Consider the following 115,343-nt stretch of genomic DNA (forward strand, 5'->3'; position numbering starts at 1 on the left):
TGTTAGAAGGTGTTTTACCAACTATTTTTGACCATTAGATCTTTTATTTCCTTTTAAATTTTTCATCGCCTTAATACCTCGATGATTTTTTCCAGATCCTCGCTTATCGTAATGATACCAATTACCGGTTCATCCCTTCTGCCATTTTCTGTAATCAATAATGCTTCGGCGGGATGGGGATTGCCTAGACTTTCTACGAAATATTCCCTTGCTGTCACAAAATCGGTTTCTTTTTTGATGATCCGGTAATTTTTAAGTTTGAGGGTTTTGGTAATGATGTCTTTGACATATGAATCTTTGAAAAGCTTCAATGGTTCCTCTGTTTTGGTCAATTCTGCCATCCATCTGGCAATGGCTTCAAAATTGATCAATCCTAGAATGAAGCCGTCTTGGATGATTGGTGCTTGACAAAAATCTTTTTCAACAAGAGTTTGTAAAACCGTTACGAGACTATCATCTGGTGAAACAGCATAAACCGAAGTCAAAAAATGTTGGGAAACCAAAGGAGGATTCATCAGGATGGCTGATATTTTTTCAATTTCTAATACCACATCCTCTCTTGGGTCTGCGACCGGTTTGCCTTGCTTCCTTTCAGAATGAATTATGGCATTTCGAAGATTCCCAAAAAGGCGAAGCTGATCTCTATATTGTCTGACGATGAGGTTGGTTTCGCTCATGTCATCAACCAAGTTGAAGTAGCTGATAAAATTCCTCGCCTCTAAATTTCTTCTAAGAAAATTCTCTATGGCATTAAAGGCTTCCAAAAACCTGTCTGCATTGCTCATTTCCATAAAAATCTTATTTTGATTTTAAAATCACCTTTCATTCAACCGGGATCTAAACACTTCCCACAAATAATTTTTACAAAAGCTTACCTTTCACCTTTTACCTCTTACTTTTTTCCAAAAACCAATAACCCAATAACCATTAACTATCATCCCTTAACCAATTCAAAAGTCTGTTTTCCGATCTCCAATTCCTCATTGGTTGGAACCACCAGAATTTTAACTTTGGATCCTGGAATATTGATTTCCCGGATTTCAGCGCTTCTTGTGCTGTTTTTTTCTTGGTCAAGATGGACACCAAAAAACTCCATATCCTGACAGACAGCCGCGCGCATTTCTGTGTCATTTTCTCCAATACCCGCCGTAAAAACGATAGCATCCAAACCATTCAGTGCGGCGGAAAAAGTCCCTATGTATTTTTGGATCCGGTAGGCGTAAAGTTCATAAGCCAATTTGGCATCCTCATTTCCATCCAATATTGCCTGTTTTACATCCCTCATGTCACTGTACCCACAAAGTCCCAATAATCCACTTTTTTTATTCAGAATGTCATTGACTTCTTTGGAAGTGTAGCCACGCTCATGGATAAGGTGAAAAATAATGGATGGATCGATATCCCCACAGCGTGTTCCCATCACCAGGCCGCCCAAAGGACCAAGACCCATAGAATGGTCAATGGATTTACCGTTTTTGATAGCGGTCATGCTGCTTCCGTTGCCAAGGTGGATGGTAATGATTTTGGGTTCGGGAATATTCAGGTATTCATTTGCTTTTCGGGACACATATTGGTGGCTGCTGCCATGGAATCCATAGGAACGGATCCCCAATTGGGTGTACATTTCTTTTGGAATAGCTGAGCGATAAGCCCTTGGTGGCATACTTTGGTGGAAAGCGGTATCAAACACTGCTACTTGTTTGGCTATGGGAAAAACCCTTTCTGCAACTGTTATTCCAAGAAGATTAGGCGGATTATGCAATGGGGCCAAAGCAAACAATTCTTTGATTATCTTTTTGACTTCATCAGTGATCAAAGTAGTAGAAGCAAACTGCTCGCCTCCATGTACTACCCGATGGCCAATTGCCTTGACTTCCGACATGTCTGACAAAACGCCTTTTTCAGGATCTATCAAAAGCGCTGTCACAGCCAAAAGACCGGCTTCATGATCTTTGATGTCCTTTTGGAATTTAAAAACTTCTTCTGATCCATGGATGAATACTTTGTGGGTCAAGGTGGCATTTTCCAGCCCAATCCTGTCTACCAAGCCACTACACACCGGAGATTCATTGGGCATGTCAAAAAGCTGGTACTTTAGCGAACTGCTGCCCGAGTTCAAAACAAGAATTTTCATTTTCAATTTATCTTAACTAATTACTTTTAACCTTAAATAAGATTCTCGGATTTAAATTTTCTTCACTTTCAAAGATGTTCCTTCTGTACTGATTACTTTGATTTTTTCACCCTGATCGATGAATTCACCCCTGGAATAGGCATCATAGACTTCATCCCCGATAATAACTTTGCCGCTAGGCATCAACCGGGTGTGGGCAATTCCTTCTTTACCCAAAAGGCTGTTTTCATAGACTGAAGAAGTGTAACCTGCAGTCCTCTGTTGGGTTGTAGCGAGTGCAATGGTGCTGAATGCTCCCCATTTATTGACCTTTGGTGCCAAAAAGAAGATCAGCCCAAGGGCCGCAATAGCAGCCAATATCACCGTCAACAATGCTACAAACAAATCTCCTGCGGGAACGAAGGAAAAATCAAAGGAATCATTAGGAATCATCCCGAGGGTAAGACCGGTAAGTATACCAAGGATTCCCAATATCCCAAAAACCCCAAATCCGGGAATCACAAATATTTCTATCAATAGAAGAATAACACCAATGATGAACACAGCGATTTCCCAATTTTCGGCCAAACCACTGAGGTAATAAGGAATAAAGTATAAGATGATAGCAGTAATCGAGGCAGCCAAAGGAAAGCCAACGCCGGGAGTCTGCAATTCGAAATAAATCCCTGCAAAAATAATGAGGATCAAAAATCCACTTACAGCAGGATTTAAAAAAACAGAAATTATTGACTCGACAGTGGAAGTTGTTTGCTCGATGATCTCATAATCTGACACACCCTGCTTGGTGATGACCTCTTCGATAGAATCAACTTCACCTTCACAAAACCCGTTTTCAATTGCTTCAGAAACTGCAAATGTGATCACTGAACCTTTTTCGCTTATTCCTTCGATTTCTATTTCCTCATCGACCATGGCTTCGGCGATTTTGGGGTCCCGGCCTTTGGCTTCTGCAGTGCTGCGCATCATGGAGCGCATATAGGATTGATATTTGTCTGGAGCAGCTTCACCGCCACCGCCCATGACTACCGTAGCTGCCCCGATGCTTGCTCCGGGAGCCATATAAATGCTGTCGCAGGCAATGGAAATCAATGCGCCTGCAGATGCAGCATCCTTATTGATCCAGACATGGACAGGGATTTCTGACTCCAGAATCATGGTTCGGATATCATCAGCATCATTGACCGCGCCTCCATAGGTATCCATTTCAATGATTACCATGGCGGCAGATTCTTCCTTGGCTTCTTCAAGAGCCAATTTTACTTTACGGTTCATCCGAGGATCAATGTTGTCGTCTATCTTAAAAACATATATTTTCTTTTTTTCTGAGGAAGAATCAGCTTGGCTCAAAACTTCAGATGACTGCAAAACAAAAATAAAGACCAATAAAATTGATGTTAAAAGGGATTTCATAGGATGTGCTATTTGAGTTTTGAATATACCAAATAATCCAATACCAGCCGCAAACACTAATTATATCATTGGTTTGTGAAGGATAGGTATTTTGCCTTATTTTAGAGCCAAAACAATTCAATTATGATTAAAAAATTCAGTTTGTCAGTTATGACAATTGCTTTCTTAAGTGTCTTTTCCACCCTTCAGGCCCAAACGGATAGGTGGCAGCAAAAAGTCAAATACATCATGGATGTCACTATGGATGTAGAGAAGAATACCTATCTGGGTACACAAAAATTACAATATACCAACAATTCACCTGATACCCTGATTAGGGTATTTTACCATCTTTACTTTAATGCTTTTCAGCCAAACAGCATGATGGATGTGCGTTCGCGTACCATTTCCGATCCTGACAGGAGGGTGATGGACAGAATTCAAAAACTTACTCCTGCAGAAATCGGTATCCTGAAAGTAAATAAGCTGACAATGGATGGAAAAAAAGTCGTTTTTGAACATGTGGAGACGATTTTGGAAGTGGATTTGCCTAAGCCAATCCTTCCCGGGCAGACTGTAGTATTTGACATGGAGTTTGAAGGACAGGTTCCGCTTCAGGTAAGAAGGGCAGGCAGGGACAATGCCGAGGGAATACGGTACTCTATGTCACAATGGTATCCTAAAATGGCTGCTTATGACAGGAGAGGTTGGCATTCCAATCCTTACGTTGGGAGAGAATTCTATGGAAATTTTGGAGATTTTGATGTGAAAATTACCATTGACAAAACCTATATTCTTGGCGGAACCGGATATCTACAAAATGCCAATCAGATCGGGCATGGCTATGAAGACGAAGGAGTAACTGTCCCAGTTGCCAAAGGAAAAAACCTAACCTGGCACTTCATAGCACCGAATGTCCATGATTTTATGTGGGCGGCAGACCCAAAATATACCCATGAAAAAGTGAAAATGGAAAATGGGCCAATGGTTCATTTCTTATATGTAAAAAATGACAAAACCCAAGAGAACTGGGCCAAGCTAAAGGGCTACACTGTAGATGCGATCCAATATATGAGTGATAATTTTGGAAAGTATCCTTATGAGCAATATTCTGTTGTGCAGGGCGGTGACGGAGGTATGGAATACCCAATGTCAACTCTGATCACTGGACATAGAGGGCTTCAGAGCCTAGTAGGGGTGACGGTGCATGAGCTCATTCACAGCTGGTATTACGGTGTTCTTGGATTTAATGAATCATCAGAACCTTGGTTGGATGAAGGATTCACCACTTGGGGCACGAGTGTGGTCATGGATGCTGTTTTTGCCAAGTCTGACAAATTTGTGCAAAATGGGGCCTATACTTCCTATTTTAGGTTAGCAAAAGCCGGATACGAGGAGCCTTTGACGACTCATGGCGATCACTACAACCTCAATTCTGCTTATGGACCTGGCACATATAACAAAGGCGCGGTTTTCGTAGAACAGCTTGCCTATGTGATCGGAAAAGAAAATTTTGATAAAGCAATGTTGAGATTATGGAACGATTGGAAATATATGCATCCAAATGGCCATGATGTCATCCGTGTGATGGAAAAGACCAGTGGAATGGAGTTGGATTGGTATTATGATTATTTCATTGCTTCCACCAAGACCATCGATTATGGAGTCAAATCCGTCGAAGGAGTGGAAAATAAAACAAAGATAACTTTTGAAAGAGTTGGTCTTATGCCTATGCCTTTGGACGTGGTGGTAACCTATACCGATGGATCGAAGGAGATGATCTATTTGCCCTTGGTAATCCAAAGAGGTAATAAACCTGAAGAAAAAGGAATGCCCTCACTCGTAATGACTGTGAGATGGCCTTGGACAAATTATTCCCAAGAAGTTCAGCTAGACAAGCCAGTTTCATCGATTGAGTCGGTGGAAATTGATCCAAGTCTGAGGTTGGCTGACGTGAATAGGGGAAACAATAAAGTTGATGTCACCACGCTTCTTGACAAGAAGTAATAAAAAAGCCTTCAAAAATTATTTTTGAAGGCTTTTTTATAAATGTCCAATTCAAAAAAAAAGGTGCTGTTTGGCACCTTTTTTTATTTTTTGAATCATCCTGCGTTTTTCTTCTCTTGAACCTCGGTACGGATTTCCTGTGCCAAGTTTTTAAGATCCTGCATACCTTTTCTTACACGGGTACCTGCAGCTTGATTGCCTTTGTCATAGAATTTTTCAAAATCTCCTTCAAGTCCAAGGACGAGATCTTTTAGTTCGCTAAATCTGCTCATATTAAAAGTCAGTTTTTAAGGTTGATGATAAGTTTATTTGTGCGGTCAATATAGCTAAATTGTTTATAAAACAACACAACAAAGCCCTTTTTTGCCTTTAATTATTCTCCAAAAGACATTGCCAATTCTGTATTTCTGTAATAACCGCTTGTTAGTTTGTCTTTTACAGCTTCGAAGGCAGCAATTGTTTCATTCACGTCTGCAATGGTATGTACAGCGGTTGGGATCAATCTTAGGATGATCATTCCTTTTGGAATTACCGGATAAATGACCACCGAGCAGAAAATGTTGTAGTTTTCTCTCAAATCTCTTGTCAAAGTGGCTGCTTCACCTACAGTTCCGTTTAGGACTACAGGGGTCACAGGGGAGTTTGATTTTCCTGTACTGAATCCTTTTTCTTTCAGACCGTTTCTCAATGCATGGACGATTTTCCAAAGATTTTCTTTCAATTCGGGTTTTGTCCTTATCAAATCCAATCTTTTCAATGCACCTTCAACCAAAAGCATCGGTAAGGATTTGGCAAAAATCTGTGACCTCATATTGTATTTGAGGAATTGGATGACATGTTTTTCTCCGGCAATAAATGCTCCGATAGAAGCCATTGACTTAGCAAAAGTGGAGAAATACAAATCTATCTGATCTTGTACACCTTGTTCTTCACCGGCACCGGCACCTGTTTTACCCAACGTTCCGAATCCGTGCGCATCGTCAACCAATAGCCTGAATTCATATTTTGCTTTCAACGCCACGATATCTGCAAGTCTCCCTTGATCACCGGTCATCCCGAATACACCTTCAGTTATCACCAAAACACCTCCTCCGGTTTCTTCAGCGAGCTTGGTAGCTCTCTGCAGTTGCTTCTCGCAGCTCTCTATATCATTGTGTGGAAATACATATCTTTTTCCTAAATGCATCCTTAGGGCATCAATGATGCATGCGTGGCATTCGCTGTCATATACGACCACATCTTTTCTATCCAAAATAGAATCAATGACAGACATGATACCCTGATATCCGTAATTGAGCAGGTAAGCGCTCTCTTTACCAACAAACTCGGCTAGTTCCCTCTCCAACTGCTCGTGAAGGTCAGTTTGACCTGACATCATTCTCGCGCCCATAGGATAAGCTGCTCCCCACTTCGCAGCAGCATCTGCATCAGCTTTTCTTACTTCGGGATGGTTGGCGAGACCCAAGTAGTTGTTTAGACTCCAGGTCAAGACTTCCTTGCCCTTAAATTTCATCCTGGGGGCGATTTCTCCTTCTAATTTCGGAAATGCGAAATAGCCTTCTGCAAGCTCAGAATGCTTGCCCAAAGGGCCAAGGTTGGTTTGTAATTTTGCGAATAAATCCAAGGCTAAATTCTTTTAGGTTTTACAAATTTGTGAATGGATGTGTCCTCCATTAAATCGGGCAAAACTAACACAAATAGTCCAGCCTTGCAAAAATCCAATTCCAAATCAAATATTCTTTTACTAACTCACATTATTTTACTTACTTCGCAGGACATGCTTTTTATAAGAAATAAACCCAATTATGCATAAAATCAAAAAGCTTTTGGTAGCAAACCGGGGAGAAATAAGCCTTCGGATCATGCGTACAGCCAAAGAAATGGGTATCAAAACAGTTGCGGTATATAGCGAAGCTGACCGCAATTCCCCCCACGTGAAATTTGCCGATGAAGCTGTTTGTCTGGGACCTCCGCCATCCAACCAATCTTACCTTCTTGGAGACAAAATCATTGAAGTAAGCAAGGCGATGGGAGTGGACGCAATCCATCCTGGCTATGGGTTTTTATCTGAAAATGCGGCTTTTGGCAAGAAAGTGACTGATGCGGGGATCATCTTTGTAGGGCCATCACCTGAATCAATAGAGGTGATGGGAAGCAAACTTGCCGCAAAAAATGCTGTATTAAAGTATGGTATCCCATTGGTACCGGGTACTGACCATGCCATCAGTGATATTCCCTCTGCCAAACAAAAGGCTAAAGAAGTAGGCTATCCCATTTTGATCAAAGCAAGTGCCGGTGGCGGTGGAAAAGGCATGCGGATCGTGGAGGAAGAATCGGAATTTGAGGAACAGATGCTTCGTGCCATTTCAGAAGCGCAATCAGCCTTTGGGGACGGGGCTGTTTTTATAGAAAAATACATCACATCACCGCGGCATATTGAAATCCAAGTTTTGGGAGACCAACACGGAAATGTGGTCTATTTGTTTGAACGAGAATGTTCTATCCAAAGAAGACACCAAAAAGTAATCGAAGAGGCGCCTTCAGCGGTAGTTTCTCTTGATATGAGAAAAGCAATGGGGGAGGCTGCCGTCATGGTGGCCAAAGCATGTGATTATTATGGTGCGGGCACAGTAGAATTTATAGTAGATGAAAAACTCGATTTTTATTTCCTTGAAATGAATACGAGACTTCAGGTCGAGCATCCTGTGACTGAAATGATTACGGGGAAAGACTTGGTACAAGAACAAATCTGGGTGGCTGAGGGAAAACCACTTTCTTTCAAACAGGAAGATTTGAAAATCAATGGACACTCCCTTGAAATCAGGGTATATGCGGAAGATCCAAGGAACAATTTTCTCCCGGATATCGGCAAGCTTCAAACTTACATCAGGCCACAAGGCCCCGGCATACGCGTCGATGATGGGTTTGAACAGGGAATGGATATTCCAATTTATTATGACCCGATGATTGCCAAGCTGATTGTGCATGACGAGAGCAGGGAAAAAGCCATTCAGAGGATGATCAGGGCGATAGATGACTATCAGATTACGGGCATTGAGACTACTTTGGGATTTTGCCGGTTTGTATTGGAGCATCATGCTTTCAAATCAGGAGCTTTTGACACCAAATTTGTGGAGAAATACTTTTCTCCGGACAAGTTAGACATCCAATGGGATGATGAGGAACAGATTTTATTGGCAGGCTTGGCAATAGAAATTTTTGAAAAAAATAAGTCTAGCCTTAAAGATTCCCATAAAAGCCAATTGGCAGGAAACAAAACCAATTGGAAAAATAGGTTGATCTGATGGCAGAAATTCTACCGATAAAGGCTTGGCGTTATCACGATAGCCTCAAGGACCGCATGGAGGATATGATCTCTCCGTTATTCGATGTAGTTTCTCAAAAGCAGAGACAGGCACTTTACGAAAATCCTTTCAACAGCATCCACTTATCCGTTCCATTGGGTGAAAATCCTGCGCTTTCTGCCAAAGCCATTCTTGAAAACTGGAAAAATGAAGCAGTGATTACCCAAGATCAGATGCCGGGAATCTATGTTTATTACCAATATTTTAAATTACCGGGAGAAGAAAAGGAGTTTTGTAAGAAGGGATTTATCGCCCAAATCAAGGCTTATGACTGGCATGAGGGTGTGGTGCTGCGCCATGAAAACACCATCCCGAAATCCGTCAATGACCGGGTGGAAATGTTAAAATCCACAAAATTTCAACCCAGTCCTACGCATGGATTGTATGAAGATCCAATGCACATATTGGAACCCTTTATGGATGAGGCCATTCAAGACCCGATTTATGATCTGGAAGATTACCAAGGAGTAAGGGAGGTTTTGGCTGTGATTCATGACTTGCCTACCATCAGGATTTTCTTAGAACAAATCGCTTCCAAATCAATCATACTCGCGGATGGGCATCACAGGTATGAGGCTGCGATAAAATACCGAAATGACATGACTGCTTCAAATCCAGAACATAGGGGAGATGAAGCATACAATTATCATTTGATGTATTTTACCAATGCACATTCTAAGGACTTGAGAATTCTTCCTACGCACCGGCTTTTTACCGGAATTTCATTGGATGAAAATGATATCCTCTCCAAAGCCGAAGATTGGTTTAACATAAGAAAGGTTTACGACTCAGATGAAATTTCAGAATTGATTCTTCACAAGCAATGGGCTTTCGGACTTGTTTTTAAAGACAGTGCTTATAAAATCAGGCTTAAACCCGAAAAATTTGAAGAATTTGAATTGGCTATTCCTGATGTGGTCAAATCAGTTGACCTGATGGTGCTCCATTATTTTTTCATAGAAAAAGTAATGGGGATCAAAATGGAAGAACAACGCTTTTCGGAAAAGTTGGAATACGAAAGAAACCTGAGAAGATGTGTGGGTAGAGTAGGAGAGGGTTCTGCTGATTTTGCGGTTATCACCAAAGAAGTCTCTATGTCTCAGGTTTTGGAAGTCTGCAAAAGTGGTTTTATGATGCCACAAAAGACTACCTATTTCTATCCAAAAACTGTATCGGGTTTATTGTTTGCTTCTGTTGATGAACAGGAATTCAAATTTCCATACCAAGCATTTCGGCCATGATAAACCTAGGTGAAAAAAAGCTCATTCTCGCATCCCAATCTCCAAGGAGAAAAGAGTTATTGAAAGGATTGGGATTTGATTTTGAAGTAAGGTCAAAGGATACGAGTGAGGATTTTCCTATAAATCTTGACCCATCCGAAGTTGCGGGCTTTTTGTCCGCAAAGAAAGCAGCGGCATTTGCTCACGAAATAGTTCCCAATGAAATCGTTTTGACCTCTGATACTGTGGTAATTCTGGAGGGGAAGATTTTGGGAAAACCGGCTAATGAGGAAGAAGCATTTGAAATGCTTTTCGCACTTTCAGGAAAAACACATCTCGTGACTACCGGGATTACTTTTTTGACTTTAGAAAAAGAATTGACGCTTTCAGATACCGCAAAAGTTTTTTTCAAGGAATTGTCAGGACAGGAAATCGAATATTACATTTCCAATTTCAAGCCTTTTGACAAAGCAGGAGGATATGGAATTCAGGAATGGATAGGATTTGTCGGGGTTGAAAAAATTGAAGGCTCCTATTTTACTGTCATGGGATTGCCCATTCATCTGGTTTATGATGTTTTGAAAAATTTGTAAAAAAAAACATCCTCAGAATCATTTCTGAGGATGTTTAGAATTTATTGGAATTGAATGAAATTATTTTTTAATAGGATTCATATCGGCCTTGTCCACTTTTTTGACGGGATCATTGTCTTTGAGTTGCTTGGAAACAACAAAATATGGACCTGATATAATTTCCTGACCTTCTTTTAGACCTTCCAAGACTTCAATATTGTCAAAGTCAGAGATTCCGGTTTTGATTTCGGTCTGTTTTGCTCTGTTGTTTTCGATGATGAAAACTAGTTCTTTTGCCTTTGTTCCTTCAGGATTTTTGGCAGTAGAATCTTCTCTTGTAGTCACAGCAGCTAAAGGAACTGCCAGGACATTGTCTTTCTTTTGGGTAATGATGTCCACACTTGCAGTCATTCCCGGACGGAAAGGATATTTCATTTTTTCAGTGATCAAGTCAGCATAAGAATCATTTAGGATTCGTATTTTGACCTCAAACTCCGTCACAGCATCAACACTTGCTTTTGTATTGGCTGAGTTTGCGATAGAAGTAACGACACCTTTGAATTTTTTACCAGAGAAAGAATAGGAATCCACATCAATAATGGTAGTATCGCCTTTACTGATTCTGACAATGTCATTTTCATTTACATTGACACGCACTTCCATTTTGTTCAAATCAGCCAATCTGAGCATTTCAGTTCCTGCCATTTGTTGGGTACCAACTACCCTTTCTCCCTTTTCAACCAAAAGCTGGGATACAACACCACTAAAAGGTGAATATACATTTGTTAACCTCAAATTTTCAGAGGCTTCATTGACAGTTGCTTGAGAACTTTTGACAATAAATTCTGCAGCTACTACTTGCTGTTTGGCAGCATCGAGGTCATTTCGGGCGGTTAGGTAAGTAGATTGGATTTGTTCCCAATCAGCATCAGAAATAACTTTGTCTTGATGAAGTTTTTCGTTCCTATTATATTCCAACTCAGCCCTTACAAATTGTGCCTCTGCTCTTTTTAGGTTTGCTTTAGATTGAGCAAGATTTGCCATATTTTGATTTAGGTTTGCCTTAGACCTGTCGAGTGCGGAGATAAAATTATCAGGTCTGATTTTGACCAAAAGGTCACCAATCTTTACAGAATCGCCTTCGAGGACGTTAAGTTCAATGATTTCACCTGCCACATCAGGGCTGAGTTTGACTTCTGTTTCCGGTTCGATCACCCCTGAGGCGCTCACTTTTTCGATAATCGAAACTTTCTTGGCTGTAGATGTTTCTACGTTGGTTTCCTTTTCACCACCGATCCATCCAGCGGATCTACCGATGATGGCGAATATGATGACGACGGCCAACACTCCTAATAGGATATAAATAAGCTTATTTGACTTTTTCTTTGCCATTTTGATTTGGTATTTTATTAAAGTTTGAGTGGGTTACCTAGGTAAAAATCAAGGACTTTTACCCTGAATATGTAAGTATATTTTGCTGTGACTAGGTCTGCCTGTGCATTGAAGAAATTGTTTTGTGCCAATTGGAAATCTGCAAAGTTGATTGCTCCTGCATCAAACCTTTGTTGGGATATCCTGAAAGCTTCTTGCAAAGAAGCCACCCTGACCAAAGATGCTTGGTAGGATTGTCTTGCAGCATAAGCACTAGTATAGGCACTTTCTATGTCTTGTCTGAGTTGGTTTACAGTCTCAACTTCCTGGATTTCGCTTAATCTTTTTTGAAGTCTTGCCCTCTGTACATTAGCCCTATTTCTCATATTGGACAAGATTGGAATGTTCAGCTGAAAATTTCCCGAGTAGGAAAAGTTATTTCCGATTTGGGTTCTAAAATCATCTCTTACTCCCAGAAAATTAGCCTGGTCTACATAGTTAGAAAATCCACTTCCTCCGACTCCGATTGTTGGAAAATAACCTCCCTGCGCAATTTTAACTCCTAACTCAGCACTTTCTACTCCTAATTCAGCAGATTTTATTTCCGGCATCAAAGCAAGTGCAGTTTCAAAAACTTCATTGACTTCTTTATCAATCATAGAATAGTCATCAGCTTCCAATTCAGGAATTACAATGTCGAAATTATCATTGAATGGAATCTGCAATGCTTGAGATAGGTTGAGCTTTGAAATTCTGAGGTTGTTGGTTGCATTGATTACCTCAAGTTCATTGGTTGCATTCTGCGCTTGAATATCAAGTTTATTTGCCAAGGGAAGAGAACCTGCGTCTACCAATTTGGTAGTGTTTGCTAATTGCTGACGCGTGCTTTCCAATTGATTTTCAGCAATTTTTAACTGCTCTGAGTTGAATACCACATTGATAAAGAAATTAATCACATTCAATGTTATGGTGTTTTCTGTAGCCTTTACATTAAACTGGGCTGCTTCGATATCGATCTTACTTTGCTGAATCGAATTGGTAATCTGCTGACCCGCAAACAAAGTAAGATTTGAATTCGTAAAAAGGTTGATGTTTCCGATACGGTTGTTTTCAAACAAGTTGGTCACCGGGTTAATTGAACGACCCCATCTGTATCCCGAGCTTGCGCCCGTAGACCAAGTCGGAATCCTTTGGCCACGGTTACCGATAAGATTGGCCTCTGAAATACCTAAGTTTGCCTGACTCCGCTGGAGTGTCAGGTTATTTTCCAAGGCGATTTCGATACAGGTTTCCAAATCCAACCTGCTGAAATCAACATCTTGGGCTTGTAAAGTAGAAATTGAAAGCAGCAAAAAAGCAACTGCCATTAAGTAATATTTTTTCATCATGGGTTAATCTATGTCAGGTATGTAAATTAATTCTTTGATCCAAGTCAAGCTTTTGAGGTATGCAATAGTAGTAGGCCTGATTCCGCTGTCCATTTCTATTACATGGCAGGCAATGTCATTCTTCCCCTTTCGGGAAACAGACATCGTAGCAATGTTTGTTTTTTCTTGTGCTATTACCGAGGAAATAAATGCAATGGCTCCGGAAACATCCTCGGCTTTGATGATGAGCGTATGGGATTGGGCGGAGAAGTTTGCATTAAATCCATCTATTTCAGCAATGTTTATTACACCACCACCTAGACTTTCACCGATAACTTCCACTTTTCTTTCCCCTTTGGTTAGGTTCAATTTGATAGTGTTGGGGTGGTAAACAGAGGCATTTCCGATTGATTTGAAGTTAAATTGAAGTTCTTTTTCTTTTGCAAGTTCAAATGATTGTTTGATCTTGGCATCGTCAGTTTTGAAATCAAGAAGACCTCCTATGATTGCTTTATCGCTTCCATGTCCTTCATAGGTGCGGGCAAATGAATTGTAAAAAGTGATGATAGCAGCATCAGGAATTCCACCCAAAACCCTTATAGAGGATCGGGCTATCCTGACAACCCCCGCGGTATGGGAAGAGGAAGGACCAATCATAACCGGACCGATCATATCAAAAATACCACTTTTTGTTCCCATGGAAAAGTCTAGTTTCAATTAGCATGCTAAAGTAAGAAGGATTTTAATTTGAAAAAGACATTTTCAGGAAGTTTGCCATTATTAAGGATTAAATCATGATTATTTAATTATTTTTAACGCGTCTTAATAATTACAAATATCTGTTTTGTTCAATAATGAACAGTGGTATGGTCGGATTTGATACAATTTTTCTTTATAAACACAATGACGGGATTTGGGCTGATGGCGCTGAAGAATTTCATAATAGAGGCTTTTTGTTTGGTGATGGACTTTTTGAAACAATGGTTTACTCTAATGGGAAAATCAGGTTTGGAAATGAACACCTCGAAAGGTTAAATGAAGGTTTAAAGATCCTTTTCATCGAAAATGATGGACTCTCAAGGCTCAATGAAATAGAAAATCTCCTTCATGAAATTTGGGGTAACAAAAAAAGCTTGAGGGTAAGATGGAATGTTTACAGGTCGGGATTGGGAAAGTATACACCAGAGGAAAACCATGTCATTGAGAGTCTTCAGGTTCAGTCTCTATTTCCCACCCCAATACAGAAAGAAAAAGCCTATTTAAGTCAATATGTATTTATCCAAAAGACTCCTTGGAGCCATTGCAAAACTTTAAGTGCAATCCATTATGTCATGGCCAATCTTGAAAGAAAATCCAAAGGTTTTGATGAGGTGATTTTGAAAAATTCAGATGGATTTGTTTGTGAAGGTGGTTCTTCCAATATTTTTTGGATTAAAAACGGACAATACTTCACGCCATCTTTGGATGCAGGTTGTATAGCAGGCGTTGGAAGAAGGATGATTATTTCTTATCTAAAAGAAAACAATATTCCTATTTTGGAAGGATTATTCAGAAAGGAAGAGTTATTCCTGGCAGATCAGGTTTTTACAAGTAATGTGACAGGAATAAGCTACATAAAGTCCATTGATGATAAAGTCTTTGATAGCCAAAGGAATGAGTATTTAGCCTCGATTTTTGAGGACTAATACAATCCAATAAAACAATCAGATCGCTACAGCTGCCTTGATATGTGGATGCGGATCGTAATTCAGCAGTTCAAAATCTTCATATTTAAAAGCGAAAATATCTTTCACACTCGGATTGATTTTCATTGTGGGTAGGGGTCTCAAATCCCGGCTGAGTTGGAGATTTGCTTGTTCGATGTGATTGCTGTAAAGGTGTGCATCCCCAAAAGTGTGGACAAATTCACCCGGCTCAAGGTCGCATACCTGTGCTACCATCAAAGTAAATAGGGCATATGAGGCAATATTAAATGGAACTCCCAAAAACACATCCGCACTTCTTTGGTAGAGTTGGCATGATAGTTTGCCATCTGCTACATAGAATTGGAATAATGTATGGCAAGGTGGAAGTGCCATGTGGTCCACATCTGCCACATTCCAAGCGCTTACAATATGCCTTCTGCTATCAGGTTTGGTTTTTATTTGATTTATCAAATTCTTGATCTGATCTATTTCTCCACCTTTGCCATCCGGCCAATGTCTCCACTGATACCCGTAAACAGGACCAAGATCCCCGTTTTCATCTGCCCATTCATCCCAAATACTTACTTTGTTATCGTTTAGGTATTTGATATTGCTGTCACCATTTAGAAACCACAGTAACTCGATGATAATGGATCGGAGGTGAAGTTTTTTGGTAGTGACTACAGGGAATCCATCCGCAAGATTAAAGCGCATTTGATAGCCAAAAACACTGATTGTTCCTGTGCCTGTTCGGTCTGTTTTTTTGACACCGTTATCCAAAATGTGCCGCATCAAATCATGGTATTGCTTCATAGTCAGGGAGGAGAATTTCTAGGGAGCAAGATAGGAAGATAAGTAAAAATAGGAAAGCAGGATTTTGCTTTTATTGCTGAAAGAGAAATTTTTTGGTTCTCTAATTTTTACTTTATAATCAGTATGTGTTCTATTTTTTGACAAAATAGTTTTGTGGGAAACTTTACTTTCCTGTGATTTGTAAAAAAAACCAAGCCTTACCTGTATATTTCATTTCAAATATGTTTACTAAAAAGAATTCGTTTTGGTCCTTGGGAATGGCATTGCTGATGACTTTGGTAATTTTGATTTTTAGGCCAAGCGTTGTTTTTGATTATGATTTCGAAAGTTTTTTTCCCCAGGAAGATGAGGAGCTTCTCTTCTATCAGGATTTTAGAGGCAAGTTTGAAAATGACAATGATTACCTTCTCATAGCCCTTGGCGGCAATACCGAAGTCTTTGATTCGGTTTTTTTGTCTGCGGCAAATTCTTTGAACAAAAGTCTCAAAAAATTAGAAAAAGTGGAAAGGACAATCTCCCTGCTTGACTTGGAGGAACCAATTGTAAATCCCTTTGGAATTAGGTATCGGAAAGTTTTGGATTGGGAAAACGCCGAGCGTCTCCAAAATTCAAGGAAGACAATATTAGGTTCACTGCAATATCAGAAAGGGCTGATCAGTAAGGATGGAAATTATCTTTTGATCCTATTGAAAAATAAGCAAAGGATCAGTAAAGAGGACGGTGATGAGTTGTATCAAGAGATAAAAAATCTTGTCGCCAACTCAGGGATCAATGAATATCACTTGGCAGGGAAAATACGTGCCCAAGGAGAATTTGTGAATTTGCTTCAGGAGGAATTTACTTTCTTTTTGGGAATTTCGCTTATTTTAATTGTATGCTTACTCATAATCATATTCAGGACTTGGTGGGGTGTTTTGGTGCCGCTGACTGTCCTAGCCCTCGGGATTTTGTGGACGATATCCTTGTCCCTATATTTTAATAAACCCTTGGATGTGATGTCGGTGATGCAGCCTACGATACTTTCTGTAGTTGGATTGGCCGCATTGATCCACTTTTTTAACCATTACTTGACACAGATCAGAAATGGACATCCCAAAGATGAGGCTATCAGAATCTCATTTTCAGAATTAGTAACCGCTGTATTTTTGACATGTATTACTACTTCTTTGGGCTTTGTTTCGCTCTTTTTCACCAATATCCAAAACTTAAAGTTTTTTGGATTGTATACAGGTCTTGGGGTCATGTTGATGTTTTTGGCAGTTGTAATGATAGCGCCGGGAATGTTGTACCTATTGACTCCATTCAAAGTTTCGGAAAATGATTCATTTTCTGTGATGTGGCGAAAGGGAATGAGGCTCGCTTTTTTATGGACCTTAGCCCACACCAAATCTATCGTTTGGGTTTTTGTTCTGATCACTTTGATTTCTGCTTATGGCCTGTCCAAGCTGCAAGTCAATGGATATATTTTGGATGATTTACCGGAAAATAATTCTCTTATAAATGAGTTCCGTTTTTTTGATCAGGAATTTGGCGGATCTAAGCCTTTGGAATTTTCCTTGTCAGCAGGACCAAAGGCAAAGGATTTGATGCAATATGAAGTTTTGAAAGAGCAGGAAAAGTTAGAGAGTTTTATAAAGGAAGCATTTGGCGCATCAGCAGTTGTTTCACCTTTAACTTTGGCCAAAAGTCTGAATAAGGCATTGAACAGTGGAAGTGAAAAGGCGTTTGCTACGCCAACTATTGGGCAGGTTCGTCGGATTGAACCCTATTTGGGGAAGGCCGTTGAAGAATCGCCTGTCAGGGTTTTGACTTCAGATTTCAAATCCGGGAGACTTTCCGGCAGGACAGAAGATATGGGGAGTCTTGAATCTTCAGCTATGAAAGCCAAACTTTCAAAGTTTTTAGAAGAAGAAATCAATCCTGATTTACTTTTGGTCCGGATTACCGGAACATCCCATCTGATCGATATCAGTCATGAAAGTGTGACTGCCCAAATGGCAAAAGGACTTGGGTTTGCATTTTTAATCGTGGCTTTGATTGTAGGATTTTTGTTTAGGTCATGGAAAATAGCAGTGATTTCACTGATTCCAAATGTTATTCCTCTGCTTTGGGTATGTGGGTTAATGTTTGTATTTGGGATTCAATTAAAACTAACCACGGCAATCATTTTTACAGTGGCATTTGGCATTGCGGTAGATGATACCATTCATTTTATGGCAAAGCTTAAAATGGAACTTAGCAAAGGGAAATCATGGCTATATGCCATCAAAAGGACATATTTGGAAACCGGAAAAGCAATCATACTTACTACCCTGATTTTGGTTTCGGGCTTCTCTATATTGACTTTAAGCCAGTTTGGGGTGACTTTTTATTCAGGTTTATTGATCGGAATGGCTTTGTTTTTTGCTTTGGTTGCTGATTTGATCCTGCTTCCTGTTTTATTGATTTTACTAAAAAAAGAACCTTAATCGAACATTATTCTTCAAACTCCGCTTTGGTCTTCTTGATGGGTTTGTTTAAGGAAAAAACTGCAGAAACAGGATAATGATCCGAATAATCGACCTCAGAGTGAGTTTTGAAATCCAAAATTTCCAATGCGTTGTCAAAAAAGACATTGTCAATCCTCAAAAAGAAAAGCACCTTATTGTAAGTAAATCCAAATCCTTTTCCCGCTTTCTCAAAGCCGTTGTTCATGATGTTTCGGAGTGTGAAATAGGTATAGCTATAAGGAACATCATTGAAATCCCCGACCAAGATATTGGCATAGGGACTGTTTTCCATGTGTTCCATAAGAATTTCCAATTGTGAAGCCCTTGCCACCTGTCCCCGTTTAAGTTTTCTGAGCGTTTGTCTGTAATTTTCTTTGATTCCATCAAAATCTGAGAGCTCCGCAGAAGGGATATTCATGGATTCAAGATGTGCATTATAGATTCTGATCGTATCTTTTTCGACTTTGATATCTGCGAAAATTATTCCATTCGTACTTCGGGAATCCAAAACAATCCCTTCATTGATGATTGGGTATTTGCTAAATATCGCCATGCCAAATGTACTTGACTTTGGATTGCCCTGAATGACTTGATAAAAATGGTGGTAGCCGGTTTCTTTTCCAAGTTGCTTAATGGAATTCCTGGACGGCGTAGTGGGGTCTTGGTAAAACTCCTGAAAGCACTTGATATCGGCTGGATTTTCTTTGAGCCATTGGATCAAATTTTTGGAAGTGCTGTTCTTAAGGTCCCCATTTTTATTGTAGCTGAACATGTGGACATTGTAACTCAATACCGATAGCCCATTTTCCACTTCGGGCTGAGTTCTTAATTGAAAAGTGACTCCGACAAACTTCCAACCAATCACCAGAGCAATCAAAGGAAGAAGTGCCAATTTCCTTTTAGCCAAAACCAAAGCAATAAAAAGAAATCCGTTGATGACAAGGAGTAGTGGGATGGTTAGGGTAGCAAGTCCAACATAAGGAAAATATTCAGGGGAAATATAAACACTAAAAAACAAAGCCAAGGAAACCAAAAAAAAGAAGGAAGTAAGAAATCTTATCATTGGCTAAAGCTATTTTTGGCGAAAATAACGGTAATTCAATCCTGTTGCAAATGAATATAGGGGGGAATCAAATTAAGGAACTGAACACCAATCCTTTTTTTGATTTCCCCCTTTAAATTATTTGATAAGAATAAGCTCACTTTGCGGCTCCATTAAATACCTCGCCCCATCCTTGGTTACCACTGCAGTTTCTTCTACTGACATGGTTTTGGTTCCTGTTTCAGGAAGTTTCCAAGCGTGAAAGCCATCAAAAGCGAATAACATACCCTCTTTCAATGGCTTCATCGCAGCGGGTCTCACTGTGGGATCAGGAAGAAGTCCACCTCCGAGATTTGGTCCAATATCGTGGGCGACATACCCAACCGGATGACCGGTGCTCCACATGACCGGTTCTGAACCGCGTTCTGCCATCCAGTCTCTCTGTGCTTTATCGACTTGATATCCCAAGACACCTGGTCTCATGGCTTCAAGTGCAATTCTATTTCCGCCAATAGAAGATTCAAAATAAAACTGTACAGAATCCGGGGCCTTTGTTTCCCCTTCCCTCAGTACATAGGCGAACCTTTGGATGTCCGAAACCCACATATCATACACCCGAATGCCAAAATCAGTTTGGATCACATCTCCTGGCATGATCACTTTGTCAGTAGAGTGGGAGTGACCACGGTCTGGTCCTGAATTGACATTTGGATTTTGGTCAGGTGACCACCCGTCTTTGACGCCATATTCTTCCATTTTTTTCTTCAGAAATTTGGCAATATCGGCATCGGTACTTTTACCCGGAATGACACTTGCATAAGCTTCATATTGCCACTTTGAAGTCAAGATTGCTGCTTGGGTCATAATTTCCACTTCTACAGGAAGCTTAACAGAAAGCCATTCATATATCAGGTCATCTGCGGACACCAACTTTCCGGTTTCGCGACCCAAAGATTCTTCTAAAGTTTTTCTTTGGCTGAAGCTCAATCCGTCAGCCAACTCATTTTCAAAAGAACTGTTGATGGCGATTTTTTTAAATTGTTTTGCCTTTATATATTCTGATGCATCAGAAATGGATGAATTGCCCCTTTGGACAGGGATCACTTCATCATGGATCTTCAAATCCGCCAATGCTGTAGCTTCACCTATTGGGCAAAACACAACTGATTTTACGTTTTCCCCTTCAAGATAAAACAAAAATAAAGCCTGTCCTCCAGCATTTTCTCCACCGATATGGTGGGCAATAGGGTCATTGTTATTTTCCCTGCAGAGAATTATCCATGCGTCTGTGCCTGCAGTTTTCATAGCCTCAGGTAACAATTTCTGAATTCTTTCTTTCCGGATTTCTGGCCATGGGCTCGGTCCTGAAAAAGGATTTTCAATGGTTGCTTTGTCATTTATTTCTTGGTTGCAAGAAAACGAAAGCAGAATAAGAATTGATAAAAAAGTGCTGAGAGTGTAATATCTGTATTTTCTTGTTGTCATGGAAGTTTGGGGTTTGGAATAATTCAGGAAATTAATCACAGGTAGAGAAAATAAAAAGCCTTTTTTTATACTTAGATATTTTTTTGAAGATATGAGGTTCTTTTTTAATCAACTGTTGCCAAATTACTCTTTCATTAAGCACTATGAAAAGTAGGATATGGACTTAGATTTGGGTTTGTTGAAAAAAAAATAATTATCTTCGAAGCGTAAAACTACAACTTTATGAAAAAATCAAACTTGTTCACCCTTGCTGTTTTTACGGCTACAACCTTGTTTTTTGCAGGTTGTGGAGCTGAAAAAAGCACAGAGACTACCGCAACTGAAGAAGTCGCAACTGAAGAAAAACCGGCTTCTGAAGAAAGACCAAGTCCTTTAAGAACCCTCGAAGGCAATGTTGGAGCCTCTAAATTAATGATTCAATATGGCGCACCTTCTATCAAGGGAAGGGTTGTTTGGGGAGATTTGGTGCCCTATAATGAAGTTTGGAGAACAGGGGCTAATGAGGCTACTTATGTAGATTTCAGTACTGATGTGACAGTAGAAGGACAACCATTGAAAGCAGGAAGGTATTCTTTGTTTACCATTCCAAAAGCTTCCGGGGCATGGACAGTAATTTTCAATTCCGAATGGAACCTTGAGCACGGACATTTTCAATACAAGGAAGAAAATGATGTGCTTCGTGTGGAATCTACTCCTGAATGGGTTGAAGAAAGCCAAGAGCAGTTATCAATAGCCATTGAGACTCCCGGTATAGTAGTAAAATGGGAAAAGCTAAAACTGCCTATTGCCATCCAATAATATAGATTTTGAAAAAGACCCTGACAAAATTTTTTGGCAGGGTCTTTTTTTGTTTTTTTGAATTCATTTTTTTTCAAAATTCATCAAATGATTTATTTCAGAATTTCCTACATAAAGATTTCTATATGAGATATCTAGGCTTCATCCTTGTTTTCTTAATCACAATGGGGTTGGGGATTTCCCTTTCCATGCAATTTGGGACTATTCCTCCTATCGGAAAACTGCTTGACCCTAACCATGGATTTTGGCAAAATTCTTATAGTGAGGATATGGATTTTGAGGATGAGCTAGATCTAAATAACCTTAGCAAACCTGTTAAGGTAATTTACGATGAAAATCTAATTCCTCATGTTTTTGCAGAAAATGACAAAGATTTGTATAAGGTTCAAGGTTTCATTACGGCCAAGCACAGACTTTGGCAGATGGAGTTCCAAACCATGGCAGCAGCAGGAAGGATTTCGGAGATAGTAGGGCCAATAGCCATTGAATTGGATCGAATGACCCGAAGAAAAGGACTTGCATTTGCCGCAGAAAATTCACTTCAATTTATTCAAAAAGAACATCCTGATACTTATGAATTATTAGAGGCATATGCAGATGGGGTAAATCAGTACATAGAAAGTCTGAGTGCAGGAGAGTTACCCATTGAATATAAAATTCTTGATTACAAACCTGAAATGTGGAGCGCCTACAAATCTCTGCTGCTTTTAAAATACATGGCAGACATGTTGGTAGGGGATAGGGATTTGGAATATACCAATTTAAGAAATCAAATTGGACAGGAAATGTTGGATAAGCTTTATCCTGATTTTCCAGAAGAAAATGATCCGGTCATAGAGGCGGAGAGGATTTGGGATTTTGTACCATTGGAAATTAAAAAACCTGTGGACAAAAGGTATCCTGATGAAGATGTTTTTGTCAATACATTGCCCCAACCTGTTGAGGGAATAGGCTCCAACAATTGGGCGGTTTCCGGTTCAAAAACAAAAAGTGGAAATCCTATTTTGGCAAATGATCCGCATCTAAGTTTGAACTTGCCATCGCTTTGGTACGTGATGCAGCTTTCAACACCTGCACAGAGTGTAAAAGGTGCCACCCTTCCAGGGGCTTTGGGGATTATTTCAGGATTTAATGAGAACATTGCTTGGGGAGTTACCAATGCCACTAGGGATACGAGAGATTGGTATGCCATCCAATTCAAAGATGAAAGAAGAGAAGAGTACTTATATGATGAAGTTTGGGTAAAAAGTACATTTCGTGTAGAGGAAATAAAAGTCAAAGGGCAAAGTTCGTTTTTGGATACTGTGGTATATACCCATCATGGTCCGGTGGTCTATGATAAGAATTTTAGATCTGATAGGAAGGATGTTAATTTTTCACTCAAATGGACTGCACATCTTGAGTCAAACGAGCAAAAAACCTTCCTTTTGCTCAATAAAGGAAAAAACCATGGTGACTACATAGAGGCTCTAAACCATTATACCTCACCTGCCCAAAACTTTGTTTTTGCATCAAAAGACGGTGACATCGCAATGAAAGTTCAGGGACGGTTTCCATTGAAATGGGAAGGACAGGGGAAGTTTTTGATGGATGGTAAAAATCCTGATTTTGAATGGCAGGGTTTTATACCTAATGAGCACAACCCATCTACGCTGAATCCGGTTCGTGGATTTGTATCTTCTGCCAATCAGCATCCGGTAGATCCCTCTTACCCTTATTATACTTTTGACCATAGTTTTGAGCATTATCGAAATAGGCGGTTGAATGATCGTTTGAAGGAAATGAATCAAATTACTTCAAAAGATATGATGGCCCTCCAATTTGATAATTTTCATCTTCATGCGAGCGAAGCCCTTCCGGTTATGCTTGGTTTGTTGGATTCCACTGATTTAACTCAGATGGACGAATTTGGAACAAAATATCTTAACCAGTTAAAAAAATGGAATTTCAACGCTTTCCCCAATCAAGAGGAACCTACATTGTTTCAGGTTTGGTGGGAAAATCTCTATCAGGGAATATGGTCCAAATTGAAAACAGATGGTATTCCAATTGTATTGCCCAACAAATATCAAACAACAAAATTACTGTTGAATGAGCCAGAAAATGAGATTTTTAATAATCCCGAAACGCCTGAAAGAGAAACTGCAAGATCATTGCTGAGATCCTCTTTTTATGAAATGGTAGAAAAAATAAAAGAGATAGAAAAAGCTGAAAAAGATTACACATGGGCAAATTATAAGAAGACTTCGATTTTGCACCTTGTTCCCAATTTCAGATCATTCAGTCATACCAATGTCTATACAGGTGGAGGAGCCGGGATTTTGAATGCTACAAGTGAAAGGCATGGAGCAAGTTGGAGGATGATAGTAGAAATGGGAAAGGGAGGAAGTGCATTTGGGATATATCCCGGTGGCCAATCTGGAAATCCCGGGAGTAAATATTATGACAATCTGATCAAAAAATGGGCTAACGGAGAATATGTTGATGTTTCTATTAAATCTGAAGAGAATTTTTCAAATCCTCTTTTTTGCACCTTATTTAAAAATTGATATATGAGAAAATCTCTTCTTTTATTTGTTTTTGTTAGCATTTTAGTCTTGGTAGCTGGGCCATACATGCCGTATTGGGTTTTGATGATAGGTGTTGCGGTTGTTTCCTTTTTTATAGAAGCAGGTAAAATGCCGACATTTATTTCCGCAGGTCTTTCATTTGGTTTGACTTGGTTGGCGCTAACCGTATACATATCAATCAGGACAAATTCAGTGCTACCAAAAAGGATGGCTGAATTAATGGGCTTAGACAACGATAACTTACTCTTTTTAGGGACCGGAATTTTAGGCTTTTTAATTGGTGGATTCGGCGGACTGGTAGGGACTATGGTAAAAAAGTTGTTAGATAGAAAATATTGAAATCCTATTGAATCAGAGAATATTCTATCACTTTATTTCAGTATTATTTGTATTTAAAATCCTGTTATTTGCGAGTTGTAAAAACCGGGTCAAAAAAACTTAAAATATTTTGCTTTTAGTGTCGGAGCGAGTACTTTTGTTGCTCGTTTTGTGCATATCACTTTTATGCTTGATTATTTAATTACGTCCAAGACCCGCCTAAAACTTTTGGTTAAGTTTTTCAGCAATGCCGAAAATCAGGGACATTTGCGTGGTCTTGCTGACGAGTTTGGAGAATCCACCAATTCAATCAGAAAAGAGCTAAACCATCTTTCGGAGGCTGGTTTTCTGGTAAAAGTGGCAGATAAGAATAGGATTGAGTACCAAGCAAATACACATCACCCAATGTTTTCTAATCTTCAGGAAATAATTAGAAAATACTTAGGATTTGACAAATTATTAGAGGCTGTTTTGGAAAGGATGGGGGAAGTCAATGAAGTTGTATTAGTGGGAGATTATGCTCAAGGAATTGATTCAGGAACAATACAAGTAGTGATTAATGGAGAATCTTTGAATAAAGATTATCTTGGTCATTTAAGCAATAGGATTGAAGAATTGATAGATCGGAAAGTCCATTTTGATATCAACAAAAAATTTACTTCGAAAGACACATTAGTTTTGTTTAAGAAGTAGGGGTTAAATTCTTCGCGTGATTTATTGAAGAGATGTTTTTAATTGGAAGTGCATAAAATGTGACTGAAAGGGCGAAGCTGTGTCAACTAGAAGAAGTTAAATGATTTATTTTCTGAATAATTTAAGACTTTGGTTTAATTTTCGGAATGTGCATGTTAAAAATTCGATTATCATTTTAGTACAGGGATAAAAAATCCTTTGTTATTTCCCACAGAGGCTAATATTTAAAAAATGAGCAAAAAAATAATAAATCAAATCTCGGTTGTAAAGTTGTTTTTTACCGCGCTTTTGTTTGTGGTAACTGTGGCAACTCTGTATGGCCAATCGATTTCTGATATACAAAACGTCAAAGTTGATAATCTTTCAGATGCCCAATTAGAGCAACTTATCAAAAGAGCTGAATCCTCGGGGATGACGGAACAACAGCTTGAAGCAATGGCGAGGGAGCGAGGAATGCCGGCTACCGAGGTAGCTAAGTTAAGGCAAAGGATCAATCAGATCAGAAATAAAGGAAGTGTAGTATCAGGCGATCCTTCTCAAAATACGACTGAAAGAAAATGGGTTCAAAATGAAGAATTTTTTCAAGAGAAAGAAGTGGTGCTGACAGAAAACGAGAAGAAAATTTTCGGTTTTTCATTGTTTAGAAACAACAACCTTACTTTTACCCCAAACTTGAACATTCCGACTCCTCAAAATTACATTTTGGGATCAGGTGATCAGATTTTGGTTGACATATATGGAGCTTCTCAATTTGAATATGATCTGAAAGTTAACAATGAAGGATTGATTTTTATTCCTAATGTTGGCCCCATTAATGTTGCAGGTTTGACTGTGGAAGCAGCTACAGCGAGGTTGGCGAACACTTTATCAAATATTTATTCAGGGTTAGGTGGTCCATCAGCAAATACCTTTATGCAGCTTAGAGTTGGAAACATCAGATCAATTCAAGTTTCAATAGTAGGCGAGGTTTTTAAACCAGGAAATTATACTCTTTCATCTTTTGCAAGTGTATTTAACGCAATTTATGCTTCAGGAGGGATAAATAAGGAGGGCTCTTTTAGAAATATCCGAGTATATCGAAACAGTAAGATGGTTGCTGAAATGGATATTTATGATTTCTTGGTAAATGGAAATCAGTCTGAAAATGTAAGACTTGAGGATAATGATGTGATTATGATTCCTCCATTTGAAAAAAGAGTAGAAATCACAGGGCCTGTAAAAAGGCCAGGATTATTTGAAATGAAAAGTGATGAAAATCTTAAAGACCTAATAAAATTTGCAGGAGGTTTTTCCAACACAGCTTATCAAAATATAGCAACGGTTTTTAGAACAACTGAAAAAGAATTTAAAGTTGAGAATATTGACAATCAGAATTTCGGAAATTTCATTCCCAAAAGTGGGGATACCTTTGTTTTTGGAGAGCTGTTGGATAGGTATGAAAATAGGATTCAAATATCTGGAGCACTTCTAAGGCCCGGTACATTTGCTTTGGAAGAAGGGATGGGAATCAACGATCTGATCAAAAGAGCGGGAGGATTGAGAGAAGATGCATTTATGAATAGGGCGGCTCTTTACAGGACTAGGAATGATTTTTCTTTGGAAATGGTAACTGTAAATATTAGTGAAATTGTAAATGGTAACGAAGAAGATATCACTTTGAAAAGAGAAGATGTATTGTACATTCCAAGTATTTATGACCTTAGAGAAGAATTTTATGTAATTATCAGTGGTGAGGTAAATAATCCAGGATCGTTTGCATTTGCAGAAAATATGAGTGTTTCTGACTTGGTTTTTAGAGCAGGTGGTTTAAAAGAATCTGCAACGTCCTCCCAAATTGAAATAGCGAGAAGGGTTAAGGATGATGTTTCTGGTAAGTTGGCTGAAATCATTCATATTGATATAGATAAGGAATTAAAGATTTTGGGTGATGATTCAAATTTTACTTTGACACCTTTTGACCACGTTATCGTCCGAAGAAGTTCTGGATTTCAAAGAAGCCGATTTGTTAGTGTAGAAGGAGAAGTTTATTTCCCCGGTGAATATGCTATTGTCCACGCTAATGAAAGAATTTCTGATTTATTGAAAAGAGCAGGAGGATTAAATCAATTTGCCTATCCAAAAGGTGCTACGCTGATAAGACGAAATGAATTTTTTGAAGGACCAAGCGAGAATGAAATTAAATCAACAAATCTGATAGGTGTAAAAAGTAATCTTCAACGAATCAAAAGAGATACTACTGAGGCTGAGAAAATTTTATTAAATAGAATTGATCAAAAAATTGAAGAAAAAGGCGGTGGTATATCCAATAAACAAGGAGGATTGTTGATTGATGAATTTAGGAAAGAAACCATTGAAGAATTAGTTTCGGAAAATGACACTCTGGATTTTAGTATTGTAAAGACTCAAGATATGATAGGGATTAACCTCTCGGAGATCATTGAAAAACCCGGAAGTGAATTTGATTTGATTTTACAAGAGGGGGATATTTTGAGCATTCCAAAACAATTGCAGACCGTCAGAATGAGGGGTGAAGTTCTGTTTCCAACAACTGCCCGGTATAGAGAGAAGGGTGGATTTAAATCATATATATCAAGAGCGGGAGGTTTTACAGAAAAATCCAGGAAAAAGAAATCTTATGTTGTATATGCCAATGGTGACGTAAGAAGAACATCTAACTTTTTGTTTTTTAAATTTTATCCAAAGGTAGAACCTGGTTCTGAAATAATTATTCCAACAAAAAAGGAAAAGGAAGCAATGCCTTTACAAGCTTGGTTAGCTATTTCAACAACATTGACAACCTTGGTATTGTTGTGGAATAATTTAAGTCAGTAATTAAAAGTCCTATAAAAATTCTATATAAATAGTTTAATGGAAGAACCTAAATTAAACTCAACAATTCAATCAGATGAAATAGACCTCCTTGAACTAGCTAAAACCGCATGGACAAGTAGAAAGATAATTTTTTCCATTACGATGATTTTCACAGTGCTTGGTTTGATTGTGTCTCTTGTTTTAAAAAACGAGTATACAGCAGGATCCACGTTTGTCCCTCAAACGTCTGAGCCAAACAAAGTTGGAGGGAGTCTTGGAGGATTAGCTTCTTTAGCAGGGATAAATTTAAGCGGAATGGGAGGAGGTAATGAGATCCCGCCGACTTTATATCCTAAAATTGTAACTTCAGTTCCATTTAGGAAATCATTGATAGAAGCCAAGATTCAGCCTTATGGAAGTGACAAACCAATTACTTACCGATATTATTTCGATAGTGTGTATCGTCCAAGCATTTTGACCGTAATGGGTAAATATTCAATTGGTTTGCCGGGGTTATTAATTAAAGCACTTAAAGGAACAAATAACCAAAATATTGAATTGAATAAATTTGGATTAATAAATATTTCTGAAAATGAATTTGAACATTTCAAAAGACTAGAAAATCAAGTTGCTATCCAATTTAATGAAAAAGAGGGATTTGTTTCTCTGTCTTTTTCGATGCCTGAACCAAGGATCGCTGCGCAAATGGCAAAATTTGCTGAAGAATTGCTTCAAAAAGAGGTGATTGAATTCAAAATCCAAAACGCAAGGGAACAATTAAAGTTTACGGAGGAAAGATTTCAAGAAAAGAAAACAGAGTTTGAATTGATTGAAAATAGATTAGCCAATTTTAGAGATAGAAATCAGAACCTTTCTTCTGCAATTGTAATTAATCAATTACAAAAACTTGAAGCTGAATATAATTTTGCATTTAACGTTTATAATGAATTAGCAAAACAGCTGGAGCAAGCAAAACTTCAAGTTAGCAAAGACACTCCGATTTTTTCTATAATTCAGCCAGTAACTGTTCCTATTGAAAAATCAGCCCCCAAAAGACCTCTTATTTTGGTTGGTTTTGCGTTTGTAGGATTTTTATTTTCAATCGGTTATGTATTTGGCAACCAATATTTTTCAACGATAAAAGAAATGTGGAACAGGTAGATTCTGTTTTAAACAAAACCTCATAATTAAGATTAAATGAAGAGATACACCGAAAATAAAATTTAAAATACAAAAAAAAGTTTTTCAAATATTTTTTTTTGTATTTTAAATCATTTTATTTGTAAAAAAAAAATCTATCTCGGTAGAATTATCTGTCAATAAACCCAAAATGGTAAAAAGAATAATTCAATAATTTATTAAACATAAAATTTTTAAAAAATGAAAATTACAGTAGTAGGTACAGGGTACGTTGGATTGGTATCCGGAGCATGTTTTTCCGAAGTAGGCATTGAAGTAGTCTGCGTAGACATTGATCAAAAGAAGATCGACAATTTGAAAAACGGTATTATGCCGATTTACGAACCTGGTTTAGAAGAAATCGTAAAAAGAAACTTTGCAAGCGGAAGACTTCAATTTTCAACCAATCTCGGAGAAGCCATTCAAGGTTCTCAAGTAGCATTTATTGCAGTCGGAACACCTCCGGGAGAAGATGGTTCAGCTGATTTGAAATATGTGTTGGCAGTTGCAGATGAAATCGGTCGAACCATGACCGATTATATTGTTGTAGCTACAAAAAGTACCGTTCCTGTGACGACAGGCGAAAAAGTCAGAGCTTCAATAAAAGGAGCTTTGGATGCAAGAGGGGTTGATATTCCTTTCGCAGTAGCTTCAAATCCTGAGTTTTTAAAAGAAGGGGCAGCTGTTGATGATTTTATGAAGCCCGACAGGATAGTAATTGGTGTAGAAGATGAAAGGGCTGAGGAAATAATGAAAAGATTGTATAAACCTTTTCAATTGAACGGAGATAGAATCATTTACATGGATATTCCTTCTGCCGAGATGACCAAATATGCAGCAAATGCGATGTTGGCAACCAAAATCTCCTTTATGAATGACATTGCAAACCTATGTGAGTTAGTAGGTGCCAATGCCAATATGGTCAGAAAAGGAATTGGGTCTGATCCTCGAATTGGAACTAGATTTATTTATCCTGGTGTAGGTTATGGTGGTTCTTGCTTTCCAAAAGATGTCAAAGCTATCGTAAAAACCGGAAAAAAATATGGGTATGATCTTCGTGTCCTTCAAGCAGTTGAAGATGTAAACGATGACCAAAAACATGTTTTGGTAAAAAAGGTCAAAAAGCATTTTGGAGATGACCTCAGTGGAAAAACATTTGCAATATGGGGTTTGAGTTTCAAACCTAATACAGATGATATGAGGGAATCACCTTCTATTGTTATAATAGATGAGCTAATAGCTGCTGGTGCAAAGGTAAAAGCCTATGACCCAATCGCCATGAAGGAAGCTCAGCATATTTACATTGGAGATAAAATTACCTATGCAAAAGATTCTTACGATGCATTGGTAGATGCTGATGCATTATTATTGGTGACCGAATGGTCTGAATTTAGGATTCCAAGCTGGTCTGCTGTGGGTAAATTGCTCCATAACAAAGTGGTCTTTGACGGTAGAAACATCTATGATAGAGAATACCTCTCTGAACTTGGATTTACCCTTTACGGGATTGGGATTTAATTTATTAAAATGCGTTTCTAGATGTTAAAATCTAGAAACGCATTTATTTTTTCGTTAATACTTATTTTGGAAACTACAATTCAAATTATTTATTTCAATTTTTTTTGAAGGAATCCCGCCGATTCTTATTTAAATGTAATTTTTTTAATTAAAATATTTATTCATTCTGAAAATTAGAAAATGTTAAAACCGATTTCAGAATCCAAAATAGCAATTGTTGGGTTGGGATATGTTGGGCTACCTTTAGCTGTTGCATTTGCAGAGAAACTCCAAACCATAGGTTATGATATTGATTCAAAAAGAGTTCTTGAACTCCAAAATGGTCATGATAGGACATTAGAAATAGAAGATAATGAATTAGCCAACGTTCTTGTTGAATCAGTCGATCAACTTCAATCTGATAAAAGAGGACTTTTGGTGACTGATGAAATTATTAATATTACCACTTGTAATATTTTCATTGTCACCGTACCAACACCTACGGATAAACATAATAGGCCCGTATTGACCCCAATGCTCAAAGCATCGGGAATGATCGGAAAAATTTTAAAAAAAGGAGATATAGTTATCTATGAATCCACAGTATATCCAGGTGTAACTGAAGATGAATGTGTTCCGGTTTTAGAAAAAATTTCAGGATTGAAGTTTAATGTTGATTTCTTTGCAGGCTATTCTCCAGAGAGGATTAATCCGGGGGATAAGCAACATACAGTTACAAAGATTTTAAAGGTTACTTCCGGTAGTACTCCCGAAATCGCTGACTATGTGGATAAATTGTACAGATCTGTAATTGTTGCGGGAACGCACAAGGCTTCTTCAATAAAAGTGGCGGAGGCTGCAAAAGTTATTGAAAATTCTCAAAGAGATATCAATATTGCATTCGTAAATGAACTTTCCAAGATATTTAATTTATTGGAAATAGATACCCATGAGGTTTTGGCAGCCGCAGGAACAAAATGGAATTTTCTTCCTTTTAAACCGGGATTAGTTGGAGGGCATTGCATCGGAGTTGATCCTTTTTATCTTGCCCAAAAAGCTCAGGAAGTAGGTTATCATCCTGAGATTATCTTAGCAGGGAGGAGATTAAACGATTCTATGGGAAAATATGTCGCAACTGAAGTGATCAAATTGATGATGAGAAAAAATCTCAAAGTCATTGATTCAAAAGTATTGATTCTTGGTTTCACATTTAAAGAAGATTGTCCTGATGTGAGAAATACAAGGGTGATTGATATTTATAATGAGTTGAAATCATTTGATATGGAAGTTGACGTGTATGACCCATGGGCTGATTCAAAAGAAGTAATGCATGAATATGGAATCAATATTTTTAACCAAGAAGACAAACCAAACCTATCAGAATATTCGGCAATAATTTTAGCAGTAGCCCACAAAGAATTCCTTAAGCTTGAAATTCAAAAATCTGAAAACCTAGTTGTCTTTGATGTAAAAGGTATATTTAGTAAATCAAAAGTTGATGCGAGATTGTGACTTTAAAAATCAGATTATCTTCAAAAAGTAGGATTAGATTAAATTTTTCTGAATTATTTATTCAAAAAAATTTAAATCTTTCAAAAGACAAAATTTTATATTATTTTTTAATTTTAGATGAAATTATTTTCCAAAATTTTTAATAAGTATAAAGATTTATTTTTATACCAATTTGCTATCGGTTACAATGCGGTAATTAATCTGTTAGCAATTATAGTATTTACAAGGATCATGTCAGCCAAAGATCTTGGTTTGTATTTTTATCTAATCGCCATAATCAACTTTTTATCAATAATTACAGCTTTTGGATTTCAACAAGGAATATTAAGGTATAACCCAGGTAGGAAATCGAGAAATGATACTACGTTAATAATCCTATATTCGAACTTTTTAATTGTATTCATCACAATTCTGTTTTTAATAATGTTATTGTTGAATTTTAACCAACTATTTGAAATTGAAGTAAAACTGTTGGTTTTAATTTATTTAGGATTAATAGTGGATTCGATTTATAAAATAATTCTATCTTTTTACCAAGCAAAAAAATTAGTTAATGATTATAAATTGGCAACAATCATAGCCAGTAATTTTAGATGGATTTTTGGTTTTTTTTTGGTTTATTTTTTTGAATTTGACCACCTAGGTCTCGTTGGCTCATTTATACTAGGGGAATTTATCTGTATCCTAATTTTCCTTCATAAGGAGGCTATATCAATTGGTTTACATTTTACCATATTTGGGTTTAAAAAGGTAAAACTCTATATGAAATATGGCCTCCCTTTAATCGGCTATAGCCTCATAACTTTTCTTAAGCCGTTGTTAATTAATTTTTGGATAAAAATTAATGAAGGTGAAGCTGCAATTGGAATCTTCAATGCCAATTTTATTATGGGTTTAAATGTTATTGGATTATTAACAACTCCATTTTTATTATATATGCAGCCAATTATGGTTGAAAAATTTCATATAAGTCAATCCAATTTTTTTAAATACTTAAAGCTTTTTTTTAGGCTATTCACCTTTTCCTCATTAATTATTCTTTTAACCTTCATTATTTTTCAGGAGACAATTATCGAAATATTAATTGGAATTGAGTTCAGGTCTGGAGGGATATTGATACTTTTTGGAGTTTTTTCGGCGGTACTTAATGGCTTGATTCTTATTTTGATAAAGCCTTATGAAATGTGGAAAAAAACCAACTCGATAATGAAATTAAATTTTGCAAGTTTTTTTGTTTTTATAACATTAGGATATTTTTTGCACTTAAAATACTCATTAGAAGGGATAGCCTATGCTTACATTTTATCTAATTTAGTTACCTCAATCTATCTTTGTTTTCTATTCAGAACAGAAATCCAATTTGAAAGACAAATAATACTTGACTTGATTTGGCTTTTCATATGTATTTCAACTTCAATTTTAATCTATAATTTTATCAATTTTGAGCAAATTTTTTATTTCCTTCAGATTGGCGCAATTATAATCATAGTTATTTATTCAATAACTAATTATAAAGATTTAAGAAAATTATGGTTGGAACAAAAAAAATATTAGTAATAGTTGTTACATTTTTATTTGCTTTGAATTATATATGGTTTGGTTTTGATGCGTTTTCCGGATTTTTTCTTTTTTTTATAATTTCCTCCGTGTTTTTTAATCTGGTCACAAAAACAAATAGCCTTTTTTTAATCATCATGATTTATTTTTACTTATGGCTTCTATGGGGAAATCTCACCTATAATATTTTTTCTACAATATGGATAATTGATGGTGATATTGTAATGGTAAATAATATGTATTCTCTATTCATTTTTACATTTTCAATTTTGGGGTTTCTATTTGTAAAAAATCAAGAATCTCTTTTTGAAAAAAGCAAATTTGAATTGGATTGGGATTTCTCATTAAAAAAGGCAATTTTTTTTACAAAAATTTTAATTGGACTACATTTGGTTTTTTTCCTACCCAATATAAGTCTAGGGATAGAGGAGAATTACAGTGATTTTTCTCAAAATATTGCACTCAGAGTCCCATTTATTAATAGACTCATTTATATCTATCCGATATTTTTAATTTTGACTTATTTAAGATTTCAAAAAAATGAATTAAGCTTAAAATGGCTGATTTGGAATATTTTCATTTCTAGTTTGGTGCTGACTTTGACAGGTTCAAGATTTCTTTTAATGACTACGATGATATGTTTATTTTTTATTCATATTATTTTATTGAAAAGGTTAGAAAAAAAGTTAAATCCCAAACTCATTTTATATGGTGGGATATTTGTTGGTTTAATTTATTTCATTGTGCCTCTATTGAGGGCAAGTACTGTAACTGAATCAAATCAAACAGAATTGGCAAATGAATATTTTGTAATTTTTACAAAGTTTGGTGGAGAATTTAGAGACGGGGTTTGGTCCACAAAAGCGTTGTCCGAGGCAAGCAAGGAATTAATTTCAAATCATTATTTGGAAACGGTATTTTTCCCTTTGTTTCCAAAACCTCTTATTTCCTTATTAGGTTTAGATTATAATATTGTTTTTGAAATGACTTCAAGTGTTATTATGGCCAATAGTATTGATGTGGAAGTTAAAGGGATTAGAATTGGAGGTGTATTGGAATTGTTTTATTGGAATGGATATTTAGGTGTCATCATAGGAAGTATTCTTCTTTTTATTATTTCAAACATTGCAATTAAACAGTTATATGGCAATAATTCGGTTTCTTCTATTGCAATGTACAGCTACTTACTCATTCTTCCCTTTTACTTTAGTTTTGCTCAATCCAATTTACTATTCACGCCGTTGATCAGCTTTTATTTGTTGTTTCTGATCATTTACTTCTTTTCAAAAAATAAAAATGAAAAAAGTATTATTCTTGACGCCTAACTCTTTCCCTGCAGAGACGGGAGGATCCGTTTTATTTAGGAAATTGATTGGTTCATTAGATTTCTTAGATTTTTCTTGGCTAAGCATTGATAAGTCAAAAGTTCAAGGCCTAAATATAAAAAATGCGAATTTTGTTAATTTTTTACCTATTGTAAAATCAGGCTCTTTTGACAAAATAGGTAGGAGAATTCCTTGGATAGGAAAATTTTGGTTTAAAATTAGGTATGGATATTTGAAAAGAAAAGGGGAAAATCTGAATCTTAAGGATTTCTCAACTTTTGATTTAATTTGGGTATATGTATCAACTCAAGCTATACCTTTTAGTAGTGCAGTTTTTAAAAGGACAAAAGTAAAGTTGCATATTTCCGTTCAAGATGATATTTACGGACATTTACCTAAATGGGAAGCGAAAATATTAGAGGACGATTACATTTGGTTGTTGAAAAACGCAACTACTATTGATTTTGCTTCTGAAGCTTTGAAAGATTATTTGTTTACGAAATACAACTTTTCGAACCGCTACAAAATTGTATGCTTTGCAGATGAAACTGAAGTTCCGTCTCCGATCCTCAATAATAATATTTCCAATATCGGATTTGCCGGAAATGTCTGGAGTCCAAAAAATTTTAACACTCTTCTATTGAATTTAAATAATCTCAATAAAACAGGGCGAAACTTAAAACTTCATGTTTTTTCCAATAATTTTCCTAAATCATTAGAAGATAATTTTTCTTTCGAAATCGAAAATAGGGGTTTGATGAAAAATGAAGATTTAGTAAATGAATTGCAGAAAATGGATTTAGTATATGTTCCAATGTCCTTTGAGGAAAATAAAAAGATTCTTTCATCTACTTCATTCCCATCCAAGGTCTTTACCTATTTGAATACAGGAATTCCTATTCTTTTCCATGCGCCAAAATATTCATCAGTTTTCAAATTCATTGAAAAACATAATACAGGATTTGTAATTTCTTCCAATGATGAAGAAGAATTCAAAAAAGATTTTGAAAAAATTTTAAATTCAAAAGTGGGAGAGAGAAGAATGATCTCCGAAAATGCAATCAGATTATTGAAAAATAAATATGCTTTTTCTAATCAAAGGCTCGAATTTATAGATTTAATATTAAACTGAATGAGTAATCCTTCACCTATTTGCTTATTTGTCTATAAGCGACTCCTAGAGACAAAATTGACAATTCAGGCTCTTGAAAAAAACCATCTTGCTAAAGAATCTGAATTATATATTTTTTCAGATGGACCCAAAAATGAGAAAGATATACAGCAAGTCGAGGAGGTTAGAAATTATATAAAGGAAGTAGTAGGATTTAAAAAAGTTGTAATTAATATATCCAACGAAAATAAAGGTCTTGCGAAGTCAATTATCAATGGAGTTTCCTCAATCCTTGAATTAAATGAAAGTGTTATAGTTTTGGAAGATGATCTATTGACCTCTCCAAATTTTTTAATTTTCATGAATGAGGCTTTGACTGCATTTGAACATAGAAATGATATCCAATCAATAAATGGATATTCTCCATTTATTAAAGCTAGCGATACATTAGAAAGTGATGTTTATCTCCACTACAGGACTTTTTCCTGGGGGTGGGCTACTTGGAGATCAAGTTGGTCACCTGAAATTTTTTTAAAACAAAAAATTAACCATGAAATAAATCAGCAAACTTTAATTGATTTTGATCTAAAATGCGGTCATGATATGTCTGTAATGTTAAAGAGTGCTTTGGCGGGCAAAATTGACTCATGGTATATTTATTGGGCATATGACCATTTTAAAAATAATAGGCTAGCAGTATATCCTTACCTTTCAAAAATTGATAATATAGGATATGGTGTTGAGAGTACTCACTGTGATGGGGTTTTAACCATTATTTCGAAATTTGATACGGCTGGAAATCGGGAATTTAAATTACCAAAAAATATAAGTAAATACGATCAAACGATAAAAAACGTTAATTATTACTTTACCAAAAAGCATAAATTTTTATTTAGAATTAAAATGCTTCGTAAGCTGAAAAACTACCCAATTCTTTTTAGAGAAATTAAAAAGAAGTTTTTGAAATAATATGAAAAATAAAATCACTGAAATATTAAGAAGGATTTACTACTTGAATTATTATCTCAATTTTAAAAAAAAAGGGAATCAAATAATATTATCAAAGGGTGGATTAATAAATAATCCTTCAAAAGTAGATCTTGGTAGCAATATTTATATTGGAAGAGATTTTAAAATCAATTCAAATGGAGGGGTTAAAATCATGGATAATGTAATGATTGGTCCTAATCTTTTAATCGAATCAGATGACCATGTTTATAGCAAAGTTGGTGTACCAATGTTTTTCTATAGAAATGAAAAAATAAATGGGCAAGTAATTATTGAAAAAGATGTCTGGATTGGGGGGAATGTCACAATTTTGAAAGGAGTTACCATAGGGGAAGGTTCAATTATTGGGGCATGTAGTTTAGTTAACAAAAATATTCCTCCATATTCTATTTCGGTGGGTATACCCTGCAAAAAAATTAGGCCAAGATTTAGAAAAGAAGAATTAGAATTGCATTTGTTGAAAACTAATTCAAATTATTCAATTAAAGATTTAGAAATTTTATTTAATTAAATCACAATGATAATAAAAGGAAGTAAATTGCTCATTACCGGAGGAACGGGTTCATTTGGAAATGCAGTGTTAAACAGGTTTGTTAATACTGAAATGTTTGATGAAATAAGGATTTTCAGTAGAGATGAAAAAAAACAAGATGACCTTAGAAAAAAGATCAACAATTCCAAAGTTAAATTTTACATAGGAGATGTTAGAAATAGTTCAAGTGTTGAAACTGCTGTAAAAGGTGTTGATTATATTTTTCATGCTGCTGCATTGAAACAGGTGCCTTCATGTGAGTTTTTTCCCCTTGAAGCTGTTAAAACTAACATACTTGGAACTGATAACCTTCTCTCAGCTGCGGAAAAATTTGAAGTAAAAAGAGTGGTTGTATTAAGTACCGACAAAGCCGCGTATCCAATAAATGCTATGGGAATGTCCAAGGCTTTGATGGAAAAAGTGATGGTGGCTAAATCAAGAGGATTAGAAGATGATAAAACAATTTTTTGTGGAACCCGATATGGCAATGTAATGGCTTCAAGAGGTTCGGTCATACCATTATTTATTGATCAAATAAAAAAGGGTCAGCCACTTACGATTACTGATCCAAATATGACACGTTTCATGATGACTTTAGAAGATGCCGTAGATTTAGTTCTTTTTGCATTTGATAACAGTAATCAAGGAGATTTATTTATTCAGAAGGCTCCTGCTGCCACAATTGAGGTACTCGCTAAAGCATTGTTGGAATTATATGATTCAAAAAATGAAATCAAAACAATTGGTACCCGTCACGGAGAAAAGTTGTTTGAAACTTTGGTTAACAGAGAAGATATGGTAAAAGCCCAAGATATGGGAGATTATTTTCGAATTCCGGCTGATACTCGGGATCTTAATTATGCACAATTCTTTTCAGAAGGAGAACCAAATGTTTCAAATTTTGAAGAATATCATTCTCACAATACCCATAGACTTGATATAGAGGGTACGAAAAAATTGCTTTTAAAACTTCCAATAATCAGAAAAGATATTTTGGGAGAAGTTAACGTTGAACAATACCCGGATTAATACAAACATGTCTTTGAAAATAGGGATAACCGGTCAAAACGGTTTTGTAGGTGCACATTTATATAACACTCTAGGACTTTTTCCAGAGGAGTTTGAAAGAATTGAATTTGACAGAGAGTGGTTTAGTGAAAATGAAAAACTTGATTTATTTGTTGGCCAATGCGATGTGATCGTCCATTTGGCAGCACTAAACAGGCATAATGAACCTGAGGTTATCTATTCTACCAATGTCGCTTTAGTCAAAAAGCTCATTTCCTCTTTTGAAAGGACAGGCTGTAAACCTCATGTCTTAATTTCCTCCTCTACCCAAGAAGAGAGGGATAATTTGTATGGAAAGTCGAAAAAAGAAGGAAGAAATTTATTTGCAAATTGGGCAATGGGATCCGGTTCTATTTTTACTGGACTTGTAATTCCCAATGTTTTTGGGCCTTTTGGAAATCCATTTTATAATTCTGTAATCGCGACATTTTGCCATCAAGTTAGTCGCAATGAAATGCCAAAGATTGAAATTGATGGTGATTTAAAGCTTATTTATGTCGATGAATTAGTGTCCGAAATCATAAAGGCTATTCGGCTTAAAAAGAATGATTCATTATTTACAGTTAATCATACATCAGAAGCAAAGGTTTCAGAGATTTTGGAATTACTCAAAATGTATAAATCGGTATACCAAGATTCAGGAATGATACCCAAAATGAATAATTCTTTTGAACATAATCTTTTCAATACTTACCGATGTTATATGGATATTGAAAACTATTTTCCCCGTAAATTTATAAAACATGCTGATCCGAGAGGCGCTTTCGTTGAGGTTATTAGGTTAGGAATTGGAGGCCAAGTATCATTTTCAACTACTTTCCCAGGAATTACTAGAGGCAACCATTTTCACACCAGAAAAATAGAAAGGTTTGCAGTAATTAAGGGTAAGGCTCTAATTCAACTTAGGAAAATCGATAAAGATGAAGTTATGGAGTTTTTTTTAGATGGGAATGAACCCGCATATGTTGATATGCCGATTTGGTTTACTCATAATATCAAAAACATAGGCGAAGAAGAATTGTATACCATTTTTTGGATCAACGAACATTATGATGAAAAAAATCCTGATACTTATTTTGTTACCGTTTAAAATTGATTAATTACCCTATTTATATCTTTAAAAATAATAAATGAAAAAGATCAGAGTAATGACAGTGGTGGGTACCCGGCCGGAAATTATTCGGCTTTCGAGGGTTCTGACTGCACTCGATGAATCAGATGCTATAGAGCACATATTAGTTCATACGGGTCAGAATTATGATTATGAACTGAATCAAATATTTTTTGATGATCTTCAAATCAGAAAACCGGATTATTTTTTAGATGCAGCTGGTACCACAGCCACAGAAACAGTTGGGCAGATTTTGATTAAAATTGATCCTTTATTGGAAAAATTGGAACCGGATGCATTTTTAGTCTTAGGGGATACAAACAGTTGTCTTTGTGCCATTCCGGCTAAAAAAAGGCATATTCCCATTTTTCACATGGAGGCAGGAAATAGGTGTTTTGACCAAAGGGTACCTGAAGAAACTAACAGAAAAATAGTGGACCATATATCCGATATCAATCTTACATATAGTGATATTGCAAGAGAATATCTCCTTCGTGAAGGCTTATCCGCGGACAGGATTATCAAAACAGGTTCTCCAATGTATGAGGTTTTGAATTTTCATTTAAACAGAATAAACAATTCCGATGTCATATCAAGGTTGGGCTTGCAAAAAGGAGAATTCTTTGTGATATCCTCTCATCGTGAGGAAAACATTAATAGCGAAAAGAACTTCAAAGGATTGATTGATAGTTTGAATTTTTTGGCTGAGAAATATCAATATCCGATAATTGTAAGCACACATCCAAGGACAAGAAAAATGATAGAATCAAAAGGTGTCGAGATTCATCCCCTGATTCAGTTGTTAAAGCCTCTTGGTTTTATTGATTACAATGCTTTGCAAAAGAACTCTTTTGCAGTATTATCCGACAGCGGTACGATTTCAGAGGAGTCTTCTATTTTGAATTTTCGTGCTTTGAATATTCGGGATGCCCATGAAAGACCCGAAGCTATGGAAGAAGCATCTGTGATGATGGTCGGAATGAACACAGAAAGAATAATTCAGGGAATTGTTCAACTTGAAAAGCAAAAAGTAGGAGAGGAAAGGAATTTTAGAAAAGTTGCTGACTACAGTATGCCAAATGTTTCTGAAAAAATGGTAAGGATCATAATTTCTTATGTTGATTATATCAAGAGGGTCGTTTGGGGTGAAAAATGAAATTCAAAAAATTTGGGGGATTAATTTTCTTTTAACAGATCAAAAAGATTATTTGGCTTATTTAGAAAATTGTCTTTCATCTGAAAATAGAATTATTCTTAATGGAGTAAATCCATATAGCTTAAGCTTGGTTAAAAAGAACCCTGAAATATTGGATGCCTTAAAACAATCTACTATTGCTAATGTAGATGGCATTCTTTTAAAATTCGCATTGCAATATTTAGGATACAAGGTCCCTGTCAGGCTCGATACTCCAAGTATCTTTGAAGGCCTTATGGAGATTTGTGTTAAACAAAAATTCAGCATATTTCTTTTAGGGTCCAAGGAGGAAGAGCTTCCAATAATTATTGACAATTTAAAAAATTCGTTCAAAGATTTAAATATTGTTGGATCACATAATGGTTTTTTTTCTGCAGAAGATGATCATCAAATAATTGAAAACATAAAAAATTGTTCTCCAGATATCATTCTTCTTGGAATGCCAAGCCCCAAAAAAGAGGTTTTTATGTATAAAAATAAAGATAAATTTCTTTTTAAAGCGTCTCTTGGGGTTGGAGGCGTGTTTGATATTATTGCGGGGAAAAAGAAACAGGCCCCTATATGGGTTAAAGACCTTAAAATCGAATGGTTATATAGGTTTGTTCAAGAACCCTTCAGGCTTTTTGAAAGGTACTTAGATATGTTCCTTTATTTTTTCAAATTTATATGGGATTCAAGGGAAACTGAAAGAAAAAGAAATTCGTAATGAAAAATGCCAATTAATCATCCGATTGATCTATAAAAAATTGATTTGAAAAATATATTTTCTAAGAAGTATTTATATTATTTAAAGATTATTTCTTTAATCACGCTTCAATTTTCTTTTCAAAGTGCCTTCGGTCAGTTTATTCCGGCGGGTACACCTTTGGTTGAGGAATTCATCAGAAGAAATCAAATAATTTCAGATAATACCAAATCATCTTTCTTACTCCGACCAATTTTACTCGATCAAATTGATTCTTCCAGCAATTTGGTAAGTTTCGAAAATTCGAAAAACGGAGTTGAAAATTTTATTCTTCCATTTCAAAGTATAACTACTTTTAATTCAGATAGACCTTATGGTAGGAGTGATTTTGGAATGATTCCCAATGTTGGTTTACAACAATACATAAGTGGTGGGATTTTTGTCAAATGGAAGTTTTTGAATTTTCAATTTCAGCCAGAAATTGTAATAGCCCAAAACCGGGCATATAAAGGTTTTTCAGATGATTTCGAACAACCTATATTAGTAGATAGATTTCATTATTGGAATTATGATGATAGCCCTGAAAGATTTGGGAAAAACGAGTTTTTTGAGATTTGGTTAGGACAATCAAACTTTGCAATTAATCATGGTGCATTTGAATTGGGGATTTCTTCCAGAAATATTTGGTGGGGACCCGGTCAATGGAATTCCTTGACTTTTTCTAATAATGCCAAATCATTCCCTCATTTCTCCCTTAATACCACTAAACCCGCGAAAACATTTTTGGGAAATTTCGAAGGACAGGTTGTGGTTGGTAAACTCAAAAACTCAGGATTAGGACCTTCTCAAAACCAAAGTTTAAATGACCAATATTTTGATCAATTTACCGGGGACTGGAGGTATTTGAATGGTATAACAGTTTCGTATAATCCTAAATGGATTCCTGGTTTATTCTTTGGAATTTCAAGAACATTTCAGCAATTTAACAAAAATAGAGGAAACACATTTGATGATTTTTTTCCCATCTTTCAGGTATTTCAAAAGGAAAAATTTATTAACAGCTCCAACCCTACCCAAATTGATGAAGAAGCAAGAGATCAACAGGCAACCATATTTGGAAGGTTTTACAATGTAAATGCTAAATTTGAGATTTATTTTGAATATGGTAGGAGGGACCATGCTTTCAATTGGAGGGAGTTTTTAATAAATCCGGAACATGCCCGGGCTTATTTAATTGGATTTAAAAAGTTAGTAGCACTCAGAAAGAATAATAAATTTTTACAATTACGCGGTGAAATCACGCATCAGCAAGAATCAGTAAATAGATACATAAGATACCTTGGATTAGGAGGAGATGCTTCTTGGCATACACATTATCAAGTCCGCGGTTTTGTAAACCATGGACAGCCATTAGGGGTCGGAATAGGTACAGGTTCAAATATCCAGACCTTAGAATTTGCCATTGTTGAAAATTTCAATAAACTCGGGGTTATTTTTGAAAGATTAGAAAACCACCAGGATTTTTATTACAGAGCATTTGGCCAACAAAATGAACATCAGCCATGGATAGATTTAAGTATTGGGTTTTTATTTGATAAAAGATGGGAAAACCTACTATTTAGTTCAAGGCTTCAAGTAATTAATGGAAAAAATTATCAATGGCAACTAGATGAAAAAAGTACTCCTGAATTCCCAAAAGGAGAAAATTTGTTATCTCTACATTCCCAAATCAGTTTGGTTTATTTTTTTAATAAACAAAATTAAATGATCAATATTACTGTAGTTACAGGAGCCCGTCCTAACTTTATGAAAATTGCGCCTATTCTAAAAGCCATCCAGGACAAAAAGGAGACAGGGACAGCAATAAATTTTAGACTAGTTCATACCGGTCAACATTATGATAAGAAAATGTCGGGTAATTTTTTTGAACAGTTGAATATTCCTGAACCTGATATCAATCTGGAGGCGGGAGGAGGAAGTCAGGCCGAACAAACTGCAGCCATTATGGTGGCTTTTGAGAAAGAATTGATAGCCAATAGGCCCGATTTAGTTATAGTTGTCGGAGATGTAACTTCAACTTTAGCCTGTTCTATTGTGGCCAAGAAATTGGTAATCGATGTGGCGCATGTGGAGGGCGGGATTCGGTCCGGAGATATGAGTATGCCGGAAGAAGTCAATAGGATTGTTACAGATAGTATTACTGACCATTTTTTTACAACTTCAGAGATAGCTAACAAACATCTGTTGTCAGTTGGAGTGCCTGAGAATAGGATTCATTTCGTGGGGAATACAATGATTGATACATTACTTTCCAATCAAGATAGATTTGTAAGTCCTAGAGGGGAAATGTTCGATGACCTTATTGAGAGGAGTTACTTTGTGATGACCATGCACCGGCCTGCCAATGTAGATGGAGAGCATCAGCTTAAAGCCTTGATAGATGCTATTATGATTGGAACAGGTGATTTTCCCGTAATATTTCCGGTTCATCCTAGGACTGCAAAAAATCTCGAAAAAATAGGAATTAATCATCCAAGACTAAGGATGGTTGAACCTCTTTCTTATCTGGAATTTAATTTCCTAGTCAAAAATGCAAAAGGCGTGATCACTGATTCAGGCGGCATTACAGAGGAGGCTTCTGTGATGAACATTCCCTGTATCACAATGAGAAACAATACGGAACGACCTGAAACAGTTACTTTAGGTACAAATGAGTTAATTGGGACTGAGCCATCTAATCTAAAAGAACCATTGGAGAGACTATTTAAGGGAGAATGGAAATCTTATAAGGGAATACCTCTATGGGATGGAAAATCAGCTCAAAGAATTGTTGATAAAATTATTGAGATTTACAGCTGATATATGATTTCCAATTACTAGAACTCAAATCTATGAAAGGTATAATCCTTGCCGGAGGTTCTGGAACCCGGCTTTATCCCATTACTAAGGGAACTTCCAAACAACTGCTTGCGATCTATGACAAGCCTATGATTTACTATCCAATGTCTGTGCTGATGTTGGCTGGGATAAGGGAGATTTTAATCATAAGTACGCCTCATGATCTTCCTAATTTTAAAAAATTGTTTGGCGATGGATCGGATTTGGGAATACAACTTTCATACGCAGAACAACCTTCACCTGATGGTTTGGCCCAAGCCTTCATCATTGGGGAGAGATTTATTGGAAATGATTCGGTTTGTCTGGTTTTGGGTGATAATATTTTTTATGGTCATGGATTCACCAAGTTACTCAAAAGCTCAGTAGTAACAGTTGAAAAAGAAAACAAAGCAACTGTTTTTGGATATTATGTCCAGGACCCTCAAAGATATGGTGTTGTTGAATTTACTGAGAAAGGGGATGCTGTAAGTATTGAGGAAAAGCCTGATGTTCCAAAAAGTAATTATGCAGTAGTTGGTCTTTATTTTTATCCAAATTCAGTCATTGAAATTGCTAAAAAGATAAAACCAAGCCAAAGAGGGGAGTTGGAAATTACTACTGTAAACCAAGAATATTTGAAAAAAGGAGAACTTAAAGTAGAGTTGATGGGTAGGGGATTTGCTTGGTTGGATACAGGAACTCATGAGTCCATGCTTGAAGCTTCAAATTTTATCCATACTATTGAGAAGCGCCAAGGTCTTAAAGTCGCTTGTTTGGAAGAGATCGCTTATGATATGGGATTTATTGGAATAGAAAAATTGAAAAAGTTGGCTCAAAATTTGAGGAAAAATGAATACGGTGAGTATCTGCTGAGAAAGGCTGGCCTAAATTAATTTGGTATCTTATTAGTAATTAATTGATAAATATTCATCAGTTTTAATAGTAAAAAGTTGAATATTAGTTGTTTATAGTTAAATTTGCAAAAAATAATTTTTATGATAATTTTTCTAGCAGTTAGTACAGCGTTTATGGTTGGTTTTTTACTGACTCCAATAGTGATTCTTCTTTTAAAAAAAATGGAGCTTGTCGACAGCCCTGGGGGTAGAAAAATCCATAATGGTTTTATTCCCTCGATGGGAGGTATAGCATTTGTATTAGCTAGTTTTGTCTCGGTTTTGGCTTGGCTTGATTCCCAATTAATCATGGAAATCAGGTTTTTGCTAGCTGCATTTGGCTTGATGTTTTTTGTAGGGCTTAGAGATGACATGGTCAATATGAGTGCATTTCAAAAATTGGCTGGTCAGTTTATATCTGCATACCTTGTTGTTGTGATGGCTGATATTAGGTTGACAAGTCTTTATGGATTTTTTGGAATTTATGAAATCCCTCTTTGGATAAGTTATGGTATCTCATTTTTTACAATTCTAGTTTTAACAAATTCCTTCAATCTTATTGATGGCTTAGATGGCTTGGCGGGTTCTATAAGTCTGGTAACTTTTATGTTTCTTGGATGGTGGTTTTTGGAAGCAGATCTTACTAGTTATTCTGTATTTTCATTTATTCTAGTGGGCTCGGTACTATCTTTCCTGGTATATAATTGGCATCCTGCCAAAATATTTATGGGGGACACAGGTTCTTTAAGTCTTGGGTTTGCTTTAGCAGTTTTGACCATCCTATTTATAGATAAAAATGGTACAATGGCAAATTATGAAGGATGGAAATTTAATGCTCCTATAGCTTCAGGTATAGCTTTGTTGATTATACCTATTTATGATACATCTAGGATTTTTATTAAAAGAACATTAAAGGGGAAATCTCCGATGGCTCCTGATAAAAGTCACGTGCATCATTTTCTTTTGAGGATGGGGATGAGGCATGATCAAGTTACTTTAACTCTTGTAGCTGTTAAAATTGGTTTTTTTTCCTTGATATTTTTGGGATCTAACCTTAATGACTATGTTATGTTGCCTATTGTTATTTTACTGGCAGTGGTCCTTGGGTTAAAAATGGATTCCATGACATTGAAAAGAGTCCGAAAAATAAATAAAAACACTCCGCCTATACTTTCTAAAAGACTGAAACGGAAAACACACCAAAGACCCAATATTCAGGGTGATGTTTTAGAAAAAGTAAAAATCAGCGATAATTAAAATTTAATGGTTATTTATTGAAAAGCTCCGAAGTCAAAATCTTCGGAGCTTTTTTTGTTTTCAACTGTTAAAGTTTTATTTATTTTATTGTCCATTTTTGTTTTTTTGATTAACCAAACTTTCCGATAGTTTTGTCTTTGGTTTCACTCTATTTTATCATGTTAAAATCTATCCCACTTTCTACTCCGGTTTTTAATGGAAATGAAAATAATTTTTCTATTGAGGCTTTAGATTCAAATCAAATTTCAACCGCAGGGAAATTCATAAATGAGTTTGAGGAAGAAATAAAAAAAAGAATTGGAGGCTTTGAAGTTGCCGTTACCAATTCCGGAACATCCGCCATCCATCTTGCTTTACGATTACTTGGTGTTGGTTCAGGTGATGAGGTTTTATGTCAATCTTTCACTTTTTGTGCGTCAGCCATTCCGATCCAATATTTGGGAGCCAAACCGATTTTCGTTGACAGTGAGTCGACTACTTGGAATATTTGTCCTGAAATATTGGAAGAATCAATCTTGGAAAGAATTAAAAAAGGGAAAAAGCCAAAGGCAATTGTCGTTGTTGACCTTTTTGGAATGCCTGCAAAATTTAAAGAAATCAATGTAATTGCTGCAAAATATGGAATTCCTATTGTGGAAGATGCTGCGGAAGCTTTGGGATCTGCTATAGATGGGAAAGCAAGCGGAACTTTTGGGGAATTTGGGATCTATTCTTTTAATGGAAATAAGATTATCACCACCGGTTCAGGAGGTGCATTGGTTTCCACGGATTCAAATGCAATAGAAAAAGCCAAATATTTGTCCGTCCAAGCCCGTGAAAATTATAAATATTACTTGCATAAAGAAATTGGTTATAATTACCGTATGAATAATATGGCTGCAGCCATTGGCCTTGCACAGATTCAAAATTTGGATAGAAAGATTTCTTTTAGAAGAAATATATTTGAAAATTACAAAAGGTTGCTTCTTGATATTCCGGGTATTTCTACAATTCATGAGCCCGATGGATTCTATTCAAATAGGTGGCTTTCGACGTTTTTGATAAACAAACTTGAGACTGGAATTTCCATTGAGGACCTCAGACTTGCACTAATAAAGGAAAATATTGAATCGCGTTACCTTTGGAATCCATTGCATCTTCAACCTGTATTCAAAGATGTTCCATTTTATGGAGGCGGAAGCTCAGAAAAACTTTTTGGAGAAGGAATTTGCCTTCCAAGCAGTGAAAATCTTACAATGACAGATCAGGAAAGAATTGTTGAAATAATTGTTAAAACTCTTTCAAAAAGGTGATTTAATGTATTCTGTATTCTTCAAAAGACCAATAGATTTATTTTTAAGCTGTTTATTAATTATTCTCCTTTTTCCTATAATGGTAATTGTAGGGTTGCTTTTGGCTATTCACAATAAAGGAAATCCATTTTTTATCCAAAAGAGGCCTGGGAAACATGGAAAGTTATTCAGGCTGATTAAATTCAAGACTATGGTATTTGCGGTAAATAGCCATGGAGAATTACTTTCTGATAGGGAAAGATTAAAAGGATTGGGTAAAATTATTCGAAAATCCTCACTTGATGAACTTCCTCAGTTATGGAATGTCCTAGTAGGAGATATGAGTTTGATTGGCCCCAGACCTTTATTAGAAGAATACTTACCACTGTATAACGCTGAGCAGTCACGAAGGCACTTAGTTCGTCCAGGAATTACAGGATTAGCACAAGTAAATGGTAGGAATTCAATTTCTTGGGAGAAAAAATTTGAATTCGATGTTTTCTATGTAAATAACCTTTCTTTAAAGTTAGATATAGAGATTTTAATTTTGACTTTAATGAAGTTTTTTAGACCTGAAGGGATAAACCAAAAAGGACATACAACTATGCCAAAGTTTAAAGGTAGCAGATAGAATTTTGGTTGTCGATTTCAACCAACTTTTAAATAATATCTAAAAAAAAATGTTTTAAGGGCTATCATATTTAGAATTATTTTCAGAAAACAAGAACCTTACAAACGCATTATTGAAGGCCGTATTTTTAATGAAATGTTCTTTTTTCCTGATTTTTTTAATGTTAAAAGTAAGGTTAAGTTAGTTTTAAAGTAGTTCAAACTTCAAAAAATGAAAGCTGTATAATGAAAATTGTATGTTTTTTAAAATGCTGAAAATACCTTGGCGAAAAGTATATTTATGTAAAATTCAATGATATATTTGACATCAGTATTCTATTACTTAATTGAGTAAAAATTGAATAATATACATTATAATCACCCCAACCAATGAACTTTTTAAAAGACTTAAGGATACTCCCAAGATGGGCCATAGTTTCTCTGGATTTGGTTATTCTATTTCAATCAACCTTTTTCGCATATTTAGTAAGGTTCAATTTTGACCTTGAACTTGTTGAGAAAAGTAATGCGGTAACAGGGAGTTTTGTTTTTTCAGGGTTATTATTTGGGGTAATGCTTATCACTAAAAGCTATAAAGGAATTGTAAGACATACCGGACTAAAAGATAGTGTCAATATTTTCAAAACAGTAATTATAGGTTTTTTCATTGTGCTTGCGGTCAATTTTGGTTTTGAAAAAATAATATCAAGCTCTTATGTTATTCCTAATTCCATATTAATAATTGCTTCACTCACTGCACTTTTTCTGTTGATTTTGTATCGTTTCCTTGTCAAGGAATTATTTATTTATCTCAAAAGTGGATTTATTTCTAATGAGGTTAGGGTAGGGGTTATTTTTGGAGCTAGTGAGGCTGGTATTACAGCCCTTGACGTAATCAAAAGGGACAATAAATCAAACCTGCATATTGCCGCTTTTTTAGATGATGATCCCAAAAAAGAGGGTAAAATAATCGGCGGTAAAAGGATTTTCAAAGGGCTTTTTAATCTTAAGAATTTGGTTGAAACCCAAAATGTAACTGAGCTGATTATTGCTGTCAAAGATTTATCCGTTCATAGAAAAAAAGAAATAATTGATGAATGTTACAAATACAACATTCATGTGTCCATCGTTCCTCCTCTAAATCAATGGATCAATAGAGGTCTAAATACTGAGGCTATCCGGGATCTCAGGATTGAGGATTTGCTTGGAAGAGATCAGATTTCATTGGAAAATCAAAAAATAAAGGAAGAACTTGTCAATAAGGTTGTTTTGGTAACCGGGGCAGCAGGCTCTATTGGAAGCGAGCTTTGTCGACAGATAATGTATTATAATCCCAGATTGTTAATCCTATTAGATTTTTCCGAATCAGCCTTATATGACCTTGACATTGAATTTAGAGAATCAGGTATGGTTACTCCTCATATATCAGTTTTAGCGGATATAAGGGATTTAAATACCATGAAGGAGGTGTTTAGAAAGTATAGCCCTGAAATTGTATTTCATGCCGCAGCCTACAAGCATGTACCAATGATTGAAAATTATCCTGAACAGGCTATCAAAAGCAATATTCTTGGAACAAAAATCTTAGCTGACTTATCGGTTTTGCACCATGTAGAAAAATTTGTTTTGGTAAGTACCGATAAGGCTGTAAATCCTACCAATGTCATGGGCGCTACAAAAAGAGCAGCGGAAATGTATGTTCAATCCCTGAATATGTATTTACAAAACCACCATGTTAACAATTATACTAAATTTATTACCACTCGATTTGGAAATGTCTTAGGTTCAAACGGATCTGTCGTCCCACTTTTCAAAAAGCAAATTCAAAAAGGTGGCCCAATCACTGTTACACATCCCGATGTGACGAGGTATTTTATGACTATTCCTGAGGCTTGTCAGCTGGTGCTTGAAGCCGGGTGCATGGGAAATGGTGGAGAGATATATGTTTTTGATATGGGAGAGCCTATAAAAATCGTTGATTTGGCTATCAATATGATCAGACTAACAGGCAAAAAAGAAGGTTCAGATATCAAAATTATTTTTACAGGTTTGAGGGAAGGAGAAAAACTTTTCGAAGAGCTATTGAATGATACTGAGGTGATTAAATTTACCCATCACCCAAAAATAAAAATCGCACAAGTTGCACCCGTACATTTTTTCAAAATTGAAGGTCAAATTGAAATGTTTGAATCCCTCATCGGTAAAAATTCAGAAAATGAAATTGTATTTCATTTGAAATCAATGATACCGGAATACAAGAGCAACTCTTCTAGATTTGAGGTTTTAGACAGGTTGAATTGATAGGGAGGATAAAGATCAACCTCTTTTACTTATTTTATTATGCGTTATTGGGCGTTGAAGATTGCATTTGAATCTTTCTGATTCTACCCCAAACTTTTTTTGATGTTTTGTTTTTCGCCCACTTACTCTTGTTCTCCAAAGCTTAAAGGATGAAAGTTTCAATTCTTTTCTCATCAATTTGATTACATCTTCTTCAGCAATTCCAAATTGATTTTTTATCGCTTCGAAAGGCGTACGATCCTCCCAAGCCATTTCGATTATTCGGTCTTTATCAATTGAATCCATAACATTCTTTAAGGTCCAAACAAAGTCTAGAATCTAATGTTTTTAAGATGATGGAAAAAATCAATATTGTTTGGTTTAAAAGAGATATAAGGACAAAAGATCATTTACCTTTAAAATTAGCTTTAGAAAGTGGATTACCTGTTTTTATGGTTTATTTTTTTGAACCTAGTTTGGTTAATTCGCCTCAGTATGACTTGAGGCATTGGAGATTTGTTTACCAAAGCATTCAGAGTTTTAATCAATCCATAAAGGCTATCAATTCTGAAATTTTTGTCCATCATGGTGAAGCAATTGATTTCTTTGAAAGAATACTGGCCCTTGTAAAGGTTGAAACAATCTTTTCACATATTGAAACCGGTATCTCAATTTCCTATGAAAGAGACAAAATTGTAAGCCGGTTTTTTAAAAAAAATGATATCAAGTGGAAAGAATTTCCTCAAAATGGTGCCATAAGAGGAATTAAAGATAGGGCTAATTGGGCAGAAAACTGGGTAAAATTCATGAACTCCCCTCTAGAAGATCCTGATTTTTCCAAAGGCTTTTTTTTTGATTTTAATTTCCTAAATGAAATTAAAGAAAGGGATCTTCCCAAAGATTGGAAAGTCCGTCATCCAAATATGCAGGAGGGAGGGGAGTCAATCGGGAGAAGGTATATGGAATCGTTTTTTCGGGGAAGGGTATTGAATTATAGCAAGAATATCAGCAAACCTGATGAAAGTAGAAAGTCATGTAGCCGATTATCCCCATACATAGCTTGGGGAAATTTGTCGATAAGGCAAGTCTACCAGGAAGCTGAAAAATATAAATCTGAAAATCCTTCAAAAAGTAATGTTAAAAATTTCCAATCAAGACTTCAATGGCATTGCCATTTCATTCAAAAGTTTGAAATGGAATGTAGAATAGAATTTGAAAACCTAAATAAGGGTTTTGATAAATTTGAAAAACAAAAAAATAAATCCAAACTCATTGCTTGGAAAGAAGGGAAAACAGGATTTCCTTTGGTTGATGCATGTATGCGTTGCCTGAAAGAGACTGGATATTTGAATTTCCGAATGAGGGCCATGTTGGTTTCATTTTTAACACATCATTTACTAATGGATTGGCGAGAGGGTGCAAATCATTTGGCAAGATATTTTTTGGATTTTGAGCCGGGCATTCATTATCCCCAGCTTCAGATGCAGGCTGGGGTTACAGGTATCAATACGGTCAGGATTTATAATCCTATCAAACAATCCCTTGACCATGATCCAAACGCAAATTTTATAAAAAAATGGGTTCCTGAACTTTCTAAATTGCCAGCCGGTCAAGTCCATGAACCTTGGAAAATAACAAAACTAGAACAAGTGATTTTTGGCTTTGAATTAGGGGTTGATTATCCTTTACCTATTGTTGATCCGGAAATCTCGGGAAGAATTGCCCGTGTTCAGTTGTGGCAAGCACAACGGGATGATGAAGTGATTAAGTATTCTAAAATGATTTTGAAAAAACATACGCTAGCTTCAAGAAAAATGTAAGGCAAAAAAAAGCCCCTCTGATAATTTCAAAGGGGCTTTTCAAAATGTTTCAAACGATATTAATCAGCCAAATACTTTTCTACCGGCACATAATCCATATTGAATGCTTCAGCAACAGCCTTATAAACGATGTCTCCGTTGATGACATTCAATCCTGGGATTAGATCATTATTTTGTTGAGCAGCCTTTTTCCATCCTTTGTCGGCCAATTGAATAGCGTATGGTAGAGTAGCGTTAGTTAATGCCAAGGTAGAAGTATATGGGACAGCACCCGGCATATTGGCTACGCAATAATGAACAACATCATCAATGATGTAAGTTGGATTTTCGTGAGTAGTCGGTTTGCAAGTTTCAATGCAACCACCCTGATCTACTGCCACATCTACTAAGACAGTTCCCGGCTTCATTATTTTCAGCATATCTCTCGTGATCAAATGGGGAGCTTTTGCTCCCGGGATCAATACTGCACCGACTATAAGATCTGAATGTTTTACCATTTCCCTGATGTTATACTCATTTGACATCATGGTTTTGACATTTGCAGGCATTACATCAGCAAGGTACCTCATTCGAGCAAGTGAAACGTCCATAATGGTCACATCAGCACCTAATCCGGCGGCCATCCATGCAGCTTGGGTTCCCACAATACCACCACCAAGAATCAATACTTTTGCAGGTAAAACTCCTGGTACTCCACCTAATAGAATTCCTCTTCCCTTCAAAGGCTTTTCAAGGTAATTTGCGCCTTTTTGTATTGCCATTCTTCCTGCTACTTCTGACATCGGAATCAATAGGGGAAGGCTTTTGTCTGTTTTTTCAACAGTTTCATAAGCTAGACATACAGCTTTGCTCTCAACCATAGCTTTTGTCAACGGTTCATAAGAAGCAAAGTGGAAATAAGTAAACAGTAATTGTTTTTCTTTGATCAGTTTATATTCGGGTTCAATCGGTTCTTTCACTTTTATGATCATATCTGCTATCGCATATACCTCTTCGATTGTAGGTAAAATGGTCGCTCCGGCAGATACATATTCTTCATCACTAAACCCGCTTCCTATTCCGGCAGTATGCTGTACAAAGACCTGATGGCCTCTTTTTACCAACTCCTTGGCTCCGGCAGGGGTCAATGCCACCCTGTTTTCATTGTTTTTAATTTCTTTTGGGGTACCGATTATCATATTGTTAAAATTTGGGTTCTCTAATTAGAAGCCCAAAGATAATATGTGGCTATTATTAAAAACCATTATCCATTCAATTATTTTGAATGCTGTAAGAAATAGAATAAAAAATAAAATATTATTCTATTATATCTCACTTTTCTTAATAAAATTTCAAAAAAAATATTATTTGGATCAAATATTTTGGAGGTTTTTTTTTAATTGATTTTGCTGATAATTTAATCTGTGGAATTCGGATTTCATAATTTATTTAGATTGCATTTTTTACTAAAAAGAAATTTTATTTTGTAAAACACATATTTAATATCTTTAATCAAAATTTTTTATTGAAATTAATCAAAATTATTCTGTTTTTAAATTTGTAAAAATGTCAATTTTCTTTATTTTTGAAATACTTGTAATTGATTAGTAATTAACCCAACTAGCTTCTAGATTAAAAAAAATGAATGAATTGGTAACATATTCCAAACAGAAAAGCCCTACCGTGTTTGAGAGAGAATCTTTGCTTAAAGAATACCGAATCGCTCAGGAAAGCCGTCAAGCATCCTTGATGGGCAGAAAAGAAGTGTTTATGGGAAAAGCTAAATTTGGAATTTTTGGCGACGGGAAAGAGCTCGCCCAAATTGCGATGGCTAGGCATTTTCAAAAGGGTGATTTTCGGGCTGGTTATTACAGGGATCAAACTTTCATGTTTGCGATTGGTGAATCGACCGTGAAGGAATATTTTGCCCAACTCTATGCGCATACAAATGCCGAATTGGAGCCTGCCTCTGCTGGAAGGCTGATGAATGGGCATTTTGCCACTAGGTCTTTAAATGACAATGGGTCATGGAAGGACTTGACTTCAATGAAAAACTCTTCAGCCGATATTTCTCCTACAGCAGGTCAGATGCCTAAATTGCTTGGTTTGGCATATGCTTCCAAGTTGTTTAGAGAGAATCAGGATTTGAAAGGCCTGAGTCAATTCAGTAATAATGGAAATGAAGTTGCTTGGGGTACGATAGGCAATGCATCCACTTCCGAAGGGATGTTTTTCGAAACTATCAATGCCGCAGGTGTTTTACAGGTTCCTATGGTTGTTTCAATTTGGGATGATGGTTATGGCATATCTGTGCCAAATGAATACCATACCACCAAAGGGAGTATTTCCGAAGTTTTGAGGGGTTTTCAGAGAAATGATGACCAAAAGGGATTTGAGATCTTTGTTGTAAAAGGTTGGGATTATGAAGCTTTGGACAGAGCTTACGAAAACGCGTCTAGAATTGCCCGTGAAGAGCACGTACCTGTTATCATCCATGTGATTGAAATGACCCAACCACAGGGTCACTCTACTTCAGGTTCTCACGAAAGATATAAATCAAAGGAACGCCTTACTTGGGAAAAAGAGAATGATTGTTTGCTCAAATTCAGAGAATATCTCATTAAATCCGGGAAAGTCACTGAAGAAGAGCTAAATGAAATCGATGTTGAGGCTAAAAGCTTTGTAAAAAGCCAAAAGGAAATGGCTTGGAAAGCTTTTGCAGGTGAAATAAAATCAGAATTGGAAGAAGCTTCCAAACTTCTACATGCGTTGTCCAAATCCACAACTGAGTCTGTTCAGGTAGATCAGTTGAATGAAGAATTGACCAAAGCATTGAATCCTATTAGAAAAGACGTCATAAGCACTGTTAGAAGAGCTCTTTGGACTACAAAAAAGGAGAATTCAGATGCTAGGGAAAAATTATTAGCTTGGTATTCTGAGCAACAAAGATTGAATGAAGACCGGTATAACTCTCATTTATACAGCCATTCATCTTGGAAAGCTGAAAATATAGTACCTGTCAAAGCAGAATATCCTGAAGATGCAGTAATGGTTGACGGAAGAGAAATTTTGCAGGCATGTTTTGATCATCTATTAAAAACTGAACCCAAATTTTTTGCATTTGGCGAAGATGTTGGAAAAATTGGAGACGTTAATCAGGCCTTTGCTGGATTACAGGCAAAATATGGTGAAAATAGGGTTACAGATACCGGAATTAGAGAAGTTACTATCATTGGTCAAGGCATAGGAGCAGCGCTGCGAGGTCTAAGACCTATGGCTGAGATCCAATATTTGGATTATATTCATTATGCTTTAATGACCTTGGCGGATGATTTGGCTTGCCTTCAATACAGGACAAAAGGAGGCCAAAAGGCACCTTTAATTGTCAGGACTAGAGGACATAGGTTGGAAGGCGTTTGGCATGCAGGTTCCCCCATCGGAATGCTTTTACATTCTTTGAGAGGGATGCTGATTTGTGTGCCACGAGACATGACGCAAGCTGCAGGGATGTACAATACTTTGATGGAAGCTGATGAGCCGGCCTTGGTTATAGAATGCTTAAACGGATATAGGTTGAAGGAAAAAATGCCTTTAAATATTGGTCAGTTCAAAGTTCCTCTTGGCCAGCCTGAAGTGATAAAATCCGGTAAAGACCTCACGGTAGTCACTTATGGATCAATGTGCAGAATCGTGTTGGAAGCAGCTGAAGAACTTACTCAAATGGGAATTGACATTGAAATAATTGATGTTCAGACTCTGTTGCCTTTTGATGTCGATCACAGGATTGTGGAATCTTTGAAGAAAACCAATAAAATTCTATTTACTGACGAAGATGTGCCGGGTGGCGCTACTGCATTTATGATGCAGCAGGTCATAGAAGATCAAAAAGGATACTATTACCTAGATGTGGAGCCAGGCACATTAGCCGGGAAAGCACACAGACCTGCATATTCTTCTGATGGAGATTATTTTTCCAAACCATCAGTGGATGATGTAGTTGAAAAAGTATATGCAATGATGAATGATTCAAATCCGAATCTGTTTCCCAACATATTTTAACCTTCCACCTAGGGCAAAAAAATGGTCTCCATTATGATATTGGAGACCATTTTTTATGATTTTTCGATTTGAATTTATTCTCTGCGGATTTGATTTAGGGTCACTTCTGGACTCGAAACGATATTACTCCTATTCAGTGATCTGTCTTGAATTTCTACATCTATCCTCAAGGTGTCATTCCTGAAAATAGAATTCCAACCAAAAGAAAGCATTGAATATTGAATGCTTCCCTCCACAGGTAAAGCTTCATTTCCATTGATAATCCTAGGAAAACGACCATTGAATGTGGTGAAAAAAGGAGGGTCTTGCCATCTGAATTCAGTAAAAACTCCATTCCTTTTGATAAAAAACCTCACAAAGATATTGTTATGGTCTTCGTTTTGTTCTACCCAAACGGTATCACGTACCGTCGCATTGTTAACAATTGGATTGATTACCCAATCAATCGGGTTGAAAGATGGAGCTTCAGGAGGCCTTGCACTGTAAACTATGAGATTTCCTGAATTATCTCTTTTGAAAGTTACGGGATTAAATGGAGGGTCTACGTCACTTGGATTTAATCCTAAATCCCCTTCGGCATCCTTAAAATTAATCGATAGAATTAAAGAATCGGCCCCATCAGATGAGGAAAAATTCAAATCTTTGAATGATATTTCAGGAGTAGAAGGGAAATTGTCAGGAGGTGATATACAGGACCCCGATACAAAAAGGATAGATAATAAAATCAGATAGTTTTTTACATTGCTCATGCCGTTGTAAATTTACAAGAAATTCTACGAGGTCAAAATATCTTAACTTTTGAATGACAATTAATAAAACGATCAATTATTTTAAATGTTTTGGCAAGAAAGTTCTGACTCTCGATTCAAATGAATTTGAGGAAATTGCACTTGAATTATACAAATTTCAATTGGAAAACAATGCCATTTATAGGCAATATGTCAAAGCAAGAGGTTTATTGGAAAAGAAGGTAATTGAAGTAAAGGATATACCTTTTTTACCGATCAGTTTTTTTAAAAACCATCAGATAGTTTCTGGATCAATGGATAATTTTGAGGATTTCTTCTCCAGTAGCGGAACAACGGGAGCTATTACCAGCAAACATTATTATTGGTCAGAGGAATTTTATTTGAAACATTCCCTTAATCTATTTGAAGCAGAGTATGGGAATATCAGTGAATATCATGTTTTGGCTTTATTACCATCCTACCTTGAAAGAAAAGGAAGTTCTTTGGTGAGTATGGCGAATTATTTTATTTCCAGGTCGGGATCCGAAAATTCGGGATTCTACCTATACAATTACCAAGAGCTTGGATCTAAATTAGAAAAGCTCGCTGCAAAGAAGGAAAAAGTATTGTTGCTAGGAGTAACTTTTGCATTGATAGATCTTTTGGAGCAGGTGGGTTCAATGCCTAAAAATGAAAACCTGATTGTAATGGAAACAGGGGGGATGAAAGGAAGACGAAAAGAAATGATCAGAGATGAACTACATCATATTTTAAAATCCGGCTTTCGTTTGGATAAAATCCATTCGGAATATGGAATGACAGAACTTATGTCCCAGGCGTATTCCAAAGGAGAGGGAATATACAATTTACCGCCCTGTATCCGCGTTTACATCAGGGATGTCAATGATCCTTTTTCTTGGTCTGACCGTTCTCAAGGTGGTATTAATATCATTGATTTGGCAAACTTTCATTCTTGTGCTTTTATCGAAACGCAGGATTTGGGTAGAAAAATTGCTGAGGAAAAAATAGAAGTTTTGGGTAGATTTGATAACAGTGAAATCCGAGGCTGTAATTTAATACTCAATTAATTTTGTATTCCTTTTATTATTAAACATATTTGGATTTAAAACTCTAACATTTATGAGAAAAGTAGCAATTATTGTAATGGCAGTGGGTCTTTTGGCCTTGGGTGCATGTGCTTCAAGCAAACCATGTCCTGCTTATGCCAAAGCTATGGATAGCAAAGAAATTAAAGGATAAAAAGTATGCTGACCTTTAATAGTCAGCATATTTCTTTATGTCATTCAGACTGATTGTTTTTTCACCCAGGATTATCAATCTTTCAACCACATTTCTAAGTTCGCGTATATTTCCTGTCCAAGGAAATTCCTGAAGTTTGGAAATAGCCTCTTTTGATATTTCTTTTTTGGCAGTTCCGTATTCAGCAGCGACATCTTCAAGGAATTTTTCCACCAAAAGTGGGATGTCTTCTTTGCGATCTTTTAATGCCGGTACCTGAATCAGGATTACGCTAAGTCTATGGTAAAGGTCTTCCCTAAAATTGCCTTCTTCGATGGCTCTTTTGAGATCTTTATTTGTGGCGGCTAGTACCCTGACATCCACTTTAATGTCTTTATCCCCACCCACACGGGTGATTTTATGGTCTTGTAGTGCCCTCAATACTTTTGACTGGGCTGACAGACTCATGTCTCCTATTTCGTCAAGAAATAGCGTTCCACCATCGGCCTGTTCAAATTTCCCAATTCTTTGTTTAACTGCTGAAGTAAAAGATCCTTTTTCATGTCCAAACAATTCACTTTCAATTAGTTCAGAAGGTATGGCGGCACAGTTGACAGCAACAAAAGGAGCACTTGACCGATTGCTTTTTTGATGAAGCCAATGTGCTACAAGCTCCTTGCCCGTTCCGTTAGGTCCTGTGATTAAAACCCTGGCATCCGTTGGGGCTACTTTTTCAATAGTGTCTTTAACGTGCATGATGGCTTGTGAGGCGCCCACCATATCCAGTTTTTGGGAAAGTTTCTTCTTGAGAACCTTGGTTTCAGAGACGAGATTCTTTTTATCCAAGGCATTCCGCACAGTCAACAAAAGGCGGTTTAGATCCGGTGGTTTTGGAATAAAATCAAAAGCCCCCTTTTTAGTGGCCTCTACTGCTGTTTCTATTGAACCATGTGCAGAGATCATTATAAACTGTGGGGACTTATCGAGTTCTCCGGCCTTTTCCAACACCTCGATACCATCCATCTTTGGCATTTTGATATCACAAAGGACGAGGTCGTAGTCCTCTTCTTGCATCATTTTCAGGCCTTGCTCTCCATCCTGAGCTTCAGAGATTTCATATTTCTCATATTCAAGTATTTCCCTAAGGGTTGACCTGATTATTCTTTCATCGTCGATGATAAGGATTTTGGACATATTTGGTTTTTAATGATGAATAAAAAAAGTGCAAGCCTGTAAGCCGGGTTCTGTTCAACATCCTTAATGGATGAATCTCCTGCCATCTATCTAGGCCTGATTTTGCAACCAGGCTCAATCGATCTACCCATCCCGCATAAAGACGAGCCACCTTTTATGAAACAAGTTTCATTGCGGGACCTATTTGATCTTTCAACCCATAAGGTTTGCCTTGCCTCTCCCATCACTGAGAAAGCGGTGGGCTCTTACCCCACCATTTCACCCTTATCCCAATAGGTATCAGGACGGTATATTTTCTGTGGCACTTTCTGTTATCAAACCGTCTCCAGTTTGACACCTTCCTGTTAGGAAGTATGGCGCTCTATGTTGCCCGGACTTTCCTCTTTTCCGAAGAATTAACCTCAGACCAGCGGCAAGTCGGCTTGCACTTTGCAAATTAAGTTAAATTCTCCAAAGTTGGCTAAGGAAGTTTATTGGGTTACGGGTTTCAATAACCAACTTATAATCATATTATCATGTGTCCAAATATCCATAATTGATAATTTTGAGATATAATTTAAGGTTTTGAAAAAAATCAAAAAATACTAAAACAATATGGACACCACTGTGTTTGTTATTCTAAAGGCTTAAATAGCTTTTCTTCATAGTGCTGGGTTGAGCCGTTCCATGAAAATGGGACGGTTCTTTTTTTAAACCACAGGTAAAATCTACTTTAGGATGCAGACCAATAAAGATTGGATTTTTTAAGTCTTTGAATTTCCTTCTTTGTTTATTTGTAGTCAAAATAGCGATGAAATGATTTTAGTAGGAAATGCCGTAATCAGTGATGATATCAAGGAACAGTTTTTTGTCTGTGATTTGGAAAAATGTAAAGGGGCGTGCTGTGTGGAAGGTGATGCAGGGGCTCCTTTGGAAGATGGTGAAACCGAAGTTTTGGAAAAAATCTACCCAATTATCAAAGATTATATCACAGCTGAAGGAAGGGCAGCCATTGAAGTTCAAGGAACTTGGGTTATTGATAAAGACGGGGACAAGGGCACTCCAACCATCGGTGAAAATAGGGAATGTGCCTACGCTTTGTATGATGACAGGGGAATTCTGAAATGTGGCATAGAGCAAGCATATTTAGATGGTAAAACAGACTTCAAAAAACCAATAAGTTGCCATCTTTATCCTATCCGGATCAAGAAATATGACGAATTTGAAGCCCTGAATTACGACAGATGGGACATCTGCAGTGCAGCATGCGTCTTGGGTAGCAGTTTGGGAGTCCCGGTTTACAAATTTCTGAAAGATGCGCTGATCAGGAAATTCGGTCCTGAATGGTATGCTGAACTGGTAGCTGAAATAGAAGGCAATTTTTGATCCGAGGTCTTATAACCTTATAACTTTTGACCATTGTAACCTTCCAATTCCTTTCTCAGACCTTGACGTAGATTTTTTTCCTGTCCATCCAATATCCGATCAACCAAATCAAAATCATGTATGAGATGGCAAATAGGAGAGAAGCGGTTTTATCAGAAAGCCAACTTGTATAAGCAGCTTCATAGATGATACCTTTTAGGCTTTCACCTCCTATTTCAATGGAGTAGAATATGGTAATCACGACACCGGAAAGGACGTAAAGGATCAATGGATTTCTGCCGAAAACTTCAAAAGAGTATGTCCAGTTTCTTTTTTTCCATACTTCAATAACCATAATCAAAGATCCGATCAAGAATAAATCAAGTCCAACTGTCAAGAGCACATAGGAACTTGTCCATAATTTTTTGTTGATGGGAAAAGCCATATCCCAAATCAGGCAAAGAACGATCAGAATCAATCCTCCAAAAAACAAGGATTTGACTGTTTTCATGTTATTCCCAATTTGTTGGATCAATTTTCCTGCAAAATAACCCGCAATGACATTGACTACAGAAGGAAAAGTACTTAACAATCCTTCAGGTTCGAAGGGGACTCCTTCTCCCATATAGAGATTCCGCTCCCCAATGAGCAAAAGATCGAGTTTTGACCCGAAATTGCCCAACATGGAGTAAGGGTATGCAGGATCTCCAAAGAAATACAGGACCGCCCAATAGCCAAACAAGGAGACGATACAATAAAGGATTGCCCCTTTTTTTCCAAAATAAAAAAGGATCAGGGAGGCAAAAAGATAACAAAGAGCTATTCTTTGAAGAACACCGAGAAGCCTTACCTCTGCCCAATTGATCATTACAATTTCCCCGGATTCATTGTATTCGAAGAAAGGAAAGGCATTCAACCCCCATCCAATCAGAAAAATCAGTGCAGCTCTTTTGAAAACCTTCTTCAAAAAAACACCCTGTTCCATTTTTTCCATTTTCTTCATACTGAAGCTCATGGCATTGCCTACTACAAAAAGAAAAGTCGGAAATACAAGATCAGTGATGGTGAATCCATGCCATTCAGCATGGGCGAAAGGCGCATAAAGATGGCTCCAACTTCCCGGAGTATTGACAACAACCATCAAAGCGATGGTCAGTCCGCGCAGTACATCTAAAGCTAAATAGCGTTCCTGAATTGGGATACCAATCGGTGATGCAGTCATAGATTTTGGGTTTTGGGATTAATTATTCAATCAAAATAAACATAATGTAAATTTTTTGAAAAGCGATATGCCAAACGAAAAAAAATCCTTGTCTTGCTATTTATGCATTGCTTCAACCTAATTACCATTTGTATTGTCTATGGAATTGTTTTTGTCCACCAAATTTCCTGAAGATATTACTTAACCTCACTGATCTGTTTTTCAAATTCTTATCTTTTTTGATAAATTGAATTCTATAATGTAGATGTTTTATATCATCAAATTGCCCAATCAAAACAAAGCCACCAGGATATGAATCCAAGGTTCAAAAAATTTTCTATAAGCGTGCTTTTGCTTGTTACTTTTAACTATTGTCAGACCAAAACAGAAAAATTCAATAATGAAGTAATTAGTATTTATTTGGAACTTGAACAAAACCAAATCTCTCCTGGACAATTTCACCAGGCAAAATTCCTGCTTACCAATAAAGGGGACCAACCTTTGAAACCGGAATGGGAAATCTTTTTCAATACAATTTTCCTTTCGGTAAATCCTGATGTTTTGGATTCTTTGGTTTCAATAGAACACCTTTCGGGCGATTTTTTCAGGATCAAACCGAAAGATGGCTTTCCTGTTTTGGAGAAAGGGGAGACTTATTCATTTTCCTATTCCTCTGATAATTTTTTGTTGAAAAACAGCCATACTCCTACAGGACTTTATATAGTTTTTGGAGATAGTGAAGAAGGCCATCCAATAGTGGATTTTACAGCCTCACGAATCGAAATTCAGGACCAATTGACCTCTGTTGCAGGAAGTAATTTACCGATTCCTGATCCTGCTTTCATTTTTGAAAGAAACAAAAACCTGAGCCTTTTGGATACAAAAAGCATTAGTCCCATTATTCCTTCCCCAAAATCTTTCCAATGGGGGGAGGGTGTAATTACACTTTCAGACAATATTTCGATTTATGCTGATCCTGATTTTGAAACAGAAGCAGGTTTCCTTAAAGAAAGACTTTCAACCTTTTTTAAAGGAAAAATTGAAATATCCTCCTCAAAAGATGCATCTATTTTAATCTTGAAAGATCCATCCAAAGTTTCTCCGGAAGCTTACGCCTTGAATATTGGTGAAAAAATAGAAATCAGCTCCAGCAATCCAAAAGGAGCTTTTTATGGAATCCAGTCTTTGTTGGCTATGCTGCCCTTGTCTTCTTTTAGCTCTCCTTCGGATAAATTGGAGTTACCCAAGATATCAATTGATGACGAACCGCGGTTTGAATACCGTGGTTTTTTCCTTGATGTTGCACGCAATTTCCAATCCAAAGGAGCCATCCTCAAAATCCTTGACCTCATGGCTTTTTACAAATTGAATGTGTTTCATTTCAATCTTGCCAACGACGAAGGTTGGAGAATTGAAATTCCCGGTTTGCCGGAGTTGACCGAAGCCGGCAGCAAGCGGGGCCATTCCAAAGATGAATCTCAATTCCTTTGGCCATATTATGCTTCTGGTCCTGACAAAGATAAATCACCGAATGGCACAGGATTTTATTCAACGGAGGATTTTAAGGAAATTTTAAGGTATGCAAAAGAACGCCATATCGAAGTAATTCCCGAAATCGGAGCTCCGGGCCATTCCCGTGCTGCAATTATTGCCATGAGAAAAAGATACCATGACAAGATGAAATCCGATGATAAAGAGGGGGCTTTAGAATATCTTCTGGAAGATTTTGCTGATCAATCTGAATATCTATCCGCCCAAAATTTCAGAGGCAATACCATCTGTATCTGTCAGGAATCTGCATTCACTTTTTATGAGAAAGTGGTGGATGAGATTCTGGCAATGTATAAGGAGGCGGATGTTCCAATCCGCACTTTTCATACAGGTGGGGATGAAGTGCCAAAAGGAGCTTGGACCAATTCGCCGGTTTGCGAAAAATTCATTGCTGATACAGAAGGGATAGATACGAGAAATGACCTTCAGAATTATTTTTATAACCGAGTCAGCAAAATGTTTGAAGAAAGAGGAATCCAGACTGCAGGTTGGGAAGAAATCGGACAATTGGAAGTACATGAAAACGGAAAGGAAGTCATCCGACCTAATCCCGTCTTTGCAAATAAAGGATTCAGGGCCTATGCCTGGAATGCAGTAGCAGGATGGGGTGGAGAAGATATGGCTTACCAATTGGCCAATGCAGGCTATGAAGTAATAATCTGCAATTCTTCGAATTTCTATTTTGACCTTGCCTACAATATGGATCCTGATGAACCCGGCCATCAATGGTCTGGATTTGTGGATACGAAGACAGCTTGGAGAACGGTTCCTTTAAATAACTTTATTTCAAATGAAACCGACATGTATGGCAATCCTATTGATATCGAGACTCTGTCAAAGAATAAAGCCATGCTGACAGAAGAAGGAAGGAAAAATATCAAGGGTGTTTCCGGTCAGTTGTGGTCTGAAACCATCAAAGGCCAAGAAATGATGGAATATTACCTTTTGCCAAAAATGTTGGGATATGTAGAAAGGGCATGGTCTCAGGATCCTGAATGGACAGCAATTGCTGACCCTGAAAAAGGGAAAATTGAGATGGAAAAAGCTGGAACTTATTTGCCAATGCTCTTGGACAAAAGGAGATTCCCCGATTGGAATACCTCTTTGGTGGTTTCAATTACCGCATGCCAAAAGTCGGGGCCATAGTCATTGACGGTATGGTTCATGCCAATGTTGAAAATCCCGGACTGACTATCCGGTACACAGAAGACGGCAGCGATCCTGATGTCAATTCAAAAGTTTATGAAGGCCCAATTCCATTCAAAGGTCAGGTGAAGCTTCGTGCTTTTTCAATATCAGAAAATGGCGGGGGTATTTCAGGGATCAAATGATTTGATACGGCAATTTTGAATTAGGATTTTCAAACTTCAAATCCTGAACATAAGTCACTCCTGAATTATTCTTACAGAAGTGTCTCAATTTATCCTTAATTGGAAAGGTTTTTAAGCCTACCTTTATCAAAAAAACAATTAAACATGGATTTTTCTTCCCTCGGACTTTCTCTTAGCATCCTTGACGCCATCAAAAAGGCAAAATACGAAAGTCCATATCCGATTCAGATCGAAGCCATTCCTGCTATTTTGAAAGGTAAGGACATCTTGGGGATTGCTCCGACAGGTTCGGGTAAAACAGCTGCTTATGTGCTGCCTATTTTGCAGCAATTACAGCAGACCGAATATATCAAAACAAGGAATATCCCTGTATTGATTTTGGTTCCTACCAGAGAATTGGCCACGCAGGTGGAGGAAGTAATCAAAGTCTTCAGCAATTTTTTACCTCGGAAAATAAAAACCATGGCGGTTTTTGGTGGTGTTTCTGCCAATCCCCAAATGAGAAATTTATTTGGAACAGAAGTAGTCGTTGCCACGCCCGGAAGGTTGTTGGATTTGGTGGATAAAAATTCCATTTCTCTATCTGCTGTGAAAGTTTTGGTTTTGGATGAAGCAGATAAAATATTGAATTTGGGATTCAAAGAGGAAGTGGACGAAATTCTGTCCAAATTACCCAAAAAGAGGCAAAACATCCTTTTTTCAGCCACCATGGAAGAAACAGTGGAGGAACTCATCAACCGAATCCTGCATAATCCTGAGAAGATTTTTGTGGAAGTCGAGGGGATTGCACCTGAACTGATCGCCCAATCAGCTTATTTGGTACCCATGGAATATAAAGGGCCCCTGTTACGCCACCTGATCAAATCAGGGGATTGGAATCAGGTGTTGGTATTTACATCTTCTATCAGAACAGCAGACAATGTCGCCGGGAAGCTCAATAAAAACGGAATTGAGGCAGTGTCTTTTCATGGAGATAAAAGCCAAGGCGCAAGGACAGATGCTTTGACCAAATTCAAAAATGGTAAACTCCGGGTTCTCGTTGCAACTGATTTGGCCTCAAGGGGAATTGATATCAAGTTTTTGCCTTTCGTTGTCAACTATGAACTGCCAAGATCTCCAAAAGATTACATCCACCGGATAGGTAGAACAGGTCGTGCAGGCGCGGAAGGCGAAGCCATTTCCCTGATTTCAGAAGAAGAGGAGCATCATTTCAAGGTGATTCAAAAAAAGATGGGTAGGAGAGTAGAGTTGATTGATGCAAAAAACATTGATTTTTAAATCAATCTTTCAACCAACTCATCCTTTTAGCCCAATCCATAAGAAAGTCTTTTCGAAATCTATTGACTGTTTTGGCTCCTTGACGGCCGTTTTCAATCAGATCGATATGAGGATTGTCAGTCCAGTAATTTGGACCATGATCGGTTTTCACAAAAGATCCACCCCAACTTTCTCCCTCCGGATTATTCATATCTCCATGTAAAAAGTAAAGGACGGAGGGTGTATCACCCATTTTGATGTCTTGTTTTTGCTCCCAAAAAAGCTTTCCTAAATATCCATTATACTTCACAAATGTTTCCACAAAGGTTTGATTACCCAAATTCCCACTTTGGTCTCCACCCATATACATGCCCCTAAAGGTTTTATTGTTTTCTATCCACCAAAGATCAGGATGGATATTGAAAAGGTAATCGCGGGATTTTGGATCTTGAGCTGTATTCCATGATCCAATTGAATAGAGGCGTAATTTGTTTTTTATAGAAGGATCTGCATGAACTGCCTGGGCCACATCTGTCATCGATCCCCAAACCAAAACATAAATGGGGCTATTTGATTCATTCACTTTTTCAATGATCCACTTGGCACCCTCGCTCACATTTTCAGGAATTTCAGATTGTTGAATATCCAAAGCGCCTTGTTTTGTAATACTTCTAAGATATTCGGGCGTAGGGAATACTGCATTTTTTGCTTTCAATTTGGGGAAGTCTTTTTCATAGGCTTCCAAACTTTCCATGATATTGGAAATCCTGCCATTTCCCGGAGGAGAACTAATCAAACCCAAAATATCAAACCGATCTGCATATACTAGCAGGTGAACCATAGATTGATAGTCGTCAGGATCGTCACCCCCGATATCGGTTGAGATAATTATTTGGGGCTTTTGACTATCACTTTCAGATGATTTTTGGGATAAAGAATAAGTTGAAAGAAAGCTAAACAACAGAAGTAGAAATGTTCTAAAACTTGCCATCAATCCAAATCTTCTACAGTTAAAAACTTTCATGATCTTATTATTATATAGTATAAAGGTTAATCCAAAGTAGCTTCATGAATCACATTGTGGATATACCTCAGTTTTTCCTTGACATTCAAGTTGATCACAAATGGATATAAATCCCGTAATCCCATACTCCTGTTGATGCTGTTCATCATAAATGACAATGGCAGCCATTGGTCGAAAATCGTTTCAAAATTTCTACAGTAGTAGGCATTTTCTGTGATGTTGGCTGATTTGACCAAGATGCTTTCATGGACTTTAGGATTGATGGAGAGCCCGTAGAAGTAAGCAGTTTCCAACGTGTCGACGATATGCATGTAATGTGCCCAAGTCTCCGCCCAACTTTCCCATGGATGCATCGTGGCGTAAGCACTGATGAAGTTTTGGTTCCAGTCTGCAGGTGCACCATATTTGTAGTATTGGTTGAGGGCTTCCTGATAGCTGTAGGTTTCATCTCCAAAATTTGCCCGAAATGAATCTATCCTGTTTGTCCCCCAAATCAGTCTTTCCCAATAATAATGGCCGATTTCGTGCCTGAAATGACCCAAAACTGTCCTATAAACCTCATCCATATTATTTCTAGCCATTTCCCTTTCTACATCATCTGCTTCGGCAATGTTCATCGTAATCAGACCATTGGCATGTCCAGTCATCACCCGAAGCCCATGAGGCATGGTAGAATCCGATTTGAAATTGAAAGCCAAGCCTTTTTCATAATCAACAGCTTTGGAAAGGATGGGTAAATCCCATCTTAGCAGAGCGTAAATCAACCTGTGCTTGGCCGATTCAATTTTTTTCCACCTGTCGTAATATTCTTTTTTTGTGATGTCCGGGATGATCCTATTGAGCGAGCAGGCAATACAATATTGCTCACTTACTTCATCAGAAATTACCCAATTGCATACATCAAGGGCTTGGTTTTTGCAAAAATGATAACCTTTTCCTGTGGTTGTCTCTGTGAATTTTTGATCAGGATTTAACTGGAGAGAAACCATCTTGAGATTTTTTGATTCAAATCCTAGAAGGTTGTGGCATTTCAGACAAACAGTATTGTCAAAATAAACGGAATGTCCGCAATTGTCACATTGAAAAATTTGCATAGTGTGTTGTTAAGATTTGAATTGATTTCTGGTCCTACACTTATTTTGAAAACAGAAATTTATCAAAACATGGAAATTAATGAGATATCCAATCCTGATTATTTTTTTTCCTTCAAAACTTCGATAAGTTGACTAATCTTTTTTACTCCCTTATCCAGTCCATTTAGCTGGATTATTTTGGGGTGGTTAGATTTAAAGGTCTTTACCAACAGTTCATTTGCTCCCATTTTATCATGAATTATTGTATACTCGATTTCGCTCCAGGGTATTTTTTCTTCATTTGGTAAAACAATCCCAATTGCATTTAAAATAAACTTTTTTTCACCCCTCTTAAATAAAAAAAGTGCCAACACAAAAACCATTAAGATTTGCGGAATAATGCTAGTCGCTCCATAGGAATTTTTTTGAAAGAGGAGAATAATGAATAAAATTAAAAGAGTTACTCCAAAAGATAGCAGTGTCCATTTGCTGAATTTACTTTGACTGATGTGGTATTCAGTGTTTTTTGAAAATTTGTTTTTTGATTTATTGTAATCTGAAGTTAATCTAAAATTTCCTTGAAAACCTGATAATCTTAACCAATCAAAATATTCCTGAATTTCAATTGGATATTTTTTGGTATGATCTAAATATAGGTCGGCTTTAGCTGAAATTTTTTCAAAATAATCAAAAAACAAATCCTTGTTTTTTCCTATAAAATCAAATGCAAAGATTAGGGATAAGGCAAAAAGAAAGTTTTTGAGCTTCTGTTGTGGGTCGACAATATTCACACTTGATTTGACCATTTTGGAATAATCCTCAATGCTGAAAATCGTTTTATCATTTTTATGAAGAGAATATGCCCTAAACTGGGTTTTGATTCTAGAGTCTCTATTATACAGTTCAGAATCATGTTCCCATAAATCAAACCAAATAGTCTCCCCTTCATTTAATTCAATCCAATTTTTCTTTATCTGGATTTCTGCAATTGGATCAAATAATAACGTAATCGTATCATTTTTTACTTGATTTAATACTTTTATTCTTATCCTTGAATCATTATCTAACCCAATAAATTGACCATGAATTTTCAAGGTTTTAGGAATGTGGAATTTTTCATTTTCATCATTGGAATTTGGGATAACTAGTGAATAGAAGGAGATTAAAATAAAAATACCAACAACCAAAAATTTATTTGAAATAAAAAAATCAAGTACTCTTTTCATATAAAAACAATTTTTAAAATTAATCCATAGCAATAATTAAAATTAAGCATTTTAGACTAGTGTAATTAGGTTTTGAATTATCAAAAAAAACTTATTTCATTACTCTACAATATTTATTTGCAAAACGATCCAGTATAAAAAAAAATACCCAATACAAAAAAGATAAAATGTCCCTATTTATCACAAACCCTTAATTTTTCCCTTATACTTGACAATCAAATTTTCATTGTGTTCTTCTCCCTCATCGGAGTTAGAGCTGCTGAAAATTTCCGGGACGATCCCTCTTTGAATCAGGTTTTCGGCAGCCTGCACCATGATACTTTGCAAAATAACCGCGCCTGTGGAGGTGGAAGTGGCCCCTACCTTAAAATCCAAACCTTCCAATGCCACTGAAGCGTCACCGATTTCTCCGCCATTGTCAAAATACAAGTCAGCGATTTCTAAAAGCCGTTTGCCGGAAGGATGCCTTGAAGTGACTGATTGGGTATGTTTCAGGTTGGTAATGACGATGACTTTGGCTCCTTTTTCCTTTGCTATCATTGCCATCTCTATACTGACCGTATTACGTCCGGAGTTAGAGGAAATGATAAAAACATCTTTTTCCGAAAGGGGAAATTCCTCCAAAAGCGTTGCTGCATATCCTTCTTGCCTTTCCACTTCGGTACTGAAGGAAGCATCTTTGTGGAGCATCAGTGCCTCATCCAAAATTGCAACTACCCGCGCAAAACCTCCGGCTCTATAGAAAATCTCCTCGGCAAAAATATGAGAATGTCCTGTGCCGCTCGTATAGATAAATCCTTCATTTGCCAGGCAATCTGCGACCCAATCAGCTGCCTGTTCGATTTTTTCTTTTTGGCCAAAGACGATCTGAAGCTTGGATTGAACCTGCTCAAAATACCGCTGATAAGCTTTCATATCAATTGATCAGAATTTCATCAACGAATACCCAGCCTTTGCCACCAGTTCCCGGGTGCCATTTTGGTAAAGGATTGACAGGAGTAAGTTTTGCTTTGATGGCCAAAATACCATTTTGGTTGATTTTGGATTCATACATCTGAAGCAGCCTGTCGCGGTTTCCTGTGGGTTGCTCGGGTTTTTGTGTATCCACCAACTTCCAGTCTGCATTTTGTGTTTTGATCCAAACTTCCACCTTGGAAGGAGGGAAAATATGAGATCCTTCAGCTGCCAATGTGCTGAAAGCAATATTTTGAATATTTTGTGGGGATTTGAAATCCATTTGGATTTCAAAGGGAGTATCCTGAAAGCCCAACCACTTTCCTGTACCAAAGTCTTCATCTCCTTTTTCAAGGTCAAATAAAGTCAAGGCACCTGAGCCTTTATATGACTTGCTTGGTTCGAAGGCAAGTTTGTAGCTGTCAGGCTGAATTTTTGACCTGAAAAAAACAGCTTGTTTTTCTGTACTTCCGAGCCATCCTTCAGCAAAAGCCCTCGCCCGCAAAGTGGTGTTTTTATCTAAACTTATTGGACCTGAATACAACTGATGGTTGCTGCTGTCAGGCAAAGTATTGTCGAGGGTGTAGAAAATTTTCACAGATCCGATAGGATGCTTGAGCGTAACGTCTACTTTGTCTGTGAAAATTGACTTTTTAAACTCTATTTGTGGAGCATTCAATTGATATAAAGTGCCATTATCCTGAAATCCCCCTTCGATTTTTGTATTCGGCAAGTTGGTTTTTAAAGCGGCGATGGCATCAGCGTTTTTATTGGTCCATACATAGAGATTTTCCAGTTGTTTGAAATCTTTAAGGCTTTCAAATGCTGCTTCAGATAGGGGATTGCCGCTGAGGGAAAGGTGCTTCAGGTTTTTGAGATTTTCCAGGTCTCCCAAATTGCTTCCCTCGATGCCTGTGAAATTCAGGTTAAGGATTTCAAGATTGGGGTAATCTGAAAGTTTTTTTATGTCCTCATCCTTTAGTGGCATGTTTTGAAAACTCAGTTCTACGACCTGTTCTTTGACTTTTTTTAGGTCATCAATTGTGTTGGGATCAAACTGGTTTTTTCCAAAAAATGTAACCCTTAGACCGGGAGAATCAGGATAAGTAGCTACTACTTTTCTATAATCATTGTTCAGACCGGCAATGGTTTTGGCACTTGCTGCTTCAAAGGAATAAGATTTAGAATCTTGGGAGGTAAACTTCTCCTTAGCCAATGCAAAAAATTCACTTTCAGGATTGTATGATGTCAGTTTTTTGTCAAAATGGGCGGAATCCAAAATCCAGCTTTGGATCAATGCAAGTTCTGTTTCTGTCAATTGCGGCTTTCCCTTAGGCGGCATATGGAATTCTTCCTCCAAAGGAATCAGGATATGGACAAGAATCTGGGAATTTTCAAGATCTTCCAAATCCACAGCAGGACCCATTTCGCCGCCTTTCAGGATGTATTCGACCTCATCCATTCTTAGCTCACCTTTGACTTTTCCGGCTTTATGGCAACTGATACATTTTTGTTGCAGGATGGGTTTGATGACATGGTCGTATGCCAGGGCTTCCTCGAAACTTACTTGCGGAACATCAATTTCGCTTTGCAAAGGTTCAAAAAGAAAATCCTCTCCATGTGTCAGTGAAGCGCCAAAATGGCCTGTTGCCAAGACCAAAGCCAACACAACCACTGAAAAACCTTTGGCTATCGATAGTTTGTCTTTCACCCAAAACCAGTACCATAAAGTCCCTAACCAAAACACAAGCAATCCTGTCCATTGGTGGTTTTCAAAATCCTCTTTGACATAGCCGTCTTCCACACTGAGAAAAAGCCCCGCCAAAACGGTGACTCCTGTAAAGAAAAGTGCAGAAAGCAATAACCATTTCATGGCAACCTTAGAATTTACCCCCAAGGAATCAGGAAACCAAAACAGCAAAGCTGCCAAAAACAACATCACAATGGGGAAATGGAGCAAAAGCGGGTGCATCCTACCGACAACTTCCAAGAAAGCCGGCAATTGGATATTGTCTTGTCCAATGACAAGAATAAGAATCAATCCGTGGAGGACAATCAGTGAATTTTCAAGAATCGTAAAGATCTTTTGGCTTTTGGGCATACTGTTAAAACTGTTAAACCAAAATATCTTTTACTACTTTACCGTGTACATCGGTCAACCTGTACCTTCTCCCCAAGTGTTTGTAGGTAAGCCTTTCATGATCTATCCCCATCAGATGCAGGATAGTGGCTTGGAAATCATGGACATGAACAGGATTTTCTACAATGTTGTATCCAAACTCATCTGTCTCACCATAGACCATTCCTGACTTGACACCACCTCCGGCCATCCAAATGGAAAACGCCCTCGGATGGTGGTCACGGCCATAGTTATCCACTTGGATTTTGCCCTGACAGTAGTTTGTTCTACCGAATTCTCCACCCCAAATCACCAGAGTTTCATCCAATAAGCCTCTTTGTTTCAAGTCAGTGATAAGCGCTGCTGAAGCCTGATCCACATCTTTCGCTTGCCCGACCATTTGATTGGGCAGGTTGTCATGGGCATCCCATCCCTGATGGTAGAGCTGTACAAAGCGCACTCCGTTTTCAGAAAGTTTTCTAGCCAAAAGGCAGTTGGCAGCGTATGTTCCCGGTATCAAGCAGTCCGGACCATAAAGTTTGATGATACTGTCAGGTTCTGACTTGATATCAGTGACTTCCGGTACAGCAGTTTGCATGCGGAAAGCCATTTCATATTGTTGGACTTTGGCTTGGATTTCGGGATCACCGAAAGTCTCATAATTCATATTGTTCAGTTCGGCCAACTTATCCAACATCCTTCTTCTGTCTTCCCTGTTCATCCCTTTGGGATCTTTGAGATATAGGACGGGATCTTCACTAGCGGAAAATTGAACTCCCTGATGGACGGAATCCAAAAATCCATTGGTCCACAGTTTGGAATATACTCCCTGTCCGTTTCCTTTTCCTCGGCTCAAAAGCACACAAAAGGAGGGTAGGTTGCTGTTTTCACTTCCAAGTCCATAACTCAACCAAGCTCCCATACTTGGGCGGTTGCCCACTTGGGCACCTGTCTGGAAGAATGTCAAGGCAGGATCATGGTTGATGGCTTCGGTATGCATGGACTTGATGATACAGATGTCATCCACAACTTTTGCCGTATGGGGGAATGCCTCAGAAATCCAGGCTCGGGATTCTCCATATTGGTTGAATTTGAAGAAAGAACCTACTAGAGGAAAAGAGCTTTGTCCGGCTGTCATGCCTGTCAATCTTTGACCTGCCCGGATGGAGTCGGGTAGTTCCTGTCCGATCTGTTGGTTTAGCAATGGCTTGTAATCAAATGTCTCCAACTGAGACGGTGCACCGTTTTGAAAAAGGTATATCACTCTTTTTGCCTTCGGAGCAAAATGAGGCAAAGCTTCCATCAAGGCATCTTCTCCACTTTTTCCTTTGAACAAATCAGGAATCAATAGACTTCCCAAAGCAATACTGCCCAAACCCAAACTGACCTTTGAAAGAAACTTTCTCCTGTTCTCGTTTAATCCGTGTTCAAATTGTTCTTTTTCCATCTCAAATTTTGGTTATTGCTTCTTCAAGGTTATACATCGCCAGGATTACCTGCATCATGGCAGCGGTGTTTGGGGCTATTTTTTCCTCTTGGATTGGGTATTCACCCACTCTGAATAAATCATCAGCGGAAGCCTGATCTTTGCTGAATCGTGACAGTTCTTCTTCGAAATAACCTGAAAGAATATCCAATTCCTTAGAATTTGGTGCCCTGCAAAGGATTCTCTTGAAAGCCTCTTCTATGGCTGTTTCCGGCTCGGATTCTTTTTCGGTCAACTGACTTGCCAAAACCCGTGAAGCTTCCATCACCAAGGGATCATTCATCATGACCAATGCCTGAAGCGGGGTGTTGGTCCTTCCTCTGTTGACTTCACATTGGTCTCTGTTTGACCCATCAAATATGATCGGCATCGGAGGTGGTGAAGTGAGCTTGATAAAGGTGTAAAGGCCTCTTCTGTAAAGCTTTTCTCCTTTGTCCTGTTTGTAGGTTTTGAGTTCTCCTCGCCCTGATGTGGCTGCTTCCCAAAGCCCTTCAGGCTGATAAGGCTTCACGCTTGGCCCACCTATTTCAGGTACAAGCAGGCCCGAACTCGCCAAAACCAAATCCCTGATATTCTCGGCAGGCAATCTCAATCTAGGTGACCTAGCCAAATAAATATTGTCAGGATCTGTATTCAAATGCTTCTTGGTAACCTTCGAAGACTGCATGTACGTTGCCGAAGTCATTATTTTTTTAAGCAGGCGCTTTACATCCCAATCATTTTCCATGAAATCAACAGCAAGCCAGTCTAAGAGTTCAGGATGGGAGGGGAGATCTCCCTGCATCCCAAAATCACCCGTAGACTTGACAATGCCCACGCCGAAGATTTCCTGCCACATCAGATTGACAAAAACCCTCGCAGTAAGCGGGTTGTTTTTGTCTACAGTCCACTGTGCAAGTCCAAGTCTGTTTTTGGGCAGATCATCAGGAAAGGAAAAAATACTTTCGGGCGTATTTGGAGTGACTGGCGTGGTACGGGCGTCATATAAACCCCGGTTTAGAATATAAGTAGTTCTTAAGGTATCCAATTCATCCATCACAGAGACCATCAGTTTACTTGTATCCTGATGGTTGATAAATGTGAGGAGTTCGTTGATATCGTCTCTTGCTATCCAAAGAATCGGAGTTTTGGCCGGTTTTGATTGGGAGACGTCACCTTCATATCCTTTTTCGGGAGTATTGTTAAAGAAGGCAAACATCTCGTAGAAGTTTTTCTGAGAAATCGGATCGTACTTATGGTCGTGGCACTGAGCACATTCCATGGTAATTCCAAGGATTCCTTTGGTAAAAGTATTGGATTTGTCTAGGACATATTCCACCCTGTATTCCTCAGGAATTACTCCTCCTTCTTCGGTATATTTATGATTTCTGTTGAAAGCTGTGGCTAAAATCTGTTCATTGTTTGCATTTGGAAGCATATCACCTGCCAATTGCCACGTGATGAATTGGTCGTAGGGAAGGTTTTTATTGAAGGCATGGATGACCCAATCCCTATAAGGCCATTGGGTTCGGATATTATCATCCTGATAGCCATAGGAATCCGAATATCTGGAGATATCCATCCAAAGAACAGCCATTTTCTCCCCAAATGTGGGTAGGTTAATGATTTTGTCAACAGCTTTTTCATAAGCATCTGGACTTCCGTCATTTTCAAAATCACTGATCATCTCAGGAGTTGGCGGCAGACCTGTCAGGTCAAGGCTTACCCTTTTCAGTAATTCGTGCTTCTCTGCCTGATCATTTGGATCCAAGCCCAACTTGTTCATTTTGGCCAAAGTGAAATAATCTATTTCATTTCTAGGCCAATCTTCGTCTTTGATTTTGGGTAATTCTGCTTTTTTGGGACTTACAAAAGCCCAATGGGGTTCGTATTGTGCACCTTGTTCAATCCATTTCTTTATCAATGCAATTTCCTCCTCCGTCAATGAGAGATTGGATTCAGGCGGAGGCATAAGTTCGTTGGGGTCGGTGCTAACTATTCGGTGGTAAAGTTCGGAAACGTTAATGTCATTGGGAACGATGGCAAATTTACCGGGACTTTCTTTCAAGGCAGCATAGGCAGTTTCTGGAAGATCCAATCTCAAGCCTGCTTCCTGCTTATTGGCATCAGGCCCATGGCAGGCAAAGCATTTATCTGACAGAATAGGTCGGATATGGAAATTGTAACTTAATTGCTCCCCTTCTCCAAAGGAAATTTCATTGGAAGTATTTGATTTGCAGGCTACAAAAAGGAAGAGAAGTAGTATGAATATGGAACTGAGGTACTTCATGGTTATCTTTGGCATTAATCTATTCAAGCTTGTAATTTCGAAAAAAAATTAACAAACTTCAATTTCTTATTCTAAATTTTTATAAATACACAGAATTAAAATATTTAATAATTTGACTGAATTTGATCCTTCATAATAGCATTTCTGAGTAGTTTCTCTAATATCCTGAATTTTCTTTGATTTTTTCTTACCTGTTTAAATTCTATCTTTAACCCGAGAACAAATTTTTAAACATGAGTGAGTCAGCAGCCAAACCAGTATTGAAAAGTTGGGTACCAGTACCAAAAGATTCAGATTTCAGCATTTTTAATTTGCCGTTTGGAATATTTCAAACCAAGAGGATTTCCCCCCGAGCAGGCATAGCGATAGGGGATAAAATAGTCGATTTGGCAGTATTACATGAGGAAGGTTTTTTTTCTGAAATGACCCAAATGCCACATGGTGTTTTCCAAAAAGATTCCTTGAATGACTTTATTGCCTTGGGAAAAGCTACTACCAAGAGAGTTAGAGACAAAGTTCAGGATCTGCTTAAAGAGGAAAACGGAGCACTGCGTGACCACCAAAGCCGTGGGAAAGCCATTGTAGGCAGAAATGAAGCACAGATGCTTTTGCCGGTAAAAATCGGAGACTACACTGATTTCTACAGTAGTCTCGAACATGCAACAAATGTCGGAAAGATGTTCCGCGATCCTGAAAATGCATTGTTGCCAAATTGGAAGCATCTACCGGTTGGGTATCACGGACGAGCATCTTCGATTGTGCCCTCTGGGTCGCCGATCATCAGACCCAAAGGTCAGTTCAAAGATCCTGACATGGCAGTCCCGGAATTTGGACCAAGCAAAAGATTGGATTTCGAATTGGAAATGGCTTTTGTCATTGGTAAACCAACCAAAATGGGTGACAGTGTCAGTACTGAGGATGCCGAAGATTACATATTTGGGATGGTGCTGTTCAATGATTGGTCAGCCAGGGATATTCAAGCTTGGGAATATGTGCCTTTGGGCCCTTTCCTTGGCAAAAGTTTTGCCTCAAGTATATCGCCTTGGATTGTGACTTTGGAGGCATTGGAACCGTTTAGAGTTGCAGGGCCTAAGCAGGAACCGGACGTGTTGCCATACTTGCAATATCAGACTGACCATGCTTTTGATATCAAATTGGAGGTTTTGCTCCAACCTGAAGGCCTCAAAGCCACTAAGGTTTGTACTTCCAATTTCAAGTACATGTATTGGAATATCGCCCAACAGCTTGCCCACCATACTATCAACGGCTGTAATATCAATGTCGGGGACATGATGGCATCGGGAACGATCTCGGGTCCGACCGAAGACAGCTTTGGTTCCATGCTTGAACTTTCATGGAAAGGAACAAAACCGGTATTATTGGAAGAAGGAGGCGAACGCAAATTTATCCAGGACGGAGATTCCGTTATCATGAAAGGCTATGCAGAAAAAGATGGGATACGGATTGGTTTTGGGGAAGTGGAGGGAAAGGTATTGCCGGCGAAGTGAATAGAAAATGAAATATCGAAAAATTAAAAAAGCCTCCTTTGTAAATTTGGAGGCTTTTTTTGATTCAAGTATAAAATGAATATTATCCTCTTTTAAAAGCAATCGGTATAGTCATTTTGGTCTTTTCGGGAATTCCATTGATAGTCAAAGGAATCCAACCATTTTTGAATGTTTCTACCATGCGTTTGGCTTCTATCTTCCAAGGAAGCATGGCTTTCTCCTTTATTTTTGATTTGGACATTTTCGGCTTTCCCCGTTACGTTTATATCAAACTCTACCAATACTCTTCCTTCAGCTTCCGCATTGATAGCCGCTTTGGGATATTTTAAATTATTCCGTAAATGCATGCTCCAAGCCTGGATTCCTCCTTTTGCTTCAGGTTTTGTGATTTTATCTACTGATTCCAATTCTCCAAACTCATTGAAATGTGATCTTGAGCTGATCATTCCCGCAATTTGTTTTTCAACAGATTTTTTCATTCCGTTTTCATGGAAAAAAGTGATTTCTCTATTATTTTCAGTAATGATTAATGTTTCTTTGGAAGCTCCATCAGGATAAAAAAGTTCGATTTTTCTTTCACTGACTAAACCTGAATTTTTATCGATTTTCCATGATTCTTTTCCGATTTCATTTTCCAAAGAGTCCAAAATCGTAAAACTCAATTCTTTTTTATCAAGAGGGTTAACACGAAAATAGAAGCCTGATGATGAGGAATTTCCTAACTCATTAAAATCCTTATCCAAAACAGTTTTTTCTTGGCTGAATACATTAGAAATAGTGAAACAGAAAATAAGGGAAAAGAAGCAGCTTTTTACCATGGTGATTTGATGAAATTGTTTTTAAATATTAACATTTAAGGTGAAATGAAAAAATTTTTTCCAATTATTATCCATTGGACATTCTTCCTTTACCAAAACTTCATTTCATCCCCTCATATTAAATCTTATTTTTGCACCGCATATCTTTTAAAACCTATTTGAGATGAATCATATCAATCCCACCACCACACAAGCTTGGTCCAAACTCCAACAATTGGCTGATGCCAATAAGGATACCCATATCAAAAATCTATTTGCTGACAGTTCCCGCTTCGAAAAATTCTCCATCAAGCTTGAAGATATCTTGGTGGACTTTTCCAAAAACCGTTTCGACGATAACATATTTTCTGAATTGCTTGAGCTTGCCAAAGAAACAGGCCTGAAAAAAGCCATCGAAGCGATGTACTTAGGGGAAAAAATCAACGGAACCGAAGGCCGGGCCGTATTACATACCGCATTGCGGAACCGTTCCAATTCCCCTGTTTATTTTGAAGGAAAGGATGTGATGCCTGACATCAATGATGTTTTGGCTCAAATGAAAGGTTTTGCAGACCAGATTTCGAGTGGAAAATGGTTGGGATATACCGGCAAGCCCATCAAATCCCTTGTCAACATCGGAATCGGAGGCTCGGATTTGGGTCCTGTGATGGTGACTGAAGCTTTGAAACCTTACCAAAACCCCGACTTGGAGATTTTCTTTGTTTCTAATGTGGACGGAACACACATCGCGGAGACTTTGAAGAAAGTGGACGCAGAGACGACCTTGTTTTTTATCGCATCCAAAACTTTCACCACTCAAGAAACCATGACCAATGCCCATTCAGCTAGGAATTGGTTTTTGGAACATGCCAAAGCTGAAAGTGCAGTTGCCAAGCATTTTGTGGCCTTGTCCACCAATGCCAAAGCAGTCACCGAATTTGGAATCGACCCTCAAAATATGTTTGCTTTTTGGGATTGGGTAGGAGGAAGGTATTCTCTTTGGTCAGCCATCGGATTGCCTATCGCCTGTGCGATTGGATTTGACAATTTCGAGAAATTGCTCGCCGGTGCACACAGCATGGACCTGCATTTTAGAAATACTGATTTTGACAAGAATATTCCGGTGATCTTGGCTTTGATCGGATTGTGGAATACCAATTTCTTGGGTGCGACTTCTGAAGCAATCTTGCCTTATGACCAATATATGCACCGATTTGCCGCATATTTCCAACAGGGAAACATGGAATCCAATGGGAAATATGTGACTCGGGATGGCCAAAAGGTCAATTACAGCACGGGACCGGTGATTTGGGGAGAACCGGGAACCAACGGTCAACACGCTTTTTACCAGCTAATCCATCAGGGAACACATTTGATCCCCTGTGATTTTATTGCTCCGGCGATTTCCCATAATCCCATTTCTGACCATCATGTGAAGTTGCTCTCCAATTTCTTTGCACAGACTGAGGCCCTTATGAATGGGAAGACCCTTGAGGAAGTAACTGCCGAAATGACCAAAGCCGGAAAACCTGAAGCGGAAATAGCCAAAATCGCTCCTCACAGGGTTTTTGAAGGAAACCGACCTACCAATTCTATTTTGGTAAAACAGCTTACACCTTACACTTTGGGGCAGTTAGTAGCGATGTATGAGCACAAGATTTTTGTGCAGGGAGTGATTTGGAATATATACAGCTTTGACCAATGGGGAGTGGAGTTGGGTAAAGTTTTGGCCAATGCTATTTTGCTTGAACTGGTTAATGAAAATAAAGTAAGCAGCCATGATGCATCCACAAACGGATTGATCAATGCTTACAAAGAAATGAGAGGGTAGGAAGGAAGTACGAAGTTGGAAGTAAGAAGTAAAAATGTAAGACCTTTGAGGTTTTTTCAAACCTCGAAGGTCTTTTTTTTACAGGAAATCATCCTGAGTAAATAGGATTTATTGTTACTTCAAAAAAATGCAAATCGGATTATTTAAATTCAACTCAAAATACACTAATTGTCTGATTTATAATCAATCAGCCTTTTGAGATTGGATTGTAGGTCGGGGAAATCCTGCTGTTGCCCTTCGTATACGACATTATCAATTTTCCATGTGTTATTTTCTTTGATCAGGATTATTTGATCTGACCAAATGTGGTTATATGCGGTATTTTGAAATATTATTTTAACATGGGCAACTTGTCCTTCCATAGATATTTCTTCGATACTTGCACTGTTATGACCTTCATAAAGACTTGTAAAAACATCCCCTTCGATCATCATCGGTTTGTCGGTGGGAAAGTCACTTTCTTTCATTTTTTTGGCTTCATAGATTTCCTTCTCAATTGCCTTACTGATCAAATTCTGTAATTCCTTTGAAATCATTACAGTATCAGCTGTTCGGAAGTTGCCGTCATAACCTGAGTAAAATCCTTCTACGACGTTTTTTATCTCAGCTTCTTGATTATTGCCACAACCCATCAAAATGTATATAGAGCAAACAAGGATGAAATATGGAAATTTGAAATTCATAGTCCTTAGCTGGAAATCAATTTGGGACTACAAATGAAACTGCTGCTACAGTGGTGGGGTTGATATTGGGAAATACTTCAACGCCTGAGGTCGGGTCCTCCCAATTGTTGGATATGAAGGAATCGCCATACATCCTGACATAAACTGTCTGTCCGGCTGTAAAGCCCATTTCCAACAGCTTTTCTTTGGTAAATCCTGTATTGGCACTCAAACTCGAAAAACTCAAAACCTCACTTCTCGCCGTAAATTTGGTGTTGGAAACATCTGCAAATGGACCTAAAAAGTAGCGGACAAAAGCTTTGTTGGAGGAAGTTGGTACAGGTGATAAATTATAATCAAAACTTACACCGACTTCACCATTTAATAAAAACTCACTGAATGTCAATCCTGTTACGGTGGTTGTGGAATTTTTTCCAAAAGGAATATTTTGAACCACAGTAGAGATTACATCTTTAACATAGACATGAGAAATTCCAAAAACCTTCAAAGTTCCATAGCCGGATTTGCTGATTTCAAACTGGTAACTGTCATAGGGGAGGTCATTGAAAGTATACCTTCCGGTGTTGTCAGCAGTTGCTGTGAATGTTTGACCTGTAAGGTTGGAAGCTGTAATTGTCACTCCCCCGGCATCATTAGTGATTATTAACTTGTCATCAAAAGTCTGGATATTTCCTAACAAAGTACCTTTGGTAGGAATAGACGGAGTGTCATTATCATCAGAACATGAAGAAATAAAAGCTGCAGAAAAAATACTAAGTGCAATAAATGCAGCCTTAAAAATTGAATTTAGATTCTTTTTCATAAATGTTTTATAAGATTTTGGTTGTGGTTATATCTATTTACAAATAGAAATAAAAGTATGAAATATATAAAATTTCAGACTAAAAAGTTTGTGGATTAAATTATGAAAATATAAAAAATAATATTTTTGGCAAAAATTAGATATTTATATTTTGCTTAGAGTGTCTCTTTTTTGAGATAAGGTTTGAACCGAATCCCAATCCCAACAATCCTAAAAATGGACCAAGTCCCAAAACCGGAAATAAATAGATGGGATCAAGGTGGAGGGAAAGGAAATTGAGGAGCTGAATGCTGATGATCGTGATGCCAAAGCCGACACTGTTGACAATTGTCAGGGAGGTTCCTCGTGTTGCCTCAGGTGCATTTTGGGCGACCATGGTCGAAAACATCGGTGAATCCGCCGTGACCGCCAATCCCCAAACAATCAAAAATACCAACAGCACTCCCTGAGAATCTTGAAAAACAAGCAACGGAGAAATAAAGCTACAGATCCCCGATAAGGCAAGTGCAAAGGAGGCTATTGCTTTTGGAGTGAATTTCCCTGACAATATTCCCGCTACACTACATGATATTGCACCAACAGCAATAATCGTAAACGACCAAAACGCAGCATCCAATTGCAATTCATGGATTGAATTATAATACTGAAGGATGAAGGGCAAAAAAGCCCAAAAAGCATACAATTCCCACATATGCCCAAAATACCCATAGGCCGCTGATCGGATTGATTTAGTTTTAAAAACTTTAAAGAAAACAGTGAAATCAAAACCATGGCTTTTTTTCCGGTATGGGCCGTTTGGTACGAATGCAACGATTGTCAACCCACCAATCAAAGCCAAGACTGTAGTGGCGTCAATTACATATCTCCAGGGAAGCGGATCCAGAAAACTTCTTACCAAGTGAGGAAAAGCAGTTCCCAAAACCAAGGCTCCAATCAAAAAACCCAAAGATTTGCCTAATCCTTTTTGGAAATAATCTGAGGCAATTTTCATTCCTACCGGATATATCCCCGCAAGAAAAAATCCGGTTCCGAACCTGAAAAGCAAAATTTCCAAGGCACTGATATCCTCGATTCGGATAGCAAAGTTAAATGCAGATGCTACCACCGAACTGCAAAAAAACACCCAAGATGGGGAGAATTTGTCTGCGACAGTCAGAATGGAGAAAACCAAAGTACCTGCGATAAATCCAAACTGCACTGCACTTGTCAAGTGACCAAGGTATTCCGGCGCAAGCTTGATTTCCTTTGCGAAATCGGGTAACACTGCATTTCCTGCAAACCAAAGCGAAGTACTCAAAAACTGTGAGAGGACAATCAGCGGCAGGATTTTTTTCATCTACAAGTATAGACTTCTTTTTAAGAAAATCACTTTCCTTTCATCACTTCTGAGTCCCATGCATGGTCGTTGAGTGTGAACTTTCTATGGAGTTCAGATGAAAGTAATGCCTCCTGCATTTCAATCTGTCTCCTTACTGCGGAAATATATTCTTTTTGGTCGTGTTTTACTTTGACCAATTCACTTAAAGCTGATTCATCATATTTCAGGAAACTTTGCCCCAAGCGGTGGACAGTATGGGACCGAAAACCAAGTTTTGTCAGGACTTCCTTTCCTAACCTGATCGATGTATCCAGATGTTCCCTATAAATATTGGGTACATCCATTTCCATCAATTCGAATGCATCCACTCTGTTTTTTGCACGGATCATCATTTCCAGATTTGGGAAATGTTTCTTTACCATCTCGACCAATAGGTAATTGGTTTCGGGGCTGTCTATGGCAGAAATGAGGATTTTGGCATCGTGGGCCCCTGCAGCTTCCAACAAATCTGCCCGTGTGGCATCTCCGTAATACACCTTAAATCCCATTTTTCTTAAAAGGTCCACCCTATCAGAATCATTGTCCAAAATAGTCGCCTTTACACCGTTGGCTCGGAGAAATCTCCCGATGGTGCTTCCAAAATGTGAAAAGCCGACGATGATCACGCTGTGTTTTTCCTCAACTGTATCTGCTTCTTTTTCCTCTTTTTCCAAAGTTCCAACCCGGGGAAGGATCAATTTTTCGTTCAATAATATTAATAGAGGAGTTACTGTCATACTGATGGCAGTAATGGCCATGAGCATTTCGGTGGTGGGTTTGTCCAAAATTTGTAGCTGACTCGCAAATGAATAAGTCACAAAAGAAAACTCACCCACCTGACTTAGGTCTATCGAAAAGATAAGGTTTTGGTCCAAACTGAGTCTCGCGTATTTGCCGATTCCGATCAAAATCAATGTTTTGATCAAAAGGATCCCCAAAGTGATGGAAATGATCAAACCTGCATTTTCGCCGATCAGTCCAAAATTGATGGATGCACCGACTGCGATGAAAAACAATCCCAACAACAATCCCTTGAAGGGATCCAAATCACTTTCCAATTCATGTTTGAATTCTGAATTGGCCAAAACAACTCCTGCCAAAAAAGTACCCAAAGCAGGACTGAGGCCTACCAATTCCATCAGAAAGGCGATGCCGACCACGATTAGCAAGGCTGAGGCAACAAACAACTCTCTCAACCGTGTTCTTGCGATGATCCTCAATATTGGTACAAAAGCATACCTACCCAACAAGACCACCAAACCCACTGCGCCGATTACGAATAAGGTCTGAATCCATCCGGCAAACTGCTCGACAGGACTTCCATGATGATCACTTGATAGGGCTTCGCCTGCGACCACCAACAATGGAATGATAGCCAACATCGGAATCACCGCAATGTCCTGCATCAGAAGAACCGCAAAAGAGTTTTTTCCGGCTGCGGAATCCAATTGGTTTTTTTCTTTTAAAGACTGCAATACTATCGCAGTAGAGGAAAGGGATAGGGACATAGAAACAGCCAGCGACACTTGCCATGAAAATCCAAAACCAACCATGATCCCAAAAAAAGCCACTGTTGTAAGCAAAACTTGAGACAATCCGATCCTTGTAATCATGGCGCGCATTTGCCAGAGTTTGGCAGGTTCTAATTCCAGACCTATTAGAAAAAGCATCATGACCACGCCAAATTCCGCAAAATGCATGATGTCTTCCCCTTCCTCCCCAATAAACTCAAGGACATAAGGTCCGATGATGATTCCTGCCAATAAATAACCCAATACAGATCCCATCCCTAATTTTTTGGCTATAGGAACGCAGATGATTGCTGCTGCCAGATAGATGATGGCTTGAAATAAAAAACTGTCTTCCATGGCTTATATGCTAAGTTGGTTCAAACTGTCCATCGATATTATTTCCTCAGAAATTGATGTGGAATCACGAAGAAAGATCAGCAATCTTCGGTAAGTTTCACCGACAGATTTCAATTCTTCATTAATTATTTTGTGGGTACCATTGACTTGAAATGGCGGAAGGTAAGTCATGTTACAAAGTTTGGCTGTCTGATAAAAAGGCAAGAAAAATTCCTTAATAGTAAATCCGTGTTTACCTTCTTTAGAATATGCATCCTTGGCACCGCCCGAACTCACTGCGTTGAGTATGTATTTTCCTTTTAGAAATACTCCTCCTGGTCCATAGGCCCATCCAAATTCCAAAACCAAATCAATCCATTGCTTGAGTAATGGTGGAGCTGAATACCAATAGACCGGATGTTGCCAGATGATGATATCAGCCATAATCAGGGTTTCTTGCTCAGTCTGAACATCAATGTTAAAATCTGGATACAATTCATATAAGTCCCTGATTTCGACATTTTCAAGATTTGAAACCGCATTGACCAAAGTTTGAGTCACCACTGAATGCTCGTATTTTGGATGTGCCAATAAGATCAGTACTTTTTTCATATTTATTAAAAACAAAATTCCGGTATTCTCATTTGGAAAATTTCCAAACCACGATTTGGCCAAGCAACATAGTTCATCAAAGTCTTAATCCATTAAATATCCGACTCGAATTCAATTCATCAATTAAGCCCCTTAGGGACCTTTCCATGATACTGATATCGTTTTTGGTATGCCTCGGCCAAAGCAAGGATTTTGGCTTCGTCAAAATAATTGCCTACCAAAGTGATGCTTGTCGGCCTTCCTTTTTTATCAAATCCATTTGGTACACTGATTACAGGATGACCTGTAAGGTTGGTGATGAGCATCTGCCTTCCTCCAAAAGTAGGAGAGATAACGACATCATAATCTTTAATCAGCCTGTGCATTTCTTCAATTAGCATCCTTCTATGCCGGTTTGCCTGAAGGTATTCTACAGCAGGAATAAACCTGGACTGACGAAGGGAATTTGCCCTTGAACCTTTGTCTTGCTCTACCATCAAGCTATCTCTTCCAGACAAAATCAATTGATCAAAAAATGCTCCCGATTCAGCTCGGAGAATGATATCAAATACGTTGAAAGGATAATCCTTTGGCAATTCTACTTTTCCCAGGTTAATCCCCATTTTTCTAAATTCTTCCAAAGTCCGTTGGTTATGGATATGGTTTGAAGAAGTATCCGATTCAAATTGGCTGTAGAAGTAACCGACCTTTAGGTCTTTCAAGTCTGCTTCACTTAACAATTCAAAGCTGACATTTTGGACAGAGCGGTCCTTGCCATCCTGCCCGCGGATATAATCATATACAACGGCACAATCAGCAGCATACCTGCACATCGGTCCTACTTTGTCCATACTCCATGAAAGCGTCATAAAACCTGACCTGCTCACTGCTCCAAAAGTAGGCCTCAATCCGGTCACTCCGCATCGAGTGGAGGGTGAAACAATCGACCCGAGTGTTTCTGTTCCTATTGAAAATCCTACCAATCCTGCCGAGGTAGCCGAACCTGAACCTGCAGATGAACCTGTAGCTCCTTGCGTCAGGTCCCAAGGATTTTTGGTTTTCCCGCCAAACCATACATCTCCTCTTGCCAAGCTACCTGAGACAAGTTTGCCCAAAAGGACTGCTCCTGCTTCTTCCAGCTTTAAAGCCACGGTAGCTGTTTCGTTGATGACTTGATCTTTGTATGGTGCTGCGCCCCAAGTTGTAGGGTAATCCGGAACTGCTGCAAGGTCTTTGATTCCATAAGGAATGCCATGCAGCGGCCCTTTGTAATTTCCCGAAGCAATCTCTTCATCTGCCTTTTGGGCTTGGGACAAAGCCAAATCCTCAGTCACGGTAATAAATGCCTGCAGTTTTGGATCGTATTTTTTTATTCTTTCAAGGTAAATCTTTGTTAACTCAACCGATGAAATCTGTCCTGATTTGATCAAACCGGCTAAATCCATGATTGCCATAAAAGCTATCTCTTCGGGATTTTTTGGAAGTTTTATGTTTTCATTTACCTTCCATTCTACCAATCCTGAGCTAGTTTTGAAATTCAAATCCAAGGGGTAGGGATCAAATGAAACAGCAGGCTCAAGGTTATTGTACAAAGAAAAAGTCCGCATGCTGTCAAATCCTTTGCGGTTGCCTTCAAGGTAAGATAACATGGTGTCAATTTCTGCGTCATTAAAGTTCAGATTGAAAAGCCTTTGAGCAGCTTTGACATCTTCCCTTCCAATAGATGAAGTGTTTTTAGCAAGGACAAAGCCAACTATAACTCCAAATAAGGCGCCTAGGAGAATCAGTAATCCAAATTTATTTTTCATTCTTTTTTATAAGGATAACAAATGGTCACTGAAAGAGGGGGGGGGATCCTTGCAGAAATGATTAAAATAAAATCAACTTACCTGTTTACAAAAGGGAGATTTAACGGAAGTATTATTTGGTATTTAACCTTCGAATCCGATTTTTTTATGGCTTCCATCGCAAAAAGGTTTGTTTCCTGAAGCCCCACAACGGCAAAAAGCCGTCACTTTGAATTTCTTTTCAGATTTTCCATCCTTGAATTTGACTTCAATATTGCCATAGACCATCAGAGGGCCATTTGGCATTACTTCTACAAGCTGCTCAGAAGAAGCACTTTCTAACTCTCTGGCTTCATCGTTATAATAAAATCCCAAAGCCCCTGATGGACATTTCTTGATTTGTGAGACAATCGCTTCGGTATTCGCTCCATTTTGGTCAATCCAAGGCCTTTTTTCGAAATTAAAAACCCCTGGCAGCCCGGTTACGCAGTTTTTGGAATGGATGCATTTGTCAGGTTCCCAAGTGATGGTGACTTCTCCGTTTGAATATTCTTTCTTGATCATGATTTGTGGTTTTGGTGTAGTATTGGTTTTAATTTAATAAATTATTTCAAACCAATACATCTCTTAAGTCCTTATTTCTTGCAAATACTCCACGGGCGAATGGGCAGAGAGGAAGGATTTTTATATTGTTTTGCCTGGCAAACTCTACTCCTGCAACCACAAGTTTTTTACCAAGGCCGGTACCGTTATAGGCTGGGCTGACTTCTGTATGGTCGATGATGATTTTGTCTTCACCGGCTATCGAATAGGTCATTAGACCTGCTTGGATTCCATTGTCGATGGCGGTGAATTTACCTTTGTTTCCGGATTCTGTTTGAATTATTTCCATGGTGTAGTTGTGGTTTGGTGCAGTTGTTACCAATTTAATGTATTTTGGGCTTTTCTTGCCTTATTTTAGAATTGTATTTCAAACACAAAACAATAGGTAAATAATTCAAAAAAATGAGTATCTTTTACCAATTATTCTATTGTTTGAATTAAATCCAAATTATGTTTGAACTCACGTTTTTTATGGATGCTTTTTTTTCGGTCCATTCCTTATATACCAAAAATTCTGTTCTTGGGTTTGTTACCAATCAGGATGAATCCGCCCTTCAGATAGAAAGAGCAGTACTTTTAGCATTGGTTCCGGTGGTGGTGGCATTCTCTTTTATTGTATTTGTTTTTTACCGTGCTAAAAGGGAGTCCTTTTTTAAGCAAAAAGAAACAGAAATGAAACTCGCCGTAGCCCAGGTAGAACTCAAGGCCCTTAGGGCACAGATCAATCCGCATTTTATTTTCAACTGCCTCAATTCCATCCACCATTACATGCATCAGCAAGATGCTGCAGTGGCAGGAAGCTACTTGGTGAAGTTTTCCCAACTGATCCGACATGTCCTGGAAAGTTCCACCCAAAGGATCGTACCCTTGGTCGATGAAATAGAAGCCAATAAGATATACATGCAGTTGGAGCAATTGAGAATGAATAACTCTTTCGAATTCAGCATATTATGGACGTCTGATATCAATCCCGATGAAGTTTGTATCCCACCGATGTTGATCCAGCCATTTTTGGAAAATTCCATTTGGCATGGCATCTCAAGCGGTGGGAAAGTCGAAGTGGAGTTTGGGATAAAGGACCCGGACCATATCCTTTGTACCATCAAAGACAATGGAAAAAAGCAGCATGTAAAATCAGAGATTGATCTTTCGACCAAAGTTAAAAAGACTTCACTCGGGATGTCGCTGATGCGGGAGCGGTTCGAAACCCTCAATCAGGTGAGTTCGGGCAAAGCCGAATTTACATTTTTGGAAAGAGAGGATGGAGTTCCCGGAAAGCAGGTAATAATTACAATACCTTTTGAAGTTTAAAGATTTTTATGAGATACAAAGTATTGATATTGGAAGATGAAATTCATGCTCAGCAGACTCTTGCCGGGTATTTGGGTGAACATGCAGATTTTGAACTGGTAGGAATAGCAAATGGTATCGGGGAAGTGCAGGACATGGTGGACCGACTTCAGCCTGATCTTGTTTTCAGTGACGTCATGTTGCCCCCATATACCTCTTTCGATTGGTTGCAGACCTTGTACCATTTTTCTTTTGAAATCATTTTTACGACATCTTTTGAAGAATATGCCATCAAGGCCTTTAGGATGGCTGCTGTGGATTACCTGCTGAAGCCCATAGACAAAACTGAATTTGAAAAGGCGTTGGATAAATTCAGACAAAAGAAAAAATCTGGGGAAGAAACAGGGAACCTTGTTCAATTGATCAATAACCTGAAGGAAAAAACCAATCAGACGAGAATCGCTTTGCCGACCATGACAGGATTTTTGTTTGTTGCGATCAAGGACATCGTCAGATGCGAGTCGGACAATACCTACACGACCTTTTATATGTCAGACAAAAGAAAGCTTGTGGTTTCCAAGACTTTGAAGGATTGTGAACAGCTGCTTCAGGATTACCGCTTCTTTAGGGTACACAATTCCCATCTGATCAATCTGGAATTTATCACAGAATATATCAAAGGCGAAGGTGGCTTGGTCAAAATGGTGGATGGATCACATGTAGATGTGTCAAGGCGCAGGAAGGAAGAGTTCCTAAAAGTGATTCGGTAGATCTTGCCGAAATCGTGTCTTATTAGACCGTTTTCTAAATATCAACAGCCGAATTCTAATTGTCGATTTCTGATTCCTTTACCAATGGATAGATTTAGAATATTCTTTTTGGTGGTATGGCAAAGCTGGTAATATCGACTTTTATAGGCAATGGCAAAATGAGATTGTACCTCGATGACAAAGTCATTTTGACCGATTCGGATGCTGCTACTGTTGAGCTTGAAGAGGAAAAAGAATATGTTGTCCATTGGTTTGTGAATGGCGATGCCGACACAAGCTATTCGATTACCATCTCCTCACCAAAAGAAGCCGAATTCCAACTTACCCGCAGAATTGGCAAAGGAGGGAAGGATTGTGGAGGGATAAGGTTTTGAAATAAATTTTAAATAAATAAATAAAATAAAACTATGCGACGTAAACCATTTTTGACTGAACCCATATCTTATCTAGAAGCAGGTAAATACCTTGCCGACATTAAAGATGGTACCCTTCGAAATGTTTATAAAACACACTTAGGAGGAACTTTTAAGTACAATAAACTTAAGAAATTTTCTGAACTAGAGGGATTTTCAGGTCTAATGTTTTGGTTTTGCCTTGATCAGAATAATTTATTCCTTGCCTACGAACCGAAATTTAATTTTGTTTATCCAAAAAATGATGTCGTTTTTTCTGAAAATCTTCAGCCGGAGCAGGATAATTTGATAAAACCTGGAAGAGACCCTTTTGGGGTTGATTTAAATGGAATAAGTAATTATGTCCAATTTATAAAGAACCATTCTCGAGCTACACATCTTCGTGATAAAAGTATACCAAAAAGCAAAGTTAAAGAGCTAAAAGATAATTATGTAAAAGACCCAAAATTTAAAAACCACCAGAAATATGGTCATGCATATTTCGGGAATGAAGAAGGATATGTCACCAATTTTTTGAATATTGACGGGATCAAAAATGTGAGGTACTATTTTGGATACGGAACATCCTATGTTCCAAATTACATTAGATTGATCCTTGTTCCGGTCGATTCAAGAGGAGAAAATATTCAGTTTAAGAAATCAGGACGTTCCGGTGAACTCCTCCAAAAATCAACTCCTCCACCCCCAAATCAATAATTCTGTTTTGGATATTGATCTCAAACATTTATTAAGGTTAAGTTCCATATTGGCGATTCTATTTCCAATACTCGTATGCGCTTTGACTCTCAAAAAAGGCAGCAGGGAAATCCGGCTGTTTTTTTTGTTTTTATTTATTGGATTGTTGGCTGATTTAACCATGTATGTTTTTAATCAAATCGGATTAGGTGATAAAAATAAGTTCGTATATAATTTTTACTCACTCATAGAGGCTTTGTTTTTTATTTACCTGATCAAAACTTATGTCAAAAATGTAAAAGCCGAAGGGCTTGCCAACACCCTATTTATATTCACTCCAATTTTTTGGGTTTCCCTTCAGGTTTTAAGATGGTTTTTTCCTATCCAGCAATATTACCCGGGCTTGGTTTTTGATTTGTATTACGAGATTTCATTCTCTTTCTTGGCAGGAATTGTATTGCTTGAAATGGTAGAAAAATATGATTCTGTTTCTGATAAACCGATGTTTTGGATCTTTCTCGGCATCTTTTTTTACTGCTTTTGTACCTTCTTTATCGCAACATTTTTGAACACTGAACTTTCAAAAAATCTTTGGTTCCTTCATAATGTTTTCAACATCATCACTTATGGTTTTTATACAGTTGGTCTCTGGAAGTACTATAAGACCCAAAAACTGAATCTCATAAAAAAGGAAACTTAAAAAATTGGAATTATCAGATTAATACTATCATGGTACAGGAATGGGGTTTTTATTTGCAGTTAATATCCACCTTCTCGGTATTGTTTCCTCTCGTTATTGGTTTGCTTTATTTCCAAGAAATCGGCTCCGTTTTCAGATACTTTATTGGTTTTCTGATTGTTGGATTTGCGGTAGACTTGGCAGGTTGGATGTTTTACATAATAGAAAACGACTGTGGAAATCATGTGGTGAGATATGCTTACAACCTTTTTGAGCCTTTATTTTTGATATGGTTTTTGATGCATTTGGGTTCAAATAGCAAATTGAAGTTTCTTCTCATAAATGCTTGGATGATAGTTCTTCCTTTATGGTTGATATCGGTATTCTTCAATGACTTCTTCTCGGTTTATAAAACCATCACACAAATCTTTATTGCTTTTATTTCTTGTTTCTGCATTTTGGAGGTTATAGAAAAGGATTCCAAGATAATGAGTAGCCTAGCATTTTGGATTCTGTTTGGGATATTTTTTTACAATTTCTGCACCTTCTTTTTTATGAGTTTTGTGAATACGGCCTTGGGCTTAGACCTTTGGTATTTACACAATATTGTCAATGTGACGACCAACCTGATTTATTTTTTCGGTTTTTGTTTTTCATTTAGGTCCATTTCCAAATTAGGCCATAATTAGATTTTTGCAGAATTTTAATAATGTGCCAAATGAAGAAAAATCTTAACGGGTACTTTTGGCATAAATTGGGATGAATTCGAAGAAATCTCATTTTCAGTAATGATTACAATAATACGGTCTTTGGCTACAATCAATTTTACAAATACCTGCTTTTCACCACCATCAGCTTTTCTCTTGTCATTTCCCTCATAGTATAAGGTATTCCTCCCAATCCTTCTCCTGAAGCATCCCTGCCACCAAATGGCATCCAATCCACCCTGAATGCCGTATGGTCATTGACCATCACCGCGGTGGCATTGAGTTTTTGGACGGTATCAAATGCAACGTCAATGTTTTTGGTAAATACAGCCGCCTGAAAATGGTAATCCAAAGCATTTGCGAGACGGATGGCCTCTTCTCGGTCGGAATAAGGATAGACACTTACAACCGGACCAAAAATCTCTTCTTTTGATACTTTGGAATCTTGAGATGGATTCCATAATACGGTCGGTTCATAGCATGTCGCAGAAATCCTCTTGCCGCCGCACAAAATCTCAGCACCGTGTTTTTTGGCTTCTTGAACCCATTCTTCAATGCGGTCGACCTCTTTGGGATGAATCAGAGGCCCAACCTCCGTCATTTTATCCAATGGATCTCCTACTACAAGTTTTTGTGCCTCCGATGCTATTTCTTCAGCCAACTTTCGGGCGATGGATTCATGAGCAAATATCCTCTGAACTGATACACAAACCTGTCCTGCATGATAAAAACCTCCTTTCACCAAAGCGGGTACCATCTCCTTGAAATCTGCATCGGGCTCTACAATTACCGGTGCAGCACCGCCATGTTCGAGGGCACATCTTGTGCCGGGAGCGAGCTTGGATTTGAGATACCAACCCACTTTTGCGGAACCGATAAAGGTTAGGTAATTGATCCTTTTGTCCGTAACCAGCAATTCGGAAGCCTCATTGTCCATGACCAATACCTGAACCCAATCTTTGGGTACTCCGGCTTTGTACAAAATCTCAACAAATGCCAGGCAAGTCAATGGGGTAGTGGAAGCAGGCTTGACTATCACAGGGCAGCCTGCTGCAAATGCTGTTACTGTCTGGTGCACAATGAGGTTTAGAGGATGATTGAAAGCCGAAATCGCGGCTACAACGCCTATGGGTTCACGTGTAGTGAATGCCATTCTGTTGACTGAAGATTGTGTCAATCCCATCGGAATCTGTTCCCCGGTCAATCTCCCGATTTCTTCCGCCGCGATTTTGACACCGTTTATGGCACGCAGCACTTCTACTTTTGAATCCTGATACGGCTTTCCTCCTTCACTGATGGCTGTTTTTGTCAATTCTTCCAAATCATCTTGCATCAATTTTCCTACTTTTTCAAAAATGGCAATTTTTTCATAGGATGGAATCCATTTGGTCCGGTCCGCAAATAAAGTATTTGCTTTTTTTAATGCCTTTTCAACCTCCTCTTTACCCGAAAGGGGTATTTCTTTTAAAAAGGATTGGTCAAATGGAGCGTATACTTTTAAGGTTGTATGGTTCATAGTTTTTCGGTTTTTTCTTTCAACATCACATTTAAAATGGCATGATTCAAGGAATAATCTATCGGAAGATCGATGAGATGCACCGAAGGGATAGTTAAACAATGTTCCAATATTTCCTGAAAATCAGCGTCATTATTGGGCCTGTGTCCTTTGGCCCCATAGCTTTCCGCATATTTAACAAAATCAGGATTATTGTAGTCCAACCCAAAATCATCAAACCCCATATCCTCTTGTTTCCATTTGATCATGCCATATCCACGGTCATTGATTATAATTACTGTAAGGTGCAAACCAAGGCGAACTGCAGTTTCTATTTCCTGTGAATTCATCATAAAACCCCCATCCCCACATACCGCAATGACATTTTTGTCAGGATTGAGCATTTTTGCCATCATCCCGGAGGAAAGACCTGCACCCATGGAAGCCAAAGCATTATCCAAAATCAAGGTATTTGGTTGGTAGCAGGTGTAATTTCTTGCAAACCATATTTTGTAAACACCATTATCCAAGGTGATAATATCCTTGGAATCTAATCTTTCCCTCAACAGGTACACCAACCGCTGAGGTAACATTGGAAATCTTTCATCATGAAAATAGGTGGAAAGGTGTTCACCAACTTCTATTTTAACTTTTTTGAAATAGGCAAAATCCCAATCTTTCTGTTTTTGGATTTTTTCTACCAATTTAAAAACCGATCCTGTGATGTCACCCACCACATTTAATTGTGGAAAATATACCGGATCCACTTCAGCAGGGGAAAAATTGACATGGATTACTTTTTTTCCTTCAGGTTTCATGAAAAAAGGAGGCTTCTCAATCACGTCATGTCCGATGTTAATAATCAGATCCGAATCCTCTATGGCAGCATGAACAAAGTCATTGCTTGACAAGGCAGCTGTTCCAAGGTATTGAGGATGTCGTTCATCAATTACACCTTTTCCCATTTGAGTGGTGAAAAAATAAATACCTGTTTCATCCACAAATTTCCTTAATGCCTCACATGTTACTTTTCTGTTAGCCCCAGCACCTATCAGCAACAATGGTTTTTTGGATTGATGGATCATATCTACTGCAAGATCTAAAGCCACTTCATCAGCCTTTGGGATAATATGGCCTACCACATCAAAGACATGTGATTCACAATCCTCTTGGGCAATATCTTCGGGCAATTCGAGATGCACAGCCCCGGGTCTTTCTTCTATGGCAATTCTAAATGCCTCCCTGATACTTGAGGCTATATGGTTTCCGTTGACTATCTGCTTGGTATATTTGGTTACTGACTGCATCATGTCCACGACATCTATGATCTGAAACCTAGCCTGCTTGCTTTTTTTGATGGGTTTTTGTCCGGTGATCATCAACATGGGCATTGCCCCCAACTGGGCGTATGCTGCGGGTGTCATCAGGTTTGTAGCACCCGGACCCAAGGTAGAGAGGCATACACCCGGTTTTCCGGTCAGCCTACCATAGGTGGCTGCCATAAATCCCGCACCTTGTTCATGTCTAGTCAAAATGAATTTGATGGAGGAATTTTTAAGGGATTGTAACAAGTCAAGATTTTCTTCGCCGGGAAGGGCAAAAATGTATTCAACTCCTTCATTTTCCAATGCCTTGACAAAAAGATCAGATGCTTTCATAAAATAGTTGTGGTTAATTAAAAGTTGTTCTTCTTAGTTATTAACCACAAAAAATCCAAAATAATTTCACCCCCCTAAGATTCAATATGTCAGATTAACGGTTGTTTCAATTTCATTAATCGATTTTTTAATGTTTTGGCCATTATTCGGATAGGCAAAGTATATTGAAAATTTATCTTGGATTAAGAATTTATTTAAATTAGATTTTATATGTAAATAATTGAAAAACAGTATTTTGACTCTAAATAATTAAATTAGTTTCTTTAGTGAAAATTGAATTAAAAATTATAATTAATCTTACTTTTTGCAAATAATATTTTTTTATATTTATAAGTATAATATAAATTTTTATGATCCACCATTTTTACAAAATCATATTATGAACCTTACCAAAAACTTTTATCTTGATGAAATGTTGGCCAGCCAATCTGCTGTTAGGCTTGGCTTTGACGAGCAGTTTACCCCTGACCAAGCTGTTATCGATAACCTTAGGGCATTATGCCTAAACGTCCTGCAACCATTAAGAGATGGACTTCAAAGGGCTATACTTACTAGCAGCGGATATAGGTGCCCAAGAGTCAATCAAGCGATAGGGGGAGCGAAAACGAGCCAACACCTTTTTGGGATGGCCGCTGATATCAATGTAGGCCATTTGACTACAGAACAATTATACCAAAGGATCAAAAAGAGCGGGTTGGTTTTCGACCAGTTGATCCAGGAATTTGACAGATGGGTCCATGTTTCTTATAATCCTGATCTCAATGCCAACCGGCGCCAATGTCTGAGAGCAGTCAAAGAAAACGGAGCAACAAGGTACATTCCTGACTAAAAAATCTCTAAACCAAATAAAGAAAAATACGAGTGTAGGATTCCTTAATAAATTTTGAATTTTACACTCCTGTTATCTCCCTGAATTTGACGCTTTGTCTTTGGCTGAGATCAATTTTTTGACCTGTTTTCATTTCTACCAAAAGTGTGCTGTTGAAGTAAGGCTCGATGTTTTTGATAAAATTCAGGTTTAGGATAAACTGCCTGTTGGCTCTAAAGAAAACTTCCTCAGTCAGTCGGTTTTCCATGTAAGTCAATGATTTGTGAAGCAAGGCTTTTTTGTTTTCAAAATATACCTTCACATAATTTCCCTCGCTTTCTATGAGGTATATATCTCTGATGGGAACGAAATAGCATTTTTCGCCATCCTTGATAAATATCTTTTTATCTATGCCGAGTTTTTCGGATTCATTTGCCTTCTCTGATTGGGTTCTTTTTTGGATTTTGTTGATCGCATCTCTTAGCCTTTCCGGATTTACAGGTTTTAAGATGTAATCCAAGGCATTGACTTCAAATGCCTGTATAGCATATTCATCATAAGCCGTTACAAAAATTACATTGGGGGTTTCTTCAAGGTTTTCAAGCAATTCAAACCCATTCATTCCCGGCATATTAATGTCCAAAAAAATCAAATCCGGCTTTAGGCTGTTGATCATTTCTACTGCTTTTGCTGCGCGGTCGGATGATCCAACGATTTCCAGTTCCGGAAAAACCTTGAGCATGGTCTCCAATTCTTTGATGGCAAGGATTTCATCATCTACCAAAAAACATTTTTTATTCATGGTTTTTATATTTCAATGGATAAATAATAGACACCGATACTTTATTGGGCGATTTGGATTGGAGAAGAAGTTGGGCCTTTTCCCCAAAAAGGTTTTGAAGTCTCTTGGTCGAATTCTTCAGTCCAATACCTTTGTTTTCATTTTCTTTCAGTTCTCCTGTATTACAAACCTCCACTTTCAGAGTGTGGGAATTAGCACTTGAATTGATTTCGATGATTCCCCCGTCAGGAAGCTGCGTAATCCCATGTTTGATGGCATTCTCTGCCAAAGTAAGGATCATAGCAGGAGGCACCTTTGCGTCCAAAGTCTCTTCCTGTAGGTTGATATATACATCTAACCTGTCTCCAAACCTGATTTTTTCAAGTTCCAGATATTTTACGACCTCATTGATCTCATCTGAAATATTGATAAGAGGCGTTTTTTCATAGTTGAGTGTAAAGCGAAGCAATTCACTCAATTTGATAATTGCCTCCCGTGCTTTATCTGTGTCTATAAGCACCAAGGCCTTGATGCTGTTGAGTGCATTGAAAAGAAAATGTGGATTAAGTTGTGATTTGAGCAGTTCCAATTCCGATGTCTTGGCGATGTTTTCCATCAAAAGCTTCTGTTGGGAGATTTCTTGATTTCGCTTCAGAATATGGTAGAGGTAATAAATAATGATCCAAACTACCACATACCTAGCTATGTTCATCATCTGTCCAAGAAACTGGATCAGAAAATCTGTGGTTGAGAATAATTCCGGGCTGGCAAAAATGTATGGAATAAAAAAAGTACACACCATGATCAATGTGATGAAAAAAGTATCCAAAAGAGCCTTTCCCCAAATTTTGGAAAGGCTCTTTTCGAAAACAACAGGTTTGATAAATAATTTTTTGTATAAATGTGAGGCAATCAATCCCGAAACTGCCAAAAGGCAAAACTGGATGAAATAAGCCCAAACAAATTCCCGGATAATAAAGAATGTGTAATTGATAGTTTCGACAAAAACAATCGAAAGCCATCCTACAATCTGCAACAACCAATATTGTTGTTTTTTATTCAGTCTGATTTTTTTCATGAAACCGATTTACCGACAATTGTTCTTTGATCGGTAGTACAAATAACAGGAAAAACCTCAAGAAAAGAATTCCCACAATACAGGATTGCAGGATTCAATGGATGAATGCCTACCTGCCTACAAAATTGACCAAAGTTCCGATTTCATCGATTTCGATGCTGATTTTGTCACCGTCATGTAATGTAAAAGAGTCATCAGGTACGAGACAAGTTCCTGTCATCAGGTAGACACCCGCAGGGAAAGCCATTTCTCTAAAAAGGTAACCTGCCAACTCGGTATGGCTTCTTTTCATTTGGTTGATCGAGATTTCGCCTTCAAAGACTGTTTTGCCAAAGCGCTCGATTTTCATGTGGATTTTGGTGTCAGGATGGATGGGCTTCTCGGGGACAAAAAGGCAAGGACCTATGGCGGCTGCGTAATCATAGCTTTTGGCCTGAGGGAGATAAAGCGGATTTTCTCCTTCGATATCCCTAGAGCTCATGTCATTACCTATAGTGTATCCTGCTATTTGACCTTGGGAATTGATAAATAGGGTCAATTCAGGCTCAGGAACGTTCCATTTGGAATCTTTTCTGATATGGACTTTACCGTTTGGTTGGGCGACGCGGTAGTAGGTGGATTTGAAAAACAGTTCAGGTCTTTCTGCTTCATAGACTTTGGAATAAAATACAGCCGCACCGCTTTCCTTGGATTCTTCCATTCTTGCCTCACGGCTTCTGAAATAAGTGACGCCCGCTGCCCAGATTTCTTGAGTTCCGATAGGTGCGGTGATTTCCTTTGGTGACCAATCGATTTTTTCAGAGTTAGAAACTTCTTCCTTTAGTTTTTGAAAAAGGTTTTCACTGTTGACCAAAGTGTTCCAGTCATTTTCTTTGGATCTAAAAAATTCTGACTCAGATTCTATGATGATGCCTTGAGCGGTTTTGTAAATTTTCATTGTTCAAAGGTTATTAGGTTTGAATTTGAAGTTAAATAATTATAACTGATTCATGGAAGTTAAAATGATGAAAATACTGATTAACCCTTTAAACAGATAAATAAATATGTAGGATGGTGAATATTGGGTGAATCTAAGGATGATGACTCAAAATCTATAATTTTTACCCAGCCTAAAATCTCCATGCATCTGATTAAAAAATTTAGAGCACCTATTTCAAAAGCATCATTTTTTCGTCTTCAAAAACGAAAATTTTCCCGTTGCTCAGTTCGATTTTAAGATCAAAAACCAATTCCAAATTTTCCACCAAAGAAGAATTCCATTTCAGAAACAGCCCGTCTCCTAGATAAATCCTTGGCTCGCTTTTTAAATAATCAGAGATAGTTTCGGCAGAATTTGAAGGATAATTTGAAATCAAAAAATATCCCGAAATGTCAGATCCGATTTCTATGTTTTCTTCGGGTAAAATTCCAAATTGTTTTTTGGTCGTAATCATTATTCCTGTGATGCTTTCTTTTGATACGTTTGGTGCAGGACTACAAGCGATGCCAACTTGGATAAAACCTGATCCAGGAATATAATGCTCATATTGTGAAAGAAATTCAAAATCAGATACTTCAATCAACTTGTAAAAATCCTCCTTTGGATAATAGAAATCAGGGTTGAAGGTTTGGCCCAACAAAAAATCGGTTACCTTAAAATCCTGTATGGAAAAGTCTTTGGGTGGAGCATTATTTCCACACCCACAGGAATCAAGGCATATTATATCACAGGAAACGGGTATGGCACCAAATAGTACAAGGAAAAGGAAAAAGGCTACGAAATTCTTTTGCATGATTTCAATAATTTAATCTTTCTATCAACTTGACGATTTTTTCAACCTTTATGTCCTGCTTTTTTGAATCTAAGATCGCATTGATTTCCTCTTTTTGTTGGGAATCCGAAAGGCTTTTGAATCTTTGATAGGCTTTTGGAGCATCTTGAAGACATTCCAAAATATCATCTGGGATGATTTCCGGAATTTCATCTGTGAAAAGGATAACCTTTACCCATTCTCCAACTTCCTTTTTGATGGCTTTTCTGATTGCTGCTTTGACAGGCAAAAACAATTGTCCGTTACCAAAAGGCATTAGTGTAACATTTTCAAGCTGGAAACCATCGATGCTTCCGCTGACTTTCATCCATCCAAATGGAAATCTTTTTTCTTTTGGGATTTCCGGGAAAAGCACATAAGTCCAAGCTCCTTTTCCATTGAATTTTTGGAGAAGGTAATCATTGTCTATCAAAGGTCTTTTATCCATTGTCGGTTGGAAGCTTGATCAAAATCCCTTTAAATTTAAGGAATTTAAAATTCAATTTTGAATCAATATGGTCCCTTTCTCTTGCGTCTTACTTGCGGAATACTTTAAAAAAACTGCATTTATCTTATTAATTATTTGCCTGATAACAACGACGAACTCCTGCTCAGATAATCCTGACTTGAAGTCAAGAAAGGTTGTTTTGGTGATTTTGGATGGAATTCCTGCTTCGGTGATCGAAAAAGTATCTACACCAAACCTAGACAGTATCGTCACTTATGGCGGGTATTCACGTGCATGGCTGGGAGGAGAAAAAGATGGTTATTCTGAAACACCGACCATATCCGCAGTCGGCTACAACAGCATGCTGACAGGAACCTGGGTCAACAAACACAATGTCAAAGACAATAATATCCAATTTCCCAATTACCATTATTGGAGTGTTTTTCGACATTTTAAGGAAACTTATCCCCAAAGGACCATTGCCATATATTCAACATGGTTGGACAATCGAACCAAATTGCTTGGGGAAGGATTGCCTGAAACAAGCAATTTAAAGTTGGATTACAATTTTGACGGATTAGAACTGGACACAGTCAGGTTTCCCCACGACACCTTGAGCCAATATATCCATGAGATAGATAAATTGGTGGCCTCAAAAGCCGCGGAAGATATCAGCACAAATGCTCCTGATTTGACTTGGGTTTACCTGCAATACACAGATGACATGGGGCATCGCTATGGAAATAGTCCCGAAATGGATGCTGCTGTCCAAGAAGCGGACCGGCAATTGGGAGAAATTTGGAACGCCGTTAGAAATAGGGAAGAAAACCATAATGAGGAATATTTGCTGATAGTGACGACAGACCATGGAAGGGCATCAGGTGGATTTCACCACGGAGGACAATCGGATGAGGAGAGGGAAATTTGGATCGCAACCAATTCCAAATTCAAAAAACGATTCGATTACAACCCTTCCATAGTAGATGTTTTCCCCACTGTGGCAGATTTTCTCGAAATTCCAATTCCAAGAGACCATGCCATGGAGTTGGACGGGGTTTCCTTATTGGGCGAGGTTTCTGCTATTGATCTTTCAGGAAAAATTGAGGGCGGAAGATTGAAAATCAATTGGAAGAATTTGGGAGAAAAACAGGTTGGGAAAGCTTGGATCACCTTTGGAAACCAATTCCGGTATGGGAACAAGGATGCGTATATCCTGCTCGGGGAAGTAAACCTAGAAGATGAATCCGCTGAATTTGACATTTCAAAACACGATTTCCAAAATGCCAAAGTCGTATTGGAAACCCCGACTGGCTTTCTGAATTATTGGGTGAAAAATGCGAATCTATAGGCCAAAAATGTATGATTATACTATTTCATTTGTTAAGAACGGATAGCTGAAGCAGAAATCAAACAAAACCATGATTTCTTAAATAATATCAACAAATATCCAATATCAATCAATATCATTTTAAACAAATATCATGACCGCTTCGCTTAAAGACTTTTACAATTGGTCACAAGACCAAAAATCAACCCATTTGATGCCGGCACTTTTTATCGGTCATGGTTCGCCGATGAATGGCATCGCGGACAATGAATTTTCCAGGCAGTGGTCTATTTTGGGAAAGGAAATTCCAAAGCCTTCAGCTGTTTTGGTTGTTTCGGCACATTGGTTGACAAGAGGGACTTTTATCACGGCAATGGAACATCCTAAAACCATCCATGACTTTGGGGGATTTCCGAAAGAGCTGTTTGAAGTCCAATATCCTGCTCCAGGAAATCCAAATCTAGCCAAGGCAATTTCGGATTTGGTAGTTTCCACCAATATTGAATTCGACCACGAATGGGGATTAGACCATGGAACTTGGACGGTTGTGCGGCACATGTATCCTGAGGCCAATATTCCTGTGCTTCAGTTGAGTATTGATTATTATGAAAGTCCTGAGTTCCACTATCGCTTGGGAAAAGAGTTGAGGGAATTGAGAAAAAAGGGAGTTTTGGTCATTGGAAGTGGCAACATGGTACACAACCTTAGGATGGTGGCTTGGGACAAGTTGAATGAACCTGAGTTTGGTTTTGACTGGGCATTGGAAATGAATACTTTGTTTAAAACCAAAATCGGATCAAAAGACCATCGCGATCTGATAAATTATAGAAATCTTGGGCATGCAGGTAAGCTTGCCATTCCTACACCCGACCATTATTTTCCTCTTTTGTACCTTTTGGGAATTCAGGGTGAAAAGGAGGAAGTTTCTTTTTTTAATGACAAAGCGGTCGGAGGATCGTTGACAATGACTTCGGTAAGGTTTGGTTAGGAATCTTGTAAATGAAATGGTGCATTTTTATTATTAGAAAAAAACTTGAAGTTTTTTTTTAATTTGATCGAGTAAATTCACCAATACTTCTTCCATTATGAAACATTGTTTTGTTAGGTTGTTTTTAATTTTTGCTTTTTTTACCTCTGCACCGTTATTTTCCCAAACCGATTCTATCTTTTTCAAAAACAAAGACCTTTTGATCGGTGAAATCAAATCTATGGACAGAGGTGTCATCACCGTTTCCACCGCTTACAGCAAGGAAGATTTCAAAGTCAAATGGGTACAGGTGGATAGAATTCTCACAAATGTCCCTTTTATAATAACTACTTCTGACGGGATAAGGACCTTTGGAAATGTAATTGGTTCAGAGTCTGGAAAGCTAACTTTCAAACCGGAGAAATCAGAATCTGTTGTCCTCCAACTTTACAATATCATTGGTATCAATAAAGTGGAAACAAGATTTCTTGATAGGTTAAAAGCTGAAATTGATTTGGGTTTTACGGTGGCTAAGGCTAGAAATCAGAGACAACTCACTATCAGAAGCAGGGTAGGTTACCTTACCAAAAAGTGGGCGCTAAGTGGATCATTTAACGTATTGGCCTCAGTCCAAGATGAAACTGAAGCAATTGGAAGAATGGACGCCAACCTAACTTACATATACTTTCTTCAGAAAGATTGGTTTGCTGTAGGCCGTTTGGATTTCCTTTCAAATACAGAACAAAAGCTTGACCTTAGGTCCAATACAAAGTTGGGTTTTGGTAAGTTTATCAAACGTGACAACCATTTGTACTGGAATTTCTCTGCCGGTACCTCCTTTAATAATGAAAGGTTTATGGGTGAGGCCGAAAAGAGACAAAGTGCGGAATCTTGGTTTGGTTCGGAGGTGAATTTGTTTGATGTAGGTGACATTAGCCTTCTTTCCAACGTATATGCATATCCAAGTATCACAGAAAAAGGCAGAGTTAGGGTTGATTATAGAGTGGATTTAAAATACAACTTGCCTTTGGATTTTTATATCAAAACCGGGCTGACATGGAACTATGACAACAAACCAACACCGGGTGCACCTTTACATGATTACGTTTGGCAAACGACTTTTGGATGGAGCTGGAAATAAGTCAAAATTATTTTTTTGATCTGAAATGCAATATTTTTTCTACCAAAGTCAGATTACTTTTTGTCAAAAAGAAATTTTTAATTGGTTATTGCGTCATACCTTTAAAATATATACTTTTCAACATAATTGCTTATCATCCAATGCAATAAAGAATAATTGATTGTTCGTTTTATAGGTAAATAACCTTCTAAATACAATCAATTGACGGATACTTTCAAAATATCTCGCTTTTGAAATTGTTCCGGAAAAAGATGAAAGGGCACGGCAAATTTCTTTTTTAAGTTTAATAAGTACATATGTTTCCAATCAGACCCGGTCAGTACAGACATCTGAAGCCTAAGTATCAAAAGGTCATACCTCCTGATCTGACATCAGGTTTAAAGGCTACTTCCGACCCAAAAGCATATTCCAATGCAAGGTTAAATTACATCGAAGCCGGCTTGGAGCCTTTTTCTGGAGAATTGACTGATGCACATTTGGTACATTTTATCAAAAGGACTCGTTTTGGAGCTACCTTGGAAGAATTGAAAAGATTGAGAGGAAAGTCTCTAAATTTCATCGTATCTGAGTCATTGGCTTCTTTCACTCCATTTACCGAACCGGTCAATAACTACAATGACGTAAGCGAAAACAAAATTGACCCTGAGGTTCCTCTTGGTCAAAGCTTTGTTCAGGCGGCATTCAACAGGGATTTTGAAGGCGATAGGATTGTGGCTCTCAAGTCTTGGATGATTGGTAGGGTTTTAGGCCCCAACAGCGGCATACAGGAAAAAATGGTTTTGTTTTGGTGGAATTTTCTTCCTATCAAGATGTGGGATGTATTTGTAGCCAAATCATGTTACAGATATATCAATATGCTTCACAGGCATGCTTTGGGTAATTTCAAGGAGTTAATCAGAGATCTTACTTTAGACCCTGCCATGCTCGTTTTTTTGAGCGGCGCTTTCAACAACAAAGAAACCCCTGATGAGAATTTTGCGAGGGAACTTCAGGAGCTTTTTTGCATCGGTAAAGGAAAAGATGCAGGGTACAAGGAACAGGATGTACAGGCTGCCGCTAGGGTCCTTACAGGATGGACTGTCAATTGGGACAGTATCCACACAGCTGGTGAGCCCCAATCTTATTTCAATCCGGAAATGCACCATTTGGGAAACAAGCAGTTTTCGGCTTTTTATGGAAATAAGTTGATTTCAGGAAAAGAAGGGGAAGCAGGTGCGGGAGAATTGGATGAAATGCTTGATATGATTTTTGCTACCAATGAATCAGCCAAGCATATCGCTCGGAAGATTTATACTTTTTTTGTAGCCAGTGAGATTACTGAAATGGCCGAAGTCAATGTCATCACGCCTTTGGCAAATATCATCAGACAAAACAATTACAATATTTTGCCTGCAATGACTGCATTGTTTTCCTCAGCTCATTTCTTCCACGAGGAGATTATGGGAGCCTTGATCAAAAGTCCTTTGGATTTTATTCTTGGTTTATGGAGAAATTTTGACATGCCTATTGCCGAAAGTGCCATGGCTGAAAAGGATTTTTATTCTGCTATCCTTTGGGATATGAGCGGAATGGGAATGGAAGTGGGAGATCCCCCCAATGTGGCAGGATGGACACCTTATTATCAGGCCCCACAATATGACAAGATTTGGATCAATACTGATACCATCCTCAAAAGGGCTATCGGGTCCGATTCTATGCTGTTTTGGGGTTATTGGATTTCCAATTCTGTCAATATCGAAGCAGACCTTCTTGCCTATGTAAAAGGTTTTACCACACCGGAAGATCCCAATCTATTAATAAAGGAATTTGCACTAGTGAATCTCGGGCTGGAATTGAGCCAATCCCAGATCGATCAGGTAAAAATGCTTCTGCTCAATGGACAGGATCAGGATTATTATTGGACAGGTGCTTGGCTGACACATGCGGCTTCTCCAAATGATCAGGAAAGTGCCATTATCGTGACAAACAGATTGAAACCGGCTTTCCAGCTTTTATTACAAATGGGAGAAGCGCAACTGATGTAATTTTTATGAAAAGAAGGTCATTTATAAAACACGCCGCACATAGTCTTGCCATCCCAAGTTTTTTGGGAGCAATGAGCAACAAAAGCTTTGGACAGACTTTGGATAAATTTTTGCACCTAGCCAATGAAACAGACCGTGCTTTGGTTCTGATTTATCTGGAAGGAGGAAATGATGGACTCAATACAGTAATTCCAATGGCTCACCTCAGCCAACTCAATAAAGTCAGGCCACATGTGGTACTTCCTGAAAGTGGAATTCTACCTGTCGAAGGAACAGACTTTGGTCTACATCCATCACTCTCCGGATTTCAGACTTTGTATGAGGAGGGAAGGCTTCAAGTATTGCATTCCGTAGGATATCCACAGCAGAATTTTTCGCATTTCCGCTCTACAGATATTTGGATGAGCGGATCGGATTCTAATGAATTGATCAATTCAGGTTGGACAGGAAGGTATTTGGAAGCAAAGCATCCCCAGTTTCCGGAAGGATATCCCAATGGAGAAAATCCGGATCCACTGGCGGTGGAAATTGGTTATGGTTCATCCATGCTTTTTCAAGGGGAGAAAGCAGGATTTAGCATGATTATCAACAACACCAACCAGTTTTATCAATTATTGGACAATGAGCAGGAAGAAACTCCTGATACTCCTGCGGGGGATAAACTGAGGTATATCAGGCTTATCGCCGAGCAATCACAAAAATATGGGGCAGTGGTCAGAAGTGCTGCACAGAAAGTTCCGCAACAGAAAGTTTATCCCAATACACGTCTTGGCAATCAACTTAGGGTTGTTTCCAGGCTTATCGCAGGGGGACTGAAGACGCCTCTTTATTTGGTAAGAATGGGTGGATTTGACACCCACGACAATCAGGTGGATGGGGGAGACCATACCCAAGGAGAACATGCGCGATTATTGAAGGATTTAAATGATGCAGTGATGGCATTTATGGCTGACCAAGAGTTTTTGGGAACAGCTGATAGGGTAATGGGAATGACTTTCTCGGAGTTTGGAAGAAGGATAGTCTCCAATTCAAGTGGGGGAACAGACCACGGTGCTTCGGCCCCCTTGTTTATATTTGGTAATATGTCTTATGGTGGATACAAAGGCAACGCACCGCTTATTGATGGATCAGAGGAGTATAGGGATAACATTTCGATGCAACATGATTTTAGACAGGTATATAGCTCATTGCTTACACAATGGTTTGGGTCAGATGCTTCTGTAAACCAAGCCACGATGATGGGGACTTTTGGTGAAATACCTGTTGTAAAAAATGCACTTATTACCTCAATTGAAAAAGAAGAACCGAGCAATTTAAAAGTCTATCCTAATCCGATCAGGGATTTTGCAACGGTAAAGTTTGATGTGTTTTCAGGAAATATCAGAATAGACATCATTGACAGCCAAGGAAGGGAAGTGAAAAAAATCTATGAAGGAATGGCCCAAAACAGGCAGTTCAATCAAAATTTTGATTTTTCTATGTATCCTCCTGGAAGGTATATCCTTCGTGTCATGGATGGTTTTAGAAGGTCAACAGTCCATTTGATTAAGTTATAATAATCCCCATCCGGCTTTGTTCTGAGGGATTTAGAAGATAAAGGTTTATTTTTTTATTTGGTTAGTTTTGGTTAGAAGGAGTCAGTTGGGAGGCTGACTCCTTTCTTTTTTGCCTCGGTCAGTGTCCTCGCTGACCTGTTGAAGGTTTTAAACCGCTTTTTCCAAATGCTTATCCAAAACCTCTCTGATATTTCCTGAAGGTCTTTCCGCAGAGGGATCAATGATTTTTCCTTCTTGGTCTAAAAGGAGGAACCTTGGAATCGCATTTACCATAAAGAATTGGGCAAGCTCAGATTGCCATGCATTGGAAGCAAACCACTGCAGACCATCCATTTTTTTGTTCTTCACCATTTTCTCCCAAGGTTCACGCGTATCATCAATTGACACGGTGAGGAAAGCAACTGGCTTGTCTTTGTATTCTTCTTTTACCTTATCCCAATTGGGATGCTCGGCAATACACGGACCACACCAAGTCGCCCAAATGTCAATATAAACGAGGTTCCCTTTTAAATCACTCAGCTTGACCGAATCACCTTTGATATCAGTAAAAGTAAAATCAGGAACTGTTTTTCCCGGTGAAATGGGATCCCACTTGGCTTTAAGTTTTTCCAGCTTTTCTGCAAACTTTGGCGTAGTGTTTTCAGCTAAAAATTTGCTGTACATATCTTCCACATGTACCGGTCCTCGGTATTCAAGGGTAGATTTCAAGGTTTCAAATTTCAGTTGGTCCTTGATTTCAGGGTTTTTGATCAATGAATCGATTGCCATCCAAGAAACTTTTTCATATTCTTTGACGGTGGTATCTGCTTTCATCATTTCACCTACCAAATTGTTAATCCTTTGGTCTAGGAGATTTTTGTAAGGTGCCACGCCAAGCAGTTCCTTTTGGTCCAAAGGCAATTCATTCAATTTACTTTTGGTATCCTCAACCGGAAAATCCACCGAATCCTGTGGAATTTTATTAATATAGGAATGGTATAACGGATACATTTGATCCATAAATAAGCTTTGGTAGGTAAAATAAGATTCTTCCATTTTTGAAAAAACAGGATCAATATCTTTTCCCACTATAAGCGAATCGTAATTCTCTTTGACTATTGAGATGAGACTGTCTTTTCTTGAAAAATAGGCTTCTTTTTTCAAAGCCATGGTTTCCATGAAATTATCAAGCCCGCTTTCATTGATGGCACGGAATTTTTTTCTCAGGTAGGCATTTTCTTTGGCTTTGTCTCCGGAAGCCATGAACGTTTGTCCAAATTCTTTGGCATCACCTGTGATAAAGATGCTGTCTCCGGGATTGAGGTAGAGACTAAATCTCAAATCTCCATTGGTGAGCAAAAACATTCCCGATTCGGGATAATCAAATTTCAACCGGAAGGTGCCGTCAGATTGTACAGAGTCACTTGCAAGGTCTTCATCAAGACTTGCCATAATTAAAGGAAATTCTGAATTTTCCAGCTTTCCTTGGATTGTGATGCTGCTGTCGACAATTTCAGGTTTTTGGCTACAGGAAAATAAGAGAAAGCTTCCCGCCAATACAGATAAACATAAGTTTTTCATTTGTTTGTGGTTTAGATAGTGGAATAAAATAGGAAATCAAAAGACCTTGGCTGTCAGATGATATCTTTTAAACTTAAAAGTACATTATGGTTTTTGTACAAAAAAATAAAACCGCAGTTATATTGTGCAGGCAGTATAATTTTATGAAAATTTAACCTAAAGGCAAGGTTGTGATGCTTGCCCATTCTTTTTAGGCAATGGGACAAATTTGTATAAATCATGGATTTACCTTTACGTAAAAAAATAAGCATCCACGCGAGTAAATCCAGGATAAAAAACTCTCTGATTAAATGCTCAATTTGAACTGAACCAGTTTTTCTTCATTGTACTTTTTTAGCATTTGGTTGAGGGAATCAAGGTAGTCAGACAGGATTTTGTGGTTGACCAAGTCACTGTCAGAATCGGTTATCGTTACAGGCATTTCTCCGATGAATTTTTCAAGTTCGGGTGCATATTCTTTGATTTTTACGGTTGCTGACAGGATTTCAGCATTGAGTTGGGCTTCGGTTTTCATGGTATTTTGGTGTTTGTTGAAAATCATTACAACTGTTAGGTTGCAAAGATCATTCCTAAATAGACTGAAAATCATGTATGAATAGAATTTAGATTTATATTTTTTACAGGTTTCAAGCCTCTGAATACTTTATAAAAAAGCCATCAAAAAGCGGATTATCCGATTTGAAACGTTTAAATCGGATAAGTAGTCTCCTGGGTTAGTGATAGAGTAGGAAAGGTGAAATTGCTTTATTATTTTAGTTTGATAAATATTTTTAACAAATAAAATTCTCAAAAACATGGAAGACTCTATCTCGTTTACCATTTCACCTGAAGATTTGCAAGCTGTCAAAGACATGATTGCTTCTATTAATGAGCTATTAGAACCATATCTCATCACCCTTTCATCCGAAGAGCGTGATAAACTCCTCGAAATGTCCGAGGAATGCGAACCTTTTGTCTCCAAAGTAATGGACTATGCTGTCACTAATCCAGAATTTCTTCCTCCTTTTGTGAAAATCGAAAACGTTAAAAAAGATTGGCATGACTCCACTTCATTTCTTTCTATTTTCCGGTCTATACAGAAACTTGAGAGTAATCTCAGCGATACTGTGAGGGTGATAAGTTCTGATGCATTTGAAACTGCATTAATCTATTTCAACTGGGTAAAATTAGCAACTGAAATGAATGTCCCTAACTCAAAAACCATCTGTGATGATCTAAATAAAAGTTTAGAAGGAACCGAAAACAGCAATCCAAAACCGGACGAAGAATTGTAATTAATTATTGAGTTACCGTTAGAACTAGGCCGGGTCAAATGATCTGGCTTTTTTATCCGAAAAAGTCAACTCAACGCTTCAGTCTTGTTTTCAATGACTGAAATTGATTAAGGCAAAAACGTCAGTGATGACATTGATATCTTCAGAATAAATGTTTAAACGGATAATGCCTAAGCCAACTCCCTCAGATCTACCGGAACAACTCTTGAAACACCTGCTTCGATCATGGTGATGCCGTAAATGATGTCGGTACTTGCCATGGTGCGCTTGTTGTGCGTCACGATGATAAACTGGGACTCTTTCGAAAATGTATGAATGATGTTGTTGAACTTGTCAATGTTGGCATCGTCAAGCGGGGCGTCCACTTCATCGAAGATACAGAATGGTGCAGGCTTCAGAAGGTAAATCGCAAAAAGCAGGGAAGTGGCGGTCAGGGTTTTTTCCCCGCCGGAAAGTTGGTTGATGGTCAAAGGACGCTTGCCTTTGGGTTTGGCGATGATCTCGATCGGACTTTCCAAGGGATTGCTTGGGTCCACCAAAGTCAGGTCGCATTGGTCCTCCTCGGTAAAGAGCGAGCGGAAGACTTTGATAAAATTCTCTTTGATCTTGCCAAAGGCATCCAAGAAAGTATCTTTAGCTACCTGATCGATTTCCATGATCGTTTCCAACAGGGAGTTTTTGGCTTTGATCAGATCGTCTTTTTGTTCTATGATAAAGGTGTGCCGTTCTTTGATTTCATCATATGCTTCCATCGCCATTGGGTTGATGGGTCCGATTTTTTCCAATCTGTCTTTGGCTTTGCCGACGATTTCGCGGATATCGGACTCAGCCATCTCGGCATAAGCTTCATCTAAAGCAGGATTATCGGACATCAATCCATCCAAATCTATTTCAAATTCCACACTCAGTCTTTCCTTGAGACTTGCAAGCTTAAGTTTGACTTCATTCATGGACTGCTGCATCTCATGGATCAAAGTGTCGAGTGATTCTTTGGATTTTTGGAGTTCACGGATTTGCTTGTCGGTCTCGTCGATCTCCCCACGGCAGGCATAATAGTCCTTTTCTGCTTCATTAACGCCTTTTTCTATGCCCTCCTTTTCGGAATAGAGTTCGATAAGCTCGTCATCTTTGATCTCATTGTTATCCAGCAAAGAGCGGATCTCTGCGTCAATGGAAGCATGCTCGGCTTGGGATTTTTCGATTCTTTCCTTGCTGCTTTCGAAGGCTGATTGCTTGAATTCTATCTCTTGCGTAAGGCTGTTGACGCGGTTGAGCTGTTGGTGATACAGGATATTCTCCTGGTTAAAAGCCGCAGATTTTTGGCTGAGGCTTTCACTTTCAGTATGGAGCTGAAGGTTTATCCTTTCCAATTCCACTTCCAAAGCCTCAAAAGCTGCTTTTTCATTTTCCAGATCGGGCATGATGGTTTCCAAGCTGAATTGGAGGGATTCGATCCGGTCGAGGATGTCCTCCCGCTTGTTGGCATTGGAAGAAAGGAGTTCGGCCAACTGTTCCTTTTTGGTGCGGACAGACACATACTCCTGATTGGTCTCATTGATTTCCTGTTGCAGCTTTTCGATGGCGGATTTGAAACTGACTTCTTTGAGTTTGAGCAGGTCAGTCAGCTTGTCGTCAAGGTTAGCGCGGGTCGCGGAAACTTTCTTGTTGAGTTCCTTGATTTCCTTTTCGAGTTTCTCCAGGTTTTTGGCCCGGCCTATTCTTTTTCCTTCAAAAAGCCCAACAGATCCACCGGAAACGCTGAATTTCCGCTTGGTGAATTTGCCGCTTTCGGTGATGAAAATCGAAGATTGGTCTGAAGGAAAATCCTGGTATTCGCCTTTGACGATATAGACATCATCAAGGATAAATCCGATCAGCTTGGCGTATTTATCATCGTACTCGATGATTTCCGTTGCCGGAATGGCATTGGCAAATAGCTTGGTCTGGGCAGGATGAAAGCTGCCGAAATGCTCCAGGACAAAGAAATTGGCTTTTCCCTTTGCCGAGTCGCTCAAAAGGTTGACTGCTGCGATCGCCTGTACTTCAGTCTCGACCACGTAGTAATTCATGTAGTTTTCGAGGTAATTTTCAATCGTGACCCTGTACTTTTCTTCCGTTGTCAGAATGTCTGATAGGAGCGGAGTGTCCTTCGCCCAACTTGAATTTTTCTTCAGAAACTTGATCGCCTCCGGATAACCCTCCAGGTTTTCGACCAAGGATTTTGTCAGGTTAAATTCATTTTGTCTTGCGTCCAGCTTCCTTGAAGTCTGCGTGACTTCCTCCCGGATCATGTCGATGATGCGGTTGGTTTCCTCTATTTTTTGGATTTGGTCTTCTTCTTTGGATTTGATCTTGGACAACTCAGCTGATTTGAGGTCGAGGAAATCCTTGAGCAAAACCATCTTGTCTTCAAACTCCGCCAAGTTGGTAACCTGATTGGTATCGTCAGAAGCAGTCTTTTCGAGTTCCTGCTTGAGTGTGGAAAGCTGGATTTGCTTGATTTCCTGGTCTTTGGAAAGCTGGTAAACGCGGTCTTTTTTGGAAGAAAAATTCCTTGTCACCTCTTTTTGACTTTCCTGGATTTGAATCTGTTCTCTTTTTTGGGATTCGTAGGCTGCACGCAGTTCCTCGACGATCATTTCTTTCTCGGAAAGCATCTTTTGGGCAGATTCACTTTCCTGCTCAAGGGATCTAATGCTGAATCCTGCACGGTCGTTGGACCTACGGTCTGCATCGATCTGCTCTCGGAGTTTTTGTGCCCGGTCCTCTAGAAATCTCAGCCTTTCGTTTTTGATTTTCTTGTCACTTTCAAACTGCCTGATCTTGTTGACATGCTCGTTGAGTGTCTTTTGGCGGGAGGAAAGCAGTTTTTCCTTCAGGATCAGGTCAGCCTTGCTGAATTCCAATAAGGCTTCTTTTTCTGCGACTTTGGTATTGACTTGGAGCTTTCGGTCTTGTTCCTGCTGTACTTTTTGATTCAAAGAAATCAGCGAATCCGCATGTTTTTGGACGGATTTTTTGGCCAGGTTGATGCTTGCTTCCTTGTATTCCTGTTTGATTTCAAAATACCGAGCAGTCTGCTTGGCCTGTTTTTCGAGGCTTTTTAGGTTTTTTTCTATTTCAAAAAGGATGTCTTCAACACGTGCAAGGTCGGCATCGGTATCTTCTAGTTTCCGGAGGGTTTCCTTTTTTCTCGATTTGAATTTGGATATTCCTGCAGCTTCCTCGAAAAGTTCGCGGCGTGAATTGTTCTTGTCATTCAGGATTTCATCGATCATTTTCAGTTCGATGATGGCATAACTGTTGGAATTGATGCCGGTATCCATAAAGAGGTTGGTGATGTCTTTCAGTCGACAAGCGATGCCATTGAGCAGGTATTCACTTTCCCCTGACCGGTAATAGCGCCGGGTGATGGTAACGTGCGTGTATTCTGTGGGAAGGAGGTTTTTGGTGTTTTCAAAAGTAAGGGAAACCTCCGCGAGATTGCTTGGTTTTCGGTTTTTGGTACCGTTGAAGATCACGTTTTCCATCTTATCCGAGCGGAGCATCCGGGATTTTTGTTCGCCGAGAACCCATCGGATCGCATCCACTACATTGGACTTGCCACAACCGTTTGGACCGACTACTCCGGTTATTCCCTTGTCAAAATGGATGACCATCCTGTCACCAAAACTCTTAAAACCTTTGATCTCCAGCTTACTCAGCAGCATCCTTTACCTCTTTGAAAATGATTACAGACAAAATTACTTGAATTCGGAAATTAACCAAGGCGGGAATGAGAATGATGAATTTAGAATTGAAAATGAATAATTGAATGCAAAACCCTGGCAACCCTCTGCAGATAACAATTACAACAACTAAAACAATTATAACTATTGAGAAACAGATTTCGATAACTTGACAACCCGATAACCTGACAACGCACAGCATAAAACAATTAAATTCCTATATTAGTAACATCAAATTTCAACTTCCATGGATTTAGGAAACATCATCTATATCATTGCCATCATCGCATATTTCATTTATACAGCGACAAAAAAGAAAGCAAATCCTGAAGAAATGGACCAACCGGGTTCGCCGGATAATCCTCAGGAACAAAGAAAACCTTTATCTTTTGAAGATCTCTTGAAGGAAATCAGACAA

95 protein-coding genes, 1 other RNA gene and 1 pseudogene (1 of these 97 running past the window's edge) are annotated in these 115,343 nt (G+C 38.0%); 54 read left to right on the plus strand and 43 right to left on the minus strand.

The window, feature by feature from the left end; translation table 11 throughout:
- Nucleotides 1-62 precede the first annotated feature (62 nt).
- The 3 genes from NU887_RS10370 to NU887_RS10380 form a co-directional block, all read right to left on the minus strand.
- Nucleotides 63-791 carry a CBS domain-containing protein gene (locus NU887_RS10370; RefSeq protein ID WP_258423297.1) on the minus strand — a complete coding sequence of 243 codons (729 nt, stop codon included), beginning with the start codon at nucleotides 789-791 and terminating at the stop codon, nucleotides 63-65.
- A gap of 143 nt (nucleotides 792-934) precedes the next feature.
- Nucleotides 935-2,134, minus strand: a complete 1,200-nt coding sequence (locus tag NU887_RS10375) for an acetate/propionate family kinase (protein ID WP_258423298.1) — start codon at nucleotides 2,132-2,134, stop codon at nucleotides 935-937.
- Between the two features lie 51 nt (nucleotides 2,135-2,185).
- Nucleotides 2,186-3,544, minus strand: a complete 1,359-nt coding sequence (locus NU887_RS10380) for an NfeD family protein (protein WP_258423299.1) — start codon at nucleotides 3,542-3,544, stop codon at nucleotides 2,186-2,188.
- Nucleotides 3,545-3,667: 123 nt separating this feature from the next.
- Between NU887_RS10380 and NU887_RS10385 the strand changes: the two genes are divergently transcribed.
- Complete coding sequence (locus NU887_RS10385) at nucleotides 3,668-5,530, plus strand: M1 family metallopeptidase (protein ID WP_258423300.1); 1,863 nt, start codon at nucleotides 3,668-3,670, stop codon at nucleotides 5,528-5,530.
- Between the two features lie 95 nt (nucleotides 5,531-5,625).
- Here NU887_RS10385 and NU887_RS10390 read toward each other — a convergent pair whose 3' ends face one another.
- Both NU887_RS10390 and NU887_RS10395 read right to left on the minus strand, forming a co-directional pair.
- Entirely contained in the window at nucleotides 5,626-5,802 is a 177-nt protein-coding gene (locus NU887_RS10390) for a histone H1 (protein WP_241124126.1), read from the minus strand.
- 101 nt (nucleotides 5,803-5,903) lie between these two features.
- Nucleotides 5,904-7,154, minus strand: coding sequence for an aminotransferase class I/II-fold pyridoxal phosphate-dependent enzyme (locus NU887_RS10395; RefSeq protein WP_258423301.1), 1,251 nt, complete (start codon nucleotides 7,152-7,154; stop codon nucleotides 5,904-5,906).
- A gap of 181 nt (nucleotides 7,155-7,335) precedes the next feature.
- On the opposite strand from NU887_RS10395, the gene accC reads away from it, so the two are divergent.
- From accC to NU887_RS10410, 3 genes are read left to right on the plus strand one after another with little or no spacing between them, the layout of a single operon-like run.
- A complete protein-coding gene (gene accC / locus NU887_RS10400) occupies nucleotides 7,336-8,835 on the plus strand; it encodes an acetyl-CoA carboxylase biotin carboxylase subunit (RefSeq protein ID WP_258423302.1) in 1,500 nt (499 codons plus the stop codon).
- A complete protein-coding gene (locus NU887_RS10405) occupies nucleotides 8,835-10,136 on the plus strand; it encodes a DUF1015 domain-containing protein (protein ID WP_258423303.1) in 1,302 nt (433 codons plus the stop codon). Before accC ends, NU887_RS10405 begins: the two co-directional genes overlap by 1 nt.
- Nucleotides 10,133-10,708, plus strand: coding sequence for a Maf-like protein (locus NU887_RS10410; protein WP_258423304.1), 576 nt, complete (start codon nucleotides 10,133-10,135; stop codon nucleotides 10,706-10,708). The genes NU887_RS10405 and NU887_RS10410 overlap by 4 nt, the downstream gene beginning before the upstream one ends.
- A gap of 60 nt (nucleotides 10,709-10,768) precedes the next feature.
- On the opposite strand, the gene NU887_RS10415 is transcribed toward NU887_RS10410, so the two are convergent.
- The 3 genes from NU887_RS10415 to sdaAB are packed head-to-tail and all read right to left on the minus strand — an operon-like array spanning nucleotide 10,769 to nucleotide 14,124.
- A complete protein-coding gene (locus tag NU887_RS10415) occupies nucleotides 10,769-12,079 on the minus strand; it encodes an efflux RND transporter periplasmic adaptor subunit (protein WP_258423305.1) in 1,311 nt (436 codons plus the stop codon).
- Between the two features lie 17 nt (nucleotides 12,080-12,096).
- Nucleotides 12,097-13,443: a TolC family protein gene (locus tag NU887_RS10420; RefSeq protein ID WP_258423506.1), complete on the minus strand. Its 1,347-nt coding sequence runs from the start codon at nucleotides 13,441-13,443 to the stop codon at nucleotides 12,097-12,099.
- A 6-nt stretch (nucleotides 13,444-13,449) separates the two neighbouring features.
- A complete protein-coding gene (gene sdaAB / locus NU887_RS10425) occupies nucleotides 13,450-14,124 on the minus strand; it encodes an L-serine ammonia-lyase, iron-sulfur-dependent subunit beta (RefSeq protein ID WP_258423306.1) in 675 nt (224 codons plus the stop codon).
- Between the two features lie 155 nt (nucleotides 14,125-14,279).
- Between sdaAB and NU887_RS10430 the strand changes: the two genes are divergently transcribed.
- Nucleotides 14,280-15,110, plus strand: a complete 831-nt coding sequence (locus NU887_RS10430) for an aminotransferase class IV (RefSeq protein ID WP_258423307.1) — start codon at nucleotides 14,280-14,282, stop codon at nucleotides 15,108-15,110.
- Between the two features lie 18 nt (nucleotides 15,111-15,128).
- On the opposite strand, the gene NU887_RS10435 is transcribed toward NU887_RS10430, so the two are convergent.
- Nucleotides 15,129-15,923, minus strand: a complete 795-nt coding sequence (locus NU887_RS10435; protein ID WP_258423308.1) for a thymidylate synthase — start codon at nucleotides 15,921-15,923, stop codon at nucleotides 15,129-15,131.
- Nucleotides 15,924-16,144: 221 nt separating this feature from the next.
- Here NU887_RS10435 and NU887_RS10440 point away from each other — a divergent pair, with 221 nt between their 5' ends.
- On the plus strand, nucleotides 16,145-18,391 hold the full coding sequence (locus NU887_RS10440) for an efflux RND transporter permease subunit (RefSeq protein WP_258423309.1): 2,247 nt from the start codon (nucleotides 16,145-16,147) through the stop codon (nucleotides 18,389-18,391).
- Nucleotides 18,392-18,398: 7 nt separating this feature from the next.
- Here NU887_RS10440 and NU887_RS10445 read toward each other — a convergent pair whose 3' ends face one another.
- Together NU887_RS10445 and NU887_RS10450 are read right to left on the minus strand one after the other, a co-directional pair.
- Nucleotides 18,399-19,475 (minus strand): endonuclease/exonuclease/phosphatase family protein, encoded by a 1,077-nt coding sequence (locus tag NU887_RS10445; protein ID WP_258423310.1) that lies wholly within the window; start codon nucleotides 19,473-19,475, stop codon nucleotides 18,399-18,401.
- 117 nt (nucleotides 19,476-19,592) lie between these two features.
- Complete coding sequence (locus NU887_RS10450) at nucleotides 19,593-20,939, minus strand: M24 family metallopeptidase (RefSeq protein WP_258423311.1); 1,347 nt, start codon at nucleotides 20,937-20,939, stop codon at nucleotides 19,593-19,595.
- 222 nt (nucleotides 20,940-21,161) lie between these two features.
- Between NU887_RS10450 and NU887_RS10455 the strand changes: the two genes are divergently transcribed.
- The 24 genes from NU887_RS10455 to NU887_RS10570 all read left to right on the plus strand — a co-directional run bounded on the left by NU887_RS10455 (nucleotide 21,162) and on the right by NU887_RS10570 (nucleotide 51,117).
- On the plus strand, nucleotides 21,162-21,737 hold the full coding sequence (locus NU887_RS10455) for a DUF2911 domain-containing protein (RefSeq protein WP_258423312.1): 576 nt from the start codon (nucleotides 21,162-21,164) through the stop codon (nucleotides 21,735-21,737).
- 125 nt (nucleotides 21,738-21,862) lie between these two features.
- Nucleotides 21,863-24,286 (plus strand): penicillin acylase family protein, encoded by a 2,424-nt coding sequence (locus NU887_RS10460; RefSeq protein ID WP_258423313.1) that lies wholly within the window; start codon nucleotides 21,863-21,865, stop codon nucleotides 24,284-24,286.
- Nucleotides 24,287-24,289: 3 nt separating this feature from the next.
- The gene (locus NU887_RS10465) at nucleotides 24,290-24,646 is read left to right on the plus strand and encodes a hypothetical protein (RefSeq protein WP_258423314.1); all 357 of its coding nucleotides are present in this window, start codon (nucleotides 24,290-24,292) and stop codon (nucleotides 24,644-24,646) included.
- Between the two features lie 165 nt (nucleotides 24,647-24,811).
- Nucleotides 24,812-25,318, plus strand: coding sequence for an ArsR family transcriptional regulator (locus tag NU887_RS10470; RefSeq protein ID WP_258423315.1), 507 nt, complete (start codon nucleotides 24,812-24,814; stop codon nucleotides 25,316-25,318).
- A gap of 231 nt (nucleotides 25,319-25,549) precedes the next feature.
- Complete coding sequence (locus NU887_RS10475; protein WP_420839748.1) at nucleotides 25,550-28,150, plus strand: SLBB domain-containing protein; 2,601 nt, start codon at nucleotides 25,550-25,552, stop codon at nucleotides 28,148-28,150.
- Nucleotides 28,151-28,186: 36 nt separating this feature from the next.
- Nucleotides 28,187-29,290, plus strand: a complete 1,104-nt coding sequence (locus NU887_RS10480; protein ID WP_258423317.1) for a Wzz/FepE/Etk N-terminal domain-containing protein — start codon at nucleotides 28,187-28,189, stop codon at nucleotides 29,288-29,290.
- A 219-nt stretch (nucleotides 29,291-29,509) separates the two neighbouring features.
- Nucleotides 29,510-30,826, plus strand: a complete 1,317-nt coding sequence (locus NU887_RS10485) for a UDP-glucose dehydrogenase family protein (protein WP_258423318.1) — start codon at nucleotides 29,510-29,512, stop codon at nucleotides 30,824-30,826.
- A gap of 180 nt (nucleotides 30,827-31,006) precedes the next feature.
- Nucleotides 31,007-32,317, plus strand: a complete 1,311-nt coding sequence (locus tag NU887_RS10490) for a nucleotide sugar dehydrogenase (RefSeq protein ID WP_258423319.1) — start codon at nucleotides 31,007-31,009, stop codon at nucleotides 32,315-32,317.
- Between the two features lie 117 nt (nucleotides 32,318-32,434).
- Nucleotides 32,435-33,871, plus strand: a complete 1,437-nt coding sequence (locus tag NU887_RS10495) for an oligosaccharide flippase family protein (protein ID WP_258423320.1) — start codon at nucleotides 32,435-32,437, stop codon at nucleotides 33,869-33,871.
- The gene (locus tag NU887_RS10500; RefSeq protein WP_258423321.1) at nucleotides 33,847-35,199 is read left to right on the plus strand and encodes an O-antigen polymerase; all 1,353 of its coding nucleotides are present in this window, start codon (nucleotides 33,847-33,849) and stop codon (nucleotides 35,197-35,199) included. Before NU887_RS10495 ends, NU887_RS10500 begins: the two co-directional genes overlap by 25 nt.
- Nucleotides 35,171-36,331, plus strand: a complete 1,161-nt coding sequence (locus tag NU887_RS10505) for a glycosyltransferase (RefSeq protein ID WP_258423322.1) — start codon at nucleotides 35,171-35,173, stop codon at nucleotides 36,329-36,331. The genes NU887_RS10500 and NU887_RS10505 overlap by 29 nt, the downstream gene beginning before the upstream one ends.
- Nucleotides 36,332-37,279, plus strand: coding sequence for a glycosyltransferase (locus NU887_RS10510; protein ID WP_258423323.1), 948 nt, complete (start codon nucleotides 36,332-36,334; stop codon nucleotides 37,277-37,279).
- A gap of 1 nt (nucleotide 37,280) precedes the next feature.
- Nucleotides 37,281-37,829 (plus strand): acyltransferase, encoded by a 549-nt coding sequence (locus NU887_RS10515; RefSeq protein WP_258423324.1) that lies wholly within the window; start codon nucleotides 37,281-37,283, stop codon nucleotides 37,827-37,829.
- 6 nt (nucleotides 37,830-37,835) lie between these two features.
- A complete protein-coding gene (locus tag NU887_RS10520) occupies nucleotides 37,836-38,879 on the plus strand; it encodes a polysaccharide biosynthesis protein (RefSeq protein ID WP_258423325.1) in 1,044 nt (347 codons plus the stop codon).
- Nucleotides 38,880-38,886: 7 nt separating this feature from the next.
- A complete protein-coding gene (locus NU887_RS10525; RefSeq protein ID WP_258423326.1) occupies nucleotides 38,887-40,008 on the plus strand; it encodes a polysaccharide biosynthesis C-terminal domain-containing protein in 1,122 nt (373 codons plus the stop codon).
- Nucleotides 40,009-40,048: 40 nt separating this feature from the next.
- The gene (wecB, locus tag NU887_RS10530) at nucleotides 40,049-41,185 is read left to right on the plus strand and encodes a non-hydrolyzing UDP-N-acetylglucosamine 2-epimerase (protein ID WP_258423327.1); all 1,137 of its coding nucleotides are present in this window, start codon (nucleotides 40,049-40,051) and stop codon (nucleotides 41,183-41,185) included.
- Nucleotides 41,175-41,930, plus strand: coding sequence for a WecB/TagA/CpsF family glycosyltransferase (locus NU887_RS10535; RefSeq protein WP_258423328.1), 756 nt, complete (start codon nucleotides 41,175-41,177; stop codon nucleotides 41,928-41,930). The genes wecB (NU887_RS10530) and NU887_RS10535 overlap by 11 nt, the downstream gene beginning before the upstream one ends.
- Before the next feature lie 45 nt (nucleotides 41,931-41,975).
- Nucleotides 41,976-43,673, plus strand: coding sequence for a capsule assembly Wzi family protein (locus tag NU887_RS10540; protein ID WP_258423329.1), 1,698 nt, complete (start codon nucleotides 41,976-41,978; stop codon nucleotides 43,671-43,673).
- The gene (wecB, locus tag NU887_RS10545; RefSeq protein WP_258423330.1) at nucleotides 43,674-44,768 is read left to right on the plus strand and encodes a non-hydrolyzing UDP-N-acetylglucosamine 2-epimerase; all 1,095 of its coding nucleotides are present in this window, start codon (nucleotides 43,674-43,676) and stop codon (nucleotides 44,766-44,768) included. It begins immediately after the preceding gene.
- Nucleotides 44,769-44,800: 32 nt separating this feature from the next.
- Nucleotides 44,801-45,679: a glucose-1-phosphate thymidylyltransferase RfbA gene (rfbA, locus tag NU887_RS10550; RefSeq protein ID WP_258423331.1), complete on the plus strand. Its 879-nt coding sequence runs from the start codon at nucleotides 44,801-44,803 to the stop codon at nucleotides 45,677-45,679.
- 102 nt (nucleotides 45,680-45,781) lie between these two features.
- Nucleotides 45,782-46,936, plus strand: coding sequence for a glycosyltransferase family 4 protein (locus NU887_RS10555; protein ID WP_258423332.1), 1,155 nt, complete (start codon nucleotides 45,782-45,784; stop codon nucleotides 46,934-46,936).
- Nucleotides 46,937-47,094: 158 nt separating this feature from the next.
- Entirely contained in the window at nucleotides 47,095-48,228 is a 1,134-nt protein-coding gene (locus NU887_RS10560) for a DegT/DnrJ/EryC1/StrS family aminotransferase (protein ID WP_258423333.1), read from the plus strand.
- A 4-nt stretch (nucleotides 48,229-48,232) separates the two neighbouring features.
- Entirely contained in the window at nucleotides 48,233-48,838 is a 606-nt protein-coding gene (locus tag NU887_RS10565; RefSeq protein ID WP_258423334.1) for a sugar transferase, read from the plus strand.
- Between the two features lie 368 nt (nucleotides 48,839-49,206).
- The gene (locus tag NU887_RS10570; RefSeq protein ID WP_258423335.1) at nucleotides 49,207-51,117 is read left to right on the plus strand and encodes a polysaccharide biosynthesis protein; all 1,911 of its coding nucleotides are present in this window, start codon (nucleotides 49,207-49,209) and stop codon (nucleotides 51,115-51,117) included.
- A gap of 15 nt (nucleotides 51,118-51,132) precedes the next feature.
- Here NU887_RS10570 and NU887_RS10575 read toward each other — a convergent pair whose 3' ends face one another.
- On the minus strand, nucleotides 51,133-51,402 hold the full coding sequence (locus tag NU887_RS10575) for a TIGR03643 family protein (RefSeq protein WP_258423336.1): 270 nt from the start codon (nucleotides 51,400-51,402) through the stop codon (nucleotides 51,133-51,135).
- A gap of 50 nt (nucleotides 51,403-51,452) precedes the next feature.
- Between NU887_RS10575 and NU887_RS10580 the strand changes: the two are divergent.
- Both NU887_RS10580 and NU887_RS10585 read left to right on the plus strand, forming a co-directional pair.
- Nucleotides 51,453-51,833, plus strand: a pseudogene (locus tag NU887_RS10580) (deoxyribodipyrimidine photo-lyase); the annotation flags it as partial.
- Between the two features lie 69 nt (nucleotides 51,834-51,902).
- Entirely contained in the window at nucleotides 51,903-52,916 is a 1,014-nt protein-coding gene (locus NU887_RS10585) for an FAD-binding domain-containing protein (protein WP_258423507.1), read from the plus strand.
- A 59-nt stretch (nucleotides 52,917-52,975) separates the two neighbouring features.
- On the opposite strand, the gene ald is transcribed toward NU887_RS10585, so the two are convergent.
- A complete protein-coding gene (ald, locus tag NU887_RS10590) occupies nucleotides 52,976-54,094 on the minus strand; it encodes an alanine dehydrogenase (protein ID WP_258423337.1) in 1,119 nt (372 codons plus the stop codon).
- A gap of 442 nt (nucleotides 54,095-54,536) precedes the next feature.
- Between ald and NU887_RS10595 the strand changes: the two genes are divergently transcribed.
- Entirely contained in the window at nucleotides 54,537-56,954 is a 2,418-nt protein-coding gene (locus NU887_RS10595) for an alpha-ketoacid dehydrogenase subunit alpha/beta (RefSeq protein ID WP_258423338.1), read from the plus strand.
- Nucleotides 56,955-57,028: 74 nt separating this feature from the next.
- Here the strand turns inward: NU887_RS10595 and NU887_RS10600 are convergent, their stop codons facing one another.
- Nucleotides 57,029-57,703, minus strand: a complete 675-nt coding sequence (locus NU887_RS10600) for a hypothetical protein (RefSeq protein ID WP_258423339.1) — start codon at nucleotides 57,701-57,703, stop codon at nucleotides 57,029-57,031.
- A gap of 53 nt (nucleotides 57,704-57,756) precedes the next feature.
- On the opposite strand from NU887_RS10600, the gene NU887_RS10605 reads away from it, so the two are divergent.
- Complete coding sequence (locus NU887_RS10605) at nucleotides 57,757-58,770, plus strand: LuxE/PaaK family acyltransferase (protein WP_258423340.1); 1,014 nt, start codon at nucleotides 57,757-57,759, stop codon at nucleotides 58,768-58,770.
- A gap of 187 nt (nucleotides 58,771-58,957) precedes the next feature.
- On the opposite strand, the gene NU887_RS10610 is transcribed toward NU887_RS10605, so the two are convergent.
- Together NU887_RS10610 and rnpB are read right to left on the minus strand one after the other, a co-directional pair.
- Nucleotides 58,958-60,115 carry a sigma-54-dependent transcriptional regulator gene (locus NU887_RS10610; RefSeq protein ID WP_258423341.1) on the minus strand — a complete coding sequence of 386 codons (1,158 nt, stop codon included), beginning with the start codon at nucleotides 60,113-60,115 and terminating at the stop codon, nucleotides 58,958-58,960.
- Between the two features lie 23 nt (nucleotides 60,116-60,138).
- Nucleotides 60,139-60,544: RNase P RNA component class A (rnpB, locus tag NU887_RS10615), an RNA gene on the minus strand.
- A gap of 366 nt (nucleotides 60,545-60,910) precedes the next feature.
- Between rnpB and NU887_RS10620 the strand changes: the two genes are divergently transcribed.
- Nucleotides 60,911-61,480 (plus strand): DUF3109 family protein, encoded by a 570-nt coding sequence (locus tag NU887_RS10620; protein WP_258423342.1) that lies wholly within the window; start codon nucleotides 60,911-60,913, stop codon nucleotides 61,478-61,480.
- Between the two features lie 55 nt (nucleotides 61,481-61,535).
- On the opposite strand, the gene NU887_RS10625 is transcribed toward NU887_RS10620, so the two are convergent.
- Nucleotides 61,536-62,681: an acyltransferase family protein gene (locus NU887_RS10625; RefSeq protein ID WP_258423343.1), complete on the minus strand. Its 1,146-nt coding sequence runs from the start codon at nucleotides 62,679-62,681 to the stop codon at nucleotides 61,536-61,538.
- A 291-nt stretch (nucleotides 62,682-62,972) separates the two neighbouring features.
- Here NU887_RS10625 and NU887_RS10630 point away from each other — a divergent pair, with 291 nt between their 5' ends.
- The 3 genes from NU887_RS10630 to NU887_RS10640 all read left to right on the plus strand — a co-directional run bounded on the left by NU887_RS10630 (nucleotide 62,973) and on the right by NU887_RS10640 (nucleotide 66,820).
- Nucleotides 62,973-65,357 carry a family 20 glycosylhydrolase gene (locus NU887_RS10630; RefSeq protein ID WP_258423344.1) on the plus strand — a complete coding sequence of 795 codons (2,385 nt, stop codon included), beginning with the start codon at nucleotides 62,973-62,975 and terminating at the stop codon, nucleotides 65,355-65,357.
- Nucleotides 65,336-65,542: a chitobiase/beta-hexosaminidase C-terminal domain-containing protein gene (locus NU887_RS10635; RefSeq protein ID WP_258423345.1), complete on the plus strand. Its 207-nt coding sequence runs from the start codon at nucleotides 65,336-65,338 to the stop codon at nucleotides 65,540-65,542. The genes NU887_RS10630 and NU887_RS10635 overlap by 22 nt, the downstream gene beginning before the upstream one ends.
- Before the next feature lie 144 nt (nucleotides 65,543-65,686).
- Nucleotides 65,687-66,820, plus strand: a complete 1,134-nt coding sequence (locus NU887_RS10640) for a DEAD/DEAH box helicase (RefSeq protein WP_258423346.1) — start codon at nucleotides 65,687-65,689, stop codon at nucleotides 66,818-66,820.
- A gap of 1 nt (nucleotide 66,821) precedes the next feature.
- On the opposite strand, the gene NU887_RS10645 is transcribed toward NU887_RS10640, so the two are convergent.
- The 7 genes from NU887_RS10645 to NU887_RS10675 form a co-directional block, all read right to left on the minus strand.
- Nucleotides 66,822-67,823 (minus strand): DUF1593 domain-containing protein, encoded by a 1,002-nt coding sequence (locus tag NU887_RS10645; RefSeq protein WP_258423347.1) that lies wholly within the window; start codon nucleotides 67,821-67,823, stop codon nucleotides 66,822-66,824.
- A gap of 26 nt (nucleotides 67,824-67,849) precedes the next feature.
- Nucleotides 67,850-68,917, minus strand: coding sequence for a zinc-binding metallopeptidase family protein (locus tag NU887_RS10650; RefSeq protein WP_258423348.1), 1,068 nt, complete (start codon nucleotides 68,915-68,917; stop codon nucleotides 67,850-67,852).
- A gap of 98 nt (nucleotides 68,918-69,015) precedes the next feature.
- On the minus strand, nucleotides 69,016-70,122 hold the full coding sequence (locus NU887_RS10655) for a hypothetical protein (protein ID WP_258423349.1): 1,107 nt from the start codon (nucleotides 70,120-70,122) through the stop codon (nucleotides 69,016-69,018).
- A gap of 180 nt (nucleotides 70,123-70,302) precedes the next feature.
- Complete coding sequence (locus NU887_RS10660; protein WP_258423350.1) at nucleotides 70,303-71,037, minus strand: sugar isomerase domain-containing protein; 735 nt, start codon at nucleotides 71,035-71,037, stop codon at nucleotides 70,303-70,305.
- Between the two features lies 1 nt (nucleotide 71,038).
- The gene (locus NU887_RS10665) at nucleotides 71,039-73,177 is read right to left on the minus strand and encodes a chitobiase/beta-hexosaminidase C-terminal domain-containing protein (protein ID WP_258423351.1); all 2,139 of its coding nucleotides are present in this window, start codon (nucleotides 73,175-73,177) and stop codon (nucleotides 71,039-71,041) included.
- Nucleotides 73,178-73,190: 13 nt separating this feature from the next.
- Nucleotides 73,191-74,642: a DUF1501 domain-containing protein gene (locus NU887_RS10670; protein ID WP_113924669.1), complete on the minus strand. Its 1,452-nt coding sequence runs from the start codon at nucleotides 74,640-74,642 to the stop codon at nucleotides 73,191-73,193.
- Between the two features lies 1 nt (nucleotide 74,643).
- Complete coding sequence (locus NU887_RS10675) at nucleotides 74,644-76,950, minus strand: PSD1 and planctomycete cytochrome C domain-containing protein (RefSeq protein ID WP_258423352.1); 2,307 nt, start codon at nucleotides 76,948-76,950, stop codon at nucleotides 74,644-74,646.
- 233 nt (nucleotides 76,951-77,183) lie between these two features.
- On the opposite strand from NU887_RS10675, the gene fahA reads away from it, so the two are divergent.
- The gene (gene fahA / locus NU887_RS10680) at nucleotides 77,184-78,458 is read left to right on the plus strand and encodes a fumarylacetoacetase (protein WP_258423353.1); all 1,275 of its coding nucleotides are present in this window, start codon (nucleotides 77,184-77,186) and stop codon (nucleotides 78,456-78,458) included.
- A gap of 92 nt (nucleotides 78,459-78,550) precedes the next feature.
- Here fahA and NU887_RS10685 read toward each other — a convergent pair whose 3' ends face one another.
- Nucleotides 78,551-79,276: an energy transducer TonB gene (locus NU887_RS10685; RefSeq protein WP_258423354.1), complete on the minus strand. Its 726-nt coding sequence runs from the start codon at nucleotides 79,274-79,276 to the stop codon at nucleotides 78,551-78,553.
- Between the two features lie 163 nt (nucleotides 79,277-79,439).
- On the opposite strand from NU887_RS10685, the gene pgi reads away from it, so the two are divergent.
- On the plus strand, nucleotides 79,440-81,086 hold the full coding sequence (gene pgi / locus NU887_RS10690) for a glucose-6-phosphate isomerase (protein ID WP_258423355.1): 1,647 nt from the start codon (nucleotides 79,440-79,442) through the stop codon (nucleotides 81,084-81,086).
- Between the two features lie 164 nt (nucleotides 81,087-81,250).
- Here the strand turns inward: pgi and NU887_RS10695 are convergent, their stop codons facing one another.
- The 8 genes from NU887_RS10695 to NU887_RS10730 all read right to left on the minus strand — a co-directional run bounded on the left by NU887_RS10695 (nucleotide 81,251) and on the right by NU887_RS10730 (nucleotide 89,045).
- Complete coding sequence (locus NU887_RS10695; protein ID WP_258423356.1) at nucleotides 81,251-81,769, minus strand: nuclear transport factor 2 family protein; 519 nt, start codon at nucleotides 81,767-81,769, stop codon at nucleotides 81,251-81,253.
- A gap of 16 nt (nucleotides 81,770-81,785) precedes the next feature.
- Nucleotides 81,786-82,571 carry a carboxypeptidase regulatory-like domain-containing protein gene (locus NU887_RS10700; RefSeq protein WP_258423357.1) on the minus strand — a complete coding sequence of 262 codons (786 nt, stop codon included), beginning with the start codon at nucleotides 82,569-82,571 and terminating at the stop codon, nucleotides 81,786-81,788.
- 136 nt (nucleotides 82,572-82,707) lie between these two features.
- Complete coding sequence (locus NU887_RS10705; RefSeq protein WP_258423358.1) at nucleotides 82,708-83,907, minus strand: MFS transporter; 1,200 nt, start codon at nucleotides 83,905-83,907, stop codon at nucleotides 82,708-82,710.
- 29 nt (nucleotides 83,908-83,936) lie between these two features.
- Nucleotides 83,937-85,796 carry a monovalent cation:proton antiporter-2 (CPA2) family protein gene (locus tag NU887_RS10710; RefSeq protein ID WP_258423359.1) on the minus strand — a complete coding sequence of 620 codons (1,860 nt, stop codon included), beginning with the start codon at nucleotides 85,794-85,796 and terminating at the stop codon, nucleotides 83,937-83,939.
- Between the two features lie 3 nt (nucleotides 85,797-85,799).
- Entirely contained in the window at nucleotides 85,800-86,387 is a 588-nt protein-coding gene (gene kefF, locus NU887_RS10715; protein WP_258423360.1) for a glutathione-regulated potassium-efflux system oxidoreductase KefF, read from the minus strand.
- 119 nt (nucleotides 86,388-86,506) lie between these two features.
- Nucleotides 86,507-88,174 (minus strand): amidase, encoded by a 1,668-nt coding sequence (locus NU887_RS10720; RefSeq protein ID WP_258423361.1) that lies wholly within the window; start codon nucleotides 88,172-88,174, stop codon nucleotides 86,507-86,509.
- Nucleotides 88,175-88,297: 123 nt separating this feature from the next.
- A complete protein-coding gene (locus NU887_RS10725; protein WP_258423362.1) occupies nucleotides 88,298-88,717 on the minus strand; it encodes a (4Fe-4S)-binding protein in 420 nt (139 codons plus the stop codon).
- Nucleotides 88,718-88,763: 46 nt separating this feature from the next.
- On the minus strand, nucleotides 88,764-89,045 hold the full coding sequence (locus NU887_RS10730) for a GNAT family N-acetyltransferase (RefSeq protein WP_258423363.1): 282 nt from the start codon (nucleotides 89,043-89,045) through the stop codon (nucleotides 88,764-88,766).
- A gap of 161 nt (nucleotides 89,046-89,206) precedes the next feature.
- Between NU887_RS10730 and NU887_RS10735 the strand changes: the two genes are divergently transcribed.
- From NU887_RS10735 to NU887_RS10760, 6 genes are all read left to right on the plus strand, one after another.
- Nucleotides 89,207-90,067, plus strand: a complete 861-nt coding sequence (locus NU887_RS10735; RefSeq protein ID WP_258423364.1) for a sensor histidine kinase — start codon at nucleotides 89,207-89,209, stop codon at nucleotides 90,065-90,067.
- A gap of 8 nt (nucleotides 90,068-90,075) precedes the next feature.
- A complete protein-coding gene (locus NU887_RS10740) occupies nucleotides 90,076-90,816 on the plus strand; it encodes a LytR/AlgR family response regulator transcription factor (RefSeq protein WP_258423365.1) in 741 nt (246 codons plus the stop codon).
- Nucleotides 90,817-90,932: 116 nt separating this feature from the next.
- On the plus strand, nucleotides 90,933-91,190 hold the full coding sequence (locus NU887_RS10745) for a hypothetical protein (protein WP_258423366.1): 258 nt from the start codon (nucleotides 90,933-90,935) through the stop codon (nucleotides 91,188-91,190).
- 324 nt (nucleotides 91,191-91,514) lie between these two features.
- On the plus strand, nucleotides 91,515-91,925 hold the full coding sequence (locus NU887_RS10750) for a hypothetical protein (protein WP_258423367.1): 411 nt from the start codon (nucleotides 91,515-91,517) through the stop codon (nucleotides 91,923-91,925).
- 82 nt (nucleotides 91,926-92,007) lie between these two features.
- Nucleotides 92,008-92,604 carry a hypothetical protein gene (locus NU887_RS10755; RefSeq protein WP_258423368.1) on the plus strand — a complete coding sequence of 199 codons (597 nt, stop codon included), beginning with the start codon at nucleotides 92,008-92,010 and terminating at the stop codon, nucleotides 92,602-92,604.
- A gap of 29 nt (nucleotides 92,605-92,633) precedes the next feature.
- Nucleotides 92,634-93,272, plus strand: a complete 639-nt coding sequence (locus tag NU887_RS10760) for a hypothetical protein (protein WP_258423369.1) — start codon at nucleotides 92,634-92,636, stop codon at nucleotides 93,270-93,272.
- Between the two features lie 136 nt (nucleotides 93,273-93,408).
- On the opposite strand, the gene NU887_RS10765 is transcribed toward NU887_RS10760, so the two are convergent.
- Nucleotides 93,409-94,806: an aldehyde dehydrogenase family protein gene (locus NU887_RS10765; RefSeq protein WP_258423370.1), complete on the minus strand. Its 1,398-nt coding sequence runs from the start codon at nucleotides 94,804-94,806 to the stop codon at nucleotides 93,409-93,411.
- Nucleotides 94,803-96,443, minus strand: a complete 1,641-nt coding sequence (locus tag NU887_RS10770) for an acetolactate synthase large subunit (RefSeq protein ID WP_258423371.1) — start codon at nucleotides 96,441-96,443, stop codon at nucleotides 94,803-94,805. Before NU887_RS10770 ends, NU887_RS10765 begins: the two co-directional genes overlap by 4 nt.
- Nucleotides 96,444-96,822: 379 nt before the next feature.
- Between NU887_RS10770 and NU887_RS10775 the strand changes: the two genes are divergently transcribed.
- Nucleotides 96,823-97,272, plus strand: coding sequence for a D-Ala-D-Ala carboxypeptidase family metallohydrolase (locus NU887_RS10775; RefSeq protein WP_258423372.1), 450 nt, complete (start codon nucleotides 96,823-96,825; stop codon nucleotides 97,270-97,272).
- A 61-nt stretch (nucleotides 97,273-97,333) separates the two neighbouring features.
- Here the strand turns inward: NU887_RS10775 and NU887_RS10780 are convergent, their stop codons facing one another.
- The 5 genes from NU887_RS10780 to NU887_RS10800 form a co-directional block, all read right to left on the minus strand.
- The gene (locus NU887_RS10780; protein ID WP_258423373.1) at nucleotides 97,334-98,053 is read right to left on the minus strand and encodes a LytR/AlgR family response regulator transcription factor; all 720 of its coding nucleotides are present in this window, start codon (nucleotides 98,051-98,053) and stop codon (nucleotides 97,334-97,336) included.
- On the minus strand, nucleotides 98,046-99,110 hold the full coding sequence (locus NU887_RS10785) for a sensor histidine kinase (RefSeq protein ID WP_258423374.1): 1,065 nt from the start codon (nucleotides 99,108-99,110) through the stop codon (nucleotides 98,046-98,048). The genes NU887_RS10780 and NU887_RS10785 overlap by 8 nt, the downstream gene beginning before the upstream one ends.
- A 109-nt stretch (nucleotides 99,111-99,219) precedes the next feature.
- On the minus strand, nucleotides 99,220-100,047 hold the full coding sequence (locus NU887_RS10790; protein WP_258423375.1) for a fumarylacetoacetate hydrolase family protein: 828 nt from the start codon (nucleotides 100,045-100,047) through the stop codon (nucleotides 99,220-99,222).
- A gap of 211 nt (nucleotides 100,048-100,258) precedes the next feature.
- On the minus strand, nucleotides 100,259-100,882 hold the full coding sequence (locus tag NU887_RS10795) for a hypothetical protein (protein ID WP_258423376.1): 624 nt from the start codon (nucleotides 100,880-100,882) through the stop codon (nucleotides 100,259-100,261).
- A 4-nt stretch (nucleotides 100,883-100,886) separates the two neighbouring features.
- Nucleotides 100,887-101,348 (minus strand): YdeI/OmpD-associated family protein, encoded by a 462-nt coding sequence (locus tag NU887_RS10800; protein WP_258423377.1) that lies wholly within the window; start codon nucleotides 101,346-101,348, stop codon nucleotides 100,887-100,889.
- Between the two features lie 178 nt (nucleotides 101,349-101,526).
- Between NU887_RS10800 and NU887_RS10805 the strand changes: the two genes are divergently transcribed.
- The 5 genes from NU887_RS10805 to NU887_RS10825 all read left to right on the plus strand — a co-directional run bounded on the left by NU887_RS10805 (nucleotide 101,527) and on the right by NU887_RS10825 (nucleotide 108,363).
- The gene (locus tag NU887_RS10805) at nucleotides 101,527-102,696 is read left to right on the plus strand and encodes an alkaline phosphatase family protein (protein WP_258423378.1); all 1,170 of its coding nucleotides are present in this window, start codon (nucleotides 101,527-101,529) and stop codon (nucleotides 102,694-102,696) included.
- 133 nt (nucleotides 102,697-102,829) lie between these two features.
- The gene (gene ygiD, locus NU887_RS10810) at nucleotides 102,830-103,663 is read left to right on the plus strand and encodes a 4,5-DOPA-extradiol-dioxygenase (RefSeq protein ID WP_258423379.1); all 834 of its coding nucleotides are present in this window, start codon (nucleotides 102,830-102,832) and stop codon (nucleotides 103,661-103,663) included.
- Nucleotides 103,664-103,760: 97 nt separating this feature from the next.
- Nucleotides 103,761-104,783, plus strand: coding sequence for a DUF481 domain-containing protein (locus tag NU887_RS10815; RefSeq protein ID WP_258423380.1), 1,023 nt, complete (start codon nucleotides 103,761-103,763; stop codon nucleotides 104,781-104,783).
- Between the two features lie 296 nt (nucleotides 104,784-105,079).
- The gene (locus NU887_RS10820; protein WP_258423381.1) at nucleotides 105,080-106,807 is read left to right on the plus strand and encodes a DUF1800 domain-containing protein; all 1,728 of its coding nucleotides are present in this window, start codon (nucleotides 105,080-105,082) and stop codon (nucleotides 106,805-106,807) included.
- 5 nt (nucleotides 106,808-106,812) lie between these two features.
- Nucleotides 106,813-108,363 carry a DUF1501 domain-containing protein gene (locus NU887_RS10825; protein ID WP_258423382.1) on the plus strand — a complete coding sequence of 517 codons (1,551 nt, stop codon included), beginning with the start codon at nucleotides 106,813-106,815 and terminating at the stop codon, nucleotides 108,361-108,363.
- A gap of 147 nt (nucleotides 108,364-108,510) precedes the next feature.
- Here NU887_RS10825 and NU887_RS10830 read toward each other — a convergent pair whose 3' ends face one another.
- On the minus strand, nucleotides 108,511-109,923 hold the full coding sequence (locus tag NU887_RS10830) for a TlpA family protein disulfide reductase (protein ID WP_258423383.1): 1,413 nt from the start codon (nucleotides 109,921-109,923) through the stop codon (nucleotides 108,511-108,513).
- 286 nt (nucleotides 109,924-110,209) lie between these two features.
- A complete protein-coding gene (locus NU887_RS10835) occupies nucleotides 110,210-110,437 on the minus strand; it encodes a hypothetical protein (RefSeq protein ID WP_258423384.1) in 228 nt (75 codons plus the stop codon).
- Nucleotides 110,438-110,717: 280 nt separating this feature from the next.
- Between NU887_RS10835 and NU887_RS10840 the strand changes: the two genes are divergently transcribed.
- Complete coding sequence (locus tag NU887_RS10840) at nucleotides 110,718-111,197, plus strand: hypothetical protein (protein WP_258423385.1); 480 nt, start codon at nucleotides 110,718-110,720, stop codon at nucleotides 111,195-111,197.
- Nucleotides 111,198-111,367: 170 nt separating this feature from the next.
- Here the strand turns inward: NU887_RS10840 and smc are convergent, their stop codons facing one another.
- The gene (gene smc / locus NU887_RS10845) at nucleotides 111,368-114,907 is read right to left on the minus strand and encodes a chromosome segregation protein SMC (RefSeq protein ID WP_258423386.1); all 3,540 of its coding nucleotides are present in this window, start codon (nucleotides 114,905-114,907) and stop codon (nucleotides 111,368-111,370) included.
- A 265-nt stretch (nucleotides 114,908-115,172) separates the two neighbouring features.
- Here smc and NU887_RS10850 point away from each other — a divergent pair, with 265 nt between their 5' ends.
- Nucleotides 115,173-115,343: the 5' end (the start) of a hypothetical protein gene (locus NU887_RS10850; protein ID WP_258423387.1), read on the plus strand. It continues 366 nt past the right edge of the window; 171 of the gene's 537 nt are visible here — the first part of the coding sequence; it begins with the start codon at nucleotides 115,173-115,175; its stop codon lies beyond the right edge, outside the window.

The organism is Aquiflexum gelatinilyticum (assembly GCF_024741135.1).
GTDB classification, from domain to species: Bacteria; Bacteroidota; Bacteroidia; order Cytophagales; family Cyclobacteriaceae; genus Cognataquiflexum; species Cognataquiflexum gelatinilyticum.

Excerpts from the sequence above, each read along its gene's own strand:
- NU887_RS10685 (WP_258423354.1), bottom strand. The coding sequence starts at position 79,276 with ATGGTAAAAAGCTGCTTCTTTTCCCTTATTTTCTGTTTCACTATTTCT.
- NU887_RS10370 (WP_258423297.1), bottom strand. The coding sequence starts at position 791 with ATGGAAATGAGCAATGCAGACAGGTTTTTGGAAGCCTTTAATGCCATA.
- NU887_RS10385 (WP_258423300.1), top strand. The coding sequence starts at position 3,668 with ATGATTAAAAAATTCAGTTTGTCAGTTATGACAATTGCTTTCTTAAGT.
- smc (WP_258423386.1), bottom strand. The coding sequence starts at position 114,907 with ATGCTGCTGAGTAAGCTGGAGATCAAAGGTTTTAAGAGTTTTGGTGAC.
- NU887_RS10725 (WP_258423362.1), bottom strand. The coding sequence starts at position 88,717 with ATGATCAAGAAAGAATATTCAAACGGAGAAGTCACCATCACTTGGGAA.
- NU887_RS10730 (WP_258423363.1), bottom strand. The coding sequence starts at position 89,045 with ATGGAAATAATTCAAACAGAATCCGGAAACAAAGGTAAATTCACCGCC.
- NU887_RS10770 (WP_258423371.1), bottom strand. The coding sequence starts at position 96,443 with ATGAAAGCATCTGATCTTTTTGTCAAGGCATTGGAAAATGAAGGAGTT.
- NU887_RS10485 (WP_258423318.1), top strand. The coding sequence starts at position 29,510 with ATGAAAATTACAGTAGTAGGTACAGGGTACGTTGGATTGGTATCCGGA.
- NU887_RS10585 (WP_258423507.1), top strand. The coding sequence starts at position 51,903 with ATGAACTCCCCTCTAGAAGATCCTGATTTTTCCAAAGGCTTTTTTTTT.
- NU887_RS10815 (WP_258423380.1), top strand. The coding sequence starts at position 103,761 with ATGAAACATTGTTTTGTTAGGTTGTTTTTAATTTTTGCTTTTTTTACC.
- NU887_RS10675 (WP_258423352.1), bottom strand. The coding sequence starts at position 76,950 with ATGAAGTACCTCAGTTCCATATTCATACTACTTCTCTTCCTTTTTGTA.
- NU887_RS10605 (WP_258423340.1), top strand. The coding sequence starts at position 57,757 with ATGACAATTAATAAAACGATCAATTATTTTAAATGTTTTGGCAAGAAA.
- NU887_RS10780 (WP_258423373.1), bottom strand. The coding sequence starts at position 98,053 with ATGAATAAAAAATGTTTTTTGGTAGATGATGAAATCCTTGCCATCAAA.
- wecB (WP_258423330.1), top strand. The coding sequence starts at position 43,674 with ATGATCAATATTACTGTAGTTACAGGAGCCCGTCCTAACTTTATGAAA.
- NU887_RS10670 (WP_113924669.1), bottom strand. The coding sequence starts at position 74,642 with ATGGAAAAAGAACAATTTGAACACGGATTAAACGAGAACAGGAGAAAG.
- NU887_RS10500 (WP_258423321.1), top strand. The coding sequence starts at position 33,847 with ATGGTTGGAACAAAAAAAATATTAGTAATAGTTGTTACATTTTTATTT.
- NU887_RS10510 (WP_258423323.1), top strand. The coding sequence starts at position 36,332 with ATGAGTAATCCTTCACCTATTTGCTTATTTGTCTATAAGCGACTCCTA.
- NU887_RS10430 (WP_258423307.1), top strand. The coding sequence starts at position 14,280 with ATGAACAGTGGTATGGTCGGATTTGATACAATTTTTCTTTATAAACAC.
- NU887_RS10710 (WP_258423359.1), bottom strand. The coding sequence starts at position 85,796 with ATGGAAGACAGTTTTTTATTTCAAGCCATCATCTATCTGGCAGCAGCA.
- NU887_RS10655 (WP_258423349.1), bottom strand. The coding sequence starts at position 70,122 with ATGAAAAGAGTACTTGATTTTTTTATTTCAAATAAATTTTTGGTTGTT.
- NU887_RS10820 (WP_258423381.1), top strand. The coding sequence starts at position 105,080 with ATGTTTCCAATCAGACCCGGTCAGTACAGACATCTGAAGCCTAAGTAT.
- pgi (WP_258423355.1), top strand. The coding sequence starts at position 79,440 with ATGAATCATATCAATCCCACCACCACACAAGCTTGGTCCAAACTCCAA.
- kefF (WP_258423360.1), bottom strand. The coding sequence starts at position 86,387 with ATGAAAAAAGTACTGATCTTATTGGCACATCCAAAATACGAGCATTCA.
- NU887_RS10450 (WP_258423311.1), bottom strand. The coding sequence starts at position 20,939 with ATGACAACAAGAAAATACAGATATTACACTCTCAGCACTTTTTTATCA.
- NU887_RS10760 (WP_258423369.1), top strand. The coding sequence starts at position 92,634 with ATGGTACAGGAATGGGGTTTTTATTTGCAGTTAATATCCACCTTCTCG.
- NU887_RS10765 (WP_258423370.1), bottom strand. The coding sequence starts at position 94,806 with ATGAACCATACAACCTTAAAAGTATACGCTCCATTTGACCAATCCTTT.
- NU887_RS10505 (WP_258423322.1), top strand. The coding sequence starts at position 35,171 with ATGAAAAAAGTATTATTCTTGACGCCTAACTCTTTCCCTGCAGAGACG.
- NU887_RS10390 (WP_241124126.1), bottom strand. The coding sequence starts at position 5,802 with ATGAGCAGATTTAGCGAACTAAAAGATCTCGTCCTTGGACTTGAAGGA.
- NU887_RS10840 (WP_258423385.1), top strand. The coding sequence starts at position 110,718 with ATGGAAGACTCTATCTCGTTTACCATTTCACCTGAAGATTTGCAAGCT.
- NU887_RS10720 (WP_258423361.1), bottom strand. The coding sequence starts at position 88,174 with ATGAAAAATAAATTTGGATTACTGATTCTCCTAGGCGCCTTATTTGGA.
- NU887_RS10625 (WP_258423343.1), bottom strand. The coding sequence starts at position 62,681 with ATGACTGCATCACCGATTGGTATCCCAATTCAGGAACGCTATTTAGCT.
- NU887_RS10470 (WP_258423315.1), top strand. The coding sequence starts at position 24,812 with ATGCTTGATTATTTAATTACGTCCAAGACCCGCCTAAAACTTTTGGTT.
- NU887_RS10665 (WP_258423351.1), bottom strand. The coding sequence starts at position 73,177 with ATGCCCAAAAGCCAAAAGATCTTTACGATTCTTGAAAATTCACTGATT.
- NU887_RS10520 (WP_258423325.1), top strand. The coding sequence starts at position 37,836 with ATGATAATAAAAGGAAGTAAATTGCTCATTACCGGAGGAACGGGTTCA.
- NU887_RS10790 (WP_258423375.1), bottom strand. The coding sequence starts at position 100,047 with ATGAAAATTTACAAAACCGCTCAAGGCATCATCATAGAATCTGAGTCA.
- NU887_RS10435 (WP_258423308.1), bottom strand. The coding sequence starts at position 15,923 with ATGAAGCAATACCATGATTTGATGCGGCACATTTTGGATAACGGTGTC.
- NU887_RS10515 (WP_258423324.1), top strand. The coding sequence starts at position 37,281 with ATGAAAAATAAAATCACTGAAATATTAAGAAGGATTTACTACTTGAAT.
- NU887_RS10630 (WP_258423344.1), top strand. The coding sequence starts at position 62,973 with ATGAATCCAAGGTTCAAAAAATTTTCTATAAGCGTGCTTTTGCTTGTT.
- NU887_RS10380 (WP_258423299.1), bottom strand. The coding sequence starts at position 3,544 with ATGAAATCCCTTTTAACATCAATTTTATTGGTCTTTATTTTTGTTTTG.
- NU887_RS10835 (WP_258423384.1), bottom strand. The coding sequence starts at position 110,437 with ATGAAAACCGAAGCCCAACTCAATGCTGAAATCCTGTCAGCAACCGTA.
- NU887_RS10455 (WP_258423312.1), top strand. The coding sequence starts at position 21,162 with ATGAAAAAATCAAACTTGTTCACCCTTGCTGTTTTTACGGCTACAACC.
- NU887_RS10525 (WP_258423326.1), top strand. The coding sequence starts at position 38,887 with ATGTCTTTGAAAATAGGGATAACCGGTCAAAACGGTTTTGTAGGTGCA.
- NU887_RS10635 (WP_258423345.1), top strand. The coding sequence starts at position 65,336 with ATGCCAAAAGTCGGGGCCATAGTCATTGACGGTATGGTTCATGCCAAT.
- NU887_RS10565 (WP_258423334.1), top strand. The coding sequence starts at position 48,233 with ATGTATTCTGTATTCTTCAAAAGACCAATAGATTTATTTTTAAGCTGT.
- NU887_RS10740 (WP_258423365.1), top strand. The coding sequence starts at position 90,076 with ATGAGATACAAAGTATTGATATTGGAAGATGAAATTCATGCTCAGCAG.
- rfbA (WP_258423331.1), top strand. The coding sequence starts at position 44,801 with ATGAAAGGTATAATCCTTGCCGGAGGTTCTGGAACCCGGCTTTATCCC.
- NU887_RS10695 (WP_258423356.1), bottom strand. The coding sequence starts at position 81,769 with ATGAATTTCAAATTTCCATATTTCATCCTTGTTTGCTCTATATACATT.
- NU887_RS10460 (WP_258423313.1), top strand. The coding sequence starts at position 21,863 with ATGAGATATCTAGGCTTCATCCTTGTTTTCTTAATCACAATGGGGTTG.
- NU887_RS10465 (WP_258423314.1), top strand. The coding sequence starts at position 24,290 with ATGAGAAAATCTCTTCTTTTATTTGTTTTTGTTAGCATTTTAGTCTTG.
- NU887_RS10375 (WP_258423298.1), bottom strand. The coding sequence starts at position 2,134 with ATGAAAATTCTTGTTTTGAACTCGGGCAGCAGTTCGCTAAAGTACCAG.
- ald (WP_258423337.1), bottom strand. The coding sequence starts at position 54,094 with ATGATAATCGGTACCCCAAAAGAAATTAAAAACAATGAAAACAGGGTG.
- NU887_RS10495 (WP_258423320.1), top strand. The coding sequence starts at position 32,435 with ATGAAATTATTTTCCAAAATTTTTAATAAGTATAAAGATTTATTTTTA.
- NU887_RS10825 (WP_258423382.1), top strand. The coding sequence starts at position 106,813 with ATGAAAAGAAGGTCATTTATAAAACACGCCGCACATAGTCTTGCCATC.
- NU887_RS10415 (WP_258423305.1), bottom strand. The coding sequence starts at position 12,079 with ATGGCAAAGAAAAAGTCAAATAAGCTTATTTATATCCTATTAGGAGTG.
- NU887_RS10640 (WP_258423346.1), top strand. The coding sequence starts at position 65,687 with ATGGATTTTTCTTCCCTCGGACTTTCTCTTAGCATCCTTGACGCCATC.
- NU887_RS10620 (WP_258423342.1), top strand. The coding sequence starts at position 60,911 with ATGATTTTAGTAGGAAATGCCGTAATCAGTGATGATATCAAGGAACAG.
- NU887_RS10440 (WP_258423309.1), top strand. The coding sequence starts at position 16,145 with ATGTTTACTAAAAAGAATTCGTTTTGGTCCTTGGGAATGGCATTGCTG.
- NU887_RS10610 (WP_258423341.1), bottom strand. The coding sequence starts at position 60,115 with ATGTCCAAAATCCTTATCATCGACGATGAAAGAATAATCAGGTCAACC.
- NU887_RS10560 (WP_258423333.1), top strand. The coding sequence starts at position 47,095 with ATGTTAAAATCTATCCCACTTTCTACTCCGGTTTTTAATGGAAATGAA.
- NU887_RS10705 (WP_258423358.1), bottom strand. The coding sequence starts at position 83,907 with ATGAAAAAAATCCTGCCGCTGATTGTCCTCTCACAGTTTTTGAGTACT.
- NU887_RS10420 (WP_258423506.1), bottom strand. The coding sequence starts at position 13,443 with ATGAAAAAATATTACTTAATGGCAGTTGCTTTTTTGCTGCTTTCAATT.
- NU887_RS10645 (WP_258423347.1), bottom strand. The coding sequence starts at position 67,823 with ATGAAAGTTTTTAACTGTAGAAGATTTGGATTGATGGCAAGTTTTAGA.
- NU887_RS10480 (WP_258423317.1), top strand. The coding sequence starts at position 28,187 with ATGGAAGAACCTAAATTAAACTCAACAATTCAATCAGATGAAATAGAC.
- NU887_RS10650 (WP_258423348.1), bottom strand. The coding sequence starts at position 68,917 with ATGCAAATTTTTCAATGTGACAATTGCGGACATTCCGTTTATTTTGAC.
- NU887_RS10575 (WP_258423336.1), bottom strand. The coding sequence starts at position 51,402 with ATGGATTCAATTGATAAAGACCGAATAATCGAAATGGCTTGGGAGGAT.
- accC (WP_258423302.1), top strand. The coding sequence starts at position 7,336 with ATGCATAAAATCAAAAAGCTTTTGGTAGCAAACCGGGGAGAAATAAGC.
- NU887_RS10570 (WP_258423335.1), top strand. The coding sequence starts at position 49,207 with ATGAACTTTTTAAAAGACTTAAGGATACTCCCAAGATGGGCCATAGTT.
- NU887_RS10595 (WP_258423338.1), top strand. The coding sequence starts at position 54,537 with ATGAATGAATTGGTAACATATTCCAAACAGAAAAGCCCTACCGTGTTT.
- NU887_RS10555 (WP_258423332.1), top strand. The coding sequence starts at position 45,782 with ATGATAATTTTTCTAGCAGTTAGTACAGCGTTTATGGTTGGTTTTTTA.
- NU887_RS10795 (WP_258423376.1), bottom strand. The coding sequence starts at position 100,882 with ATGCAAAAGAATTTCGTAGCCTTTTTCCTTTTCCTTGTACTATTTGGT.
- NU887_RS10410 (WP_258423304.1), top strand. The coding sequence starts at position 10,133 with ATGATAAACCTAGGTGAAAAAAAGCTCATTCTCGCATCCCAATCTCCA.
- NU887_RS10405 (WP_258423303.1), top strand. The coding sequence starts at position 8,835 with ATGGCAGAAATTCTACCGATAAAGGCTTGGCGTTATCACGATAGCCTC.
- wecB (WP_258423327.1), top strand. The coding sequence starts at position 40,049 with ATGAAAAAGATCAGAGTAATGACAGTGGTGGGTACCCGGCCGGAAATT.
- sdaAB (WP_258423306.1), bottom strand. The coding sequence starts at position 14,124 with ATGGGAACAAAAAGTGGTATTTTTGATATGATCGGTCCGGTTATGATT.
- NU887_RS10700 (WP_258423357.1), bottom strand. The coding sequence starts at position 82,571 with ATGAAAAAGAATCTAAATTCAATTTTTAAGGCTGCATTTATTGCACTT.
- NU887_RS10745 (WP_258423366.1), top strand. The coding sequence starts at position 90,933 with ATGGCAAAGCTGGTAATATCGACTTTTATAGGCAATGGCAAAATGAGA.
- NU887_RS10785 (WP_258423374.1), bottom strand. The coding sequence starts at position 99,110 with ATGAAAAAAATCAGACTGAATAAAAAACAACAATATTGGTTGTTGCAG.
- ygiD (WP_258423379.1), top strand. The coding sequence starts at position 102,830 with ATGACCGCTTCGCTTAAAGACTTTTACAATTGGTCACAAGACCAAAAA.
- NU887_RS10490 (WP_258423319.1), top strand. The coding sequence starts at position 31,007 with ATGTTAAAACCGATTTCAGAATCCAAAATAGCAATTGTTGGGTTGGGA.
- fahA (WP_258423353.1), top strand. The coding sequence starts at position 77,184 with ATGAGTGAGTCAGCAGCCAAACCAGTATTGAAAAGTTGGGTACCAGTA.
- NU887_RS10445 (WP_258423310.1), bottom strand. The coding sequence starts at position 19,475 with ATGATAAGATTTCTTACTTCCTTCTTTTTTTTGGTTTCCTTGGCTTTG.
- NU887_RS10830 (WP_258423383.1), bottom strand. The coding sequence starts at position 109,923 with ATGAAAAACTTATGTTTATCTGTATTGGCGGGAAGCTTTCTCTTATTT.
- NU887_RS10735 (WP_258423364.1), top strand. The coding sequence starts at position 89,207 with ATGTTTGAACTCACGTTTTTTATGGATGCTTTTTTTTCGGTCCATTCC.
- NU887_RS10775 (WP_258423372.1), top strand. The coding sequence starts at position 96,823 with ATGAACCTTACCAAAAACTTTTATCTTGATGAAATGTTGGCCAGCCAA.
- NU887_RS10600 (WP_258423339.1), bottom strand. The coding sequence starts at position 57,703 with ATGAGCAATGTAAAAAACTATCTGATTTTATTATCTATCCTTTTTGTA.
- NU887_RS10800 (WP_258423377.1), bottom strand. The coding sequence starts at position 101,348 with ATGGATAAAAGACCTTTGATAGACAATGATTACCTTCTCCAAAAATTC.
- NU887_RS10475 (WP_420839748.1), top strand. The coding sequence starts at position 25,550 with ATGAGCAAAAAAATAATAAATCAAATCTCGGTTGTAAAGTTGTTTTTT.
- NU887_RS10660 (WP_258423350.1), bottom strand. The coding sequence starts at position 71,037 with ATGAAAGCTTATCAGCGGTATTTTGAGCAGGTTCAATCCAAGCTTCAG.